Below are 115,343 nucleotides of genomic sequence, written 5' to 3' on the forward strand. Positions count from 1 at the left end.
CGACCCCACAGCACTGCTGCAAGCGCCCCGCGAGTGCCATCAAAGCCAGCTCCGGCTTCACATTCGATAGCAATCGCTGCCGGCACTCCGTCACAGCATCAATGCATCTCACCAACGCGGCCCCAGAGTTCCGACGCGCTAATTCGCGCGCCGTGGCCGCCATGTCCGGGTGTTGGAACCCACCCACAGGTTCATCGCCAGCCACCGCATCCGTGGCCAGCATCATCGCATCACGGTACAACCCCGCGATGTCGATGAGCGCCAGATCCAAGCTTTCACCCGATTGACGGGTGCGGCGCATCTTCTGCTTGCGCTCCAGCTCCGCGACCGCACCCGCAGACCCTCTCTGGGCTCTCGCCGCCCCTTTTCCTTTGGCCCCCACCCCGTACGCATCCTCGAGGTCCTCACGCTCGCGCTGGTCGCGGTCTGCCATGAGGCTCTCAGCCTCCTCCTGAGCTTTCGCCACCAGCTCTCCCACATAGCGATATAGTTTCGCGGGCTCATAAACCAACTGGGGCACTTTCAGCGCCGCCGCGCGCTTCGCCCGGGCTTTCTCATCCCTTGCTAAATGACGGGCCCTGCCGATATGCCCACCGGAAACACCCGCGGCCCACCGAGCTTGTTCTGGAGTGAGGTCCAAGGTGGCGTCGGATAAAAGAACCCCCTCCACAGCCTCCGGCGACGGCGTAGGGATGTAGACGTGGCGACAGCGCGACCGCAGGGTAATAGAGATATCCGTTGGGTCAGTAGAGGGCGCGCACAGGACAAAGAACGTACTTGCCGGGGGTTCCTCGACAGACTTCAACAGTGAATTGGAACCCGCGGAGTTGAGCCGATCAGCGTGCTCCACCACAATCACACGGCGACGACCCACTGTGGGAAGCTTCGCAGCATCCGAAATGACCTCACGAACCTTATCGGCGTGGATCCACACCCCATCCGTACTCACCCAAATCACATCCGGATGGGTGCCTGCATTCACCATCCGGCACTGCTCGCACTGCCCACACCCATCGTTCGGGCACACCAAGGCCGCCGCGAATGCCTTCGCCGCAATGGACCGGCCCGAACCCGGCGGTCCGGTAAACAACCACGAATGAGTCAACGCCTGCGGATCCACCACAGCCTGATGCAGCTGTTCACGCACGTCCGGGGCGGTGATGGTGGCGAAAACACCGTCGTTGCTCGTCATGACTACCCAGTGTAGTCACGGGTTCCGACACCGCCGCAGACAACGGACGCTGGCGCAATTACCGTGCTCCGGCACGCCCCCTGCCACCGACGTTCCACGAATCACTTCCCACCCCTTCGCACAACCTTTAGTGCAGGCTGGTGCACAACCATTACTCTGTTAAGCATGAAACAATTCATTCGCTACCTGTCCTGGGCCTGGGGAACCTCCTGGCCCTTGTACGCAGCGATGATTTTGTTTACTAACGTCATCGGCGCATTGGGTGTGGCCACGTTCCTCCGCTTCCTGATTCCGCTGCCCGCGGCCCGGAACCTGATGAAGTTGGACCCCACGACCGCCACCCTGTATGCGCTGTACTTTGCACTGGCGGTTGTCGCGGGCGTAATCACAACCCTTGTATTCTTCGCGCCTGTTTTACGGTGGCAGCGCAATCCCACGGCCTACGACCCGAACATGATGCGCAATCTTGTCCTGCGCATCCCTTTCCTGCAGACGATCACCGGTGCTGTGTTGTGGTTCATCGGAGTAATCCTGTTCACCGTGGTGGCCGCGAGGTATTCGCCCGAGTGGGCAATCACAGTGGCCGTGACCTCGACATTCGGCGGATTCATGGTCGGCCTGGTCACCTACATGGTCGCCGAGCGCCTGGTCCGGCCCATTGCTGCGCGCGCTCTCCAGCGCGGCACATTGGAGCAATCCCGCCCCGCCCCGCTGTCACGGCGCCTCATGATGACGTGGCTGATGACCTCCGCCGTTCCCGTCGTGGGCATGATGCTGCTGATCTTCGGACAAGCCCGCGGTTTCTTCCCCGTCGATGGCGATGAACTGCTGCCAGCCCTGTTGGCGCTTGGTATCACCACTTTGCTCAGCGGCTTTTCGGGCACGTTCCTGTTTGCGATGGCTGTAGCAGACCCCATCCGCGAGTTGCAGTATGCCATTAACCGCGTGCGCCGCGGGTCCGTGGATACCACCGTCCGCATCTACGATTCTTCAGAAATCGGCGTGCTCCAGGCCGGTTTCAACGAGATGATGCGCGGTCTGCGCGAACGCCAGCGCGTCAGCGACCTGTTCGGCCGTTACGTGGGCACGGAGGTCGCCCGGCGCGCCCTCGAGGAGAAACCCGAACTGGGCGGAGAGGCCCGGCAGGTAGCCGTCCTTTTCGTCGACGTCATCGGCTCCACTGGCTTTGCCGCGCAGCGCTCCCCAGAACACGTCGTGAAGGCCCTCAACGGCTTCTTCGATCGTGTGGTTGATGTCATCCACTCGAACAAGGGCATCATCAACAAGTTCGAAGGCGATGCGGCTCTGGCCGTATTCGGCGCTCCTTTCCCCCTGGAGGACTCGGCGGGCCATGCCCTCGCCGCGGCTCGCGAACTACAACAGCAACTTCGCGGATTGGAATTCGAAGCGGGCATTGGCGTGGCTGCCGGGTCAGTCGTTGCAGGTCACATCGGCGCTCGTGACCGCTTTGAGTACACCGTTATTGGCGACGCCGTGAATCAAGCCGCTCGCATTACTGACCTGGCGAAGGAAACCCCCGGCCGCGTGCTCACCAGTGCTGCCACCCTGCGCACCGCTAATGAGGCCGAGCAGCGCCGATGGACGCTCATGAAGTCCGTAGAGCTACGCGGGCGCCGAGAGATGACACAGCTGGCCCGCCCGCTACGCGAAACGATGGCTGAGGGTACCTAGCTTTCCCTGCAGGTGCCCTTTTGTGTGCGGTGCCTAGCCGTTCACATAGCATCGCTATTCACGGCAATTAACCCTTCACTGCTGTGATGGGCAGCCCGTGCTTCCGCGCCCAAGCTTCCCACCACTGCGCGGGCTTGGTGGCGAACAAATCCGCTAGGGCCTGCGCCGAGACATCCCTCAGCTCACTCGCTAGCTCATCGGCCGCGACCGCCTGCATGAACCCATTCACAAAGTGCGGTTCCAACAGCGCCACGGCCACCCATCCCTCCGCCGCCGGGTACAGCGAATACTGTGGCAACGAGCCACCCAGCAACCCGTCTGTCATCAACCCGAAGCGCGCGGGTTCACCGAAGACCTCCGCCATCCCGGCCAGGGCCACCTCCCGGTACGTGCCCTCACCGGTGATGTGGGTTTCGTATAGTGCGGCCATTGCCTCGACCACCGCGCGTTCCGACCCAGCCATATCCGCCACGGGAATCCGCGGCATGATTGGGTTTCCCTCTACGTCCCGGCTCAAGGTCCCCGCATCCGCTTGATACGTCAGGTCGTGCCCGGCCACATCGGCACCCTCCCCGGCGTGCCCCACGATCGCCACCTGGCTCAGCCGGGGGAAGCGTGCATGCAGGTCTTCCCACCCCAAGCCCATGCGTTCCAGGGCCGCAGGACGCTGGGAAGTCAGCAAGATGTCGGCATCCACCAGTAGCTCCTGCAGTGCTGTCATCCCCTTCGAATCCTTCAAATTCAGGGCAACTATGGACTGCGTTTCCGTCATTTCCTCGTAATACTGCGGACAGTACTGCGCCATCGGATCCCCGGACGGCGCCTCTACCTTGGTCACATCACCGCCGAGTTCAGCCAGGCGTCGAGCGGCTAAAGGCCCTGGCAGGTTCGGCGCCAAGCTCACGACTGTAAACGCCAAACCCTCCCCCGCCCGCGGTGCTGCCGTGCCTGCTGCAGTCGTACCGGCAGTCTGTTCTTCTCGCTGTGTAGTCATATTCTTTTCTTCCCGACGCCTACAGGTCCCTGGAGATGAGTTCCTTCATAATCTCGTTGGTGCCGCCGTAGATTTTCTGCACGCGAGCATCGGCGTACGCCCGGGCAATGGGATACTCAAGCATGTAACCGTAGCCACCGAAGAGCTGCAAGCAACGGTCAATGATCTCCACCTGCTTGTCGGTGGCCAAGCACTTCACGGCCGATGCGGTGGCGGGATCCAGCTTGCCAGCCACATGCTGCTGAATGCAGTGATCCACGAAGGTTCGCACTGCCAGGGCTTCCGTAGCGCATTCCGCCAGCTCAAAACGGGTGTTCTGGAAGGAAAACACGGGCTTCCCAAAAGCATCGCGCTGCTTGGTGTATTCAATCGTTTGCTGAATAGCGGCCTCCGCAGCCGCGATTGCCCCGATTGCGATGGAAAGCCGCTCTTGCGGAAGCTGCTGCATGAGGTAGATGAAGCCCTGCCCCTCTTCGCCCAGCAGGTTACCGGCGGGAACTCGCATATCTTGGAAGAAAAGTTCACGCGTATCTTGGCCCTTCATACCAATCTTGTTGAGCACGCGACCCCGGCTGAAACCTTCCAAGTCCTTGGTCTCAATGGCGACGAGGGAGATCCCGGCATGCCCGGCCCCTCCCGTACGGCATACAACGATAATGAGATCCGCGTGCGATCCATTCGTGATGAAGGTTTTTGAGCCGTTGATGACGTAGTCATCCCCATCGCGTTTCGCAGTCGTTTTGATCCCTTGCAGATCAGAGCCCGTACCGGGTTCCGTCATAGCAATAGCGCCCACGTACTCGCCCGAAGCTAGCTTGGGCAACCAACGCTTCTTTTGCTCTTCCGTGGCGTAATTCGTGAAGTACGGAGCCACGATGCCCGAATGCACAAAGTTTCCGAACGAGGAATCGCCCACGTACGCCTGCTCGTACTGCACAACGGCTTCGTGGGCGAAGCTACCCCCACCGCCACCGAATTCCTCCGGCACGGACAAACACAATAGGCCGGCGCTTCCTGCTTTGGTCCACAAATCCCGATCAACTTGTTGGTTGCGGGCCCATTTTTCGAAGTGCGGCACGGATTCCCGGTTAAAGAATTCCCGCGTAAGTACTGCAAGACTGTCCAGGTCGTCCGTCATCCAGGGCGAGCGGTAGTCAGTGATAAAAGACATTGGGCAACACCTCATGAAGCTGCAAACGTTATTTTGCAGGCAACACTAGTTCCCGTCCGCGACACCCGCAGCCGGTTTCAGTAAATTGCCCCGGCACACGACGGCGCGTCAGTACCCCACTACTGCTACACCCATTCGTGCCGCGCTCAGCCACACTGCGCGAATTCATGCGGGAGACCGCACCATCCCGCTTCCGAAGCGCCCCGTGCCACGTCGGGAGCCGGCAGCCTAGCGAGAGCGCTTAACGGTCCGTTTCGTCAATGTTGGGGGCGCTTTCTTCGTGGCTTTCTTTCCTGTTGACTTCGTTACAGCCTTTTTAGCGGCCTTCTTCGTCCCGGTTTTCGCCGTCTTCTTCGTGGTCTTCTTCGCAGACTTACGCGCGGACTTCGCCGGGGCCGTGCCTTCCGCATCCATCTTCGCGCGACGCTCGCTGAGCAGCTCATTCGCGCGCGCGTCCGTCATCGTCTCCGGCGTATCGCCCTTACGCAGGGAAGCATTGGTCGTGCCGTCCGTAACATAAGCACCGAACCGGCCTTCCTTCACGCTCATCGGCTTGCCCGATACGTCGTTATCGCCGAGCTGCTTCAGCGGTGGCTTGGCTGCTGCCCGTCCACGTCGCTTTGGCTCGGCATAGATACGACGAGCTTCATCCAACGTGACGGTGAAGATCTGCTCTTCCTTGTCCAAGGAACGCGAGTCGCTACCCTTCTTCAGGTACGGGCCGAACCGCCCGTTTTGCGCGGTGATCAGTTCCCCATCCGACGGGTCCACGCCAACTTCGCGTGGCAAACTCATCAGCTTCAATGCTTCATCCAGTGTGACGGTTGCCGGTTCCATATCGGAGAACAGCGAAGCGGTCTTGGGCTTCAGTGATGCCTCCACCAGCTCCTTAACACGCTTAGCTTTCTGGTTTTGAGCGGTCTTCGTCTCACGGGAGAGCGGCCTTTTACCCTCGGCCTCGCGCTCGCGGTCTTGCTCATCCCGCTCGGCTTCCCACTGCGCTTCGGCCTTCGTCACAGCCTGGGCTTCCTCGTCTTCCCCCAGCAGCTCGGTGACATAAGGACCGTAGCGCCCCTCGCGCGCCACGATCGTACGCCCGGATTCAGGGTTAACGCCCAACTCACGGCCGCCTTGCGGGGTGGCGAACAGCTTCTCCGCAACCCCCAATGTCAACCCGTCGGGAGTCATAGATTCCGGTAAGTTAGCCCGCTGAACTTCCGGCTCCGTGCCTTCCGGCGCGCCCGCGGGAACCGGCTTCACGCGCTCCAGGTAGGGGCCATAACGGCCCACGCGAACCACAATCGGGTTCCCCTCGGCGTCGTCGAAAAGGTGCAGTGAGTTCACGCGACGAGCATCAATCTGCTCCAAGTTATCACCCACGATGTGCTGCAAACCGCCCTGGCGCGGGATGGCAGATGAGGGGGAATTCTTATCGCGTGATTCGTCGCCGAAGTAGAACCCGCGCAACCAACTTGCGCGATCCGTGCGGCCTTCGGCGATGGCATCCAACTCGTCTTCCATCGCCGAGGTGAAGTCGTAATCCACCAGGGACCCAAAGTTCTGCTCCAGAAGGCCCACCACGGCGAATGCCACCCACGACGGAACCAGCGCATTGCCACGTGGCAGCACATAACCACGATCTTGGATGGTGCGGATGATGGAGGCATACGTCGATGGACGGCCGATACCCAGCTCTTCCATCCTTTTCACCAACGACGCCTCGTTGTACCGTGCCGGGGGGTTGGTGGTGTGACCCTCGGCGGAAACCTCACGAGCCTTCAGGGCATCACCCTGCGACATGACAGGCAGGCGCTTTTCGGCATTATCGGCCACGTCCTTGCCATCACCCGTGGAGCTGAACTCCACATATGCCTTCAAGAATCCAGGAAAGGTCAACGTACGACCCGTTGCCGTGAATTCCACGTCTTGTGTATCCACGCCGGGGATGTCCGTGGTCTTGGACGACGAACCTGCTACCGTCACCTTCATCGACATGCCCTTGGCGTCGGCCATCTGCGAAGCCACAGTGCGCTGCCAAATCAGCTCGTACAGCTTGTATTCCTCGGCATCGAGTTGCCCCGACAGCTGCCCCGGGGTGGCGAAAGTCTCACCGGCCGGACGAATCGCCTCGTGGGCTTCCTGGGAGTTCTTGACCTTGCGGTTGTATTGACGTGGTGCATCTGCGACGAACTTCGCGCCGTACAACTCCTTAGCCTGGGCGCGAGCGGCTTGCATACCGGACTGACTCAACGTGGTGGAGTCCGTACGCATATAGGTAATGTGTCCGTTTTCGTACAGACGTTGCGCAATTCGCATGGTGCGCTCCGAAGTGAAGCGCAGCTTACGCGCGGCCTCCTGTTGCAGGGTCGAGGTCATAAACGGTGGGTACGGGCGGCGGGTGTAGGGCTTTTCCTCTACCCCGCGCACCTGCAGATCAGAACCAGTGAGGTCCTCGGCCAGCGCCGTGGCGGAACCACCATCCAGGATGACCGCATCAGACTTCAACGTGCCGTCGTCTGCGAAATCGCGACCTTGCGCGACGCGCTTTCCACCAACGGTAGCCAAGCGGGCTTCGAAATGATCGGGTTCACCGTCCAGCCCGCCGGCCTGCAGGATCAATTGAGCTGCAAGATCCCAATACTCAGCGGAGACAAATGCCATGCGCTCGCGCTCGCGCTCGACAATGACCCGGGTAGCCACCGACTGCACACGACCTGCGGATAGGCGTGGCATAACCTTTTTCCACAGCACCGGGGAAACCTCGTAGCCGTACAAACGATCCAGCACGCGACGGGCTTCCTGAGCTTCAACCAGATCCTGATCCAACTCGCGGGTATCTTGCGCCGCAGCCAAAATGGCCGGCTTCGTGATCTCGTGAAACACCATGCGGCGTACCGGAACCTTAGGCTTTAGTACCTCCAGCAGGTGCCAGGCAATGGCCTCGCCCTCACGGTCGGGGTCGGTAGCCAAGTACAGTTCGTCAACCTGCTTCAGCTTGCTCTTGAGGTCGGAAACCTTCTTCTTCTTATCGGCGCTGACAACGTAGAGAGGTTCGAAATCGTTGTTGACATTGACGCCCAGGCGCGCCCACGGCTCTTTCTTATACTTGGCCGGGACATCGGCGGCACCCCGGGGAAGATCGCGGATGTGTCCAACAGAAGCTTCGACGATGTAATTGGGGCCCAGATAGGGAGCGATCTTGCGAGCCTTCGTCGCAGACTCCACAATCACCAGACGCTTGAGATCGTCCTTAGCCATTAGTGTTGCTCACGCTTCCTAACTTCACCGAATCACAGGGGCAGGGTTATCCCCTCATTATTTACCTTATGTATAACGCCTACCATGAAGGTTTTTCATACTGGCCTTCGCGTCTCGCCACAAAACCCTACCTGGCTACCCCCGTTGCACTAACGCACATTCGCATCTGCTGAGTGCGCAGGGCGTCGAGATAAAAGAAGGATAAGCAGAGCGAAAGCAGCGGGCGAGAGCACGTAGAACACACAAAACCGCCCAGCCACTACCGATTCAAAGGAGATCCTTTAATCGGGCGGACTGAGCGGCCAGCCGGGCAATAACGTCTTGAGAATTAGTTTTATCGCAACAGTTAAAGCATGAGGCTTTGGGCAAGGCGGTTAAGCCTTAGAGAGCAGTGACGTTCTGGGCCTGCGGGCCCTTCGCGCCTTCACCGATCTCGAATTCGACCTTCTGATTTTCTTCGAGAGTGCGGAATCCATTGCCCTGGATCTCGGAGTAGTGGACGAAGACGTCTGCGGAGCCGTCTTCAGGGGCGATGAATCCAAAGCCCTTTTCCGCGTTGAACCACTTAACGGTTCCCTGTGCCATTTTCTAACCTAACTGTTGTGAAAGCTCGTTCCCCGTCCAGCGATACGCAAACTTCATTATTGAAGCCGACGACCACAGGAACTACGCACGGAAATACTTCTACCGTGGCTTTATGAGAACGTCTCCACAGTCTGCCACGCAGTGAAGCTTTGCGGGCCAACGGCAGCACAAGCCGTTTTTCACTAAGCCCGTGACATGCACTAATGTATTTTTTCTACCCCCGTATGGGGAATCGCGGACTGGAGGTGCAGCATGACAGCGGTCGAAAACCGGGGATCGAATGCTGGACTAGGCGACGAAGTACTCAGCGAACTGCGACGCGCCCTGACACGCTCTACCTGTACTCACGTAAAACACATTCCCGCGCGCGCATCGAAACCCGCGGAGTGGCCAGATTGGGCGGCGCCGTCGTTGGTGGAGTATCTAGTCCAGGAGGGTATTCAGCAGCCGTGGAGCCACCAGGTGGAGATGGCGCAGCACATCGCGGCTGGCCGGGATGTGGTCTGCGCAACCGGGACGGCTTCCGGAAAGAGTTTGGGTTATCAGCTGCCGATTCTGAGCGACCTAGCGAAGCCGGGGAATTCGGCTAGCGCCTTGTACATCAGCCCGACGAAGGCTTTGGCGCAGGACCAGCGGGCAACGATCGCGCAGATGTGTGTGGAGTGCGACGAATTATCCGATGTGGTGGTGGCGACCTACGACGGCGATACCCCGCCGGAAGCCCGCCGAGTCATTCGCGACCAAGCACAGGTCATCGTAACCAACCCCGACATGCTGCACGCTTCGATCCTGGGGAATCCACAGGTGTGGGGGCGCTTTTTGCGCAGCTTGAAGTTCATCGTCGTCGACGAGTGCCATACGTATCGCGGTGTATTCGGCGCGCACGTTTCGCTAGTGTTGCGGCGACTATTGCGGTTATGCCAGATGCGCCCGGTGGTTGCGCTGGCCAGTGCGACAAGCGTAGATCCGGCGGAACATGCGCGCCGACTGACCGGACGGGCCGATATTCGGGCCGTCACTGAGGATGGCTCCCCCACTGGTTCGACGACGGTAGCCCTGTGGGAGCCGGGGTTGTTGCCACAGGTCGAAGGGGAAAACGGCGCGCCCGTTCGCCGTGCCGCCAATACGGAGGCGGCCGAGATCATGGGGCGCGTTATCGCCCACGGTGCGCGCACGTTGACTTTCACCCGATCGCGACGCGGGGCGGAAACTGTGGCAATGGGGGCGGCGGAGCAATTGTCATCCATGGGCCGGGCGGCCGATGCGGTACGCGTGGCGGCTTATCGCGCGGGCTACACCGCAGAAGATCGGCGCGCACTGGAACAACGGCTAGATAACGGCGAATTGTTGGGCGTGGCTAGTACGAATGCCTTAGAGTTGGGCATCGACGTGGGCGGGTTGGATTGTGTGATCAGTAGTGGTTTCCCGGGCACGATAGCCAGCTTCCGACAGCAAGCCGGGCGGGCAGGGCGGCGCGGCCAGTCCGCGCTGGTCATGATGGTCGGTGCAGACGACCCGATGGATACTTACCTAGTTCACCACCCCGAGGCACTGCTGGACCGCCCGGTGGAAAATACCGTTTTCGACCCCACTAATCCTTATGTCTTGGCCGATCATTTGGTGTGCGCTGCTGCCGAAAAGCCTTTATCCGACGCCGAAGTGGCACAGTGGCAAGGCGAACACGTCGTGGAACAGTTGATCGCAGCCGGGCGACTGAAGCGCCGGCCCAAGGGGATTTTTGCCAACCTTACGGTGGCTAAAGATGTGCACGCGGGCATCTCCATCCGCGGCGGGGCGGTGAAATCGGTAGCCATTGTGGAATCAACGACGGGCAAGCTTCTGGGCGAGGTCGATGCGGGACGGGCCGTCAATGACGTCCACTCGGGTGCCGTGTATTTACACCAGGGCGATACCTATGTGGTCGATGCGCTGGATTTGGAAGCAAACGTGGCATGGGTGCGCGCGGATTACCCGGAGTACACCACGCAGGTGGTGCGGGAGACGGACATTCGGGTTGTCCGTACCCGCCGCACTCAGTGTTTGGCTGATGGGGTGTGGCTGGCAGACGTGGATGTGGAGGTCTCTCACACGGTGACCGGTTACCGGAAACGTCTACCCGGCGGAGAAATCTTGGAAGTTGTTCCATTGGACGTGCCACCGGAGCGGCTGTTTACCCGCGCAGTGGCGTACACGGTGGATCCCGAAGTTTTGCGAAGCAGTATGGGATTACCCGAGCCCACGTGGCCAGGTGCTTTACACGCGGCCGAGCATGCCGCGATTGGAATGCTGCCCCTGATTGCAACGTGTGACCGCTGGGATATCGGCGGGGTGTCTACCGTGCTGCACCACGATACGGGCTTGCCCACTGTGTTCGTCTACGACGGGTATGCCGGTGGCGCCGGGTTCGCTGAACGCGGTTTTGAAGCTTTCAGCCGGTGGATGCAGGTCACGAAGGAAACCGTGGAAGCATGTGAATGCTCCAGCGGGTGCCCCTCCTGCGTGCAGTCCCCCAAGTGCGGCAACGGTAATGAGCCTCTGTTCAAGGCAGGCGCGGTGGAGGTGCTGACATTCCTCGCGGACGCTTCTAGGGCGAGCGGACAGGTGTAGGCGCCCGGCGAGGCAGGGACGCAATGCGCCCCGTTACCGATCACCGATGCACGCAGCGACGACATGCAATTATTTGCCCGCACGATGGGACCCGTTACCGATCGCCGTTGTTCGCAGCGACGAGATATGAGCGCCGGAGAACGTGGCTTGACTTGGCACGAGCCAAAGGTGCCCAGCACCTCACGATTCCCCACATCGAGAGATCTGTGCTGTTACATTGTTTTTTATGGGAAACACTTTTGCTTCGGTAGGTTCTTTGACGTTGGTAAAGACTTCTGCTTCGAATGCACGTGGACTGCGCCGACCAGTCTTATCATTCATCACAGCCACCGCTTTGCTGAGCTGTGGCGTTGCCACCTCGGTTGCACCTGCTGTTGCTAGTACGGGTTCTGCGCAGACCCTGGGCTCAGTAGCGGATTTCACCCCGCGGTCAGCGGTAAAGCTGGGCAAGCCGATGCACAAACCCGCTGCATTCCCCACTACCCCAATTGATAGTGGACTACAGATCGGTTCCCTGCCTGCAACCACCGGCCAGCCCATGAATCTGGCCCCATTGGATGCGCGGGTGGGTTTGAGTGGGGCGTCGAAACAATATAGGTTCTCCTATTCCACGACGAACCAGCACGGCAGGGTAGCGCCCTCGACGGCTGCGGTGTTTCTCCCTCAGGGGAAAATGCCGCCAGGTGGTTGGCCCGTCCTAGCATGGGCGCACGGAACTGTTGGTCTTGGTGATAATTGTACCCCTTCGATGAACCCGCGTTCAGAACGGGACGCGCGCTATCTCAATCATTGGTTATCTCAAGGATATGCGATTATTGCTTCAGATTACGCAGGTCAGGGCACCGATGGGTTGATGAGCTACCTTAACGGCAAATCCACTGCTGCCAATGTGGTGGATTCCGTGATTGCCGCGCGGAAGTTGGAACCCCTACAGGGGAAACTAGCGAAGCGTTGGGCGGTGATCGGGCAATCGCAAGGTGGTGGCGCGGCGCTGCATGTGGCTCAGCGCGCAACGAAGGCCAGCCGGTCGGCCGGTATTGATTTCCGTGGGACGGTCGCCACGGGATCGCCGGCTTATATCGAAAACATTGTTCTGGCTGGCGGGCCGACGTTCCCGCCGGTGGTCTTGCCGACGGGGTTGAATGTTTATGCGCTGTACATCATGGCAGCAATCAGGGAGGCGCGACCGGACCTCAACGTGGATCAGATCCTCACGGACGAGGGCAAGCAGATGGTGACGTGGGCCGAGGCCGCGTGTTATACCCAGATGGCCGACGCGGTTGACGGCACGAATGTGGCACGCGCATTCAAAAAGCCGGTCCGGAGCATCCCGGGGATTCAGCGGGCACTCACAGCTCACATGGCAACAGCCACGACCGGGTATGACAAGCCGGTGATCGTGGGTCACGGACTGAAGGACAAAGACGTACCCACCCCGATCGGCTTGGTACTGAATTCCGAGATGTGGCTGAACCAGTTCACCGCTTCACCACGTAACAAGCGAGTAGTTGTTCGTTGGTATCCGACCGATCACGGTGGAACAGTGTATGCCTCTATGAAGGATTCCACGCCATTCCTCAAAAGAATCATGAAGCATTAACCGGCAAGGAAATCCTGATGCATTAGCTAACCCAGATAACCCAGATAACCCAGCTAACCCACGGGCCCCGCAAGGGCAGATGCGGAACCGCTGCGCCGCTGATTTACGGTCACTGTCACGCGAACGAATTCGGCTTCGATCTGACACTCACGCACCGACGCATGGTTTAACCCCGCAATGGTGTTGGCAACCGCACACGGATCATCACCGCCGGCCAACAGGTCGGTGGCCGCCGACAGCGCTGCCAGGTCGGCCGCCACCGTCGCTTTCTGTCGTGCCATAAGATCCGTCGTACCCACGGCCACGTACATCACCACACTCAGCACCGCGAGAATCACCGTTGCGCCGTAGGTGGTGCTCACAAGATGCTCCTTTCGATCGGTTCTAATTCCCCCTGGGCTTCGCCATTCTCGTGGCTTCAGCCATTTTTATGGGTTTCAACTCTCTGTGCCCGTTCACCGCACCCTATTCCGTCGGTTCGGCAACCACCACGGCTCCCGCACTGACATCCATCAGGGGTGCATCCTTGCTCACGGTCACTCGCACCACCGGCAATTCCCCTACACGGTCGTGGCTAACCTGCACGCGGGCTTCCGGATCGCGCTGTACCACGTATGCCTGCGCATCCTGCCCCAATGCCCCGGCGCGAGCCGCATCCCTGGCCAACGCCTGCGCAGCTGAATGCTCCGCTAACGTCACAAACCCGGATACGGCCCCGGCCGCCACCAAGGTCATCGCGCTAAGAACGATGGCGCCTTCAACGGTGTTCATGAGCCAGTGCTACCGCCGGTTACCTTGTTGCAGCGCCTTTTCAAAAATTCCGCTCAACGCTTGCTCTACCGTGTCCGACGTCACCACCGTGTACAGGAGCGCCCCCAGCGCCGCGGCAGCCACGCATCCCAGCGCATATTCGATGGTCGACATGCCCCTTTCGTCTGCCATGTACCCCCTTATCGCCTCCACCAGCTTGTGGAAAGCCGTTGGTTCTTTTCCCGACGCCTCCCCGCGCTCCCCTTCATGTTCTTGCTGGGCAATCGCGTGCGTGCCGGTGGAGATGTGCGCGGATGGATCGAGGGCGTCGGTGTAAGAATCCTGGTTCATCGTGCCTGTGTTGATTGCTGTTTGAGCGTTCATGATCGTTGTCCTTTCGTGCAATGTTTCGGTTGGGTTGTGGATTGAAGGTTGACTGACCTGGTCCATGATCGACAGCCCCAGGTTGTGTGGATTGGTGATCGCCCGCCGCATTAGATTCCCGCCAGGCCTATCGCCAAGGGCAATAGGCCCACCACCACAAACATCGGCAGGAAGCACAAGGTCAAAGGTGCAGCCAACACGACTAACATCTTTTCGGCAGCTGCCGTGACTTCGTTGTTCGCGTGTTGCCGCAGTCGTTGCGCCTGCGCCCCTGCCCCCACGGTGAGGGCAGTTCCCGATCGCGTCTGTTGCAAGGCTTGCCTGGCCACGGGGCCAAAACCGGAGTGAGTCTTCAAGCTCTCCCACGCCTGAGTAGCAGCCCCCATATCCAATAGGTGCCCCACTGTAAAAACGACCCGATCAGGTTCAGCCAGTGTGACGGGGTCCCACTGCTGGGTCATCACCATCCACGCCCGATTGGTAGGCATCCCCACCTGCAATGCTGCAGTGAAGATGTCCAGCCCACGGGCAATATCGAGGGAAGTTAAGCCGGCATGGCTGTCGGGGCCGGCTCGGCTTCCCCCGCCTACGAACTTCCACTGCGATTGCGTGAGGAATTCCGTCCACTGCACCCCTGCGCATCCCAAAAGCGATCCCACTAGTAGCAGCACCGCCCCCAGGGGGTTATGGATGAAAAATCGCGGGGTATCCAACCCCATGGTTTGCCCCAGCACCACCGCACCAATCGGAAGGGCCAGCAGCACGGTGACTGTCAGCCGCGCACCTGCCATCGCGGACTCGTACTTCTCTCGGCGCTCCAAGGCGGCGTCGATATCCATGGCATATGCTTCGGCCAGCACCGATAGCGGAATTCCCCGCTCCGTGGCGATGCCCCACAGTTGGCGGAAGTAACCCAGTTCGCCCCCGCCGATCTGCAAGCGATATCGCGCCACCAGCTGCTGCGCGCGAAGTGCTATGTCCGCATCCTCTATGAAGAGCCCGGCCGCCAGAACCGCGTCTTCCGGATTCGCTCCCGCCTGGGATTCCCTAGCCACGGCCCCCACGAATTCCCGTTCGAGCTCTACCTCCTGACGGGCCCGTTTGTCCTTCAGCATCCGCCGGACCACGCGGTAGACCACTAAACCCCACATCATCAGCACGGCTGCGCCGACCGTCGCGTTAATCATCGACATCACCCCCCCTTTCTCTTAAATCCCCCGCTAGCGCATTACGCCGCTTGTCGTCCCAGCCCCGTCATAAAGTTGCTCCACCCATCGCATGGACCATGCGCCCACACCAGCCGCACATCTAGGCGATGCCGGTCATCTAGAGCCAACTGCCCCACATGCGTTAACTTGCGCCCTTCGGAAGTACGCGCGACATGCAGCAACACATCAATCCCATCGGCAGCCTGCCGTGCCAATGCCCGCTCTGGCATCCCCGCCATCGCGCCGAGCGCATCCAATCGCCCGGGCACCGCGCCGGGGGAATTCGCGTGAATCGTCCCTGCACTGCCCGCGTGCCCGGTATTCAGCGCCACCAGCAAATCCGCCACCTCTGCCCCGCGGATCTCACCGACCACGATCCGATCGGGCCGCATGCGCAAACACTGCTTCACCAACGTTTGCATGGTTATCGCACCCTGTCCCTCGGCATTGCCCCGGCGCGCGGTCAAAGAGACCACATGCGGATGCTCCGGCATCAACTCCGGTGTATCCTCCACCACAATGCACCGTTGCCAACCGGGCACTTCCCCCAGCAACGTCGCCAGCAGCGTGGTCTTCCCAGTACCGGTTCCGCCGCTGATTAGCACATTTTTCCGACTATCCACGATTCCCCGCAAGGCCCCGGCCAGCTCCGCGTTGACGAACCTGTCCTTCACCAATTGCTCGATACTCAAGCCGCTGGTTTTCAGCATGCGCAAACTGATACACGTGCCCCCTTGCACGGGTGGCGATAGCACCGCATGCATTCTGATGGCAGTAGCCGGAATATCACTTGGCAGCCCAGTCAGGACCCCGTCCGCATACGGCATGGCGTCGTCCAACCGAGTGCCACACGTCGCCGCCATGTGAACAGCCAGGTTGCGGGCTTCCTCCGCCGATAGTTCCACCGCCAGCTTCTCCATGCCTTCCCCCCGGTCCTGCCACACAGTGCCATCGGCATTGACCACCACATCCGTAACCCAGGGATCCGTCAAGACCTGCCCCAACTGCCCCAGCCCGCTGAGCTCCAGCTGCACTTGCCGTATCGTTTCCACGTCAGTTTCGGCCGGCATCACTTCACTGATCTTTTCCACCGACGCCTCGCTGATCCCCCGTTCCGCCAACCTCAGACGGATGGTCTGCGCGAATGAGTGTGTCATGTCAGGCCACCTTCCCGGTTGCATCTAAACGCAAGCCTTCAATATCCAGGTGGGTGCTGGCGCGTTGCCGTTGGATGACCGTCAGCACTTCCAGTGCCGCGCGGTGCGGGGCACAGCGCTTCACTCTTTGCGTGCCCACCCTCCCGCGCTCAATACCTCGTTCTGCACCTCTCTCTACGTTTTCAAGAACACGCTCGGTGAATGCCCGCGCATGTTGTAAGCCGCTTCGCAATGATCGCGGTTGTGCCCCGGGAATCTGGGCGGCGCGTTCGGCAATGATCTGTGGGGAATCCCGGTAGCAGTTGATGTAGTTTTCTAACTGGCCACTATCGATATCCTTCGCTAGCTGCGGGTCATCCTCAATCACCACCGAGGGCAAGGCATCCAAAATCACACTTGCGAGTGCCAATGTCGCCGAGGAATGCGGCACCTGGCGCAGCACGTACAGCGGTTCCGGCCAACCCTCATCGATGGTGCGCTCACGATTAACGAGCGCGGCAGCCACACCGGCGACCGTCAGCGGACAAACCACTACGTGGGCATCGGGCACTTTTCCCTGCCAACGGCCCGGTTCGTGAGGGTCTGTGCGCCCACAATCGACGACCACTGCGGATTCCTCGATCACCCGCAAGCATTCCGGTAAGTCAACCGGCACGCATTCGTCGCGAGCTTGGGTCAGCAATCGCGTGAAACCAACCTGGGGTAGGCGCTTGAGCTCCGCGTCGCGGTGCAAATCCGCCATACGGGTTCCCGCAACTCGTTCCACTCCTAAGGCAACATCTACTCCTGTGGATCCCGGAGAAGCATCGAGCAGCACCGAATCCATACCAGTCTCCCCCAAGGCGTCGGCCACGAGGAATGCTAACGTCGACGCTCCGGCACCCCCCACGCTGCCACTCACGGCAACCACAGGTGCTTCACCAACACGCAGTAACCGCGCCAGTTCCAGCACACCTGCAGCCTCAAATCCAACCCCGGCTGAGTCTGCCTCGTTAGATCCCCCTTTTCCGGTGCTCGCCCCAACAGAGCTCACCCCGCCAGCACTCGCCCCGCCAGCACTCGCCCCAACAGAGCTCGCCCCGCCAGCACTCGCCCCAACAGCACTCGCCGAATCAGCGCCAGTCACCATCCGATCCAACCTAATGACATGCGCGCTTTCGGCCGTGCACAGTGGCGAATCGTGGTCGGTTACGACCACTGCCGATTCACCGGCTGCAAGATGCGCAGACAGCTGGGTGATGATGGATTCATCTCCAAATGTGTTGAGATACCGTCGACGGCTAACCTCGGCCACCATCGCGGCCTCCTCGGCCCACGACTGATTCTCCACGTCCAGGATCACGGGCCTGCTCGCCCCTGCCCACCCATGAATCCCGGATGGTTCGATGCGATGGCCAGCGTAGGAAAACTCGCGAATGCGCTGCTTAAGACTATGTTCTGCGTACCCCATGGCTGCCAGTGTGGCACCCCGCCGTCGAACCCGGTAGCACCCGAAGGAGGACCTGTGGATAAGTAGCGGGGGGCGTCAAGAAAAAAGAAAAGAAGTTGTGGACAACTCCAAAGTTTGTGACAGATGTGACAGATGTGACATGAAGGGCTGTAGGATCAGAGGCGTGACGCCCTCCAACGAGACCAAAGATGGACAGCCCGCGGGTCAGCCCACCCGTCCTGGACTAAGCCGTCTCCACGACAGCAAGGCCCACCGCGTGCTGGCCATCTTTGATTTGGACAAGACGATTATCGATACCTCGGCGTCCATGGCCTACCGCCGACCTATGGCTGAACGCGGGTTAATTAGCACGTCAGAACTGCTGCGCATGATGGCTTTGCTGGGCAACTACATGCTGACCACGCATACCGAAGAAAACATGAACGCCACGAAAGATGCACTGCTGGGCATCATCAAGGGACGGGAAGAAGCGGCCATGCGCACAATGGCGCAAGATGCCCTCACAGAAGTAATTACTCCCTATATTTACGCCGAGGCCCGCGAGCTGTTGGATTGGCACCGCGAACGTGGGCACGCAATTGCCATCGTGACCGCATCCGCATCCGTCATGGTGGAGCCGATTGCCTCCGAACTGCAGGTCGATCACCTCATTGCCACAGAATTGGGTGTGGCAGAGGGTAGATTCACCGGTGAAGTTCTGCACTTCAACAAAGGCACAGCCAAGGTTGAGCGCATTCGCGCCCTAGCTGAATCTCACGGTTATGACCTAGACGAAAGCTTTGCCTACACCGATTCTGCGACCGATCTGCCGATGCTGGAAATGGTGGGCAATCCGGTGGCCGTCAATCCGGATCGGCCCCTGCGGAAAACCGCGATGTCCCGCAATTGGCCCATTCACAAATTCGATAAGCCCGAACCCCTGTTCGCGCAAGGGGCGGTACTTGCCGGCGCCGGGGCCACCCTCGCGGTGCTCGGTGCGCTGGCGACCGGCCTGGCGTTTTGGGTGAGGTCGCGGGACGAATCTGCGTAGGCGCGGAGCGAGCATCGCGAAGCCGAGGCCGGGGTATAAGAGTCGGGAGTCGCGTGGGCCCGGTGCCGCGGTTCACGGCCCACGGTGCTGCATAGTCGGCGCCGCGGTGTCGCGGGGTCGGGCACCGCGGTGTCGCGAGGTCGGGCGCGGAGGTTACTTCGCGTCAGCGATAGATTTCGCCTCAAGGCTGCCCTCACAGAGCCCCGTTGCGTGAAACACGATCCAATCAGCCACCCCGCTGGGCTCGCCAGAAGCGAAACCTTGAGCCTTGGCCGCGTATTCATCCCGGTGACGATTCCACCACACTTCGGGCACACCTAATCCACGCGGGTCCAATCCGCCAGAAATAGTGGCCAAGCGGGAACACGCTCGGGCAGTGACCCCGTTGGCGTCGGCAAAGGGTTCCAAAGTCAACAGCTCGCCGTGAATGATGGCCGACAACACAACGGAGTTGACCTTGGTCCCGCCCGTAATCAGGCGGCCAAGCAGCTGCAAGCGCGCATCGGTGGCCTTTTTGGGCCGGCCAGGCACTAGAAATTCCGCGCTTCCCGCAACTTTCCGACGGAACGATTCATCCGACATTTGGGGGCTGGCCACCGAGTTGATCTTCGCAATCACCTGCAATGGGGCACGGCGCCACGTGGTCTGCGTATCGCTGATTCCGTCCGGGGCCAGCAACTCCGCAGCGCGCAGGGATCCAGCCAACACGGGGTCCTCCACCTGACCGTCCTCCGGCAGTCGTGGCGTACCGCCATCGAGCTGTGCCGAAGCACGAGCTCCGCGCAAAACAGCTTCCGAACCGGTGACATCCCACCCTTTAAGATTCGCACGGTGACGGTGCACGCGCGCCACGTAATCATTGGCCTTATCAACTGCTTCCTGAACTCCGTCCAGTTGCAGCAGCGGTTCTAAGGGATCCACAAATTCAGTCATGCTAGACACAATAATTCACCCCTGCGCGCAAATCGGCGGCAAGCATGGCAAAATGGCTAGAGTCTATTTGATACTTCGAGGAGTTTTGACGTGAGCAAGAACGACAGCGAAGGCCTGTACACCGATCCCAACAGCTTCAATCCACAGGTCAACGCCATTCCGCTATCCGATGTGGACACCCACCCTAAAGGCAAGGCCGGCATCAAAGACTTGGTGATGGATGCGTCCTCCCAGTTCTCCAGCCTGGTTCGTTCTGAGGTCGAACTGGCCAAAACCGAGCTGACCCAATCTGCCAAAAAGGCCGGCATTGCCGCGGGCCTGTTCGGCGCCGCTGGCGTTATCGCCGCTTACAGTTCCTTCTTCCTGTTTTTCTTCTTGGCAGAGCTGCTGGACACCTGGCTACCACGGTGGGCTGCGTTCCTCATCGTCTTCGCCTTCATGTTGGTTCTGGTCGGCATCTTGGCCGCCATTGGCATCAAGCAGATCAAGGGCGTGAAGAAGCCGGAAAAGACCATCGAGTCCGTCAACGACATGAAGGAACTGGTCCCTTCCCGTGGTGCAAACTCCGCCCGCGCGTTGAACAACGAACAGGGACTGTACACCTAGAGTTGTGTAGAGCTTAATGAAGCTTCATAAGGCTTTCCTGCGACTACAAACCATGTGAGTCCATGCAGAACCAAGACTTCTCCTCAGCCACCTCCCCCGGTGGCCCCATTGCCCCGGAAGGCACCTACGTGCACTCGCGGGGCATTCGCTTGTATGCGGAACAGCAGGGCCCGAGGCACGCGCCACTAGTGGTGTTCATCCACGGTTTCGGTGGAGGTTGCTTCGATTGGCACCCTGTTTTCCACCAGCTTGCCGATACGAATTTGCGGTTGGCGTCGGTTGACCTGCGTGGATACGGCAAGTCCGATAAAACTCCGCGCGGGTACGACCTCACCACTGCCGCCAGCGACATCGCAGGTGTGGTGCGTCGACTGGGGTACGAAAGTGCCACCATCGTGGGCCACGGATACGGCGGCTTAGTGGGATGGACGCTCGCAGCCCATGAACCGGAGCGTGTGAACTCCCTCATCACTATCTCCTCGGCTCACCCGGTGGTCCTCTCACGCTCAGTCGCCCTACGCCCGAGTAGCCAATGGCGCCGGGTGCGCCGCGTCCTTTTTTCCCAGCTCCCTCGCTTGCCGGAAAAGCGTTTTTTGGATAACGACGCCGCGCAGGCCGAGCTCTACTTCCGCGAAGGTACGGCCCCAGGTTTTCGGGATACTCCGCGTTATCACGAACACGTCACGCAACGGCGCCAAGCGATGCAGGTCGACAAGGTTGCCCACTTGGCCAATGAACACGTGCGTTGGCTGTTTCGTTCCCGTTTCCGCCCCGAAGGCGCACAGTTCGACCGCACGTTCCCAACCCGAGTGGCCACCAATGTGCTGGCCATCGAGGGGAGTATGGATCCGGGTTACGTTCCCGCCGTCACCCGGCGTTCCCTAGGGCGCGCGCAATCGGGCAGAGCGCAGCTGCTGTACGGCCTGGGGCATTTCGCACATGTCGAAGATCCGGAGGCCGTAGCCGCGCTCATCGAGGACCACGTCACCGGAGAACAGAAATAGCCGGGGCGTGCGGCGCCGGCCTATTTCAACACACACTTCCCAGTGGGCACCGGCACCTCTGCCTGCAGTGCTTCTCGCGTGTGCTTCAGCACTTCGTCCTTGGTGAGGGCATAACCCGTTTCTTCATCATTGATATCTGCGCCGAAGATCAATCCGAGCACTCGGCCCTGGGCGTCGATCAAAGGTCCGCCAGAATTACCTTCCACAACTGTGCCCCGCAACGAGTAAGCCTCGCGTTCCACACGGTTGGTGGCATAGATGTTGGGGCCGCTGACGGTAAAGCGTTCGCGTATACGCGCGGGTGTTGCCACAAATGGTCCGCCCTTGGGGTGCCCCAACACGATCGCGCTATCGCCGGATTCTGCCGGCTTATCTGCCCACGTTAAGGGCTCTATGCCGAGGTTTTCGGAATGCAGGACCGCAATGTCGATCTCGGGGTTGTAGTACACCACGTCCGCCCGTGCAGGCCCCTTGGTGGTATCCAATTCCACTTGGTTGGTTCCCGCCACAACGTGGGCATTCGTCAAAATGGTATCGGGCTGAATCACAAATCCACTGCCCTGCAGCAACCGGGAGCATTGGTTGGCCTCGCCCACCACCCGGATGATGGCATCGCGGGACTGTCGTACAGCCGGAGCTCGCTGCAAGGCATTATCCGGTGCTTCCACCTCGCTCGCCGGAAGTTTATCCAAAGGCCCGGCGATCAGCGGCAGGCCCGAGTTATTCAGCATGGTAGCCGTCCGCGACGGCAAGTTTTCCATCCATTCGGGCACCACGGTTCCCACTGCGCTGAGGATCCGGGAATTCCGCAATTCCTGACCGAAGTTCGATTTGTTGGCCGAGGCAATCGGCACCAAAATTAACCAGATGACCAGCAGATATGTCACGACCTGGACCACAGCACCCACGGCCGAATCGACGGTGATGCCGGTGCGTGTGCGAATCTTATCGCGTAAAGATGCGCCCGTTCCTGAGCCTATAAGGTAACCCGCCACAATGAGGATCGTCATCGTAACAATGGCTACGATGAGGCGTGTTCCGCTGTTATCGCCAATGCGTTGATTGGATTGTTCAAGGACGTAAGGCAAGAGTTGCACGCCCAGTACACCGCCAAGCAGCACGCCTACGAACCCTAGAAACGCGGAGAGCCCGCCTTGCCTCCACCCAGAAGCTACCGCGGCGATGATGACAGCAATGAGTACACCGTCGATGATCATCGATCCGGAAGATCCTGAGGTCATGGTGCTCCTCCCTGTGGACCAGCGGCCCGGAATTGGTTCTTCATGGTTTGCAAGGACTCGCCGTTGGACGATTGCTCCAACGCGTTGAATAGGTCTACCACGGGTTCACCGGCCCAGGGCCGCTCCCACCCAGCAAGTCGCACGATGCTATCGACAATTCCTGCCGTGAATCCCCACAGCAACCTGTTGCCGATGGAAAATGCAGGCCCGGACCACTGCATGAACCCCACGCGGAAGCGGTGTTCTGGATCGGTGAGGTGAGATAGGGCAACCATCTCCACCCAATCGTTTTCCGGGCTTGCCGGGTAGATTTCATGGGCGGCGGGCCAGTAGGCCAGCACGGGCACCACCGCGAAGTTAGTGCGATCGATGTACACCGGTTGCATGACTGCCAACGGCGTGACCGATTGCGGATCCAAGTTGGTTTCCTCCCAGGCCTCCCGCAAGGCCGTGGCGATGGCATCACGATCCTGAGGTTCCCGCCGACCACCCGGAAACGCCATTTGACCAGAGTGGTTACGCATCGTGGCCGCGCGGTGGGTCAGCAGCAAGGCAGCATTGTGGGGTAGCGAGCGCGCAGGCCCGTTGGGCCCTTCATTCTCACTTGCGTAACCGGCATCACCGGCCTCGCTGGCCCTGACTGCACTGTCGGTCTCTCCCCCGCTGCCAGCACCACCCGCACCCACCGCCACTATCTCGTCGGCATCGCTAAAGAGCACCAGCACAGCCGAATATCTCGGCGCAGAACCGTCTTTCCCCACCTCCGGCACAATCCGCGCCGAATCGTTCAGCGCCTCATGGATATCCCCCGACCGCGCCGTCTTCGCCAACTCCTCGATCCACTTCGGCAGATCATCGGGCAAAGGAGGCTGAGTGGCATTGCGCTCCAGCCACTGCTGCTGGGTCGTCGTACTCTCTTCAACCTGTTCATTCAGGTCCCTAGCCTGTTCATTCAGGTCCCTCTGCTGAGTCATCGGGCCTCCTCCGGATTACCTTCTAGGGCGAGTGCAACCTCTTTCTCTAGATCATCAACATTGTCGAAGGCTTTCGCGATCAATTTGGCTCGCGTTCCATCCCCGCGGTACACCACCGTCAGTGGCACCACTTTCGGCAGTTTCCCCAGCGCATCAAACGTGTGAGAAGAATCCTGGAAGCTAGGGAAATTGTGCACTTTCAAATCGCGCAGCATGTCGGCACCCGCCTGTGCTTTCGCATCCAAGTGCACCCCCACCACATTGTATTCAGGGTGTTTTTCCCGCAGCTCCTGCATCACCGGCAGTTCCGTGCGACACGGCCCACACCACCACGCCCATACATTGACGATCGTCGGTTTGCCAGCCACCGCCGCCGCCATCGACGTGGAGGCCTTCACATCCGCACCCGTCTTTTCCGCAGGCAACTCGCCGCCCTCCGTCAGGCACGGCAGCTGGATCTTGGCCAATTCCGAGTGAGGGGAGAAATCCCCGCTGCCCGTTGGGCAGGTTACAGGCTCGTGGACTTGGACGTTGGCTTGCTTGGTTGGGGGCGTGGGGGCGTCGGTTATTTGTTCCGACGCCAACGGCGGCGCATGACCTTTGTCCGATCCCTGCAGTCCCGCGATGAGTGGGATCGCGGCGACCACCAGACCAACCACAACGGTAACCGCGATCAACAGAGCCCGAGCGCGAGGCGAGACCTCAGGGGCTGGTGGCTGGGCCAGGTTAGCGAGGGAATCTAAGGTATGCTGCGAGGAATTATCATTCATGAGAATCCTGCTAATTTTAGCAATCGTTCACGGTCGTTGGATTTAATGAGCTGCGCCGCTTCCTCTGGGTTAATCGGACCTGCCTGCCCGAAGCTCGGGCATTGGCGGGCGAGTAAGCAGGCACCGCACGCGGGCTTTCGAGAATGACAAACACGGCGGCCGTGGAAAATTGCCCGGTGGGAGAACTCGGTCCATTCTTTCCGCTCTATGAGGTCCATGAGGTCGCGCTCTACCTGCACGGGATCCTCAGAGTCAGTGAGCCGCCACCGTCGCGCCAAGCGCCCAAGGTGTGTATCGACCGTGATTCCCGGAATGTCGAAAGCGTTACCCAGCACCACGTTGGCAGTTTTTCGCCCTACTCCCGGTAGGGCCACCAGGTCCTTGAGGTTATTCGGAACCTGCCCGTCGTGTTTATCTACAATGGCCCGAGCTAAGCCCAGAATGCTGTTTGCTTTGGAATGGTAGAACCCCGTGGGGCGGATGATCTGCTCCAGCTCCTCCCGATCTGCCTCGGCGTACGCTTGAGCATCGGGATAGCGCCCAAATAACCCCGGTGTGACAATATTCACACGGACGTCGGTACACTGGGCTGAGAGCACAGTGGCTATCAGTAATTCCAATGGATTACTGAAGTCCAACTCGGCGTGCGCGTCCGGATAGGCTTCGGCCAACATCCGGTTTATTTTGCGTGCGCGTCTGGTGGTGCCAAGCGGAGTTTCCTCGCCCTTGAAAGCCCGATGGCTTCCGGGACGGGGTAGTGAAGGTCGTTTTGTCGACGGCGACTGGGAATCCGGCATGGGATCCACCATATCGCGCAAACGAGACATCATTGCTTGTAGCGTGTTTAGACGGACTGGACGTATCGCAAAGGCCCCAGGTCTTAAAGGAAGGCAAGGCCCCCGGGCTTAATAGAAGGCAAGGCCCCAGGTCTTAAAGGAAAGTAGAGGAACAAAGGCAATGTCCGAAGTATCGGAGATTCTGTCTCGTGCAGGCATTTTCCAGGGTGTTGACCCCACTGCTGTTCGTGCGCTCATTGAAGAGCTGGATACGACGAAGTTCCCTCGCGGCACCACGATTTTCGATGAGGGCGAGCCCGGCGACCGGTTGTACATCATCATTAGTGGCAAGGTGAAGCTGGCTCGTCACGCTGCGGACGGTCGCGAGAACCTGCTGACCGTGATGGGCCCTTCCGATATGTTCGGTGAACTGTCCATTTTCGATCCTGGCCCACGTACCTCGTCGGCTGTCTGCGTGACCGAAGTAGTCGCGGCCACCATGGATTCCTCCATGCTGCACGATTGGATCAAGCAACACCCCGAAATCTCGGAGCAGCTGTTGCGCGTGCTGGCCCGTCGTCTGCGTCGCACTAATAACTCGTTGGCTGACCTGATCTTTACTGATGTGCCAGGGCGGGTGGCGAAGGCGCTTTTGCAGCTCGCGAACCGTTTTGGCATTCAGGAAGGCCCCGCTCTGCGCGTGCACCATGACCTTACGCAGGAAGAGATCGCCCAGCTGGTGGGTGCTTCGCGCGAGACCGTCAACAAGGCCCTCGCAGAATTCGCCCACCGCGGATGGATCCGCCTGGAGGGCAAGTCCGTGTTGATTTCGGATACGGAGCGGTTGGCCAAGCGTGCTCGCTAAGTTCGCGCACTGGGTTTTGCCTGCAAGGCACGCGCGCTAAGCGCGCAGCTTAGGTTCATTCGCCACGCGGGCCCATTGGGTTCGATACCCAATCCCCCAGCATTAACAAAAAAAGGGGGGTTGACCCACCGTTCCCGGTGGACCAAACCCCTCTTAGCTGAGCCCCTCCGGGGCCGGTGGCCAGCCCCGTATGCGAGGTTCAGCCACTTTCCCCTACTTGGGGCGTGCTGTTACTCTCCCTTGAGGAAGCGCAATGTGACGCGCGTGGACTGTGCTGCCGCGTTGCGCAGCACTGGATCGACGTCGGTGTAGATGTAATCGACGATCTCACCCACGTTCGCATCCTCACCGAGCTCCTGCAGGGCTTCTTTTACCTGCTGCAGTCGCAGCTCACGGCGTTCAATGTAACGCTCAGCGATGGAAGCCACATCAGGCTGGTCAGGACCGTGTCCCGGCAGGAGCGGAATGTCCTTGCCGCGTTCCTTAATCTTTCCCAGGGTCTCCAGGTATTCTCCGAGGTCACCATCGGTCTCCGAGATCATGGTGGTGTGGCGACCGGCAATGGTATCACCAGTCAAGATAGCTTCCACGTCGGAATCGTCGTCGCCACCGTTGGAGTGAATGAAGAAGCTCACGCAGTCGCGGGTGTGGCCCGGGGTGTGCACGACTTCAATGGTTGGTGTCAATCCTTCGAAGGAGATGATTTCGCCATCTTCCAGTTCATCGGCTGCGATACAGTACTGCTTTTCGAAGGCGCGTACGGGCGCACCGGAAATTTGGCGGAACCGCTGAGCACCATTGGCGTGATCAGCGTGGCGGTGGGTGAGCAACACCAAGGCAATTTCGCCATCATCCTGAGTGGCCTTGGTGTTGAGGACATTAAGGTGCCCTTCATCTTGCGGTCCTGGGTCCACAACGACCGAGACCCTATCCTCAGGACCACGGATGACCCAGGAATTAGTTCCCTCCAGGGCGGCGTAGCTGGGGTTAGGTGCTAGGACGACGCCGACGTTTGGAGTGACTGGACGTAGTTGGCTGTACGCGGGGTGCTCCATGACTCTAAGCCTACTTCTTCTGCGCTACTTGGTGGCTACCTGAACAATGATTTCTACTTCAACGGGGGCACCGAGGGGCAGTTCGGCAACCCCGACTGCTGCGCGGGCGTGGGCTCCCACCTCTGGTCCGAAAATCTCTCCTAGTAGCTCACTGGCCCCATTGAGCACTGCTGGTTGACCATTAAATCCTTTAGCTGAGGCGACGAAGCCGTTGACTTTCACGACTTTGGTGACGCTATCGATTCCCACCAGGTCGTGAATCGCAGCGAGAGCGTTGAGGGTAGCCACGCGAGCCTGTTCGTACGCGGCTTCCTCATCCACTTCGCCCCCTACAAGACCAGTGACCGGCAGTTTTCCGTCAAGGAAGGGAAGCTGGCCAGAGGTGTAAACGAACCCACCAGCGTGTACCGCCGGCACGTAAGCGGCGACGGGAGCTGCCACGGAGGGCAGCTCAATTGCTAATTCTTTAAGCTTGTCCGTGAACGCCATGCCGATCTATCCCAACTCGCGCTTGAGGTAAGCGACATGCTGCTCGCCCGTGGGGCCGGGGAGCACAGAGACCAGCTCCCAGCCGTCCTGTCCCCAGTTATCCAAGATCTGCTTGGTGGCATGTGTGAGCAAAGGCACGGTTGCGTATTCCCATTTAGTCATGCCTCCGAGTATAACGAAACGCTCGGACAATCATTTCTGTCCGAGCGTTCAACGGTGCTGGTCAACCGCATCCCCTAAGGATGCCTATCTGCCACGACATTAGCCGAGCGGTGGTTAATGTGGGGTTAGCCGGCGCCGATGTGAACTGGCGACCGCGCACCTTTTATGTGGGTAAAACCGGCGCCGATGCGAACTGGTTTGTTACGCCATATTCATGCAGCTTGACTGTGCGCCTACGTACGTGGGCTTCGTAAGCGCCGATGACCGCTGATTTATTGTACGGTCTTCGCCGCTTCCAGCTGACCTGCGAAGAAGTCCGCCCAGCTGGTGACTTCTGGGTGCTTACGCAGCAGGGCACGACGCTGGCGCTCGGTCATGCCGCCCCACACGCCGAATTCCACTCGGTTATCCAAGGCATCCGCACGGCACTGCAAAACCACTGGGCAGTGCCGGCAGATCGCGACCGCCTTGCGCTGCTCCGCTCCCTTAACAAAAAGCTCATCCGGATCCACATTCCGGCAGTGCGCGAGGGTGATCCACTCGCCGCGGTTGTTAAAGGACTCACGGCTGGTTACCTGATCGGCGGGCTGGCAAGTTGGCTTACTTGCCGACGCCTTGCTGTCAACAGCAGCGGTGCGAGCTGGGCGAGCGAGAGATGCAGTCATGGTTACTCCGAGAAATCCTTCGGTTGAAAAACTTGTTTTCACGTTGGACGTAATCTTATTCACACGTTTTTAGAAGTGTCGAATGGGTCACATTTTGGGGGTGAGCGCCGCAGGCGTTACAAAGCTGCGCTAAGGCGCTCCCCGTCACTGCCCAACCCGCCCTAAAACGCGCGCACGAGAGGGATTAGCTCACGCAATCGCTTCATCTCCGCAGCTCACAGCGATTTCGGCGCAGAAGACCGAGAGCGAAAAGCGGGGAATCTTAAACCCCAAGGGGCATAACACAACTGGTTTTGACGATTTGAGACGCAGCTCACAATTTTCACCCCCACCCCCTTGTCCGTCCGGCATTTTTCGTCAGTCTCATATGCCCCGGCATTCCCCTCCGACCCAGTTGTTACGAGATAGAGAGCCCCCTCTGGTTGCTGCACATCGTCGACTAGGGTTAGTCGATGTGAATACTTCGACGTCCCTCGCCAAGATGTTTGCCGCCATTGTCGTGGGTGGTTTGTTACTCGCCCTCGCCATGGTCCCCTTCGCGGGCCTGAGCGGCTGGGCCGTTAGCGCGACCAACAAGACGATGAACTCGAACGTGCAGGACATCTCCGCCAACGATGACCTACCCAGGATGTCCAACATCACTGATCGTTACGGCAACACGATGGCCTACATCTACGACCAACGTCGAATCGAAGTAAAGCCTGATGAAATCTCGCAAAACATGAAAAATGCGATCGTGGCTATCGAGGATCGTCGATTCTTTGAACATGCAGGCGTCGATATAAAAGGCACCCTACGCGCCGCGGCCGCCAACGTGACCAGCGGCGGTGTGTCCGAAGGAGCGAGTACCCTCAACCAGCAGTATGTGAAGAATTACCTACTGCTCGTGAAAGCGGAATCCAGCGAACAGCAGGCCGCGGCAATTGAAACATCTATTCCGCGCAAACTGCGCGAAATGAAGATGGCCAGCGAATTAGATAAGGAGTTTTCCAAAGACGAGATCCTGACCCGGTACCTCAACCTCGTATCTTTCGGCAATAACTCTTTCGGCGTGCAAACCGCCGCACGGACATACTTCGGCACCAACGCCAAAGACCTCACCATTCCCCAGGCCGCGCTGTTGGCTGGAATTGTGCAATCGACAAGCCGCCACGATCCCTTCACCAATCCCGATGGCGCACTCGCGCGCCGCAATGCAGTGCTGGACGCGATGGCAAGCACCGGCAAAATCTCCGCCACCAACGCCGCTCGGTATAAAAAACAGGGCTTAGGTGTGGGCAAGGAACCCAAGGGAGATACAAACGGTTGTATCGGCGCAGGTAATGCAGGTTTTTTCTGCGATTACGTGCTGCAGTGGCTGGATTCCAAAGGGATTGACCGCGACAAGGTCGCCAAGGGTGGATTGACCGTTCGCACAACGCTGGATAAAAAGGCCCAGGAAGCTGCGGATAAGGCTTCAAAGAACCACGTCTCCGCTACGCAAACCGGCGTGGCTAGCGTGAGCAACTTCATTTCACCAACGGGCAATGGGCACGAAGTTGTCGCCATGGCATCGTCCCGAAACTACGGCCTTGATACAAAGAAGAAGGAAACCGTCCTGCCCATCACCCATTCCCTCCAAGGGCACGGAGCCGGTTCGGTTTTCAAGATCTTCGCGGCCGCCAAAGCTATTGAACAAGGCGCAGGACTCAATACCGTCCTCGACGTTCCGAACCGAGTGGACGTGGACAACATGGGTTCAGGCGGCGCGAAGAACTGCCCACCCAGCAAGTACTGTGTTGAAAACGCCACCTCCTACAAGCCCACCATGACATTAAAGGAAGCCCTCGCTACCAGCCCAAACACCCCTTTCATAACCATGGCGGAAAAGGCCGGGGTAAAGGGCATCGTGGACTTGGCTGTCAAGATGGGCCTGCGCAGCTACGACGACAAAGGTAGCCACGGGGATACCAGCATCGCCAAGTACACGAAGGACAACAACCTAGGTTCCTTTGTGTTGGGCCCCAATGCGGTCAACCCTCTGGAACTATCGAACGTGGCGGCTACCTTGGCCGATCACGGACGGTGGTGCGAACCGCGTCCAGTACTCAGCGTCACCGATCACGCTGGCAATGAAGTGCCTTTGGGAAAGAGTAACTGCGAGCAAGCCCTGAACAAGAACGTTGCCGATGCGTTGTCCAATGGCATGGGTTCGGACATTTCCTCCGGAACCGCCGCAGGCGCTGCGGCCAGTGTTGGCTGGTCCGGCCCCATCGCAGCAAAGACGGGTACCACCGAGACAAGCTTTTCCGCAGCATTTATGGGCTTCACTCCGCAATGGGCAGGTTCCACTTACATCTTCAATGACGGCGGAAGCTCCCAGAACCTGTGCACCTCCCCCGTGCGCCAATGCGGTGAGGGCAACTTGTACGGCGGTAACGAACCCGCGCAAACCTTCCTAGAAGCATCGAAAACCGGAGTAGCAGCCCGTGGAGGCCCGGGCCTTCCCAAGTACGACCCCAAGTACAACACGGGTACAAACCCGGAAAAGTTCGCTTCCAAGAACGCCGGTGCAAGCAGTCAAGGTCAAGCATCCGCGCAACCACAGCGCAGGAACGGTCCCTCGCAAGGACCCGCGACTCCACCTGGGCTTCAGGACTTTGAAAACCAGATCAACGATCTGCTGAATCGGCTTCAGTCCTTCGGTGACCAAGCCGCCGGCGGTCGCCCATCCCGCAGGTAAGGTGGAGCATCGTGATACCCACCGACCAAACTTCCAAAAGTCGCGTTGTCACCAGCTTGTTGGGCGCCACTGCAGGCTTGGCAATGACCGGGCTGGCTACCGCCTACCTGGCTAACCGCGAAATCCGACAATTCGAGATGCACGAGGTCACCGTGCCGGTTTTCGAACCCGGCGCGCTGCCCGAAGGTTGGGGTTCCGTACGGGTTCTGCACATCAGCGATCTTCACATGCTGGCGGAGCAGAAAGCGAAAGAGGCATTCCTCGCAGGATTGGATACCACCAACCCGGATCTGGTCATCAATACCGGCGATAACTTGGGCTCCAAAGACGGTGTGCCCACGGTGGTCCGCTCATTGAACGACCTAATGGACCGACCAGGCGCGTTCGTTTTCGGCTCTAACGATTACTTCGCTCCTCGCCCGGTCAATCCCTTCATTTACCTGCTTGGGAAAAAGCGCAAGCCCAGTGAGGAGAAGCTTCCGTGGCAAGGTATGCGCGCTGCCTTCGTAGAACGTGGTTGGCACGATGCCACCCACCAACGTGTGGAGTTCACCATCGCCCCAGCCGGTGTTGCTGAATCTGACTACGCGCGCGAAATCAAACTAGCCATCGCTGGTGTGGATGATCCTCACCACCAGCTGGACGATTACGATGCCATCGCCGGGCCCGCCAACCCCGATGCGGATCTGAAGATCGGTCTGAGCCACTCCCCCGAACCTCATATTCTGGATCGTTTTGCAGCTGACGGGTACCAGATTGTTCTAAGCGGTCATACTCACGGTGGCCAGTTATGCCTGCCCGGCGGGAAGACGATCGTTACCAACTGTGGAATCGACCGCGGTCGCGCCAAGGGGTTATCACGATGGAGTGAGAGGATGTGGCTGCACGTAACCAATGGTTTGGGCAACTCCAAGTACGTGCCATTCCGCACCTTCTGTCGCCCCAGCGCCACGCTGCTGCACTTCGTCGAGAAGTAGACCGGAGCCCGAGGAGAAAACCCAGCGCAGAGGAATCCCCACTCGAGAGCTAGCCCCAAGCTCAGCGCGAGCCCCCGCCCAAAACCACAGCGAAAACGTAGGGGCGCTTTGCGCCGTAACATCGCTGGGCGATATAGTTGTCAATCGTTACAGCGAATGGTTTTCGCCCCGTTTTCTACGGAAAAGCCAGATGAGATTCCGAGTGGAATAGCAGGCTCGGGGTGTGAAATCCGGAAGCGGTATCCAGCCGGGGTATGGCGCAGTTTGGTAGCGTGCTTCGTTCGGGACGAAGAGGTCGCAGGTTCAAATCCTGTTACCCCGACCAGAATTTTTGACGGTTTCGGACTTCTCATTGAAATTGTGTGGGAAACTGATTCCTTCAGCTCAACCCACCGCTTCGGCGGTGGGTTTTGTCATGTCCGGGTTCAGGGGTTAGGTAGGGGGTGAGGTAGCAAAACGGGGTTAAATGGCAAAACGTGTACCCGCCGGCTTTCCACCCGAGAGCGGCACAATGGTTCATTTTCTTGTCTACCTAGGCACGGCGAAAACTACGGCGAAAACTTTGGGGCAACGATCTGTCGTTGACGCGGCGCTAATACCCGCTGGCGCTCGGCCTAAAAGCACTAATAAACAACCATTCAAACAACTTCCAACAACTTCAAACAACCTCAAACAACTGCGCAACAACCTGACAACAACCAGGCACCACCACGTTGAGCAGCGCAAATGCCGCATGATGGCGCGGTGTCCGCTCTATGATGTCCGCACACAGCTGTCGCGATGCGCCCTAGTTGTTGTTTCGATGTGCCCAAGTTGTTTGAAACAACTTCCTGGGGTTTTGCAGTGTTGAAGGGATTTCAATTTCATCGCCACAGTCCTCACCCCCACCCCGCAACAGTCCTCACCCCACCCCGCACACCTGCACCCCCACCCCCCTTATGGGTGTGGAAAAGCACCTGCTAAGATTTCTTAACAGTCGCATAAATTGCAATCGCGGTGCATGCAGCGCCACAGTCACCTTCGACCATGATGTGTGGTTGTTGTATGGGCTGGTTTCCCATCCAACCGATCTATTGACTTTCGGGGTGTTGCTTAAACGTGGCCATTCTCGCCATTCCCGCTGTCCTTCTCATCGCCCTAGCCTGCGTCCCCTTCCTGGTTAAAATCCTCGATCGAAACGCGGGTTGGCCACTCGCGATCGCGTTCTTAGCCCTAGCTGGTTTCTTGATTTCGAAAGCAGAAGAAGCCCTGCACGGGGCCGGGGTTTTCTGGACGCACACGTGGATCAAAGGCTTCCTTGCAGGTAGTACTTCCCAAGATCCAACGGGCCTCACATCAGTTCCCGAAAACGTCTCACGCAACACCGCTTTCAGCGGCGACATGCAGATCACCCTGCGCCTGGATGCGCTAAGTCTCGCTTTTACGCTCCTCGCGCTGATCATCGGCGCGATCGTGTTCATCTATTCCACGCGCTATCTGCACCGCGGCTCCCGAATCATGAGTTTCTATCTACTCATGACCACCTTCATGGTGGCTGTGGTTATCCTGTTCCTCGCTGATGATGTAGTCCTGCTGTTCATCGGCTGGGAGCTGGTCAGCTTGGCTTCCTTCTTCCTTATCGCCCGCGCCGGCTCCAGCGGTGAGGCGGGTTCCATCCGCACGCTGTTGCTCACGTTCACAGGCGGTCTCTTCCTCGTTGCGGCCTTGGCGATCATGGTGGCCACCACCGGAACCATGAGTGTCACCGAAATCATCGCGTCTCCAGAATGGGAAAACGAGCCCGTGCGAATCGGCCTCGTCGCTATCCTTGTGGCGCTTGCTGCGTTCTCCAAAGCCGCGCAGATCCCGTTCCACTTCTGGCTGCCAGAGGCGATGGCTGCCGACACCCCGGTCTCGGCATTCCTCCACGCTGCCGCCGTGGTGAAAGCCGGTATCTTCCTGCTGCTGCGCTTCAACGCGCTGTTCAACGGCGCGGCCATGTGGCACTACATCCTGATCTGTGTGGGTATGACCACCGCCGTCATGGCTGCCGTGTTTGCCATGCAAAAGACGGACTTGAAGAAGCTCACGGCCTATTCCACCGTCTCGCAACTGGGTTGGATCGTAGCCACGATCGGTGTGGGCACCCCGTTCGCCATCTCCGCGGCGATCGTGCACACGGCCGCTCACGCACTGTTTAAATCCTCCCTGTTCATGCTGGTTGGTGTGGTCGATCACCAGGCCGGTTCGCGCGATATTCGCCGCCTGGGTCCCCTGTGGCGCCAGATGCCGTTGACCTTCGTCTCCGCGGTTATCGCTGCGGCCTCCATGGCTGCTATCCCACCTACCTTTGGCTTCGTATCCAAGGAAGGCATGTTGGAGGCCTTCACCGAGGCTCCGTTTAACCGCATTGGAATTGGCATTCTGCTGACGGTTGCGGGCGTCGGTGCGCTAGCTACCCTGTTGTACTCCGCGCGTTATGTTTTTGGGGCGTTCGTCGACGGTAAGCGCGATATGTCGCACGTGAAAGAAGCTCCACTTTCCTTGCTGCTACCTGCTGCGTTGCCCGGTGTGTTCAGCTTGCCGCTGGTATTTTTCATGGGGTCGGCCGATCATGCCATCGACGCCGTGGTCAAGGCCACCGGCGCTGGCGAGGCCCACACTCACTTGGCGTTGTGGCACGGGGTGACACTTCCGCTGATCATTTCCTTGCTTGTCATTGCCGTAGGCGTTGTGGCAGTTGTTAACCGACGCCGCGTTTTTGACCCGCTGGAAGATCGCCGCTTGGGTCTCGTTGCAGGTGAGGACATTATTCAGAAGACCGAGGACCTGTCGGCGCGCCTCGGCAAACTGCTATCCCGCCCGGCAATCTCCATTGCACCATACCGCCACGTCGTATGGATTTTCGCCATGATCATCACGATGGCGGCCTTCGCGATCATGGGACCGGGCCGTTTGGGGGGCCTCACGGCTCTCACCCCGCGTGTGTCCGGTATTGACCGTCCCGAAGACCTCATCGGCCTGGTCATCGTCGCAGCTGCAACCATCAGCCTGACGGCCACGCGGTCGCGCTTCGCATCGGTCATCCTGGTGGGGGTTGTCGGCGCGGGTGTGTCCTGGGTCATGCTCACCTTGGGCGCTCCCGATGTGGCGCAAACGCAGCTGCTCGTGGAGTTCTGCGTGGTCGTCATCATGATGCTGGTCATCCGCTACCAGCCACGTCTGTACTTGCGCGAGGGTGAAAACCGCACGAAGTTCGCCACCACGCTGGCGGTTGTTATGGGCCTGATCACCTTCTTCGGTGTGTGGCTCCTCATCGGTCGCCACGATAAGCCGCAGATCGCGCAGTGGTACTTAGAGAACACTCCGGAGATTTCCGGGGCGAACAACGTAGTCGCCGCCATCCTCGTGGAATTCCGTGCTTTCGATACGATGGGCGAGCTCATCGTGTTGGGCATGGCCGGCATCGTCATTGCTGCGATCATCGGTTCTATTCCGCGATCGCCATTCCCCGGTTACGGCCCAGGTTCTACAGCGGAATTGTTCCGTGCGCCGGGCACGCAACGCTTCCCGGACGTGCACAAGGTCCCCGAGCTAGCACCGTTTTACTCCAAGTACCTGCGCTCGACGTACTTGAACTCCATCGCCTCTCGCTTGGCGCTGCGCCCACTGCTGCCGATCCTGTTCATCCTGTCCGCAGTGGTGTTCTGGCGCGGTCACCAGGCCCCCGGCGGTGGCTTCCTCGCGGCTCTTATCGCTGCGTGTGCACTGTTGTACGTCTACCTTTCCCGAGCCACCGCCCGGAAACTGGGTAGCGATGAGATGGGTTACCGCTTGGTGGGTGCCGGTGTGCTGCTGGCCCTTGGTACGGGCTTGGCCGGTTTTGCCAAAGGTAGCTTCCTGGCCCCGATCCACGGAGAGGTCGCCGGTGTGCACCTCACCACGTCGCTGCTGTTCGATGGCGGTGTGTACCTGGCAGTGATCGGCCTGATCGTCATTGTGGTGAATCAGATGGGCGGCCGTGAACGCCCCGGTGTCAACCCTGCCGATATGCCTTTTGGTCGACGCCAAGCTACATTCAGCCCCAAACTCAGCAGTCTTAAGAATTCCCGTGAACACCAACCTGTTGAGGGCAAGCGCGCGGATAACGCCACCAAGCTCAGCCCCGTGGCCATTCACGCTGGTGGATCGCATGTTCCACTGAATCCCAGCGCAGTCAAAGAACACGCACAGCGCAAGCAGGATTCAGCTGAACCTGACATACAAGGCGCAGAAGACACACGGCACAAACAACGCTCAGTCGCGCCTCACCAGCAAAGCGCTGAACACACACAGCGCACGCAGGATTCAGCTGCCTCTGACGATGAGAGACCCGCGCGGGGAGAGCAGGGCGTCGGTAAAAAAGAAAAACCGAGAACCGTAAACAACCGCACCCCCGACGAACCACATAACAACGAAGAAGGAGACCGCGAACAATGATTATTGCTGCGATCATCGCCATCCTCGTTGCCGGTGGTGTGTACCTCGTGATGCAACGCGGCATGATGCGCCTCATCTTGGGCGTGACGCTCATCAGCCATGCGATCAATGTGTTGATTCTGGCCACCGGTAACTCCGCGTGGCGCCAAGATCCCCTCATGGATCGCGCGACCGCAGGTGAAGCTGCCGACCCTCTACCGCAAGCGTTCGTACTGACCGCGATCGTGATTTCAATGGCTGCGACGGCCGTCATGTTGACGTTGACGGCCCTGGGGCGTGATGACGATACCCGCCATCCGGAAGATCCGGAGCGCACCGCACGGCGCAACCGGGTGCTCAACACAACGGGTCATGGTTTGAACCGTGCGGGATCCGGTGACCGCTTGGCGAAGCAAGCTGCCGACCAGCGGCTCAGCGAAGAAACCGGCCAGGGTGTCGCCCGCGGTGCAGACCGGCGGATTCAGAAGGAAAAGAAGAAGGAAAGTGGTGCCTAAATGACCTCCGGAGCTCTTCTTGCACTGTTTATTGTCGTCCCCCTCCTAGCCGCCGCCGTGGCAGCGATTCTGCCGTGGGAACTGGGTCGCCGCGTCCTTGGTTTTGCGATCCCTACCGCCGGAATCGTGGGGTCCGGGGTGCTACTCGCGCATGTCGCCGGCGATCAGCCCACGGTGTTAGCGGACAACGTAGGTGCCTTCCCCGGCGGCATCTCCATTCCCCTGGCCGCCGATACACTGACCGGAATCATGCTGCTAACCACCGCTATCGTGTGTCTCGCAGCTACCTGGTTCGCCGACATCGTGGGTGAAACCCGCGCGCGTTTCTTCCCCGCACTATCCCTAATGCTGATCGGTGGCGCGTGGGGTGCGCTGCTCACCGCGGACCTCTTCAACCTGTTCGTGTTCATCGAAGTCATGCTCATGCCCTCGTTCGGTTTGATCGCGATGACCGGCACGTGGGCGCGCCTATCGAGTGCACGCATGTTCATCATCGTGAACCTAGTTACCTCGCTGGTGCTACTGACCGGTGTGACGTTGACCTACGGCGTGATCGGCACCACCAACCTGGCGGCCCTGGCGGGTTCGGCCGGTCCACGCGGTGGTTTGGGTTTTGCCGAGGGCGTACCTGGTAGCCAGTGGCAGCTGGTCGTTACCTTGGGCATGGTTTTGCTGGCCCTCGCAGTGAAAGCGGGTTTGGCTCCCGTTCACACATGGCTGCCACGTGCCTACCCGGCAACCTCACCGGCCGTAATGGCCCTATTCTCGGGTTTGCACACGAAGGTTGCGGTGTATGCCATCTTGCGCATCTACATGACCACCTTCGAAGGCGATACATCGTGGGCGTGGGGAATCCTAGCGCTGTCGGTACTGGGCATGATGGTTGGTTCTTTCGCGGGACTGGCTGAATTCTCGGTACGCAGCGTAGTGGCCTACCAAATGGTCAACGGTATTCCATTCATGCTGGTAGCGCTGGCGTTTTTGAATAACCACCCACACCTGATGCTCAGCGCTGCCCTGTTCTACATGCTGCACCACATGGTGGTTGCCGCAGCGCTGATCATGTCCTCGGGCGCGATCGAGGAAACGTACGGCACCGGCACACTCAAGCCACTATCCGGAATCATGCGACGGGACCCGTTTGTGTCCGTAGTTTTCGCTGCCGGTGCTCTGGCGATCGTGGGGCTGCCGCCATTTTCGGGCCTGTGGGGCAAGGTTGGGCTGGTTATGGGCATGGCCTTTGATGGCTCCTGGAAGGCGTGGATCGCCATCGGCGCGATCATCGTCACATCTGTCGGCGCCCTGTTCTCGATGATTTACGTGTGGCGCGAAGTCTTCTGGGGACGGCAGATGAATAAAAATGAGTGCCCACCTGACCTGCGCGTTCCCACTAGCTATGTTATGCCCAGCGCAGCCATGATGATCCTGTCGGTGGCTATGTTCTTCGGCGCTGGCCAAGTGTATGAACTAACAGGTAAGGCAACCGATAGCCTCACCGATACCACCGGATATGTTCGCGCCATCATGGGGCCGGACGATGCCCCGTCAGTGGGACGTGTATTGCCCCCTGGACCTTCCGGTATGGATAACGTGCCGGCGGGAATGCGTAGCGCGGCGGATGCCAATGCCGCAAAGGAACGCGAAGAACGCCGTGAAAGAACCATCCCCGAACAGCACAGCTCCACTGACCCCCGCGTGGATTCGCCCCAGGGTAAATCCTCCGAAGCCGAAACCCGGAAGACAGGTGAATAAGCCATGAAGCCGTTGAAAATGGGTTTTCACGCACTCCGTTACGGCGTGTGGCTGGTTGGGCAAATCCTCAAAGAGTCCACGGTCATGGCCATGGATACTCTCGGAACCGGCCGCCACATCGCACCCGTGGTGATCTACTATCCCCTGCGCATCCGCAGCGAGGTAGAAATCGCTGCGTTCGTTACCTCCATCACCATGACCCCCGGCACGCTCGCCCTAGGCCTTACCGGCCCCAAGGAGGTCGACTACGGTGCAGCCGCGGGCGGGGTGAACCGCGACGATATCTCGGCGGTCACTAAAGCCGAGTTTCGCACCCACGGTCTCGATAACGTCCAGCGCTTCTTGGCCGTGCACGCGATGTACGGTCTTAATCCCGAGGAGATCCTCAGAGACTTAGCGGATATGGAAGAGCACCTGGCTCCGTACGTTAAGCACATCCCGCAGCGGTTCCACGTGAAGCATCTGGTGGAGCGCGGTCGCCCCGGCCCTCGTGGTTTCCGCGGCAGCCGCGGTGGTCGTGCGTCTGATGAGACGGTCTTTGACGTGGAGAAGGTGGATTCCACACCGCACGCCGTGGGGTTCGTTTCGGATATTCTGCGCCTCGATGAGGAAGAAAAGAACCCGGAGGACCTCAAGGACATGAGCCGTGAGGAACGCTACGAAGTCGCAGCGCGCAATGCCGAGCGCAACAAGGACCGCGCGCCCGGCGGCCATCGCAGTTCCGGTGTTGATGATTCCGGCCAGCACACTTCCGACGGCGACACCGGCGACGGCAACGGCGGCGGCAACGACACGAATGCGGCCAAACGCGCCAGCGCCCGTCGCGTCCGTCGCGAAGAGGCCAACATTGCCGCCGCCCGTGCTGAGCTACATGAGACCGACCGCGCGGGTACGTCCTCATCCAGTCGGAAGGCGAGTGACGAGGTAGTTGGTGGCGTCGATAAAAATAACCAGTTCTACACCGATATCGATACCTTCCACGGCGACCGGCTAGGCAGTTCGCACCCCGATCGTCAGGGACGCACCAAGCCGGGTGAGACGCTGTACGACCCGCTGTATCCCCGCAATAACCCCGACGAGGACGATGTAGACGGCTCGCAGAAGTTCCTGGAAGATCCATTGCCGTGGTACGTCAAGGACAGCCAGAGCCGGGCCAGTAAAGAAAAACGGCGCAAAAACCGTGCCAAGAAGGAGCGGAGGAAGCACCAGTGACCCCGACAAACCTGATGACGATTCTGGCGGGCATCGCCGGGATGATCTTGGTGGTGAGCCTGTGCACGGTTTTGTACCGTGTCACTACCACGCACAACGATGCCCGCCGCGCTGTTCTGGGCGACATGCTCTTCATGACGATGGCCGCGTTGTTCCTGTGCTATTCGCTTACGCACCGCACGTCCATCACATATGAAGTCGCGCTTTTCGCCGGGCTGTTCGGCCCCTTGAGCACTTACGCTTATGCCCGCATCATCACCCGAGGGAGGCGCTAAATGTCCGCTGTTTCTTTTCCTTTTCATGTCGACGCCACGTCCAGCACTTACAATGTGGCCTTCTTGGCAGCCGCAGGTGAAAAAGTGGAGTTCCATGAACCCAGCTGGCTCGCCGTCATCGTTGCGGGGGCGCTGGCCATTATCGGAGCGATCTACGTACTGGTGAGCGCCCGCGCGATGTACCTAGCCCCCGATGCACTGTCGCAGTTGAACATGGTGGGCCCAGCGGTGGGTGTAGGTATGCCCCTATTAATTGCCGCGAATTTGGTGTATTCGTGGTCGATTGAGGGGTTCGTGCTGGGGCACTGGATTCGCGCGATCGTGGCGATTTTCGCGCTGCTCATAATGAGCGCTGTGGGTTCATACGCAATGGGGCGCGCCTTGCACGCCACGCACTGGGATCATACTGTTCCACTCTCCGGTGGTCAGCGGCCGAAGGAGCCTCGTTAGCGGCGACAACGGGAAAGCCGTCGCGAGTCAGTGAGGACACTGGCTGGCGACGGCTTTGTTATACCCAGGGGGCTTTTGCAGTATTACTTACGCCACAGTGGCCTTGACCTCGGGGTCCACGTTGCCGCGCATTGCCTTGGAGTATGGGCAGAATGCGTGTGCCTTATCCGCCAGCTCCTGCGCCTTGTCCTGATCAACACCGTAGATGGTGACCTCGATTTCAGCGGTGATCTTGAAGCCTTCACCGTCCTTATTAAGGGCGCACTGGACGGCGACTTCTGGCTGGCGGTCAATTTCAACGCTTTCCTTGCGCATGATGGCCTGAAGAGCACCGTTGAAACAGGCGGCCCAGCCCGCGGCTACAAGTTGCTCTGGGTTGACACCGTCACCGGAGCCACCGAGTTCCTTGGGTGGGCGGACATCGAGGTCGATTTGGCCATCGGTGGTCTTTACGTGGCCGTCGCGACCGCCACCGGTAGAAACTGCCTTTGCTGCGTAGAGTGCATCGCTCATGTTCAGTCAATCCTCCTTGGATTTACGAGGTTCTTCTGCCGTCGCCCAGCCTACGGAAAACTGACGCGAACGGCAGTGATATCGAGTCTAAGGCGCCCCAGTCGGTTCGGTGATTCAGGCTCTTCACGATTTAGAGTGCGTTGATCCGGGTGTGCAGCTGCCCGGAGTGAATCAGGCACCGCACGATGTAGTGGCCGAGGTTGCGCAACCCCCAGGGCGGTCCCCCGTAGATGCTCTAGCCAGCCATTGATGGCCTCGACCGGCCCGTTGGACGCCCCGATGTCGAAGTAAGCCAGCACACATCCTCGCGCCGACGCCACACCGTCCTCCCCAGCCGGGGCCAGCTCCTCCAGACCTTTCGGCACGCCCTTACCCAAGGTGTTGATGATCCGTTTCCATCAACGTCTTGCCCTCCGATTTCTTCGGGTGCCCGTAGGCCTAGATCATGTCCTGGTAGAACATCCACGTGACCTCGAGTGCCGCGTATTCGTCATCGGTGGCCCACAACAGGTCCAGCCGCCTGTTCTGCCGCTCGGTGAGGTAGTTCCCTCCTGGGCAGCAAGGTCCGCCGGTGCTTGTACAGCAGATCATCCTTAGTGTCCACAACACCCGGTGGTCTCACGTTGGAGCCTCTGCCGGCAGCCAGTAAGCTTGTCCGCGGCCAGATGCACGACGTAGAACGGATCCATCACCTTCCTCGCCTGGGGCAGTACCCGGTCGACGGCGGTGGCGTAGCCGGTGAAGCCGTCCACGGTCACCACCTGCACCTGGCTGCGGAGACCAGGGTCGCGTTCCTGCAGCCACGTGCGCAGCACGTCCGCGCTGCGGCCTGGGCGGATATCTATTAGTCGGGCCGGCCCACGGCCATCGGCCAGCGGGGTGAGGTCGACCAGAATCGTCACCAGGGTGGACGGCTGGCCTGGCTTTCGGGTGTCCTTCCACACGTGCTCATCCACCCCGAGGATGCGCACCCCGTCCAGATGGGAGGGGTTGTCGTCGACGAGCTGTCGGCAGGCGTCCACAGCGACTTGATTGACCAATTCCCAACCCACACCCCGAGGGCCTTGGCGGTGGCGGCCACGCTCATCCTGTCGATGGCCAGTCGCTAAAGGATCCAGCCGGTCACCCGGTGGGTGAGCTTGGCCCCGTCATTGGCGCAGTTGAGGGAGGTTTGGAAGATTGTCCTCGGACATTGTTGATTGGTGCAGGTGAATCGGGGGGGGCACGAACGTGCAGGCGGGTGGGAAACCCCACGACCGGCAGATCAACCAGTCGGCGGACAGTGTGATCACGCAGTTTCCCGGGTTGGGTGCAGTCGGGGCAGTGCCCCTCGACAGCGACCGGGGCGGGGCGTCGATGATGGTGAAGGTTCCGGCGTCGGCGGTTCCGGTGATCGTCAAGCCGATTTCTGCCGTGCGGCAGATGGGGTCTGCGACGAGGTTGCCACGAGGCTGCACAGTAGGTCCTGGTTCGGTTAGATGGACGGTTTCGGAGCTCTCATCTTGTACCGGCTAGGACCCCTACATGTTGTGCCACCCCGAACCAGGCTCTGCGGTCAGCTACGCACTCCAAAACGCGAAGAGCCGCTAAACAGTGGGTTGAGTTGGGGGTTCCGAAAACAGAGATCGCGCGCCGATTAGAGGTCAATAAGACGACACTGTACAACTACCTGAACAACTGAACACACACTGATCTCCCACAGCTTTTAAGTTTAGATCTCTAGAAGGGCTGTCGGAACATGCTAACGAGCGAAGCGATGTAATCATCTTTGAGCTTGTAACCGTGTGGTGTTTCTACCAGCACCCCAAGTTTGGTTCGACTTTCCCACCACCCAATGAGAGCGGCATCGAAATATGAAACAGCTGACCATCCAGATGGGGTCATAAAGCTGTAGCCAAGTAGCTCATAAATACAGAAACGTGGACCTTCATCTTGAGGTATGCTCCAGTCTTCCAGGCTGTAATAATTCTCTGCTGTCTGAGCGAGGTAGAACAAAAGATCTTGGAATTTGAAAGAATCCTCGTGCACATACATCTTAATGGAATCTCCACTGGCTAAAGGCTCAATGGCTTTACGTAGAACCGGTTCCATATCGGGTAGTGAGCTGGAGGCGATTACTTTCTTTAGGATTTCACCGAGCTCGCCTTCGCGGGCAGCTTGGATACCTTCGTGTCCGCGATAGGGGGATCGTTCGCTCTCTTTGTAGTCAGGGTCGGGTCGCAGTTTGGAAAGGAAGTCACTGAAAGAATCAGCAACAAGGACGAAGCCGTCGTCGCTTTCGTTATCGAGGTAAAGCACGCTATGGGGTGGGAATTCCCGGAGCTCATAGTTGATGACGAAGCACTCATGCATTCCAGATTCTGCGCATCCGATTAGGAGGACTCCCTTCGGGATTTCCCATTCTTCGGTGAGGAAGCCGGCGTAGTCGACTAAGTCATTATCCGATCCGTTTGTGGTGGTTCCATTCCCGAAGATGCGGTCTAGCTTGCTGTCGAATTCCATCCCGGAAGGTAGGTTCACATTGTCGAGGACACAGTTTTTGAAACTGACTACACCGCCGCCTGTGGTTTTCACGAACTCTGCGTAGTCGTCTGGGAGTTTTCGTTTAATTTTACGCTCGATTGCGCGGATTCTCCCGCCATTGCAGGGTTCGCCGGGGTATAGTAGCGTAATCTGCGGTAGTCTCATACTAATTCCTTGGTTATGTCTCTTTATTAGTTCTTGCTACCCCAGATAGCCCAGCCACCAGTATGGCGTACAGCCCTATGGAGATCTTGAGGTATCAGTTGCATGATTCCTTTGTCCTCATGATGGTGCCACACGAAGCCGTGCTTTCTCCTATAATCAGCGTTAATGTTGAGAATCCGATCAGCTTCTGCGACATCGCCGTCGCGTGACTTTGTTGGAGAGATTCTTACCACTGCCCTACCCTTGACCGGCATCGTATGAGGATTGTATGTAGCTGTGGGCGGTAGTTGTGCGACATGGGCATCAAAAACCGGAAACCCTCGTTTGTTGAACGGTATATCATCATATATCCACCCTTTTGGCATACGGCTGGGATCACCATCGCGCCAATTCCCATCAGCGTAGCGCGAATTGATTGGCTTTCTACCGTTGACTAACTGCAGGGAACAGAGATTGACAACCGTGCGCCAAAGGTTGCCCTCAGGCAGTGTCGTTGGGTGCCATACCGTTTGTTGGAGAGTTACTGTTGCTGACCATGCTGCTTGGCGCCCACCAACACAGTTGGAAGGGTAGAGGACATTATCGAGCGTGGAGCTGAACCGGGAGTTCCGGATCGCATCCTTGATATTGTCGATTTTTCCGATGAGTTTCCGGAGCGCAGGAATGGCTCTGCCGAACTTCACGTTTTTCCCGATGGGCAGCGCTCCAACGGCGGCCAAAAGGCACGCAGATACCTCGCCTTTGACGCAGTTGAGGACATCTTTCACACCAACGAGGTCAAGGAGGAGGTCGAGGGATTCCTGCCCGATTTGTTGTTTGATGGTGTCCAGAAGGCTGGTTTTGTTGGCTTTCAGCTCCCCTTCTGCTGCGGCGGCGCGGTACTGTTCTTGCTCGTGGAGTTGTTTTTCCCACGCGGTGTTGTAGGCCTGCTGGGCAGCCTGGCTGGCGAGGCTAGCGTCGTGGCCTGCCGCATCGGCTGAACTACGAGCCTGAGCAGCCAAGGCAGCTGCTTGGTTTGCGGATTCGTGTGCTTGTGCTGCGTAGCTGGCTGCTTGGTCAGCGTTGTTGGCGGCTGCGCGAGCATCTTTTTCGGCTTGGTTGGCGGCTGTGTGGGCGCGTTGTTGTTGCTGTAAGGCGAATTGGAGTGATTGTCCTGCTTTGCGGGCATGTTCTTGTGCGTTGGTTGCTGACTGTTGGGCCTTGCCTGCCCACCCAGCAGCTTCGTTGGCATACCGTGTCGCGGTGTGGGCGTCACCTCGTGCGGTGAAGTAAGACCGCTGTGCGTCTGCAGCGTGCTGAGAAGCAGATTGTGCTGCTTGATAGCCCTTGTCAAGCAGTCCACTGATGTATTCATCATGGGTAGCGCGTTGCGCATCGGCAGCGGCACGGCGTGCGGCTTCGATACCGATGAACTCGGCTAACCCTTCACGATCGCCTGCTACCGCCGCTTGAGCTGCAGCCTTGACCTCTGGGGTGCCAGTACGGGCGAGTTCGTAGGCTTGTTGGAGCTGATCTTGATACAAAGCACGCTCATACCCGCCACCGTGGACAAAACCGTCGAGGGCTTCAAAGGTATTGGCTTGCAACGCTGCATCGGCGGCCCGTTCTACAGCAGCGCCACTGTGGGTGCGCAGCTGCCAGGTCCGGGTGATCAATCCCGGCTTGCGTAGTTCCGGCAGATCGGTGTTGAGGAAGGCTTGAATATTGTCGCCACTGTCGTAGCTGGCCATATCCGCTGCATCCCGAACCTTAGGGTCAGGATCGTTGAGGGCGAGGAATTCCGCGCGCGAATGCGCATCGGTGAATTTAGACTCTTCGTATTCATCGATGAATGCTTGGAAGTCTTCATCTCGGCCCGAGGCCAACGCGACTTTAGCGCTGCCTGCAATAGCCGGAGTTGCGACTTGGGCGGCGCTGACAGCTAGCTGCTTGACCTTTCCGAGGTCTATGTCGTGCTCGTCGTCGTGGGCCGCCAATTCAGAGAGTTGACGAAGATCATTTTCGAGCCTGGTCTGCTGGTCTTTGTGTGCCCTGGCCGCGGCATCGCGAGCATCCTGGATTGCGCGGGCGTGGGTGGCTTGGTCTTTGAGGTAGGCGGCTTCCTGGGCGAGGCGTTGATCCGCGGCGTCGCGGGCGAGCTTGCTGATCTCGAAAGCCAGGGTGACCGCCTCAACGGCCTTGTTGGCAGCGACGTACGCATCCTGAGCATTGACCCCAGCCTTACGCGCCGAAGTGATGGCCTTATCAGCCTCAGCAGCAGCATCGTCAGCTGCTTTGGCGCTACGGCGGGCATGCTCGGCGGCGTCTTTGGCTGCCTGCCGGGCTCGGTCGACCAGTGATTTGATGCGAACGACAAGCCCATCAACTTCGTTGGAGGCAGCCCGTGCGCGTGCTGCGGCCGCGCGGGCACGGGCTGCACCGGCCCTGGCATCAGCTGCGGCGGCGTCGCCATCATCGGCAGCGGCAGCAGCATCACTGGCAGCAACGGCCGCCGCATCGGCGTTTCCTGCCGCAGAAGAGGCTGCCGAGCCTGCCGATTGTGCATAACCCCACGCGGCATCAGCGTGGACGAAAGATCGCGCGGCCTTATCCGCAGCAGCCGCGGCATTGCGTGCGTTTTCCGCAGCGATGCGGGCCTGGCGGGCCTGGGAGGCATCCATCCCCGCCGCCGAGGCGCGGGCGGAGGCCTCTTGAGCAGCAATACGCGCCCTAGAGGCCGCAGAAACAGCCCGCGACAGAGCATCAGCGGTGTGTTGGAGTGCGGTGCGTGCATCGGCGGCCGCAGCGACCGCGTTATCGGCAGCCAGTGCTGATTGGTTGGCGAGCTTGCCTGCTTGTGCTGCGGCATTGCCTGCCCGGACCTGGGCCGCGTCGGCGGCGTGGGCTTCGGTCTTGGACCGTTCGGTGGCCAGGCGTGCGGCGTCGGTGGCGCGCTTGGCTTGATCGGCGTTTTGGGCTGCCAGGCTGGCGGCGTTTTTTGCCTTATCGGCTTCAGTGACAGCACTGCCCACGAGCTCTTCGATGCTCATCTTTTCGGCGTCTTGAGCAGCGGCGACGAATTGTCCATAGCGCAAATAAGACTCGATGGCGGTATCGGTGCCAGTGCGGATTGCCTCTTTAGCGCCGCGGGCGACGGCAGGAGAGGTTGACCGGGTCAGGGCGTAGACCTCGCGACGGCGATCGTGGGCTGTGGCGACGTCTTGACCGGTGGAGGCGAACTCGCTGAGCGCCTCGGCCGTGTTGGTCTGCAGTGCTTGGTCGGCTGCCCTTTTGAGGCTGCTGCCTGCTGGTGCTTGGGAGGCGCGCCAGGTGATATCCCGATCGTCGACCTGTTGGGCTTGAGCCCAGCCGGAATCGATGAACGTGGCCAGTGATTGTTCGTCACCGGCATCGGTGGCTTTTTTCGCCGCGGCTTGGACGGCTGGACCCGAGACTGCAGAGATGGTCACCACGATCTGGCGGAGGTCTTGGATCCGGGCTTCGAGCATGCCGCCGTGTGTGTAGGCCTCCAGTGCGGCGTCTCCGCCGCGCAAGGCTGCTTCTGCGGCCGCGCGGGAGGAGGTGAAGTTAGTGCCGAGCATGTCGACGGCGAATGCACGTGCTTGTTGCTTGTCGTGGATGTCGCTGACAGCGCGCGACTCATCAGCCGCAGCAATACCTTGAGCACCGGAGACTTCGGCGCCCAAAGCCACGACCACAATGATGGTTATGATAGAGACACACCACGTCGCGAGCGTGCGTGCCAGTCGGGTTGCCGTGGCGGGGGAGGAGGTGGGGGTGTGTACTGCTGGCACGCGGTGAGTCATAACGGGAGTGTCATTTCTTTGACTTTTGAATCAGAAAGGAAAAAGGAACAAAGGCAGACTGGTCTACAGAAAAAAGGGGTTAAGGGCGTGCCAAGGCGTGGTCGCTAAACCACCGACTATCGGCCGAATCCACCGTGCCGAGGGTCAGCTTGCCTTGGCTGGTCACGGCCAGTGCCTTGGTGCGGTCGGCGGCCCATACCAGGCGGGTGGAAGTCACCGGAGTGGTAGCGGGGTTGGCGCACCAGGTGGCACCCGCTGCCTTAGGTGCCAGGGATAGTGAGAAGCTGGTGGGGCTGGTGGCCTGCAGGTACATGCCGGGGTAGGCAGCCGATTGCAGGGACACACAGGCCGGATCGGATAGGCCCTTGGTGACAAGGAAGGATCCATCGAGGCGGTCGAGGAATGAGCTGTTGCGCGTTAGTGCTGTGGCGGTGGCTCCAGCCCAGGTCACCCGGACGATTCGGCCGGGGGTCGTCGGCGATGCCGAGCGCAAGGAGACGTAGTTCGGTGTGACAGTAGTCCCCGGGGTCAGGGTCGCGGTGGACGCGCCGTTGCTGGTGCCCACCGGAAAGACGTGTAACTCCACGATGGTGGATCCGGCGTTGTTGACATCCACGCTTTTGACCTGTCCTGGGGCAACAGTGTCTTGCCAGTAAACAGCCCCATCGGGCAGCTTGAAGGCCACGTTGAAGGGAACGGTGAGGTTGTTGACCACACCGTAAGACCCGGTGATGTTGACCGCTGCCCAACCGGTGGGCTTGACCAGCCCGAAGCAGGCCGAGAAGGTGGAAAACGACGAGGAATCAACACGGATCTGTTGGGGTTGGGCCCCACAGTGCTGCTGGACGATACCGCCGTCACCGGCGAGGATGACGACAGCGTCATCGGCGTGGGCTGTGGGGGTGATGCTGATGCTGGTAGCAAGGAGAGCAGAGCCGATTAGGCTGCAGCGGTGACGGGGTGATGGAGACATAATGGTTGGGGGTTTTCTGGTGCTTTCGTTAACGAGGGACAACAGCGCAGAAGTGTTAAGGGGTCACGGGCGCGTAAACGGTAGTAGACGTGGGCAAGGAAGTGCGCAGGGTGCTGGCGAATTCGCTAAAGACCTGGGTGCCGACGTGATCAGAAATAAACGGTCCTGCCACCCGTGAGCTGGAGGTCTCTCCAAAGGCCTCGACGATCAGGCGCACCCAGGTTTTGTCTGATCCCACGTAGGCACTGCGCTGGGTATCGTCGGTGAACACCACGGCGGGTTCTGCGGTGGTGGGGTTGGTGACGGTGTCGAAGCGGATGTTGAGGATCCGGCCTTGGCCTTCGGGGTGGCCGGCTTGGGTAGTCAAGGTGAAACCGGTGTCGGCGATGCGGGTGACGGTGGCTGGCCCGGTGATCCCGCCAGCTGTGGGGAGGGTGCAGGTGGCACCGACGGTCAGGGCATCAGGACATCCCGGCAAGGGAAAGTACTGTCCCATGTTCTGGGTCACTTCACGGTGAGCACCTGCCGGATGGATACCGGGAGCCTGGTCGGTACGGAACAGGGGATAGATCTGCCGGTAGCTGGAATAAGCAGCGTTGTCGAAACGCTGGAGGACCTGGCCGGTGGCAGGAAAGATCTGGATGGATCCCTTGTGGAAATCTTGTTTGACACTGCCGTTGATCTCGTAGCGGTCGGATATGGGGTAGCCGAGCTTTCCCTTTTCCCAGCCGTTAGCACCCCAGATATCGAACACGTCCTTTTCGATGATCCATGCGCCGGTGGTGGCGGTCCAGTAAATAAAGCCGTTATCGAAGCGGTTGAAACGGCCACGCTTATCCGGGGTTACTATTTCATCGGTTTGCGGGTAACCAAGCTTGCCGGTTTCCCAGCCCTGGGCGGCCCACTTGTCTTTGATCGCTCCGCCGATGCGATGGGCATCAGAGTTCGGCGACCAGTAGATCGAGCCGCCTTGGAAATGGTTAAACCGGCCGACCTTGTCGGGTGTGGTGATTTCATCTGTGATGGGGTAGCCCAACGAGGACCGTTCCCAGCCCAATGAAGACCATTTATCACGGATGCGGCCTTCAACAGCATGAGCGATGCCACGGTCAACCTTCGCATGCCAATAAATCGAGGCATTATTCCGAAAATGCTGAAAACGACCACTACTCGCGGCGATGGACTCCGAGGTAGTGGCATTACCGAAGTGCCCCACACCCCCAAGACGGTGGAACGCCTCCTCAATTCTGCCGCCGATGGGGTACCCATGCACCACCGTGGCGTAAGCAGGGGTTGATGCCACTAGGGCAGTAGCCAGCGTCGCAGCAGCGATACACGTCGTGTGCCTGCGCAGCGTAGTGAAAACCAGATTCGTCACGGATGTCAACGTAAAAGACTTTTCCCACCCCACGCAGAGCATTGAACTACCCCTCGGGAATTTCTTTACCCCCTTATTGCCAGCATATTTCCCACTTCCAACCCATACACCACAACTAGCTGCACTTTCTCTACCCCATTACGTTCTAAGTAGTTCCACCGGAGGGTTCCGAGGATTCATTGCGTAGTCCCCTAATCAGAGCGGGTTATGTTTACTCCGTTCCCTCATTTCCTTCGGGACTGGAGGAACGAGTCGCTGGCTTCGGTATGGCTCTTATTTGCCCTGTCTGAAAATGATCCGGCCGGTGATGCCGCCGAAGGCAGTGACATACTCCAACTGCTAATAGGAACCTGATCCACGCCACTGGTTGGTGTGAGATCTCAAAGTAATGTGGATGCCAGCACGAAGTATGTCCGACCAACCCCAGCGACGAAGCAGATCACCGCTTATCTATCGCTAGGAGTACCACCATGACATACCGCTATGTCATCGGCATGGACGTCGGCAAATACTTTCACCACGCCTGCGTCCTGGATGAACACGGCACCCAGGTCCTATCCAAGCAAGTCAACCAACACGAAAAATCTTTACGGGACCTCTTTGCCTCATTCATCGACAAAGTCGACCAGTCCCACGACGTGTTAGTTGTCGTTGACCAGCCCAACAACATCGGCCGACTCACCGTCGCTATCGCCGAATCCATGGGCACCACCGTGCGCTACCTACCAGGTCTAGCGATGCGCCAACTCTCACGTATCCATGTCGGCAATGCCAAAACAGATGTCCGCGATGCCTACGTTATCGCCCATGCCGGGCTGAACCTGCCGGAATCACTGCGCATGGTTGACCGTGTCGATGAAGTTTTCCTCAAACTCAAGGCCCTTAACGGTATTGATGAAGATCTCGCCAGGGCATACACCCGCCTGATTAACCAGATACGCTCAGCACTGGTCGGAACTTACCCTGAGTTCGAACGAGTCCTGCGCGGGCAGGTCATCCACCGCAAATGGATACTTCAGCTCCTCGCCAAGTATGGCGGACCCACCAAGATCCGCAGACTCGGCACATCCAGGGTCAATGCCTTCGCCAGACGCCATCGGGCACGGAATCCAGAAGCCATCGTTGATGCCATGTTCGCAGCGTTTACCAGCCAAACAGTACAGATACCCGGGGCAGAATACGCCGAACTCGGTGTCGCGATGTCAGCCACTGATGCTCTTGCGAAAAAGGAGCACCGCAAGAAAATCGAGGACCACGTACTCGCCCTGATTCAAGACATTCCTCACACCGAGATTCTGCTGTCGATGCCGGGCATCGGGCCGAAATCTGCAGCACAGATCCTTATGACTGTGGGAGATATGTCGGATTTCCCGTCTGCTGCGCATTTGGCGTCGTACGCAGGTCTGTCACCTAGGACAAATCAATCAGGCACATCCATCATGTCCAACAGTCTGAACCGAGCTGGCAATAAAAAATTAAAGAACGCTCTATGGCAATCGTCTTTTGCATCAATCAGATTCCACGAACGTTCACGCCAATTCTACGAACGAAAGCGAAAACAAGGCAAGAGACATAACGCCGCAGTCGTCGCCTTATCCCGCAGACGGCTCAACGTCTTATTCGCCATGATGCGCAACGGAGAGCTCTACCGCGAGATCACACCGGAGGTCATCGCCGCAGCATAAAACCACAGATTCAAAAAACCGACTAGGTCAACCCCAGCCGGCCCTTCAGCATGCCGTTAATCAGACACAGTCAAGCACCACGGTCACCCCTGAACACTCCACCCGCGGGCTTGACTAACTAGATAGGAACACCCCCCAGCCCAACACAGCGGGGGTAATAAAAAGACATCAGAATCCCAAAGGCTTAGTAGAGTAGCCATCAATTCTGGGGGTTTTAATAATAATTAAAGAATCGGACAAGGTAAGCCTCGACACCCTCACTCCTCCCACCCGATGCCTACTAGGTTGGCCATAGGACCACTGATAAACTCAAGGGCATGTCCCAGCACCGTTCTTCCCAGCATGAACGAGACGCTGCGGTTACCGATCTAGCCCTACGCGCAGCCGCCGGTGACCGCGGCGCGCTCACTGAGTTTATCGCTGCGACCCATGATGACGTGTGGCGCCTTCTAGCGCACCTCGCCGATACTGATCGCGCTGATGACCTCACCCAGGAAACCTACTTGCGCGTGCTCAGCGCACTACCCCGTTTCGCCGCGCGATCCAGCGCGCGCACGTGGATCCTTTCCTTGGCCCGGCGCGTGTGGGTAGACAACATCCGTCACGAAATGGCCCGTCCCCGCAGCACCGGTGCAGAGCTGCAAGACGTGGCGCAAACCTCCGTCTCCCCACAAACCACGGGCGGTTCCGCATGGGCGGAATGGGTGGATACCCGCGCCCTCATCGATCAGCTGGACGAGCAGCGCCGCGAGGCCCTTATCCTCACCCAGATGCTGGGCTACAGCTACGAGGAAGCCTCCCATATCGCGAACGTCCGGGTGGGCACCATCCGTTCACGCGTGGCCCGCGCCCGGGCTGACCTTGTAGAGATGGCCACCGTAGCAAAACAACAACCCCGCGCCGCTTCGTCCTCATAAACCCGCGCTGGGGACCAACTCCGCACTACACCACCTCTGTCGGGTGTCCTCGCTAGGCTGGTGCCCATGTTCAATGCATACACCACGGGCTTGGCCACCAAGCTTCGCTCCACCACACAGTTTCACCACACCCTCCCCTACACCGCCCAGCAGCTGTGGGATTACCACTCTCGCCCAGGGGTCGTCGCCCGCCTCACCCCGGGTTACAGCCGTATGAAGGTCATCAAACAAGCCGATAATTTACGCGACGGCCTCACCGTATTCGACCTTCCCGCCCCACCCCTCACGTGGAATGGCCAGCACGACCCGGCAGCTTTCGAGGATGGCCATCAATTCCGCGATGTCTGCAAAACTCCAGGTCTCGGGGCACTTTCGGGTTGGACCCACACGCATATTTTTTCCGACGCCACCCCGGGCCCAACCACGCCCTCCCCACAAATCACGAACCTCTTTGAATCCGGTGCCGGCTCGGCGACTATCACCGACAAAATCACCACGAACCTACCCGCGTTCCTTGCCACGCGGGCTTTACGACCTGTCTTTTCCTATCGTCAGCACCAGTTGCAGCAAGACTTACAGCGCGGCGAAGAGCTCGCCGCGCTTGCGCCGCAGCCGCTGACCGTTGCGGTCAGCGGTGCGTCCGGCCTCGTCGGCACCCAAGTCTGCGCGATGTTGAACCAACTAGGCCATAAGGTGATCGAGCTCAGCCGCCATGCGCAACACGATTCCGCCACAGTACGCGCTTGGAATCCGAACTCCCCTTCCCCGAACCTGCTGCGCGACGTAGATGTATTGATTCATTTGGCGGGTCACCCCATTGCTGGGCGGTTCACGGAAGACCACCTCGACAAAGTTGAGGGATCGCGCGTGGGCCCCACCCAGAAGCTAGCGCAGTTGGTGGCGGAAACAGACAGCATCATAACATTTGTTTGCGCTTCTGCCGTGGGCTTTTATGGGCATACTCGCCCGAATGAAGTTGATGAACTAGCTGGTGTTGGTGAAGGGCGGCTCGCGGGCGTCGTCAAAAAATGGGAAGAAGCAACGCACGTGGCCACGGCAGCCGGAAAGCGGGTAGTGAATGTCCGCAGTGGGCTTGTGATCGCCGGTGGGTCGCCGTTGGTGGATTTGTTGCAACTCAATGTGCGGATAGGTGGTGGCAAGCTGGGCTCCGGCCGCCAGCATTTTGCGTGGATAGCGATTGATGACGCGGTGGATATCTACATCCGTGCTGCACTGGATGAGAAACTGCGCGGGCCAGTCAATGCGGTGGCACCGGAAATCGTCACGAATGCGCAGTTCACGCGACAATTAGCGAAAGTCGGCGGAGGCTTTCCGCTCATTCCTGTGCCGAAAGTCGCGCCGAAGCTGCTGTTAGGTGAAGATGGTGCGCGGGAATTGGCTCTGGCCGACCAGAATGTGGTGCCGAACGTCTTGTTAGATCTTGGCCACCGGTTCCGTTATCCGACGGTGCGTTCGGCGCTACGGCATGAGCTGCTGCGCGAGCGACTGCTGGGATAGCACTTGGTAGAGGCTGGTTGGTGCGGGTGGCTGGCACATGCTGGTTGGTGCGGGCGCGCACACGTGAACTGATCGATGCGGTCCGCTGATCTAGGGCGGCCAAGCGCCGGGCGGCACGCGCAACCCCGCCTGGCACAAGGTGGCCAAGCGCCGGGCGGCACGCGCAACCCCGCCTGGCACAGGGCGGCCATTTGTTAGTCTCTCCATCAATGCCACGCTGCAGTCGTGTGATCAACGCAGTGCAGTCGTGCCGGGCGTGGTCTGTAGCAAAGCTGCCCCCAACGCTCGATCCGGCCGAGCGTGCAGTCGTGCCGGGCGTGGTCTGTAGCAAAGCTGCCCCCAACGCTCGATCCGGCCGAGCGTGCAGCCGTGCCGGGCGTGGTCTGTAGACTCAGAAACATGACTCAGACCAGCGATGCTTCTGCCCCCGTTCTCGGTTCTGCGCCCGGCGAATTATCCTCCGCGCCCACATTGCTGCACTCCGCTGACAGGGATGCAACTACTGGACTGCTGGTGCTCTCGTTCGGCGGTCCAGAACAGTCCGAACAGGTCGTCCCGTTCTTGGAAAACGTCACCCGCGGTCGTGGAATCCCGCGCGCGCGTTTGGAAAAGGTCGGGGAACACTACTTCACGCTCGGTGGTCGCTCCCCCATCAATGATCAAAACAAGCAGCTCATTGACAATATTGCCCGAGAGCTGCAGGAACGGGATTTGCATCTGCCGGTGTACTTCGGCAATCGCAACTGGGAACCCTACGTGGAAGATGCCATCACGCAGGCCGCGAAGGACGGCATTACCCAGCTTTACGTCTTCGCTACCAGCGCGTGGGGCGGGTACTCCGGTTGCAACCAGTACCAAGAAGACATAACCCGCGCACTGGATTACTGTCGCAGCGCCGGTATCGCACCGCCCGAGGTACAACGGTTATCCCAATTCCACGCAAACCCCACGTTCATCGCAGCTTTTGCCGCTGCAGTAGACCGAGCCCGGGCTAGCCTGTCCCAGGACCACGCAGCCCAGGCCGACTTGGTGTTCACAGCGCATTCGGTACCAAACGTCGCCGATGAAGCCGCTGGCCCCCACACCTTCGGTGGCAACCTGTACTCACAGCAGGTACTGGATGCTTCTCGCCTCATCCAGCAGGCCAGCTCCTTCGCGGGACAACCTGGATCTGCTGCGGATATCAGCTGGACCGGGCGCATTGCCCGGCATGAAAACGTTGGCGGCCGCGGCGACGGGCCAGCCCATACCGGTGTGCCCGTAGAGATCGACATGGGGCCAGGCACGGAATATGACGTGGAATTGGTATGGCAGTCCCGTTCCGGTTCCCCGCACACACCATGGCTGGAACCCGACGTGTGCGACCACATCGAGGCTCGCGCGGCAGCTGGCAACACTCGCCCCATCGTGTTGTGCCCCGTTGGGTTCATCACGGATCACATTGAGGTGATGTGGGACCTTGATACCGAGGCCAAAGAGACCGCCGAGGAAGCCGGAATCCCCTTTGTCCGCGTAGCCACCCCAGGTTTGACCCCCGAGTTTGCCACGATGGTGGTTGACCTATTGGTTGATGCGATGGGCGCTGCCGGATCAAACGCATCTGAGGCATCTAGCCCGTCAAGCGCGACCCGTCAGCTCACCCCTGATCAGCAGGCCGCCGCGGACCTCGCTGCGAAGCTATCCACCGTGCCTGATTTCGGCTGCACCACCAATGGCAAGCCCTGTGCGCCCGGATGCTGCGGCTCCGCACGCTAGACCCGCACTCTAGACCCGCACTCACGTAAAACCCATTCACCCCGATAGAAAGACGATTGCCGAAAATCAATTGACTTCACCAACTCCGCACCACGACGGCCCTGATGCTGATGCCAGGGCCACTGGATCCACCTCAGCTACTGCGCCCGACCCATCCCCGCATGCCACCTCGGCCACTGCGCCCGACCCAACCCCGCATGTAGCATCGCCCGCCCCAACCCCGCATGCCACCTCGGCCACTGCACCCGACCCAACCCCGCATGTAACATCGCCCACCCCAACCCCGCATGCCACCACAGCTACTCAGCGCTGGGCCTTCCTCGGCGTGGTCTCCCTGGGATTGTTGATGATCAGTATCGACAATTCCGTCCTCTACACCGCGCTACCCACCCTGCGCCGCGAACTGCACACTACCGAACTGGAAGTCCTCTGGATCATCAACACCTATCCCCTGGTGATTTCCGGTTTACTGCTCGGCACGGGCACGCTGGGGGACCGCATCGGGCACCGCAGGATGTTTGAAATTGGCCTAATCCTGTTCGCCCTCGCATCCATCGTCGCCACGGTAGCACCCAATGCCGAGTGGTTAATCGCTGCCCGCGCGGGGCTTGGCGTCGGTGCAGCAATAATGATGCCCGCCACATTATCGCTGATCAGAATCACATTCACCAACGTCCGTGAGCGCAACACAGCGATCGGCATCTGGGGTTCCGTGGCGACGATCGGCTCCGCCTCAGGCCCCGTACTCGGCGGCTTTCTGCTGGAACACTACTGGTGGGGCTCGGTATTCCTCATCAACGTTCCGGTCGCAATCCTGGCACTGCTGCTCACTTTCTGGCTCGCCGGCCCGAACCGCCCCAACCCTCACAAGCCGTGGGACCTCCTCACATCCATCTACGCGATGATCGCAATGGTTGGGTTGGTCCTGGCCATCAAGCAGGTCACCCACCGGCCCCTCAACGCGGTGATCATTGCCGTGGCCGTACTCATGGTTGTTGTGGGCACTGTTCTTCTTAACCGACGCCAAAAGCGTCTGACCGAACCCCTCCTCGCCTGGGACATCTTCCGCAACCGTGTGTTCACCGCGGGGTTCCTCGGTGCCGGCGGTGCCATGTTCGTCGTGGCAGGCCTGGGGTTGCTCACCAGCGAGCGTTTTCAGATCGCCGCGGGCTATTCACCACTGGAGGCAGGGCTGCTCACGGCCATCGTTGCGGTGGCGGCTTTCCCGGCCTCGGTAATCGGAGGCGCAATGCTGCACCGATTGGGCTTCCGCACGTTGATCAGTGGTGGATTCCTGCTGATGGCTGCGGGTGTGCTGTTGGTCGTGCAGCTGGGATGGTTGGCCTATCCAGGTTTTGTCCTGATCGGATTGGGCGCGGGAACGACCATGTCGGTGACGTCGTCCGCGCTCATCGGATCCGCACCAGCGCACCGCTCTGGCATGGCCGCGGCCTTGGAGGAAGTATCCTACGAGTTCGGTTCACTGATTTCCGTGGCCATTTTGGCCTCGCTGCTGCCCATGTTCTTGCGTTTCACCGGGGATTACGATGCGGCCTACGCGCGGACGCTCGTCATCGCAGCGGTGTTCGCGCTCGCGGCTGCGGTGCTTTCGGCGGTGCTCTTAAGGGGTAATCCGAAGGAAGGCGACTTCGCGCAAGACTGAGCGCGAGCTGCCGAAACACGGAAGTCTCAGCCCCGCGGGCGTTATCTGGGCAGCCTACCAGCAACCCAAAGGCACCCAACTACACTGCGCCGACGTTATCTGGGCAGCCTACCCACAATGTGCAGCAGAACTCTAACAAAAAGACGCAATTCTGTCGGAGTTCTGCTGCACATTTATTCTTCCGTGCGAGGTTCAGCCCACCAACAGTCCAAAGGCACCCAACTACACTGCGCCGACGTTATCTGGGCAGCCTACCCACAATGTGCAGCAGAACTCTAACAAAAAGACGCAATTCTGTCGGAGTTCTGCTGCACATTTTAAGAAGGGAGGTGTGGGCGTGGATGGGGGGCAAGGGCGCGTGCGGGCGCAGGGGCAAGGGTGCGTGCGGGCGCAGAGGTCAACGGGTGGGCGTGGATGGGGGCAAGGGTGCGTGCAGGCACACGGGTCAACGGGTGGGCGCAGAGGTCAACGGGTGGGCACGGATGGGGGCCGCGGGGCACAGAGGTCAACGGGTACGCAAGGGCTCGTGCGGGCGCAGAGGTCAACGGGCGGGAGTGGATGGACGCCGCGGGGCACAGGGGTCAACGGGTGGGCACGGATGGGGGCCGCGGGGCACAGGGGTCAACGGGTAGGCGCAGAGGTCAACGGGTGGGCGTGGATGGGGGCAAGGACTCGTGCGGGCGCAGGGGTGCGACGGGCACCGCGGGCGCGCGCCCCGACTACTTCACCAACAGCTCCGCAATCTGGATCGTGTTCAGCGCCGCGCCCTTGCGCAGATTATCGCCCGAAACGACAAGTACGAGGCCACGGTCATTCGCCACCGTCTGGTCCTGGCGAATACGCCCCACCAGGGACTCATCCTTGCCGGCTGCAGCGAGGGGCGTCGGTACATCTACAACCTCAACACCCGCGGTGGCCGTCAGAATATCCCCGGCCTCCTGCGCGGTGATCGGGTTGGCGAACTCCGCATGAATTGTCATCGTGTGACCAGTGAAAACGGGCACGCGGACGCACGTGCCAGCAACCAGCAGATCGGGGAGGCCCAGAATCTTGCGGGATTCATTGCGCAGCTTCTGCTCCTCATCAGTTTCCAGGGTCCCATCATCCACGAGGTTGCCAGCCAGTGGCAGCGCATTGAAGGCGATCGGCGCGACATAAGGATCGGTGCTGGAAGCCTCCAACGCGGAACCATCTTCTACCAGTGCCTCGAGGTGATCCAGATTCGCCTTAGTCTGCTCGATCAACGCCCGCACACCCGCCAGCCCCGAGCCAGATACGGCCTGGTAGCTGGAAACATGCATCTTGATCAGGCTCGCCTTGCCGTGCAGCGCACACATCACGGGCATTGCAGCCATGGTGGTGCAATTCGGATTCGCAATGATGCCCTTGGGTGTGTTCTTGGCAGCCTCCGGGTTCACCTCTGACACGATCAGGGGAACGTCCGGATCCTTACGCCACGCCGAAGAGTTGTCCACGACAATCGCGCCGGCTTCCGCGAAACGGGGGGCGTGCTCACGCGAAGTGCCGCCACCTGCGGAGAACAGGGCAATATCGATGCCCTTAAGATCTTCCGTGGATGTTGCCGCTACGTCCTCCACCACGATCTTCTCGCCTCGGAAATCGATTTCCTTTCCTGCCGAGCGCGCAGAGGCGAAGAAGCGCACCTTGTCCGCAGGAAAGCTACGCTCCACGAGGATGCGACGCATCACGCGCCCAACCTGCCCGGTGGCACCAACAACGGCGAGGGTGGTCATGATTCAATATCTCCGTTCTTCCGTCATAGCTGCAACATGAATTGTGAAGAATTCAGCTATGAGCACGCAGTTAGCTATGTGCACGTCGATATAGACGTTAGTACACGAATCATACCTAGCCCCCGAAAAGTCCACCCTAGGTAGGACGCATACGATGCATAGCCGTCATAAGTTAACAGGGGTAGGCACGAAACCCTCACCTCACCGAAAGGACAACTATGCCTAATATTTTGATTCACGCCGCCGAGGACACCACTATTCAATGGGCCTCTGGCGGGTTCCTGATCCTACTGGCCGTGCTGGCCCTCGCATGGCTGGTCTTGTTTATCGCGGCGATGTTTAGCATCCTGCGCTCCGCTAACTACGGTGCGGGCGGGAAAGCCATCTGGATCCTGATCTCCTTTGGACTTCCCCTGCTGGGGCCGATTGCGTGGTTCCTCTTCGGCCGCAATAGCACGGTTTAGCGGGGAAGCAGGGGGCGAGAGCAGGGCTCGGCCGCAGTGGCGGAGCGGCAAACCCGCGTGGCAAGGCTCGGCCACGGTGGCGAAGCGGGAGCACCCGCGCGACAAACCAGCGCGGCGCGGCAAACCCGCGCGGCAACTCTACCGCCCGGTGCCGGCGTACACAGTGGCTTCCTCTTCCCCACCCAGCTGGAACCGATCGTGCAAAGCCTTCACGGCCTTATCCAGCTCCGTATCGCGGATCAATACGGAAATGCGGATTTCCGAAGTGCTGATCAGCTCGATGTTCACGCCCGCATCGCGCAGCGCCTCGCAGAAGTCAGCGGTCACGCCCGGGTGGGACTTCATTCCCGCACCGACCAGGGAAACCTTGCCCACGTGGTCATCGAACAATACATCCTGCCAGCCCGCGCTTTCAGCCATGCCCTTGAGGATCTGCATAGCGCGGGATGCATCCTCGCGTGGGCAGGTGAACGTAATGTCCGTGCGGTTGGAATCCAGTTTAGAAATGTTCTGCAGGACCATATCGATGTTGATTTCCGCATCCGCTACGGCACGGAAAATCTTCGCGGCTTCGCCTGGGTTGTCGGGGATACCCTGAACCGTGATCTTCGCTTCGGAACGATCGTGTGCAACGCCGGTTAATACTGCTTCTTCCACTGGGATATCCTCCATTGATCCGCTAACTAGGGTGCCTATGTCCGTGCTGTACGAAGAGCGCACGCGCAGTGGCACATTGAAAGCGCGGGCGTATTCCACGCTGCGGAGCATGAGCACCTTCGCGCCCACCGCAGCCATTTCCAACATTTCTTCGAAACTGATTTTATCCAGCTTCTTTGCGTCCCTCACGATGCGCGGATCGGCGGTGTACACGCCATCGACGTCCGAGTAGATCTCACACACATCCGCGTTCAGCGCGGCGGCGAGCGCCACCGCCGTGGCATCGGAGCCGCCGCGGCCCAAGGTGGTTACGTCCCGCGTCTCGCGGTTCACACCCTGGAAACCCGCAACCAGGCAAATTTTGCCCCTATCCAGAGCTTGTTGGACCCGGCCGGGCGTCACATCGACAATGCGGGCGTTGCCGTGGCGCTCGGTAGTTAAAACACCCGCTTGCGAGCCTGTGAAGGACTGCGCCTCGGCGCCGAATGAATCGATGGCCATCGCCACCAACGCGTTCGAGATCCGCTCGCCAGCCGTCAACAGCATGTCCATCTCGCGAGCCGGCGGCACGGGATTAACTTGCTCAGCCAACTCCAGAAACTCATCGGTGGTATCGCCCATCGCGGAGCACACCACTACCACGTCATGTCCTTGGCGCTTAGTCTCCACAATCCGTTCGGCTACGCGCCGAATGCGCTCGGCATTCTCCAGCGACGATCCGCCGTACTTCTGGACGATCAGTGCCACGGGGCACCCACCTCTCGGTCTTTCGGGAATTAGGGCTCATCTAAAACAGTGATAGTTGAGAGATTACAACAAGCCATGGCCGACGTTTCACGGAACCACGCAGTCGTTTAGCCTATGGTGTGATGAATACTGATGACGTACTGGCGATCTTGTTTGCCCTCGGGTCCGCATTGACCATCGCTTGGGGCACTGTCGTGCGTCACCGTATCGCCGAGCAGAACGGAGAATCCAACCCCGAGACCTCGAATGTGCCCATCTTGGCGGCCATCCGAAAGCCATGGTGGTGGGCTGGATTATTCAGCGCTCTCTTCGGATATTTCCTGCAGATCGTGGCTTTGCGGTTCGGATCCCTGCTTATTGTGCAGCCCATTCTGGTCCTCAAGCTGATGTTCACATTGCCTTTGGCTTCCAAGTTTGATCACCGCCCCATCTCCAAGTCCGAAACGTTGTGGGCCACCATTTTGAGTATCGCCGTCGGCGTGTTGGTTATTTTTGGTAAACCGACGCCCGGCTTATCCGCCCCACCCGCAGAAAAATGGGCGATCGCTGTGGCTATAGGCGCGGTGGTGCTTTATGGCATGTATCGCTTCGCGCGCATCCAGTATAGTCGCGAGAAAGCGCTGGTGTTTGGGCTTATCACCGGCGGAATTATGGGTTACTTGGCCGTGCTGTCCAAGGCTGTGGTTGATGTGTGGGTTCACAGTGGGTTCACGGGTCTGATCGCCAGTTGGGAGCTGTATGGCCTGTTGTTCTGCGCCGGGTTGGGTACAGCTGTCCAACAAACGTCGTTTAATGCCGGCGCTTTGAAAAACTCATTGCCCGCGATGACGATTGCAGAACCCATCGTTGCCTTCACCCTGGGTTATGTGCTGCTTCGCGAGCAGTTCCGCGTGACCGGTTGGCAGTGGTCCTACGTCCTGCTGTCTATTGTGATCATGATCGTGGGAACCTTCGTGCTCAGCCGCAAATCGGTCGAGGATTAGCGGGGCCGCGCGGGGCAGTCGACGCAATGCGGGATGCGCGGACGGGGCTCGCGACGTGCAGCGGGCTCGCGGGAAGTAGGGAGCGGGGAGTAGGGAAGCCCCGCTCCCCGCGGTTAGTGAGGTAGTCCCGCAACGCACGGTCGGTGCAGCCGGTGGTTTGGGCTGCGTGCTGTGCGCTGTAGTTGTGGTTCGCGATCAGGTCGAAAGCGGCAACAACAGCAGGATCGGGAGTGCAGGACATCATCAACACCTCATGAACAAATCAGGGTGTTGCATTCACCACTAGAACCCACCAACGCTAATTCACGCGCCTTTACGCTTTACAGCGCGAAGGCTACATGTCAATGAACAATCGACTCCAATTATTGAAAGTGGGTGCAAATTGTATTGGAAAGTGGTAAAGTCACAGAACGAATCCTCTACACCCTAGGTTCATCGAAAGAGACAGCTCAATGCACAAAAAAACTCGAAAAGGTTAATCCGCTTCTGCACCGCCACAGTTCTCACCTGCCTTGGACAAGGCATCGCTACAGCCGATACTGCGGCGACATCGCTACCCAAAGCATCCAACTCCATCGGAAGTAGCGAAAAACAATCCGACGGTGCCCAAAAAATTAAGAAAGGTGCGGAAGAACTCGAACACTCTTCTCTCCCTCGTTACGAAGAAAAGCGTAACGGCGAAACCTACATCGTCTACACCACTAAAGACCAACGGCACATCGGCGTTCCAAAGAACATGACTGATGAAGACATTGCATTTTACATAAGCGCTGGTCCCGCTCTCAAAGGACCATGGATCGAGTTCACCCCCAAAGAACAACAAGTCCTAGTAGCTGGAGGATCTGCTGCCCTCGCAACAACTATCTGTGGTGCAACAGAAGGAATTGGATGTGGCCTAGCAGAGACTATAGTGGCATCAGCGTCAGCATGGGTCGGAGCAAATGGTGGAATCTGCAACAACAACAAGCGCCTACTCATTGAAACCACCTGGGCCGGTACGGTGCGCGGAGCGCAATGCCGATAATATAAGGAGTTCAAACTCTTGAATACACAGCAACAGCGCACAGCAGGGACAACGCTCATCGTACTTATCGCGCTGCTTGCCCTGCTCGCAGTTTTCAACGTCATCCAATGGAACGCAGCCACGTGGGGCATCGGGTCCCTAATATTCTTAGGGATCCTACTTACCGCACTGCAGGTTCTGAAACAGAAAAAATAAGACAAGACGAATTCAAAAGCCTCCCATGCTTGAACGGGCCCCCGAAAGTTGGACTGGTTTAATTCGAGGCTCCAGGGTTGGGTTCCGGTGTTGCATCGGAGTCAGGCCCTTGAGTCTGTCCTGGATGCGTTCATGGTTGTACCAACGGATGTATTCATCAATTGCGTGGTACATCTCCGACTTGAGGTGCCCGAAGAAGTTTTCTATCACCGCATTGTCGTAACAGTTTCTTTTCCTCGACATCGACTGTGTGCCGCCGATACCCGTGATGAGTGTGCGCCAGCTGGAATGCTGGTGCTGAAATCCCTGGTCGGTATGCACAAGCAATCCTTGATATGGTGATTCTTTGTGCGATGACATCGCGCAACGACTGCGACGTAAACGGGCTCTTCACGATTTAGAGTGCGTTGCGGAACTACATCACTAACCGCGGGGTGCCTAGTTAGCCACGTTCGACCGGGTATACATCAGATTCTGCCCGGATCAGAGTTATTCCATCCGCCAAACCGCCCGACAACTCGGCAGGGCTAACCGAAACGTATCGTAGCTAGGCTGAAACGTTTATCCGGCATCCATCAGGAGTTGACCTTGTCATATTTTTGCAGCGCGGCGAGCGGGGCTTCCCTACTCCCCGCCTTGCCCGCTGTGCGTCGCGAGCCCCCCGCGCACCGTGTAGACAATCCGTCGACTCACGCCATCGCGATCACCGAAGCTACTGCCGCGATACTTCCGGAAGCAGCAGCCATACCTGGAAGGGTTCGTTTAAATCCGTGATGCAGTAGATCATTGGCGATGACTGCCGGCAAAATACAAAAGACTAGGTTCTCCAACCGGTAGAAGTAACCGTTGAAATAGCGCATCAACACATATTCACTTAACGTTACGAATGTAAAGGAAAACAGGCACAGCAGAAGGAAACGGTGCTTACCGAACAGCGGGACACCCGAAAAGAAGATCCTCCCCGCCGTGTACACCACCGCTGTGGAAAACAACAGCACCCAGAGGTAGTTGATGTTGAATACCGCCACCGCAAGGAATCCTGCTGACACGTAACCACCAGTTCGCCACCCGAGACGTTTGAGTGGACCTTCCTGGATGAACAGCGCAATGCACACGGAAGCTGCGGCCATGAGAATGAAGGAAGTGTTGTCGCCACCGCTTTCGAACAGCTCCTCTTCAATCTCCGTCCCAAGCCACGATTGAGAAAGAAATGCCAGCATGAGGCCCGCAGCTGCGCTGAGAGGAACCAACCACAATGCGGGCAGCAGGGTTTTCCCAAGCCCCTGTTTCATAAAGGAATTGCACAGCATGCCGGGAATCACCACACCAATGACAGCCAAACCCAGATCCTCCGGTTTGGACTCCAAGATGAAGGTGTTTACAAGATGCCAAATTATTTCTAGGAACACACCTACCAACAAACCAATGGCGAAAATCACCCGTGGCCGTGGTAGCCATATTTTCAAAACGCCGTAGCGGATAATGGTATGCGCAATGAACGCGACCAGAATTGTAAACGCGACTTTCCAGGGCATGTACAAAGATGCGGCCAAGTAGCCGATGCCGAGACTTCCGCCAATTACGATCTGCTTATTTCGGAAGTAGAAGTAAGCCACGATTAAACCACAGAAAAACGACAGATGAATATAAGCAGCGGTGAATTCTGTGTTACTAAAGAAATCCTTGTATAGGGCGTTCATTTTAAGCGTTGACCTTTCCCGTCTGCCCCGCCTCCAGCGCGTTGACCTTCCCCGTCCGATCTTCCTCCAGCAAGTCAAGCTTTCCTGTTTGGCCTTCCACAAGGGCATTGACATAACGGCGCATGTGCGTTACTTGCTCGGTGTGGATATTGACCATTCCGAACATGGCAACCTTGTCGTAATTCAACCCTTCAACGGCACGATTGATGAGTTCACGTCCACTGGCTGTCTCATCCATGTCATTAGTTCGGATGATGCCTTCTTCTGGGAATCCCTCATCAAGCAGCATTTGATAAACAGCGTCTTGGAGCTCTCCATACAAAACGATGCGATCGACCTCATCCCGCAATTCATTGGCTACCAGTTCGAGGAACATCTTGGCCCGGTCAGTACGATCCTCGCGGTTATTAAGCGCAACGATGATGCCCGCGTCCGCGGGAAGCGTATCCTTCACCACGGAGCGGAACACCTTCACTGTGGATTCCCAATCGTTAATTGCGAACATGGGAATCCAGTACAGCTGGTGGCCACTGCTTAGCGCCGCCTCGGTCACAGTAATGGTTCCTGGATCCGGTTTCGCCGAAAGCATTCCCTCGCACGCCGTCTCCCTGTCGATGCCCAACACATCGGCGACGGCCAAGGCAACCGCGACATTTTCTTCAAACTGGTGATAATTGAATTTCTTCACCATGGATTGGGACAGCTCGCTTGGGTCAGCAAACACCACCGTGGACTCGCGTTTAATGGCCTCTTCTTCAATGACACGGCGCAATTCTGGGTCTCGTTCGCCTGTCACAACGACGCCCCTCACAGGAATTGTGTTGCTCAAAGAGCGTGCAATCTCTTCCAAGGTGTCCCCCATCTCTTCTTGGTGATCAAGGCGGACATTGGTGATCACCGACACTGGGGATTTGAGAATATCGCGTTGGCAAATCAGCTGGTAGCGTGGCTTTACCGCCATGCATTCCGTGACCAGCCCGCGGACTTCGGGGCTAATCCACTTACGCAGGAAATTGAACTGCTCACCAATATTTGCCGGACCAGTGCGCCGGATCGGGTGCTCGTCGGCGTCGGGATCAATGACACAAGCGTAGGTGCCGGTAGTTTTCGCAATGCTAGGAACACCAGCGGCCCTCATGACACCGCCGAGCATGCGGGTGACCGTGGATTTCCCGCGAATCCCGTTGACATGAACGTTGACGTCCAGGCGATTGAGGCGCGCATTGTGGTCCTTCTCGCGCTGGTGAAAGAAAACAGCAAAGCCGATGACGGCTAGGAGGGACAGGAGGAAAAAGATGAACATGGGGCACTCCTTCTGAGAGTCGTGGGGCAGGCAGGTCAGAAATAAAAGTCGAAAGCGCAGGGCACCGGGGCGGGCAGGTCAGAAACAAAAGTCGGAGGCGCAGGGCACCGGGGCGGGCAGGTCAGAAACAGAAATCGGAGGCGCAAGGCACCGGATGTTCTAGGGCTTACTCGGCGGATTGGGGAAGCCAAGCCGGGCGGAGGCTCTGTCCGACGGTTGAAGTTCAGTCAGGCATCTTTAGACCCCCCAAGAACTAATCCCGATCTCCTGGGATCAGCGGCCCCCTCCAGCGCATCGCCGGTCGTAGCAACAATGCTTATTCCCGAATCCGCCTTAGCCGTAACGCGGCGGGCCTTAGTGTTGTCGTTGCTGGCAGTAGTACGACGGCCGTCGGGGTGGTCTTTCCCGGTTCGCGGGGTCTCCGAAGGCTCCAGCGCCCCCTGTGATCCCGGGGCGCCCGGCCCCTCCGGGGGCTCCGATTCCACATACACCTTGGACCGGGTCAGCGCGCCGTAATTTGGTCGCAAAACCGCTGCGGTGGGATCAAGGTGCAGATCCACAAGCCCAATGACCGATTTCAGAACGTACGAAGGAATCTTTGAACCGCCAGGGGACCCCAAGGCTGCAAAGCCCCGCCCACCATCGGCCAGAATCAGCGGCGCCATCATCGTTTTGGGATGTGCGGATGCCCGGCGTGTATTGGCTCGTTCGCCTTCTGCCTGCTGCGAGGAAAAATTATCCAGACTGTTGTTAAGGAAGAACCCGTGGATGAAAATCCCCGCTCCGAAGTTCTTTTGCAAAGTCGTAGTCGTACTGGCGACATTGCCGTAACGATCCTTCACAGAGATCTGCGATGTGCCATCTTCTTCAAAGTCGTTGTAATCCCCCGCCGCATCGGTGAGCTTGTGCGGCTCGGGCTCCTTTTTTACTCGGTTGTTGAGGATGTCCTCCGCATCCTTACCCGCCCGGTCACCATTTCGGACGATGGCTTTCACATATTCTTCAGCAACCCTGGGCGCAGTCCGCGGATCCCCCATGTACGTGTTGGCATTGGCCATTACTACACGCTGAACTTCCGATAGCAGCTCACGATTCACAGAAACACCATCACCGTTTACCGTCCCACTAGAGCTGTTCGAGTTCGGCTTCGCGGTGGGCGTCGAGAAAAAAGAATTTCCAGAAACCTTGTTTTCTGGCAGGTGAGAAATAATGTTGAGTGCCTGGGTCACAAACACACTGCCGGTGGCGGGCGACGAATTGCCGCATACTTGTTTGCCGCGGTAGTCGGTACAGGTCGCCTCATCGGCACGAGTCGTAGCCTGCTGTTCCTCCGCCGCCGACCAGTCACCAATAAGGGTTTTCTGCTGGCTTACCCGGTCTTCTTTTTTGGTTTTTTTGGACGACGCCGAATCCTCCGCGCGTTGCAGATCCAGCGTTTGCTCACCGATTTGCGCGACGAGACTATCGCGAGCACTATCCCCGACATCCAAGATGGATTCCCCGGACGCGATCCGCCGGATGGTTTCGGCGTATGCAAGATTGGTGACGCGGGCACCATCACCCGCGTTCCCCAATGTGCGAAGGTAGTCTAGGTGCTGCGTGTGGGTAGACGTAAACAATTCAGGCCGACTATCCACTGCCTCGCGTAACCGGGTTGACGGAGTGAATCCCGCAGTTGCTCGATCGATGACGGGTTGAAGCAGCTCGTGCTTATCGAGTTTTCCGTGGTCCTTATGCAGCGCGCGCATCAGTTCGAGTGTCCGAGGTACGCCCACCCGCGCGACGGCACCAGCGTGATCTGGATTGTTCGTATCCTCTGTAGGTGCGTTTACGGTGCCGTCGAAAGAAAATAGTTTGTTCTCTTCAGCGCTGTAATACACCGAAATGGCGCCTCCACCTGGGCCCGACGATTGGGGTTCAGTTAACCCCAGCATCATCTGTGCAGCGAAGGTGGCATCGGCGGCGGTCCCTCCCTGGGCCAGCACGCGACAGCCCACGTAGGTTGCCGATGGGTCAGGGGTGGCGATGGCGAATGCGTTCGGGGCATCAATGCGTAGGCTCGTGTTGGATCGGTCCGTTGTGGCCTCGTCGGGGTGATCCTGCCCCGGCGCCGATTGGGCAACGTTCTGGCCGTTTTGGGGATCAGTGCCACAGTGTGTGAGGGCCCGCTGGGTTTCCTCCGGTGTTTGGGCATTGTTTTCCTTTACACCACACCCGACCACTGATGTGGATAACAACGCGGCGGCGAGACCTAGCCCGATCGCGGGGGCCCTCTTTGAATGCCGTGACACTCGTGCTCTCCTTCTGGGGTGTATAGGATGCCTTCTGACTGTTGATCAGCAGCAACCTCCGAACCGGGCGGGGCTTGACGGAACTGGCCCGCTTCGGAGCGTTTGCCGGGAGTACCGTGCTGAACACCCCGTAAACTCCTTGAGCGAACCTGGAGAGCTGCTTTGCGGGGCCAGATTACTGTTGAACACTTTAGTGCGCAAGGGGTGGGGTAAGAATTCTAGAAAACGGGGTTGAACTGCTTATTTTTGGCCGTCAATAACATTTGTTACGCAAAAGTGTTCGACATTTTATGTTCACTTTACGAAGGGGGATCCTTTTCCAGCTGTCCCGCGCTGCCCCGGGCCGCCCCACACATCCACACCCCAAGCACTCCCACCCACGCCCCACGCCCCACGCACCCACAAAGCAGAACGAAACGCACAAAACCTGCGCTCCAACGGCCATCTCACTCTGCACATCACGCACCCACACCCAACCCACGCCCCACGCACCCACAAAGCAGAACGAAACGCACAAAACCTGCGCTCCAACGGCCATCTCGCTCTGCAAATCACGCATCGAGTGGCATCGAGAAGAAGTCAGCAGTGAATCGAAATGAGGCAGAGGCAGACGCTACAAATGGGACGCGTCTAGCGCTCTCCTGCGCGAGGTCGACCAACCCCTCGGGCCCGCGCTTGGCTAAAGCACCTACAATCCCGCACCAACACCTGTCAATAGTTGACCTCGGGCCCGCGCCTAGCTAACGCGCTTTTCAGACAGACGAATCCCCCGGGCCTGGGCTGGGTGAGCCCACGCTCGGGGGATTCTCAGGCGGAGGAGGCTAGCGCCACCTGCGCTGATGGAATATCAACGCTGGTTTAGCTTTCCCGCTCCTCCCTGCGGCTAGCGACAAGGTAAACGCCCAAGGTCGTAGCGATCAAGGCTGCAACCAGTACGCCAACAATGTTGACACCGGTATTTGCCAGCCCACCAACGACACGCTGTGGCGCGTTCTGCGCCATCGCTGGTGGGGTTTCGCCTTGGCCACCCGTGACACCACCAACGATGTCATTCGGGCTACCACCGGGTTGTACCGGCGGATGACCGCCGCCACTCGTATCCACCGGGCCACCTGGCTTCGGCTTATCGCCTGGCGTGGTGGTGTCCGTTGGAACACCCGGTTTGGACGGATCGGACGGATCCGTTGGTTTGCCGGGCTTCGTGGGCTCAGTCGATTCGCTCGGAGTCGACGGCTCATTTGGCTCGCTCGGAGTCGACGGTTCCGAAGGTTCCGAAGGCTCACTTGGCTCGCTCGGACTCGACGGCTCCGACGGCTCACTTGGAGTCGATGGCTCCGACGGCTCACTTGGCTCGCTCGGAGCTGGCTTGTCTCGGTCGAAACCGAAGTCCACGCCCGTTACCTCGCTCTCGCCATTCGAGCTCACCTTGACAACCCAGTTGTCACCATCGTTATTGCCGTCCACGGCAGAGTTCACGATGTCCAGATCCTGGGCTTCCCTTGGTACTACGACCTCGTAATCACCCGTTGGAACGTCCTTGAACACGTACTTACCATCGGCATCCGTCTTCGTCGTAGCGATGACCTTGCCCGAAGCATCCCACAGTTCAACGGTCACACCCTCCAGGCCCTTTTCATCACCATCAACGATCGCGTTGCGATCCTCGTCGTGCCACAGTCGACCACTGATATCGAACTTCGGATCCGGAACAGGTTCCGTCGTATCCGAAGGCTCGCTCGGTTCCGAAGGCTCGCTCGGCTCCGACGGTTCACTCGGTTCAGACGGTTCGCTCGGTTCAGACGGTTCGCTCGGTTCCGAAGGTTCCGAAGGCTGGCTCGGCTCACTCGGCTCCGAAGGCTCACTCGGTTCCGGATCCCGCTCAAGCGGAACATCAACCGTGACCACATCATTCGCCGTCACCTCAACCTCACGAACAATTCGCTCGTTATTAGCCTCAATGACCACGGTGTACTTGCCAACTGGCAGGTTCGGGAAGTCGAACTTGCCATCGGCGACCGTGCCTTCGAACGGCACGCCGCCTACTCCGATAACGCTGACCTTCGGATCCTGGTACAACTCGTCACCTGGGCCGTACACACCATCGCGTTCATCGTCCCAGAAGACGGTGCCCTTGATAGCGCCGGTATCGACCTTGTAACCCGCGTCCACGCCGGTTACGCCCTTGCCAACGCGGCTCATCTCTGGGGTGATATTCACAGCAACGTTGCCGTCTGTATCCACCTTCGAATCGCCACCACTGAATCGCTTTCCATCCTCCGATGGGAAGTGAACTGTGTACTTACCGGGCAGTACATCGTCGAAGCGGTAGTTGCCCGCAGAATCGGTGGTTGTGGTCTTCACCACTTCACCGTTTTCATCCCGCAGCTCAACCTTGACCCCGCCTAAGGCGGGTTCATTGATCTTCAGCTTGTCGCCGTCCACATCCGTGAAAGTGTGGCCGCTGATGTACGTGGCGGAGCGGAAGCCACCATCCACGTTCTTTACAACGTCCCCAGCAGCGACGGTAAATGGCGCGGTCTGTCCGGTTGTTTCGTCCGCGTCGTTCTTACCAGCTTCCTGGATCTTGCTTGGATCGCCCACTGTCTTGGTGATCGGCTGACCGGACGGATCGCGGAACAGAACGCGATACTCTCCTGGAACCACGTTGAAGGTGTAGCGACCATCGGCGCCAACGGTTACCACTCGAGGTTCTGGCAACGAGTTGCCCTGCGCATCAAGCAGCTCCACGGTAGTGCCCTCCACCGGAATGATGTTCGGGTACGCCGAGGTTCCGTATTGCCCGTCATAATTCGCATCGATAAATGCCAGCCCCGAAATCTGGGCAGTGGTTACATAGCCCGCATCAATACCGGTCACCGGATTGCCTGGGGTGAGAACAACTGGCACGTGGCCCTTACCGTCCACCTTGGAATCCACACCCCGTGGCGAGAATTTTTCGCCGTTGAAGTTCTGGAACTCCACTGTGTACTTACCCACCGGTACGTTGGTGAACTCGTAGTTACCGGAAGGATCGGTCTTCGTTTCTCCCACTGGCGCGCCGGACTCGTCGCGCAGGATGACCGTCACGCCTTCGCGACGAGAATCTCCATCCTTCGCTCCATCGCCGTTCTGGTCGTAGAAGGCCAGACCGCTGATGGATGTTGTTGGGACGACGCCGCCATCAACATTGTTGACATTCTTGCCTGCGCTCAGGTGGAACACCTGGGTCTGTCCTGAAGACTGATCCACATCAGAGAGTCGACCGGCCGTAATGGCTTCATCGCCCTTCTTTGGCGCGAATACCAACCCTTCGATTGGTTCCACCTGAACGATGTAGTCGCCCGCGGGCTGATCATTGAACGAGTACCTACCATTGGAATCCGTAGTGGTCTGAGCGATCACTTCACCCGCGCTGCTGAGCAGGGTTACGGTAGCGCCCGCACGTCCAAGCTCATTGTCGTGGCGGAACCCGTCGCCGTTGTTGTCATCCCACACCATGCCGGAGATATTGCCGGTCGTCACGTAACCAGCATCCACATTGTTGTATGCAATTGCAGGCTTCACCTCAATGGTGTCTGTGAACCCATCGGTGTTGATGTCGGAACCACCATCTGCGTCGGCATCCTTCGCAACGACGGCCTCGTTATCGAGTACTTCGTTGACGAATCGAACGCGGTAGTTCCCTGGAACCACACCGTCGAAGCTATAGGCACCATCCGGACCGGTTGTGACCTCGCGGCCCGGCACTCGGGTGATGTCACCGTTTTCCTCAACGCGGTACAGAACAACCTTCACACCTTCTAAGCGTGAATCGCTCGCACCCGTGCTCTTGCTATCACCGTCGTTATCCACGAAGGCAATACCCGAGATCGAGGCATGCTGGACAAATCCCGCGTCCACATGTGGAACGGTATCGCCCAATCCGACCGTGATCTTCGTGGTAACGCCTTCCCCGTTCACATCCGAGATGTTCAGCTCTTCGATGTCTGTCGAGGTTCCGCTGGTGAACTGGCCCGGGAGCGAAGCCGGTGGCTCAAACTTCACGGTGTAATCACCTGGAACAACACGCGGGAAGCGGTACGCACCCTTCTCATCAGTCGTGGTGCGCTCTACTTCACTTCCGGTGTTATCCAGCAGAATAACGGTGAATCCCCTGTACGGTTCTTCACCCGTTCCGCGCTTGCCGTCGTTGTTAGCATCATTGAACGCAAGGCCACTGATGCCACCATTGACGATGTAACCAGCGTCGATGTTGTCGAACTTACTATCCGGATTCACCTGGAAAGTTTCAGTGCGACCGTCCGTTGGGTTCGCATCGTTGTATCCGGCCTTAGCCAACTCATTATTGGCTTCCGGCAACTTCTGCGTGATCTTCTTGCCGTCCAAGGTTGGGAACGCGGCATAGTACTTCGTGTTCGCCAAGATCTCGTCCGTAGACCAGTTACCGAACTCATCCGTCTTCACGGTAGCAACTAACTCGTCGGTATCGACCTTGCGGATTTCAACGGGGACGTCCGCGATGCCGGACTCGCCGTCATCCTGCTTTCCGTCCCGGTTCAGATCCTCGAAGACCGTACCTGCAACACCGGCCTTAGGAACAGTACCCAAGTCGATATCCGTGTGGTCTTCGCCGGCAACAACGGTAAACTTAGCGCTCTCACCAGTCGTTCCCCCCTGTACACCCTTGACGTCAAAGTTATTGTGATCCTTATCCGCCAAATCGTTGGATGCTGGGAACGAAACTGCAGAACCTTTCAGCTCCACCTTCAGGTAGTAACCTTCGCCGGCTGGCACATTGACGAACTCGTAGGTTCCATCTGTACCGGTCAAGCGGGTATCTACGACATCACCAGCCCCGTTGTACAACGTGATTGGGGCATTGGCGAACAGACTGTCCTCTGACTTTTCGTCATCATTACGTCTGCCGTCATTGTTGAGGTCCTTCCACGCCAAGCCGGAAATGTTGGCACCGACAACCAGGCCGGCGTCGATATTGGTGGTAACAACACCCGGTACAACCCGGAAGGGGGCTGTCTGCCCGTTTTCTCCCGCGTCATTGCCATCGGTTCCGACCACGCCATCGGTGCCCTTATCAGCCGGAATCTTCGTGAACTTAGTTCCGTCTGGGGCAGTGAATCCAACGTAGTACTCCCCTGGAGGTACGTTATCGATGGTGTACCTGCCATCAGGTCCAGTTGTAGCCTCGCCAATAACATCATTTGTGCCAGAGCGATACAGCGTGACCTTTATGTTCTCTCGTGGCGTCTCATTGTCACCGCGGCTTCCGTCGCGGTTGAGGTCGTTGAATACCTCACCCGAAACGCTGGATAATGGTACCAGACCAGCATCGATGTTCACCACGTCCGTGTTATTTGGAGTGTTGGGATCTGTGTAACCCTTCACCTCAAACGTAACGGTTCCTTCGGTCGGCGATACATCTGAGAGTTTCTCGACAATAAGCTTTTCGAAGCTCGTATCGGTGTTTGCCTGACGCGTGAACTTCGTACCATCCGGCCTGACGACCGTGATGGTCGCCTGCCCCAGAGAAACACCGTCGAAACGGTAGTACCCCTTGCCATCTGTCTTCATGGTGCGCTCTTGACCATTGGCCAGGGTCAAATTAACAGTGATCCCTTCAAGGGGCTTTTCACCGTCTTCCCACTCACCATTGCCATTTGTGTCTTCCCAAACATGGCCATCAACAGCCTGCAGGCGTACAACACCCGTGTCAATGTGCGGGTAGGACTGGCCACCGGCGACGACGAAGTTCTTGGTGATACCACCTTCGCCTTCAGCTTCGACCACATCGTTGAACTTCTCCTGAACCAGTTTCTCAGCTTCCGTGCCCGTAGTTGGGTACGTTTCTGCTAAGGAGCTAAAGCGAGCCTTGCCAGGGTTAATTACCTGAATGAAGTACTCGCCAGGCGCGATGTTATCGATATTCCACTTACCGTCTTTCACCTCTGTGGTGGCGATCGGATCAGTCGTACCAACGCGGAATACCTTGACCGTAACCGGCCCTGGGTTCAATGCTTCGTCGTCGGAGCGGACGCCATCGTTGTTGTCATCGTAGAAAGCCTCACCGGACAACGAAGACGGCTGCACCAATCCTGCATCTCCGCGCTGATGCTCCGTATTACCCGGTGCAATGGCTCCGAAGGCAATGTTACCTTCGCCGTCAGCGTCAGAACCATCATCAGTACTGGTAGAAGCGTTTTCAACTTGTGGCGAGAACCCTAGGTATCCCTCGGGCTTCACCACTCGCGTGGTATAGGACCCTGGCACCAGCTTTTCAAAGGTGTACTTACCTTCTTCATTCGTGGTGGTCTCCGCTACCTTTTTGGGCTTTCCGTCTACAACGACATAAGCTTCGACCGCCACATTCTGTGCAGGTTTGTCATCCTTCGACTGTCCGTCACCATTGGCGTCGATAAAAACCACGCCACCGATGCCGGCAAATGACTGTACAGCAAAGTCAACGTTGGGGTTCCGGCCTTCCGCCGCGGTAAACGAATCCGTTACACCGGGGTTATCGCTAAACGGACCAGCGCCATCGTTGTAATCGGGATCGCCAATCTGATCTGGCGTGGCAACCTTCGTAGAGTACGTGTAGGTTGCTCCATCCGGGAGGGTTGCCTTTACCTTGTACTCGCCTGGCCACAGGTTTTCGAAGGAGTATGTCCCCTCTTCTCCAGTGGTAATCGGCGCAACTGGTTGCCCAGCAGCATCGGTAGCTGGTGAACCAGTGGAATCCAGCAAGTGGATGGTGACATCCTTAACCAGAGAGGGTTCCTCAGCGCGTTGGCCGTCGCCATTGGTGTCCATGAATACAAGACCAGAAATCGAAGCCTTACCCTGAACGCCCGCATCGACGTTGGACTTGCTTCCACCTTCGGCCAACGTGAATTTCTCAACAAGGCCCACGCTGCCGACGCCATCTTCTTCACGGTTTTCCGTTACATCAGAATCCTTGGTCTCATCGCCGCCGATATTGGGCGAGGCGAAATCAGCGCTCTCTGGTTTCAAGAATCCGACACGGTAGTCTCCAGCGGGCAGATCCTTAAACGAGTAGCCGCCGTCTTTACCCGTGGTTGTCTCGGATACCTTCTTCAGGGCGCCGTCTTCCCCAACTTCGTAAAGGATGACAGTTTTCCCTTCGAGAGATCCATCCCCATCGATTTGCGTGTTGCTGTGATCAACATCGGTGAAGTACTTACCGCTTACTTGCGCGTTACCGGCATCGATATACACCGTGTTGACATCACAACCTGCCTTCGGTTCCTCTGATCCCTCACCAGGGGTGCATGCCGGCTTGTACTTTTCTGGATCGTTTGGATCCTCGTAGTACGTGAAGTTAGACTGCCCTGCACTGCCCGTCGCCTTTACGCGCAGATAGTCGCCTTTACGCGCAGATAGAGGTATGCCTTATCGCCGCCGGGCGTCAGATCACCAGGTTTCCATGTAACGGTCCCGTCACCGATGTCAGCGCTGCCGGTCGTGGCATATGGCGCGTCGTTGGAGACCCCGAGGACTTCCACACCCGCTGGCAGCTGGTCAATCACTGTTGGGTCAGGTACAGCAACTCCCTTTGGATTAGCCTGTGCTTCGATAACCCAGAGGAATTCGTCACCTCGGCGGACAACTGGGGCCTTCGTGGTTTCATCATAGTTTTTGTTCTTAATGATCGTGGATTTGTCGAGCAGCAATTCACCCCAAGGAGTCACGCGTGCGTACGCAGGGCCCACGAATGGAATAGGTGCGCCACTTTCCGTTTTACCGGCCACAGCGGTGCGGTTCGTTGCCACGTCGTCAGTACCCAGAGGCTGGTTATCCAACCCCTTTGTGGGCATGTTCATCGGAATGTTGAAGTCAAATTCCCCGAAAACAGTGGTGTTGAACTGAATGCGGATCGCGGTCACAGTGGAGGGGTCTGCAGGCAGGGTGGTAGACCACTCGTTGCGCTCGTTAAAAGTCTGGCAAGTCGGGAAGCTATTGGTGGAGGTCCCGGTGGCACTTCCGAGCTCCGGGCGGCACGGGTTGGCCGCAGTCGAGTAGAAAACGGTGACGTTCTCGTTGTGTCCAGACGCAGTTACTGGACCCGATAGCTTGGGCTCAAATGTCACGTGGATGTTGTCTGCATTGGTCAATCCATCAACAAGGTTGACGTGATCGGTTCCAGAGTTTTTGCCCGATGGCAACAGGTCGTACAAAACCATGCCGTTGACTGGCGTACTGCCCGTGGTGGACGCAGTCACCGTGAAGTTTACGGTCTTTTGTGCCAATGAAGTTTGTTGGTTGCCACCGGGAATATAGGTGGTCGGGTTCCCTTTATCCAGATCCCCCAGCGCTCGCTTAGTCACACCGAGGCTAGTGGTGGAGGAGACAGCAACCGGGGTTCCGGCATTACGCCACTGACCCGCAGTGTTACTGTCCGAATTAACGTCGTAGGAATCCGGAATATTAACGCCAGGGTGGGACAGCTTATTCGTCTGTCCTGGGTCTGGTTGTTCATGAACCCACAGCTGAATTGTGTGCTTAGGATCCGTCATTGGCCCCTTGTCATACGTGCCCGCGCGAGCATTAGTTGCCTTGATGGCAAGCTGGAAGCAGTCATTAGGGGCACCGACAACCGGTTTGAGGGACTGATTTGAATCCTTGAGGTAGATTCTCCACACTTGACCGCCGTACTTATCTGGCATCCTCTCGAATGCCCAATCACCAGCTGCGCTCGCACACTGAGCTTGATCGCGGCCTGGTCGGAATTCTGGCTGCGCCAGTTCGAATCCGGGAGGAAGAGATAAGAAAGCCTCCGGGCGCGAAGGTCCGCCTTCCGCACCCGCGAAAACTGAAGCATTCGCCAAGAAGGTCTCCCCACGGTGCAGGTTAGTCGCATTGAGAGCCTGAACCTTCCCGCTAGGTGCCGGCAGGCGCCCGAAAAGCGTAAAGAACGCCGACGACTTCACAGGGGCAGACCCATCGATCGTGAAGGTCGCCGTGTTATTCAAGCGAATTGTGCCGGACGTGCCATTGTTAGCCGCAACGATCTGATTGGTTTCGATACGGTATTTCTTCTTGACGTTGACGGTAAGAACGCCATTGTTGGCAGTGTTCGGTACCGCGTCTACCGGACGCAAGTTATCTACGATGACATCGAATCGGATGATCTTGTCGGATTCAGGAATCGACAAGGGAGATCCGGCTGCCACGGTGTAGGACTTCTGCGTTCCATCAGCGCTGTAGCCAATGACACGCGATGGATAGTTTACGGGTCCGTCGTTGTACTGAACTGGGTTCAGAGAAATGTTCGTCAGATAGTGGTAGTTGGATGGAGTGCCGTCCTTTCCGACTGGCACAGTCGCACCCCAGGACGTGGTATCTGAGATCGTCAGCGTACGAGGGTCCGAACCTGGATTGGTTGCCGAAAGCGTCCACCCCAACGTCGATCCCGGATCTGTCTGACCGGTTGTATCAGCCAAGCCGATATCGGTGGTAGTAGTGGAGTACTCGCTACCAACACGTGCCTTCGAGTAAAGCCCCGGGCGCGCTTTCTTATATGTCAAAGATACGCTAGACGGATTGACGGTTACTGGTTTCCCGTCCAAAGAGGTTGGGGTGGTTGCGATGACCGTGTTTGTGATCTTGGAGTTGTCCGCCAAGTTAGCGGTCGTGGCTGGGGCGACTTGGACGTTGTATCGAATCCTCGAGTAGACCGTGTTTTTCTGCGCGATATACCGGTCAACCGATTCGGTGATGCGAATACGCACGGTGTGGGTCGTGGCATCGTAGAAGTAGACTGTGCCCTCGCCCTGCCCCTGCAGGTTACGGAATAACATGTCACCGCCGATACCGGTCTCGGTGAATCCCTTGAAGGTGTACTCCGGAGGAAGCTGATCCACCAGTTCAGTAGTTACACCGGTAATTCCAGTGCCGTTCTTTTCACGGAACCAACTCAGCTGGAATTGGCGGAATGAGCCATCATAGACCGGACCGTTATTGGTGACATCACTCTTGGCCAGGTTGACCTTGGGAGTACCTGTTACCGCAACGCTGGAGCGCCCCGACGTGTTGTAGTTGTGGGCAGCCCACACTCCCGACCAGTCCATGGTGTAGGTGCCAGGAATGATTCGGTTTTCAGTGGTCTGCCAAGACACGTTAAACACCTGCGACTGGTTTTGGTCCAGACGGGTGAACGTCATCGAAGGGGTATCCCCGGCAAGCCCACTGGTGGTGTAGGTAATCGCCGGGTTTGCTCCCGACGTTAGACCGATGACCATGGGGCCCTGCAGTTGGTAGGTCATCCCATTATTGGTCAAGACAGGCCGAGAGAGATTAATGGTGGCACCGGCACATCCACCAGCCTGTCGACAGGTGATGGTCACAGGGAACTGAGCCGTTGAATTGGTCGCCACAGAGGCCGCATCCCCCACAACAACGGTGAAGGGGGAGTCTACCGACGATGCCGTCGGCTGCACCATCCCAACGACCACCGCGAGGCTGGACAGCAGCGCAAATACAGCCGCCAGCTTCTTCTTAGTTAGCTTTTCGAACACGATGGTTTCCTTAACGCGCGTTTATACTCATCCAATCCCCAGCGCACAATAGGGAAAGTCGACTTAACACTATCGGCTACAGCACATCTATAGCAACCAGTTCTGTAAGTGATTTCTAATGCTACTCACAGCAACTCGGCCCCCAAGGGCAACACCCCCCTACCCAATACCCTCAAATCAGTCTCACCATATGAGAACTCTCAATTAGGTTGTGCCACGCTGTGAGATACCGCTAACATGGAACCCATGACTTTCCAGCTACTGCTCCTTATGAGCCGCGGCGGGACCTCGTAACGTTTGACCCTCCTTTTCCACCGCTCCCCTGCAGGGCGAATCTCAGGTGGAAGCCGAGAGTGGGTTTCGGTCGGCCCCTTCCGCGGATGACATCGCACTTCGTTGTGCGTCCCAGCCGACCATCGGGGAACGACGAAAGCCAAACACCGGAAAAGCCGCCACGGCAACTACAGCGGCACCTCTGCCGGAATTAAACCGGTTCCCTAGGCTTTCCCACACCGCTTTCGCCCCCGCACATTCGTTAAAACGCTCCAGCCATCGCGCAACGGTGATTAGCTGGAACCAACCCATAAGGAAGGGATTTCAACATGTCCACGAACGATACTTTCATTTCCGCTCCCGCCCAGATCACCACACCAAACGGTGCCACCCCCAGCGATCAACCCGCATGGAACAAACAGCGCAACTCCACCATGCCTTCCGGTCGCTACATGCCATTCCATGAAGAGGTGGAGCACATCACCCTGCCCGACCGCACTTGGCCGGACAAGATCATCGACCGTGCACCGCAGTGGTGCGCTGTGGACCTGCGCGATGGTAATCAAGCTCTGATTGATCCTATGAGCCCGGAACGTAAGCGCCGCATGTTCGAACTGCTGGTGCAAATGGGTTACAAAGAAATTGAGGTGGGATTCCCCTCGGCTTCCCAAACTGATTTCAACTTCGTCCGTGAGATCATCGAAAACAACATGATCCCGGACGACGTAACCATCCAGGTTTTGGTCCAGGCCCGCGAGCACCTGATTCGCCGCACCTTCGAAGCCTGCTCCGGAGCGAAAAACGTCATCGTCCACTTCTACAACTCCACATCCAAGCTGCAGCGCCGCGTAGTCTTCCGGAAGGACAAGGAAGCCATCAAGCAGCTGGCTACCGATGCCGCGCATCTGGTTAAAGAAGTGGCGAAGGACTACCCAGATACCAATTGGCGCTGGGAATACTCCCCAGAGTCCTACACCGGCACGGAAGTCGCCTACGCCAAGGAAGTGTGCGATGCCGTCATTGAGGTGCTGGATCCCACTCCAGAAAACCCCGTCATCATCAACCTGCCTTCGACAGTGGAGATGATCACGCCAAACGTGTACGCCGATTCCATCGAATGGATGCACCGCAACCTGGCCCGGCGCGATTCCATCATCCTGTCCCTGCACCCGCACAACGACCGTGGTACGGGTGTGGCAACCGCCGAGCTGGGTTACATGGCTGGAGCTGATCGCATCGAAGGCTGTCTGTTCGGCAACGGCGAGCGCACGGGCAACGTATGCCTGGTAACGCTGGGCCTGAACATGCTGACCCAGGGCGTCGACCCACAAATTGATTTCAGCGACATCGACCAGATCCGCCGCACAGTAGAGTACTGCAACCAGCTGCGGGTGCCAGAACGCCACCCATACGGCGGCGACTTGGTGTTCACTGCGTTCTCGGGGTCACACCAGGATGCCATTAACAAGGGTATCGACGCCCTCGCGAATGCGGTCAAACCAGGCGCTAGGCCTCAGGACATTTCCGACGAAGAATTCCGGAAGCAGACCTGGGAAGTACCGTACCTGCCCATCGACCCGAAGGATGTGGGCCGTACTTACGAGGCCGTCATTCGTGTGAACAGTCAGTCAGGTAAGGGCGGCGTGGCCTACATCATGAAGACTGATCACGGCATGGATCTGCCGCGACCGATGCAGGTGGAATTTTCCTCGGTTGTACAGGCCGTGACCGATGCCGAAGGAGGCGAAATCAACACCAAGGCAATGTGGGATATCTTCGCCGGCGAATACCTGGACCGGGAGAACCCGCTGGAGGCCATTTCCCTAACCGTGGACGGCGGCCAGAGCGAAGGTGAGGAAGCCAAGGTGACCGCGCAGGTTATCTACAAGGGTGAACAGCAAACCCTGCAGGGGCGTGGCAACGGCCCGGTGGCAGCGTACTGCAACGCACTGGAATCCCTGGGAGTAGATGTGGAAGTTCAGGAGTACACGCAGCACGCGCGTACCTCGGGTGATGATGCGGAGGCCGCCGCGTACGTTCTGGCTGACGTTAACGGGACCAAGGTGTGGGGCGTGGGCATTGCAGGCTCTATTACTTACGCCTCCCTCAAAGCGATCACGTCCGCAGTCAACCGCGGCGCGCAGCCTGCGGTGTAGCGCACTGGTTGGCCCCCATTAAGCGCCCCTTTTTCGGTGGCGGATCCGCCACGCGGGGTTGATTCGGTAATGTCCGGCGGTCAACGTAACATCGCTAACTATGAATGATCACGAGTCGCAGGCGAACCCGGGATCGCGCCAGCCGGCTCGTCACGGCACGCCCGGCGGACACAACCACGCGAACAACGGCACGCCCGGTGGGAGCAACCACGCGAACAACGGCACGCCCGGCGGGAACAACCACGCCAACAACGGCACCCCCGGCGGACACAACCACGCGAACAACGGAGGAAATAACACCCCTGGGCCACGGCGGCGCGTTCGCCGTCGCGTCACCCGTCGCGCTGGCGGGCCAATAGATGCGCAAACCGCTGCGCAGAATCTCGCGGCCAAGCGCAGCGCGCAGGCCTCCCGCCGAGCGGCCGAAGCTCCCTCGTCCACAGGCCCCAACCGCTCCTCCGAGCACAAACGTCACGGTGAGATCCCGACCAAGGAAGCCGCACCGTTCGTCACGCTGGAAATATCGACCTCGGGCATCCACCCCACCACGTCCCGCCTGATCGCGGCATCGTTGGTATTCTACGGCCCCAGCACCAATGCGGATGCCCCGGGCGAAGAGGTCGCGGCGGTGACATTGCGTTTCAACCCGGGCGAGGACATCGGTCCGTGGCATTTGCACGGTTTCCATACCGGGGACGTGGCCCAGGAGCCGAGCTTCACCAACTCCACCGACTCCGTGTTCCTGGCCCTCGACGGCCGCACTGTGGTGCTGCACCAATGCGCGATGACGTGGGGATTCATCATGCAGGAGTTCAAACGCGCCCAACGCACGCTCAACCGTTCGCGACGCGGTCGGGGTGGTCGTGGCCGTGGACGCGGGCAGTCCAATCCCCCGCCGAAAATCGCGCTGCCGGCGCCTACTCGCATCATCGATACGCTGGCCACCTCGCGGCGACAATCGCTGGTGTGCTTCGACTCGCGTATCCGGGCGGTAACGGCCGCCTACGTGGATCGTTTGGGAAGGGACGACGCCACCCTGCCCGCCTCTACCTTGCCTGAGCTGGGGGCGAAGGCATCCCAAGAGCGCGGTCGCACGAATCCCATCGACCTCATGGAAGCCGACGCCCGCTTGGTTACAGCGCTGTTGCTCATGCAATTGCAGGTGGCCGCGGCTGATGGTGGAGATATCGCGGAGATCAACCCCGGGGAGCTCACGGCCGACCAATTCGGTCTGCAGCGCAGCTCCATCCGTGTCGATGCTGCGAATGCCCCGCGGCCGCACGTGAACCCCGGCCAGCTGCCCAGCGGTGGGCAGCTGGTGCAGGGCATGGAGTTTGTGATCAGCCCCGATGTCGCGATGGACCCCGATGTCCTCATCGCCACGGCAGTGCGCGAGGGATTGGTGTACTCGGAGAAGCTGAATCGCCGCAGCTCGTTGGTGGTGTGTAACACCAACCACGAGCTGCGGGGCAAGGCGATGCACGCGGATCGCAAAGGGATACCGCTAGTTAACGACACGGATTTCCTAGCGCTCCTCGAAGACGTGCAGCCCGGGCAGTTAGAGGACAAGCCCCAGCGCCCTGGGGCTGGGGTCCGTCCGAATACGCGCGGGTGGAGCTCGCCTTCGCGCAGTTCGTCCGTTGTAGGAGTGACGAAGGTGCGGGGAGCGAGGCGTCGAGGTAAAAGGCGCGGCAGCGGCGGCCAACGAAACCAGAGGTCGGCGAACAACCGGTAAGGGTGCTCAAAGTCACCCGAACCATGCAGTAACGTGGTTGGGGTGAATAGAGCAGAATCACCTCGAACCGGTAAGGGACGCGGACGAATGAGCTTGCGATCCCGGGTGGCAACCGCAGCAGCTGATGCGGCAACGTGGGCATCTCGGAAAACGGGACGCGGCGCGGGCGGCATGATCGGAGGCCTCATTGCCGGGGCTATCGACCCGAACCTGCTGGCTAACCTAGGCGGCCAACGCCCAGTGGCTCTCATCACCGGCACCAACGGTAAATCCACCACCACACGCATGATGACCGCCGCCGTGCGTACTACCGGAAGTGTGTGCACCAACGAGGGTGGCGACAACATGGATGCTGGTGTGATCAGCGCATTGCTCTCTAGCCGGGATGCTGAGCACGTGATCTTGGAAGTAGACGAACTGCATGTACCCGCCATCGCCGAGAAGCTGGACGCGGACGTGCTGGTGCTGCTGAACCTATCGCGCGACCAGCTGGATCGTGTAGGGGAAATTAACAAGATCGAACGGGCCCTGCGCGCGTGCGTGGAGGCGCGGCCTTCCATGACCGTGGTGGCGAACTGCGATGATGTTCAGGTGACCTCCGTGGCCTGGGATAGCCCCAACGTCGTGTGGGTTTCCGCAGGGGCCGGCTGGGTAGGCGATTCCACCAGCTGCCCGCGCACGGGTGGTTCCATCATCCAGGACGGCCAAGAATGGTACGCCACCAAGAAGCTGCCCGATGGGCGCGAATTCCGCCGGCCCACCCCGCAGTGGACCGTCACCGACGAGGGACTGCGTGGCCCCGATAGCCAGCTGCGCCCACTGAACCTGAAGCTGCCTGGCGCCGCCAACCGCGGTAACGCCCTGCAAGCATTGGTGGGTGCGCTGGAACTGAACCCGGCAGTGCAGGTAGATCGGGCGATCGAGCAGATCGAGCGGGTTGATAACGTCGCCGGCCGCTACTCCACCGTTCAATTCGGCGCGCACCAAGTGCGGCTGATGCTGGCCAAGAACCCCGCAGGCTGGCAAGAAGCGCTATCCATGGTGGATCGCACCGCCGATAGTCTTGTGATTAGCGTGAATGGCCAGGTGGCTGACGGCCAGGACCTATCGTGGCTGTGGGACGTGAAGTTCGAGAAGTTCGAAAGCCAGTACGTAGTTGCTGCGGGCGAGCGCGGTACGGACTTGGCTGTGCGCTTGGGTTATGCCTCCGTGGTGCACGATCTGGTGAAAGATACGGTTGAGGCCATCAAGCAATGCCCGCCCGGGCGCGTGGAAGTACTGGCCAACTACACGGCTTTCCGCGATCTGAAGCGCGTGCTGGATCGCGAGGGCGCGGTGATTGATTCCCCGGAGACCGACCCTAGGGCGACTAACACTACCCCCGCCGATCCCGCAGCGGACCCCGCAGCCGGCCCCAGCGGGGATCACGCTCACGAGGCCAACCACCACCCGAACGCCGAACCCACCACCGACCACACTCGCCCCACCACCCCCACCACCGACCACCCCACCACGAAGGAGTAAGCGACGATGAGCGATATCTACGCCGATGGGCGCGATAATAAAGCCCAGCTGCACATCGGGCTGATCCTTCCCGATGTGTTGGGAACATACGGCGATGATGGCAATGCCCTCGTGCTGCGCCAGCGCGCACGCCTGCGCGGCATTACCGCGGAGATTGTCCCGATCAAGCTGGGCCAGGCCGTCCCGGAATCCTTGGACCTGTACACGGTAGGTGGTGGCGAGGACACCGCGCAGATCCTCGCCGCGGAGCACCTCATCGCCGATGGTGGTATTGCCCGCGCCGTCAAGGCTGGCCGCCCGGTGCTGGCCATTTGCGCTGGCTTGCAGGTATTCGGCCAGTCCTTCCGGGCTTCGGATCGTATGGTTGATGGTCTTGGTTTGATCGACGCCACCACGTCCGCCCTAGAAAAGCGCATGATCGGGGAGATCGCTTCCACCCCACTCGCGGATCCGCACCATCCCGTGACCAGCCAGCTATCTGAACCGCTGACGGGCTTCGCCAATCACATGGGTGCCACGATCTTGGGCAAAGATGCCACACCGCTGGGTCGTTTGACGAAGGGCACGGGTAATTCCGATGAGCACGCGGCGCGCGGAGTGGGATTGGGATCCCACGAGGTAGAGCCGCAGATCAAAGCCGAGGGTGCCGTACAGGGATCCGTGGTGGCCACGTACATGCACGGCCCGGTGCTGGCACGCAACCCCCAGTTGGCCGATGCACTGCTAGCTGCCGCGATGGGCATCACTATCTCGGAGCTACCTGCCGTGGAAAGCGGATTCGGCGTGCAGCTGGACCGCGAGGTAGCGAAACTGCGCCGGGAGCGCCTGGGTTAGTCGGGGTGGCGAAACTGCGTCGGGAGCGCCTGGGTTAGTCGGGGTGGAGTGGGTTGGTTAGGAAAGACCATTCGAGATGAGAGCATTTTCCCCGATAGTCCCATTAGGGGCAGGAAGACTAGACAACATGAAGAAGTTCTCTAAATAAGCTTCTCCCGAGCGAATCGTGACCAATCTCAACAGAGCTCAAACCATGAAAGAAACTGGACGTACCATAGCAAAAGTTGTCGAGAGAAACGCTGCTGCTCTGGCTGGAATGTTCGCATACTGGGGTTGGCAGTGCCGAGGTAGCTGGTAAGCGCTCGGTGTTCTAAGCAGAATGAAAGGGACCGATGGAATGGAAAAACTGAGAAAGTTCCTAATCAGGTGGATTATCATGATCCTGACCATTGGAGCGTATGTTCTGTTTCGAGATGCTGTTGGGTGGGATGAGAGTTTAGACTGGTCACGGTTCGCAGGCTCCACTGCCCTGGGGACTCTTGGCGTTTTCCTTCTAACTGTCTACTCAGGCAAGAAGACAAAATGATCTAACTCCATGCCTTTCAAGCCGCCCGCTGTTGTATACCCTACCCGCCCGCACTCCTATGCTTGCGTGGCTACACCAAGTGTCCAGACGAACTTAACGGGTTAAGTAGCAGAAGGGGCTGCGGACTCTTTTGCTACTTAACCCCACCGTCGCATCGACCAACCGAGCTTACCGATCTCTGCAGATTAGAGCAGCCCTGACCGACGATTGGGACGCCGCCGCAGTGCACGTCGCGAACACTCTCCCAGCACGCAACTGTCCTGTCTCAATCATGAACTCGGACGTCACCGTGAGAACGGTCAAGTCCCAGCCGCGCAACGCTGCGCATCATTGGAATCTGAGCTGGCACACGTGCCAACGCGATCCCCTTCGCCAGTGCGGGCTTGTTTCGATAATCCCACGCCATCTTGATGTTCCCCGGCCACACTCCCAACAGGAACAGTGCGGTGGCCGGCCCCACCACCTGGTTCAGGGTGCGCTGGGCAGAGCGCTGACGCGAGACGTTCTTCCCCGTCGTTGCAGCGATGGTGAGCCCGCCGATCAAACCGGCCAAACCCAGTTCCACCACTCCACTTCCGATGGTCCAATCACGGCGGGACCCGGGCAGTTCCTCAGGCACTAAGTCGTCGAACACTTCGGGCTTCACAAAGTGCAGCACACCCGCGGTGCCAAACACTTGCGCCCACACTGCCGATCGAATAATAGTTTTCCGTTTCATTTAGCCCTTCTGCTGTTGGTGTCTATGCACTTGCTCGTGTCTGCCCACGTCAGCTCCTATGTGTTCGCGTTTGCTCGTATCTGCGCGCGCATGTCCGTGTGTCTGTTCGCACCAGTGCCGAACTAGCCCAGTGTCCAACGAGCCCAAACCCCAACTAGCCCAGTGCCGAACTAGCCCAAACCCCAACTAGCCCAGTGCTCAACTAACCCCGACCCGAACTAACTCAGTACCGAACAAACTCAGTACCGTACTAACCCAGCGCCGTGCGCCCAGCGAATGCGCGCGACAGCGTGAGTTCGTCAACGAACTCCAAGTCGCCACCCATCGGAATCCCCGAGGCCAAGCGGGTGACTTTCAAGCCCGGGAAGTCCTTGAGTAACCTGCCGAGGTAACTGGCCGTTGCCTCGCCTTCGGTATTGGGATCGGTGGCGATGATCACTTCCTCGATCTCAGGAGCGGGATCGTAGACCACCTCTTCGCCCTCTCCCGGGCGAGCCACGTCATTGAGAACACCACCGATTCTTTGGACCAGCGGCGTCACATTAAGTTCTTTTGGCCCAACCCCTGCCAGCGGGTCCAAGGCTCCGCCGAGCACGTGGTAGCGCCCGCGGTATTCGGCCGTGCGCTCGATGACTTGTATGTCCTTGGACTCTTCCACCACGCAAATGATGGATTTATCGCGCGAGGAATCCGCGCAGATCCGGCAGATGTCCTCTTGCGAGATGTTGTGACAGATACGGCAGAACGCCACCCCGTCTTGCAACCTACCCAATGCCTCTTGGAAGCGCCGTAGGTCTTCCGATTCGACCTCCATGAGGTGCAGTGCAATGCGCTGCGCACTTTTGGGGCCGATGCCGGGCAGGCGCGAGAACTCGTCGATGACGTCCTGCAGCGGTCCTTCGAACAATTAGAAACCCATGCCGTTCAGGCCCTGGGACAGAGGTCCCATCTTTTCCTCGGCAAGCGCCTGTAGCTTCTTGTTGGCATCCTGGAATGCGCCCACGATGAGGTCCTGCAGCGTTTCAACGTCCTCTGGATCGACGACCTCTGGTTTCAGGGTGAGGTTCTGAACCTCGCCGCCGCCGGACAGGGTCAGGGACACCAGGCCGTTGCCCGCGGTGCCTTCTACGGAGGAAGCAACGATCTCGCGTTGTGCTTCCTGCAGCTGAGCCTGCATCTGCTGTGCCTGCTGCATGAGCTGGTTCATGTCTGGCTGAGTCATAGCCACGCCTTTCGTTAAAAGTTTGCGTTTACCCGAACTACTGTACCGATTGCCTCAGACATCGTCCCCTGCATCGCGCGCAAGTTCGCTGCCAGCATGCACAATCGGGCGCGGGCCCGCCGCGAAGGTTCTGTCTTCTGCTGTGCCTTCCTATCGCACGCGCTTGCCACAGCCTATCGCACACGTTCGCCGCCCAAGTGCTTCTCAATGAGCTCACCCGCTACCTCCAGGGGTGTGCGGTGATCTAATTCGCCACGCTCACCGCGGCCGAGCTCCTCAAGGATCTCCTCTTCCTGCTTCCGCCGCAGCTCTTGCTCGCTGGCTGGTCGCGCTTGTCGCGCTGATTGCCCGGGCTGGGAGCCCTCGCCATTGCCATTTCCGTATCCCGCACCGGGGTGCGGTTGGTCGTTGCCGTTCGGGTGGTTGGCCGTCTTGTCCACCGACGCCCCGCTGGCCGCCCCACCCCCGTAGAAATTGGGGTCGGGTGGTCCACTTTCCCATGGGTCCTCAGGCGGTTCATCAGGCAAAGGAACCCCATTAAAACCATTGGCTCGGTTGTAGTCCTGCGTGGACCGCATCCGGTCCATTCGCGCGCGCCAGCCGGTTGGCTCACCCTGGGGTTGTGTGGCGGGTTGTGCAGCAGACTGTGTGGAGCCCTCCGCACCCGGTGCACCGTTAGGCGCCGACCCGAACTGTCCCTTTCCTTGAATGGCCCCATGGGTTGCACTCTCCGAGCGCGCCACGGAGTGTGCTGGTCCGCGTGCTTCGGCCATAGCGCGGGCACGCTCAAGGGCGCTGACTGGACCTGGTTCATGTGGCCCATTGGCTTCCGCGGGAGCGTCTTCTGCAGCGGTTTTTGATTCCGTGAGACCACGGCCTTCCGCGGGGTTCGATTCCGCGGGAGCGACTTCTGCAGCGGTGTTTGGTTCCGTGAGATCACGGTCTTCCGCGGGAGCGCTTACATGCGCCGGTCCCGAGTCCACAGGATCGTAGTGCTCCGCGGATCTCGCTCCCGCAGGGTCGCTCTCGTCGGCGGAATCCGATTCCGCGGAGGCCGCTTTGACCTCGCGGTTATCCTCACCCACGGGAACACTTTGCCCCGTGGAGGCAATCACTCGAATTGCTTGGCCCGACACTGCTTGCGCTGCCTGCACCAATACAGCAGCATTCGCACCGTTGTTGAGGTAATTCGCCAGCGCTCCTGTGTGGTGTTTCACGTAGAGCTTCCGTGATTCAACCGGGGACGGTTGCTCGGGATAAGGCTGAGCATCACGCGCAGCCACCCATGTCGAGAGGTGCTCCGCCTTCAATTGCTCCAGGAGTGCTTGCCACAACTCGCCTGTATGTGAGATACCCGCCTTCGGGGCAGGCTGCGCACCAGCATCGGGCGCAGCAGCCGAGGAAGCAACCGTTCCATATTCATCGGGCGCGGCAGCCGAGGAGGCGACCGTTCCATCCTCATCGGGCGCGGCCTCCATGGCCACGGAATCGTTCGGCGCTGGGTCCCTAGGTGCTGCATCTATGGGCGCCGCATCGGTACGTGCCTCATCTGTAGGTGCCGCATCGGTAGGTGCCTCATCTGAGGGCGCCGCATCGGTAGGTGCTGCCAAGTGTTCACCACTGGAGGCACCGTCTTCGGGTGGTGCCGATTGTTCACCGCTCGACGCAGCACCGTAGGGTTCTGCCGGTTGCTCAACGGCAGGGTCAGCATTAGGCCCAGACGGTTGATCGGATGTGCCTCGGTGTCGATCGAGAATCTCGCGCGCATGACGCGCTTGGGCCAGCACATCATCCTCACCCAGCCCCGGCGCGCCACTCGTTCCAGACGCATCTGGCGCAACAGACTTCGCGACCTGCTGCTCCACCTGTACCGGCTGGGCCTGTTGCCGTTGCAACTGCTCCTGCTCTTCACGGGCCTCACGGGCCTCGCGGGCCTCGCGCTCGCGACGGTCCTTCGGGCGCTCGTATCGGGGCCGGGGTGTATCCCCACCAGCCGCCCCCGCAGCACCGGCCCCCGCACCCGGAACAACAGCGCCCGAACCGACCGCACCAGCACCCCGGCTGGCACCAGCACCGGGTACCTGCAACCCACCGCCACGCTCCAGTTGCTCCACGCGCTGCGCCAAGGATTCGACGGTCATGCCCGCTGCCGGCAAAGCCATGCGCGCACACATGATCTCCAGCAACAACCGTGGCGCCGTAGCCCCGCGCATCTGCTGCAAGCTCTCATTCACCAAGGCCGTGCATCGCGTGAGTGTTGCCTGTCCCAACTGCTGCGACTGCTCTAGCAATCGCTCTTCCACGTCCTTCGGCGCGTTCACCAGCCCCCTGCTCACCGCATCGGGAACCGCGAACACCATCAGCAGGTCACGGAACCTATCCAATAGATCCTCAGCGAATCGGCGCGGGTCGTAGCCAGCATCGATGACCTCATCCACCACGGTGAACAAGCCCGCTTGATCCTGGTCTGCCAGGGATTCGACGGCTCTATCGATCAGCGTGGCGTCGGTCATACCAAGTACCCCAACGGCGCGCTCGTAGGTCACCCCGTCGGGCCCCGCACCAGCCAGCAATTGGTCCATGATGGACAGGGAATCACGTGGGGATCCGCCACCGGCCCGGATCACCAGCGGGTACACGGCTTCCTCCACCGGCACGCCCTCGCCCGAGACCACACTTTCCAACAGCCCGCGCATATCCGGGGGAGTCAGCAATCGGAACGGGTAATTGTGCGTACGCGAACGGATGGTCGCCAGCATCTTTTCCGGCTCGGTGGTGGCGAAGATAAAGATCAGGTGCTCCGGTGGTTCCTCCACGATCTTCAGCAGCGCATTGAAACCCGACTGGGAAATCATGTGAGCCTCGTCGATGATGATCACGCGATAACGCGATTCAGCAGGCGCGAAAAATGCACGTTCCCGCAGATCACGCATATCTTCCACACCGTTGTGCGTGGCCGCATCAATTTCCGTGACATCCAAGTGCCCCGCCCCACCAGGCGCCAGAGCCCGGCATGAATCGCACTTGCCACACGGCGTGGAGGTGGGCCCCTCCACACAATTCAATGACCGCGCCATGATGCGCGCCGAAGACGTCTTGCCACAACCACGGGGGCCGGAGAACAAATAAGCATGGTTAATCCGGCCACTGTCCAACGCTGTGGAAAGCGGTTCTGTCACATGCGCCTGGCCGACCACTTCCGCAAACGTGGACGGGCGATATTTCCGGTAAAGAGCCACGCCCCTAACACTACAGCCGGCCCGCGACATCCCACCCAATCCAATCGATGAAGTGGGCTACGCGCAGTCGACTCTTACCCTTTCTACCTCCAGGGGTTGTGCAGGTCGGCTCCTGTTTCCACGAGCTTTTGTTGAAGTTTATCGACGCCCTGCTGCTCCGCGATATCTAGTTCCTCGTCAGTTAACATCACCAGCTGCACGGGGAGCGTAAGGCGTCCGGGGTGGGTAAACTCCACCGCCGCGCCAAAGCCTTCTTGTGCTTCCTTAGAACGGCGCCCGGCGGTGGCTACCTCGTGCAAGTGCGGTACGCCATCTTCCCAGAGGAACGGAACGACCAGTAGACCGTGCTTGGCCGTCATTGTGGAGTCCAGCGAACTGGCCAATTCAGGCAAAAGCAGTCCGGGTTGGGGACTGAGGGTAAATGGGTCCTGAGAGATCATTGCCGCGACCCCCGAGACCAAGTGAGCGGCCCGATCGGTATGCCCGCGTACGACTGTAATGAACTCGACGCGCAGGTCGGAGCCGTCCTCGGTCTCCAGGCCCGCTTCGATGCGCGCCGCGTCCGTCGTCATGGCGACCGTCTCCGCGGAGCTGTCGGCGTCGGAACCAAGATGGACCTGAAGCACCGTGAACTCCGGAAACGATTCTGCGATCCGGTGAGTGAAAGCCTGCGCCCCCTCGGGTAAAAGGCCCTCGGCCCAGTGGAGAGTCTCTTCAGTATTAATTCTTGCCCTCCCCTTCAGTGGCGAAATCTTCCGGCTTGGATTCGGCGGAGGTGGACCCGTGGGCCTGGGTATCGCCCTGTCCGTGGTCAGCGCCGTTTTCCAACGCTTCGACCGTAGCCTTCAGCACGCAGATGGCGAAGACCGTCATTGCGGTATCCAACTGATCCAGCGGTGGCATAGAAGGAGCTAGGCGCAGGTTGCGGTCGTTGGGGTCCTTCTTCAATGGGAAAGTCGATCCAGCTGGGGTAAGGACTACTCCGGCCTGTTTGGCCAGTTCCACAGTACGGGCCGCAGTTCCATCCACGAGGTCCACGGAGATGAAGTAGCCACCTTCCGGGCGGGTCCACTGTGCAACGTTGAGGCCGCCCAGGCGATCATCCAAGATGTCCAGAACGCGCTGGAACTTCGGAGCCAGGGAGCTTGCGTGCTTGCGCATCACAGCGCGCACCCCGTCCACGCTGCCGAAGAATTGAGCGTGCGCCAGCTGATTGACCTTGTTTGGACCGATGCCCCGGACGTTAGCGATGGATTTGTACCAATCCAGGTTTTCGGAACTGGAGGCGAAGAACGCCACTCCGGCACCCGCGAAGGTGATCTTGGAAGTGGAGGACATGAACCAGAAACGGTTGGGGTTCCCAGCTTCCTCGGCAAGCTGCAGGATATTGACAACTGGTGGGAATTCGTCGGTCAGGGTGTGCACCGCGTAGGCGTTATCCCACACGATGCGGAAATCGGGTGCGCCGGTCTCCATGTCGGCTAGGGCGCGGCAGACATCCCCGGAGTAGATAGCCCCTGTCGGGTTAGAGAACATGGGCACGGTCCACATGCCCTTGACTGCAGGGTCCTTTACCAGTTCACGCACCGCATCCATATCCGGACCTTCGTCGGTCATGGGGACAGTGAGCATCTCGAACCCGAAAAGCTCAGTGATGGAGTGGTGGCGATCGTAACCCGGCACAGGGCAAATCCACTTCACCTTGTCCCCTGTGGCGGCCTCGGCAGACCAAGGCCGCGGGGAATCGTTGTTGCCGAAAGTGTAAGACCAGCTGATGAGATCAAACGCGATGTTAAGGGAGGAGGAATCGCCGGCGATCACGTTGCCCACCGGTAAGCCCAACGTATCGGCCCAGATTTGGCGAATATCCGTGATGCCTAAAAGGCCACCGTAATTGCGGGTATCCACGCCGTCCGAGGTGGTGAAATTGCCACCAGGCAGGGAAAGCAGATCGGTGCTGAAGTCTAGCTGCTCTGCCGATGGCTTCCCGCGGGTCAGATCCAGCTTCAACCCTTGGTTCTTGAGCTCTTCATATTCCTGATTGACCTGGTCCTTGAGGTTGAGGAGTTGGTCTGCATTTACGTCCGTGATCTGCATGCCGAGCCTTCCTGTTCGGGGATTTCCGGGTAGTCACATGGCCGAGGCGGGGGATGCTACGGCGTGATTGTTTGCCGAGGCGCTTATCCGCTGGAGCTTTTACTCAATCCATAGTAGCGACACGGAGGCGGCCGCTAAATGCTGATGCACACGAAAAGTTGGTGCTGGGCATAACTCGCGTTTGCGATACACACCCCAATTCGATACAGCCACCCCACCCTAGGCGACCGAACAAGGCATAAAAAGGGGACCCCGCGCACCCGTTAGAGCTCGTTGACCCTTGCTGCATTCCTGCCCTGGGGGAGTTCACAAGATACACGCCACGCGGAATCCACCCCACAGCCTAGCGCACCGCTACCGGAAACTACAACGGCCCACCTCATCCTTATTCTTTCTCCTTGCCGTCATCCTTTCTTAGCAGCCCAAGCGCCCACCTACCCTGTGAAACGGCCCATCCCATCCTTATTCTTTGCCCTCATCCTTCCGCGGCACCCCAAGCGCCCACCTACCCTGCGATTTGTACATAAAGGGGGCCGTTGTGTACGCTTTCCGGTGAACGACGGACGCGCTTTTTGCACGCTCGTTTTGTTTTGACATGGAGGATTCGACTAGCGGCCTATGTCACACGCCTGGAACGCGTGCGGGAGTCACATCCCTCAGGGGTTCAAATCCCCTATCCTCCGCAGTTCGAAAAGACCCGGTTCAGCATTGAACCGGGTCTTTTCTTTCTGAAACCATCTTCCTCGCAAGGGCTGAGCTTACCCACGCGCCACAACGCTCCCATCGCTACCCATGCGCGCGCTACCACAAACTACGCACACCAGCAGCCCAACCCACGCACACCAGCACTCTCATAGCGCACTACTCACGCCCCACCCTTTCCACAGCAGTTTTTGATTGACATATCACGCATACTAAAGTCGTATTTCATGCAAAAACGAACCACTCGCAGGGTTACCGCTGCATTTGCCGCTATCAGTACCGCATTTCTGGCCTTCCTGGCCGCTCCAGTTGCGCACGCCGCGCCCGCAGCACCCAATAGTGCTGTCATCTTCGGCGATAGCTTGCTGGCTAACCCCACCATCCCTGATTACATCACCAGTCATATCAACCCTCGTGATCCACGAGTGAAATCGACCCTTTCCGGTTGTGCCACAGACGATGTCGCCCGGCGCGGATTCGCAGCCCGCACAGGAAAGCCAACCTATTCCTACACATGCGCTGGCGCCTCCTTCGTTACGGTTGGCCAGCATATTTCCCAGCAAATCAACCTCGCCATTGCCCAGGGCAAACTGGGGCGTCAAACTTCTACGGTCATCATCTTGGCCGGAGCCAACGATACTTACCCTCGTATTATTGGCCAGTCCCAGTCGGTTTCCCGCGTGATCCAAAACATCGAGCCCGCTGCCGTCCGCGCTGTCAACCGTGTCCGCGCAGCCGCACCGAATGCGAAAATCAAGGTAGTGGGCTACCCAACCGTTGCTGCACCGAATGGTGGCAGCTGTGTAATCGGGCAGCTTCCTCCGCAGGTATTCGATTCCCGCGTTCCACAGGTCGAACGTGCAATGGAGGCCATGGGAAACCGCGTAGCGGCGCGCACGGGCGCACAGTATGTTTCCCTCAAGGCCGCATCCCGCGGACACGACTTGTGTTCGCGCGATCCTTGGTTGGCACCCCTGGTCGCTTCGCCGAAACCCGCAAACATCCCCTTCCACCTGACACCGAATGGAATGAACGCGGTAGTGTCGAGGATGGCTCACTAAGCCAACCGGCCTGCACGGGCACCTCACCGGGTGCCGCATCCTTCCAGGTTGTGGCCGGTGCATCACCACAAAGACCAAGGAGTGAACAGCAAAAATGGCAAAGCTCGAAGGTAAAAGCATCGCGGTTCTCGCAACCAACGGCTTCGATGACGATGAGTTCAACTCGCCCATCAAGACCGCTCTGAACGAGGGCGCGAAGATTACCGTAGTCAGCCCGAACGGCGACGAAATCGAAAGCAAAAAGGGCGCCAAGGCCAGCGCAGACGCTTCTACCGAGGACTCCCGCTCCACCGAATTTGATGGCATCATCCTCCCCGGTGGCACTGGTAACGCCGATAAACTCCGTATGGATGAAGCCGCCGTTGAGATCGTCAAGAAGCACGTCGAGGCCGGCAAGCCACTCGCTGTTATCTGCCATGGGGCGTGGATTCTTACCGACGCCGACGTGCTCCGCGGCCGCACCCTCACCTCGTACCCTTCGCTGCAGACTGACTTGAAGAATGCGGGCGCTACCTGGGTTGACGAGGAGGTCCACGTGGATAACGGTCTGGTCTCCTCCCGTACTCCGGAGGACCTCGAGGCTTTCAACGCGAAGCTGGTCGAGGAATTCGCAGAAGGTAAGCACTAAACCCCTATACAAGGAATTCCGATGTCCCTGAACTCGCAAACCCTTACCCGCCTAACCCTCGGCGCTTTCATGACTTACGCCGGTACCGGCCACCTCACCTTCCTGCGCAAGGAGTTCCAGGCGCAGGTACCCGGTTGGGTGCCGGTAAATAAGGACCTCGTCGTTCTCGGTTCGGGCGTGGCGGAAATTGCCCTGGGCGCGTCGCTTCTCGCCCTGCCCCGTCACCGCAAGCTGACGGGCACCGCGCTGGCCGCCTTCTACGCTGCAATTTTCCCTGGCAACATCGCCCAGTACGCGGAACGCAATAATGCGTTCGGGCTGGACACCGATGGCAAGCGCCTCGCCCGCCTGTTCGGGCAGCCGGCGCTGATCGCTGCGGCGCTGTGGGCTGCGGGGCTTCCAAAACCCGCTGGGAAGTAACACCACAGGGGGCGCGACCTTACAAAGTACGATCTCATCCCTGATTGGGTGATCCGGGTCACCCCCCTGGGGCGCCGACAGGTACACAGAAGAAGCCCTAATGCGCTGACATGTACACCAAATCGACATGTCCGCCGAACGTGTCGAAATTTTCGCAAAAAATCGACATGTCCCGCACATTGGGAGGATGGATCCCAGCGGGGCCGTTTTCGCAACTTCCGGAATTAGCGCACACCCGCAACTCCCGGGGATTAGCGCGCAGTAGCTACCTCCGGAATCAACGCGCACTAGCAACTCCCGGAAATTATGCACATCAGCCCCCTAAACCACAGGGGCTCATCCCCGCTCACGCGGGGAGCACCAGTAGATCCCAGGTTGCGTTAGCGTGTCTAAGGGCTCATCCCCGCTCACGCGGGGAGCACGGTGCTCCTCAGTCAGGAAAACACCCTTGTGGGGGCTCATCCCCGCTCACGCGGGGAGCACCGCCCGATACGCTGCCCCTCGCGCACCCGCTGGGGCTCATCCCCGCTCACGCGGGGAGCACGGTTGGCGCCCACGCCTGGCAGGTGCTTCTTTAGGCTCATCCCCGCTCACGCGGGGAGCACTGCGTAGACCCCACCGCAACGCTAGGGAATGTGGGCTCATCCCCGCTCACGCGGGGAGCACGGACGCGCAGGCGACGATAGCAACGAAAAAGAGGGCTCATCCCCGCTCACGCGGGGAGCACACATTTTAACCGCGGCAAGACCGGTACCTTGGCGGCTCATCCCCGCTCACGCGGGGAGCACCCGCCCTCGGTGTGTCCCTTGCCCCCGCCGCCCGGCTCATCCCCGCTCACGCGGGGAGCACACGCGCGTAGATTCCCGGTTACAACGATGCGGGGGCTCATCCCCGCTCACGCGGGGAGCACAACACCAACACCACAAACGACAGCGAACCCCCGGGCTCATCCCCGCTCACGCGGGGAGCACCCAGAGCCGGTTTTCACCCACGAGCAGTGGAACGGGCTCATCCCCGCTCACGCGGGGAGCACCATATCGCCAAGGTGATTGATATAAGTGACTAGGGCTCATCCCCGCTCACGCGGGGAGCACTGGACAGTCACCTGCCCCGTCTCGTCCACCAGCGGCTCATCCCCGCTCACGCGGGGAGCACGTCCGAACTCGTAGGACGCTGCATACGGAGCGGGGCTCATCCCCGCTCACGCGGGGAGCACGCGATGTCACGGTGCCTAGCAACTTGAAGCCGGGGCTCATCCCCGCTCACGCGGGGAGCACTTTGCGAAGTAACTCATCCTTAATCCGCCAATGCTGGCTCATCCCCGCTCACGCGGGGAGCACTTACATTCTCCTCGCTCACATCGTATTTCCACAGGCTCATCCCCGCTCACGCGGGGAGCACGCTTACGTCTGTTTCCATGCGCTTTTGCTTTTGGGCTCATCCCCGCTCACGCGGGGAGCACGGAAGCGCACCCCTCCAGACCGTCTCCATTCTCGGCTCATCCCCGCTCACGCGGGGAGCACGTCGACAAACCCGCCGGAGATGGTTTTGTGTGGGGCTCATCCCCGCTCACGCGGGGAGCACCCGTTGCTGAACCCCACGTAGTGCTGTGGGTTGGGCTCATCCCCGCTCACGCGGGGAGCACCATCTATCCACCCCGTTGTGTACCCAATCGAGGGGCTCATCCCCGCTCACGCGGGGAGCACATAGAGGGATGTTTTGTTTGCGAGTAGGAGTTGGGCTCATCCCCGCTCACGCGGGGAGCACAGCCCTCCACTTCTTGCTTACGTTCCACATATGGGCTCATCCCCGCTCACGCGGGGAGCACCCCGCTCACGCGGGGAGCACTGTTCGCTTAGTGGTGTGCCTACTGTTGTTGTGGGCTCATCCCCGCTCACGCGGGGAGCACGGCGACGTGACATACCGGGCTGGGGACGCAACGGGCTCATCCCCGCTCACGCGGGGAGCACCACTACCGAAAAGGTAGGAGCACATCGCCAGGGGGCTCATCCCCGCTCACGCGGGGAGCACGGTGTTGCCTTTTGGTGTGGTGATTGTGAGTAGGGCTCATCCCCGCTCACGCGGGGAGCACACTTGCTGAACAGTGCAGATGTGAGCCCTCTCATCATTTTAGCTACGACTTTACCGAGCTCTCTACTGCGGGGGCTTTTCCAAGTGATATAGAGTTTCAATGCTTCCGGTCCCTATCCGGAGGTGTGCTTGCGGTACTGTCGCCGGGCGCGACGAGCATTCGACCATCCAGTACGACGGGCATCTTTGCCCTTCGAGCTTCCCTTAAACGGTCGCAACATCAACGTGACGCCGTCAAAATCTGTGGGTTCCCACTGGTGACGGTGTGTACGAAACTCCATTCCCTGCTCATTCGCGGCGGAATAAACCAACAGAGCGCGGCCGTCCTTGCAGAGGTTAACTGTTCGTTCCCATATCAACTCACGAATACGAGCCGACGGCCGACCAGCAAACACTCCCGGGGTTAGCTCAGTCAGCCACTTGCAAAGGTCACCTCGCAACCCCGCTGGACATGCTGTAACAACAAGAACCATCACTGCGGTGTTTCCTCCTCCGCCCAGTTCATTCCCGAAGCAATAACTTCGAGCTCACTCCATAACATCAGCTCCGCATCGCTAATGACCTCATCATCGTCAACATCAAATAGCATCTTGAGATCCTTGACCATTCTCGACATTAGACGTCGCGAAACCACTTGATCACGCACGCGTCTTCGTACCTCAACCGCAGGATTACCAGCCCCAATTGCCACAGCGTCAAAGGACGCAGGAATAGAAATCTCCGCTTTGTAAAGGTCCGCTACGTCATAGACGAAGGCACGGTCTGTTCCCGTATGCACGATTCCCAATGCCGGAATGAACCCGAGTGCTGTGATTACTGCGTGAGCGATGCCATACAGAGCAGCATTAGCCGCCGTGAGTGTCTGGTTTATGTCATCGGACGCATTGAAATTGTTGGGATCATAGGATCGCCGATTCCAATTCACTCCAGTGCGTTTTGACTCAACCGCATAAATCCGCTTCATACGTGCGCCCTCACGCCCTCGCAGCTGAGACATTGTTAAACCAGAGACATCCTCATCGGGAAAGCGCAGGGCATACATCCGTCGTGCGCAGTCCAGCCGCGAGCGTTGGTTACTAAACACCGCCGCGTGAAGCTCCGCCATGCGCGAGCTCTTGGCGGGTGGGCGCCCATGCGCGTAATAGCGCACCCCCCGCTCCCCCACCCACACGGTGGATACACCGGCGTCACCCAGTAATGACATCGCCGCATAGGTGATTTTCGTACCCGGCCCAAGTAATAGAACTGCCAACTGTGTTGCCGGGAGGTGCGCGATGCCACGATGGTCGGTGATCGTCAACGCATTTCCATCTCGGTTAATCACACAGCGCTCTGCATATAAAAAGCTCAACCGATCCCCAACTCGCGACAAAGCTTGGCGCGTTATGGGGACTTCACTCGGCGTAGTCATCAGACTGCGGTGGGTTGGGCCAACGTCAAGAGACCACATCCGTACGCGCGGGCTCGGCCGATGCCCAAAACTAGTGTACGGCGTAGAGCCTCCGGATCTGTGACCTCCAACGTGCCACGGTAGCGAGCTGTAACGATACGCACGCTCCTACTCCCCGAACCTTTACGAAAATCCAGAGTGCGACGCTCTACGACGGCCGTTTCTTCTTCCACAGACCACCGAGCCCGTTCTTCCTCTGATACCGTTTCTTCGCCGGAGCGAGGAGCTAGCGCGAAACCTGCGATGTGGCAACGCTGGTATAACCAACTGAGCTGCTGATCCGCTGAAACATGGGCCTTGACCTTTCCGCGCCCATGATTCGTCTGCGACTTCGAGTAGGTCGGGTTTGCAACTAGCTCAAAACGCCAGCGCTGTCCTTTAGTTAATGCACCAAGGAAGCGTTCATAATCTAGCGATTGAGCTGGTCGAGTATCCCAGCCTGCCTGCTCAACAATGTGCTCGCCGACAGGTTTTTCGGGACCGACGATATACAGCGTGCGCTGATGTTCCGCACCGTCTACTCGCCACAATACGCGCGAGTGAAGCTCATCGATGTCTGGTGGGAAGGCCGCGCGTACCGCAGCGTGCATCGCCTGCGGATTGGCCAGTAATCTCCTCCCCTGCCTGCGATTTGGATTTAGGATCACTTTCGTCAAAGTAGTCATACATTCATCACCGCCTCCATGAATGGGTCGGGGCGTAGTTGATTCTTGTCCAAAGGGTTATTCACCTGGACGAATTCCTTCTGCACTACAGTGCGCCACCCGTACTTTCTATGCTGTGGATCAAACGAAATGGGAACATCTTGGCTAGTTTGTCCCTCCTCGCCCGGCAACCCATCCCGATAGATCGGCAGAAGAACCTCTTCACCGCAGTTACGCATGTGGTCTTTGGTAGCGTGCCAAGTTTTGTAATCTTGCAGAGCCTTAACTGCGTTTGTATCGACCACCCCGAGCACTAGGTTTGGGGGCGCTGGACATGATCTTCGTCCTAAAAAGACCGGATACACTGGGCGCGTTAATGCCTCTCGCAGCGTATCAATGAACTGGCGATCTCCGGACTCAACTGCTGCGACGAACGCAGCGTCGGATAGAAAATAACGGGTAACCAGCTTTGTATCCGGGTTATTCTTCTGTTGCCAATTCTGTGCCGTTTGGTAGTCCCGCAACAAGCTTCCCGATTGATCCACTCGCACTGCGAATCGCAAACCCGCAAGGTCTTCGATAACGTCGCTGCGGCGCCTTCCCTGAGCTGCGGCAAGCATCCCCAATACCCCAGACTTAGAAGGTACCGACGCTGTAGTTCGTGTAGCGTAGCGCGACTCGTTACCCCAAGACTGCATAGGGCCTTTGAGAAGTAGTAATAAGCTTGACGTCATTGTCGTGATTCCGATCTACCTTTTCTGCTCACTCATGGCACGCAAGGCATCATCGAGTTCACTGCGAAGGTTTGGCAACGTAACTTCCTTTGCCAGGTCTGCAAACGCCGCACGGGTGTCTTTTATACCCAAGACGAACGCCGCCCTCGGTTGAAGTCCGTAGACTTCCTCGAATTCGGCCTCCTCGCGAGCCATAGCTTGTGCTGCACTAACACGAAGTTCATTGGAATCCAGAGCATCTACGGGGGTTTCAAATGCGGTAACCAAGCTGACTGGTCGCGTATCGCGCACTGCAATATAGACAAGAGAGGGCAAGGTCTGGTTGGCGAAGGTATTGATCTTGCCGGTGGGCATGGATTCGATGAAAGCTTCTACAAACTGCACTGCAGCCTGGCGGGCGTTATCCGCAGAGTCCAAATTTTGCACCAATCCATTCAGGTTAATGGTCGCGTAACGGTAGAGCATTGAAGACATCATCTGAACGGTTCCGATCATGCCTGCACCGGTTTCTTCGCCCTTGGCAGCAAGGTCGTCAACAGCAGTGAAGTAATCAAACTCCGGCGCACTGCGGTGGATTCCCAGTGCGTGCGCTACCTGCACCGCAGCGTCCACATTGTAAGCTGCGTCATCTGCCACCATTCGGCCGAACATGGCCATGTCAACAGAATGCTCGGTGTCGAGGATTTCCTGTGCATCCTTCTTCTTGAGTTTTCCGCCATCGCTTTCGATGATGGCTTTTGCAGCACGTTCCACTTGGTGAGGACTAAGGAAAATGAGGTATTTTGTCCGTGGGTATGCAGCCACCGTCAACTCATCCTCGGTGTGCTCAGCATCGGAGTTCTCTACCTCTTTGAGCCGCTTCTTAGGGTCATCCAGTCCAATGCCTGCAGCCTTGAACAGATCAGTTACCGACTGAATCGCCCGTGCTTGATCCCACCCGTCATGGGCCTGAACCATCTCGGCAATTATTTGTGGGAAGCGCTTGGAGCGATCCCCAATCTCAACGGCCTTCACATGATCTTGGAAATACTTCCGAATAGCTCGCTTCCAGGACTGGGAGGATACGCGTTGACGTGGCACTCCTCCGTAGACGGCCGTTTTTGGAGCGCCAGTATCATCACGGTTTATCAATGACGGTGGCAGGGTCTGCAGAGCGTGAATATCAATAACAAGGGACATGATTGTTTCCTTTCGTGAAGGTGTATAAAGTCTAAGAGCTGGTCGAGGTGTAGGCACCTGTAGCGAAGTCCCGACCCCACCGCAGCAGGACGCTCTGCCGACGGTGATGCTGATCTTGGCTGAGCGTGGGACTCAACAACACACGAAGATCTTGTGCGAATAATCCATAATCGAAGCCTTTGGCGATCCCGCGCAGCAGCGTTACCAGCGAACGGATATGTACGAGACGCGCAGTGTCATCATTCGTAGCCATCATCGCGTCGAATCGTGGCTTCGTGGATTTCGACTCACTTTGTGCATAGAAGTGGCCACACGAGCTCGCGAAGCTCCGGTCAGGCGTATGCATAGGCACTGTTGTGCCCTGCATATGCACACCGAATGTGGTCAATGCATGAAATGCGGCCAGCTCAGAAGGTGAAGGTTTATCCCCACGCCCCACCTCCCATTCCGACAGCGATGGTTGAAGAAGCAACAAGATCTCTTCGAGAGCCAATGGTTGATCAGCCAAGGGCAACGAACCATACTTGCGCAGCTGAGCCAGCACGGCTCGTGCACGGGCTTGCGTGACGCGGTTGTTCGGCTGCAGAAAATCTCCCTGTAATGCGTTCACGCTATTGCTCACCGCGGCCCGAAGGCGCGGTGTATTTGTATCCGATTGATAAGTAGTCGAGGGATTACTTGATGGTGTCATCATGAGCCTCCTTGAGGGTTTTGTGAGTCAGTGGCAAGTCTTTACCCAGTCGATGCTCGAGGTGGCGGTAGAGGGAACCCGCGCTGATCACGCGCATCGTATCCTCATCGACTTTCACCTCACGCCCCACCAAGGCCTTATGACCCGCACCGCGGATAAGTTCTTTAGCCATTTCGAGTACTGCATGGCGGAGGCGGTGCTGCCACACCAGTTGGAGGGCATTCAACCCTTCTTCAATCTTGGAACCGCTATTCGAACCCAGTTCCACCATCCAATTCAAAAAATGCGGTTCCATCTGGGCATAGAAGCGATCCGTCTCTGTGACGCCGAACTCATACTCTCCGCCTGCAGCCACATGGAGCTGGCCAACGAACCAACCCAAACTAATCGCCGCTGCTCGGGTACACTCAGCGGCGTCGCGTACCGCCTGTCGGGCGAGGCGCCCGGTATCATCATCTCGCAGAATCAATAACGGCATGCCGATTGTGGCGCTAAAGGTCGATGCCACCAACGAGTCGTTCGAGCCGTACTCCATGGAAATCAATGCGACATCGAACACCTCCTCCTGTACATACTTATCCGCGCGTAACGTAGCAAGATTGGTCAGATTCTCGGGGCGTTTAGGCGCCATATTCTTCTTGTCATCGAAACCGCTATCTCCCTCTACCGCGATGAGCGCATCCAACGCGCGCCACACGGTTCGGGTGGGATCATAAGGGCGTGCGTAGTAAGCGGGCTTGCCTGGCCTCGATTGGTTCGCACTAAACCGGTATGGGGTGTGGGGGTCATCCATCACGTTTCTGCCGGCATCCGGGATACGATCACCGTTGCACACAACCGTGCCTATAACCCGCCCTTGCTCAACCACGAGACGTACCCGTCGTATCTGCCACGTGGCGAGGTCACTAGCACCAGTAGGAACGACACCTAGTTTCTCGTCGCCACCAGGTCGCTGACTTGCTGTATCGGTTGCACGCTCCCATACAGGCTTGTCTCCGTCTACTGCACCATTGCTCTTGGTGTCAATCACCGCTTGGGGGACCGTATTGAGAACGAGAGTTTCCAATACTCCTTTAGACCCCAAGATTAAAGTGCCACCGGTGCGGCCAGTCCATCCCGTTCCGATGGGATAGCCTCTGCCTCCCGTTACTCTCGCATCACCCACAGCACCGGACTTGATCCCAGAAAAGTCATAAGCCTGCAGATGGACGAGCCATCTCGCGGCCTCTGCCAAACTCAGAGATTCACGTCCTATCCCCGTCCTCATCGTGAAAAAGCTTCCCGCAGCCTCAGGGACTAAGGCCGTCACCGGTTTATGCTCATGCTTCGCGGTATGCAGATCGCCTACCTGCATGAAAGGTTCTATGGGTGAAAGCAAGTCAAACCGATTCTCGACGGTCTTAAGATACTCAAGCACCACATCGTCTCGCCTTGTTTCCACCACTAAGGCTCGCATGTTCGCGAACCACTCACCCCATGTGAACTCTTCCCGCTCCCGGCGAGTTCTTAGCTGCTGAGCCAGATCATGTGCATGTGCCCGCCAGAAGATGACCATCAGTAACCGGATTATTGCGTAATCCTGGGTGGGCGAATCGCCCACCACCCGGTAGGCGGCACCATGGCCAGAGAAAACATCCCGGATACTCAGCGCGTGCTGCGCACCACTTTCATCCATGCATAGAATCCACGGTTCGTTGAGGAGATTAAACGTTTGGCTATCACTCACGCTCACGTCCTCCTTTCTTTAGAAATACTCTCGATCTATTCATTAGTTTCATACAGTAGTAATCAGCTCGGACACAGGTATTGATCATCGCACATTTGTTCGGTCTTCTATTCGCACTCCAGTCCCAACTCACTGCTGTAACGAACTAAGAACCTGCCAATTTGCGCCGTACCGTCGAGTGCTAACGGCAGAGCAAGTTGGCCACGCAGCAGCGGATGCTCGCTCCACTGTGCTGGGGTGGCGCTTTCCAGATGGCTAACTACCGCCTCGAAATCACCGTCATGCCGAGTCATTCTTGCTGGCAAACGCACCGTACTAGACGCGAGGTGATAAGCCTCAGGGCGAGTCAGCGAAGCACCGGAAAGTAACTCCTGCTCCCAACCCAAGGGATGGTAACCGTAATCGGTAACCATGATCGGGATTGCCTCCACGGTCGGTTCTGCATCTCGCACCTGAGCAGCCCCGCGCTCCTCGTCATCTGCCGGAGGCCCTGATGACTCGTCGACAAAGAGGTCGGCCAGAACTTCCGCGGATTCCGGCAGTGGGATTCGGTAGCTGGCGGCACGCCGGCGGGCTGCCAGCTCCTTCGCGGCCGCTTCGCGGCGTCCTTCTTCCCACGCCGCTTCCCAGCCCGCTGGCGGAGTGCACTCAGTGCCATACGCTGCGCGCACGAGCTTTTCTATGTCATCGGGCCTACAGAACACCTCTGGCAAGTGGTACATCGTCGCCAATAACAGTGCACGCCCGTAGATGGCCTCTGCACCGGGGTCGAACTCGGGACATGGCTCACGCGCAAGCAAACCACGGATGGCTACTCGCGGTTCCGCTAGCGTTGGCGGGCGATCAGTGACCGGTCTGCGATGTCGGTGAACCCGTCCCATCCGTTGAATTATGAGGTCCATTGGGGCAATGTCCGTGATAAGTGCATCTGCGTCGATGTCGAGACTCTGTTCAGCGACCTGTGTAGCTACAACGATTGCTCGGCGCGGGCGTTCCCGCCCCCGGTGGGCGTCCGGTCCAAGCCGAGCCCGCAATTCATCCTCTTTTTGGGCTCGTTCCCAGGCCATAAAGCCCGCATGGAGTAGTTCAACTTCATCGCGGTAGCGCGCACTCAGCAATCGATACGCCGTTTGTGCCCGCGCGATGGTGTTGCAAATAATCAGCAGGCATCCACCATCCGTCAACCATGAATCCACCACGTGGAGGAGATCTTCTTCTGAATCTTCCATCACTTCCACGCGAGTTTTCATGGTAGTAGGGGAAGGCTCTACCGGCACCATACGCACGGCTGACTCAGAAGCCACCGTGACGAGCGGGTAACCCTCCACCTCATCCGATTCCCACTCTCCCTCGCTGTAAGACTCCACCAACTGGCGTCGCTTTGCCGGTGGCAGCGTGGCTGACATCAGCACCACGCTCGCTCCGTAGTAGCGCAGCCACTCGATAGCACTACACAAATAATCGGAGGTATAAACGTCAAAGGCATGAACCTCATCGAAGATAATTACCTTTCCCGCTAGACCGGCGTGGCGCAGCATGGAAAACCGTTGCTGAAGTGCCATCATCAACACCTGATCAATAGTCCCCACCACGATGTTCGACAACAGTCCGAGTCTGCGCCCCGACATCCACTGGGAGGCCACTACCCCATGACTGGTGCCTTTTCGCTCATTGCCTCTGTCATCACCATCCTGTTCAATTCCCTTGAAACGAAGGTCTTGATAAGGCTGTGCCAATGCATTTTTAGAGTGGGCTAGATACATCGATCGCACGCCATCTTCGGCTGTGGTTCTGGCCCACTCAATTGTCCGCTCCAGCAGACCATTTGCCGTGGTCATACTAGGCGCAGCGAAGAATAAACCCTGCGCACCATTACGGGCAGCAAGAATCTCTGCTGCTGCTAAACCGGCCTCAGTCTTACCCACACCAGTCTCTGCCTCGATAACGACGAGCACCGGTTCTTTCACATCACGCACAGCCTCTACAACGGCACGCTGTACACCGCGCGGACGGTACTCCTCCGGCCAGGAAAAAGCACTCTGGTATCCCGCGTCCACGTTTTCCCAGCGAAACGCGTCTGGCGCCCACGGTGCCGTGAGATCGAGACCGCGCGCTGCCATCTTCACACGTTCTCTTTGGCATACATCAGCACGCAGCTCAAATAGCTTTTCATTAGAGGCGATCCAGTCAGCGACGATGACAAGACCGGAAAGCAGCTGCGCGACCGGCACCGGCACTTTTTTCAGCCTACTGAGCGCCTCTAAGGCTTCGCCGACTCCTGTGAGCGCCTCCATCGCTTTGAGGAGTTCGCGTTGTACCTCCTTCCACTGCTCAGGGTATTCCTCAAGAACGAACTCAACATCTCTGCCGGGGTGGCTTGCTCTACCGTGATGCGCGTTGAGAACAGCCCCCAGACCATTAGCTTTGGCTGCCGACCACCCACGTGCTTGCAACCATTGGCTAACAATGACCCCAGAGGCGACGTTGTGTGGTAGCTTACCGAGATTCAACTCCGCCACACTGGGAGCGATATTAAGACCCGCATCTTTTACTTGAGACACGAGATATTCAAACTGGGGGTGATTTTGTACAAGTCCTTGGAATGCCATGCTGGCTTTACCAACATCGTGTATGCCCGCCAACCACAGGTACAACGCCTCCAACTGATTTCTTTCGAAGCGCAGCCTGCTGCACAGGAAATCCTTCACCGAATCAGCGAGCCACCTGTGGAACACCAGTGATGCTGCACACGCAGAATCCAGCATGTGTTGTGGGAGGCTCAGCCACTCGACGCCGTCACCAGATTTCGCCCAGAGATATTGCGCTTGTGTGCTGCGGGCTGCAACCCAACCTTCAGAGCTAACGCAAAAACTCACTGTGCGTGGCGGAATCTGCATTGTAACCTTCTTCAAAAGAGGAGCTTTTGTTTAAATCACTTTGAACGGAGCTTAGCAAGTTAAAAACCATTGGGGACAGCTTTATTGAATTGAGTCCATTCGGATTTCTTTCGGAGTATTCTTCCACGCGAAGAATAGGTGTCGGATCCACCTTTGCATTCAACACTGCCCCCGACCTTGACCTAACCTCGAGCACCGTCCATAACGGAAGATTCAATCTAGAAACTGCATCTTCGAGGCAAAGATCCTTATCTGAAGTGAGCGTCCTTCCCAAGCCGCCCCTTCAATTAGCTACATGTACACCAAATCGACATATCCGCCGAACGTGTCGAAATTTTCGCAAAAAATCGACATGTCCCGCACATTGGGAGGATGGATCCCAGCGGGGCCGTTTTCGCAACTCCGGGGATCAGCACACACCAGCAACTTCCGGAATTAGCGCACACCAGCCCCGCTCAACCGATAGCGTCATGAGGCATGAACGCTCATGATCAAGGCCGCGAGCCCACCTCCGCCGCCAGCTCCCCCATCGACAACTCGGCCGACAATTCCTCCACCACCTCCGCCGGCAACTCCCCCACCGGCAACTCGGCCGACAATTCCGCCGCCACCTCCTCCTCCACCTCCGCGCCCCTCACGGACAGCGCTGTCAGCCTCATCAAAGGCACCGATCCGCGGACCGGAGAGCCCAACGGCATCGCCTACGTCACGCTCAACCGTCCAGACAAGCTCAACTCGCTGACCCTCCCCGTCCTCGATGAACTCATCTCCATTGCCCGCGCCATCCGCCGCGACCGTGCGATCCGCGTGGTCATCCTCTCCGGTGCCGGCGGCAACTTCAGCGCCGGGCTGGACTTCGCCTCCGCCCTCAAATCCCCCGCGAAACTCGCCCGCACCTTCGCACCCCGCCCGTGGCGAGGCACCAATACTTTCCAAGAAGCGCCCTGGGCGTGGCGTCGTCTTCCCATCCCCGTGATCGCAGCCGTGGAAGGCTACTGTTTCGGCGGAGGCGTGCAGATCGCCGCCGCTGCGGATTACCGTTTTACTTCCGCCGACGCCTCCTGGTCCGTCCTCGAAGCCAAATGGGGGTTGGTACCCGATATGTCCGGCATCGCTTCGCTGAAGCAGATTCTGCCGATCGATACGGCCAAACGCCTGGCCATGACTGGGGAGATTCTGACGGGAGAAAAGGCAGCAGAGCTGGGCCTAGCCAGTGAAGTTTCATCCGATCCCATCGCTGCCGCGGAGGAGCTGGCCCATCAGTTGATTGCGCGCTCCCCGGATTCGGTGGCATACGCCAAGCGCTTGTTCGATGAAACCTGGGCCAAGGGGCCACGCGCAACGTTCTTCAAGGAGCGCGTGCGCCAAGCGCGGTTGCTCACACTGCAAAACACCCGAATCGCGCAGAAGCTGGGACGAAAAACCAAGTCCACCGGCAATGCCCACAGCAGCGCAGACAACAGGCGATTGACGAAGTTCCTGCCGCGGTCGGTACGATAGACCCAAAACCGCTGTTCATGCGCGCATCAACGCAACGCTACGCGCGGGCCACCCAGCCATAACCGGCAGACCGCGCACATGGAAATAGGACAAACGCCACGTAGACCTCAACGCAGGATCTTGTGAAAGGACGTGTACCAATGACGAATTCCCCCCTCCCGCAGTTAAAATCTGCCCTTTTGCCCAAAGTGAAACGGGAACAGGGAGTATGGGGAGGCGTCGAGGCAAACGAAGAATGGGCCGCAGAGATCAAGCGCTTGAAGGAAGCGCGGAACGCCGTGATCCTGGCCCACAACTACCAAATCCCGGAGATCCAAGACATCGCGGATTTCACGGGGGATTCGCTGGCGCTATCGCGTAAGGCCGCGGAGACGGATGCGGACGTGATCGTGTTCTGCGGTGTGCACTTCATGGCCGAAAGCGCGAAGATCCTCTCCCCCAACAAGACCGTGCTGATTCCCGATGAGGAAGCCGGATGCTCGCTGGCGGACTCCATCAGCGCCGATGAACTGCGCGAATGGAAGGCGGAACACCCAGAGGCTGTGGTGGTCAGCTACGTCAACACCACCGCCGATGTGAAGGCGCTGACGGACATCTGCTGCACGTCCTCCAATGCCGTCGATGTGGTGGAATCCATCGATCCTGATAAAGAAGTCCTGTTCTGCCCCGATCAATTCCTGGGTGCCCACGTGCAACGCGAAACGGGCCGCGACAACATCCGTGTGTGGGCTGGGGAATGCCACGTGCACGCGGGCATCAACGGCGCCGAACTGGCCGAACAAGCCAAGGCCAACCCCGATGCTGACCTATACATTCACCCGGAATGCGGATGCGCGAACTCCGCCATTTACCTCGCCGGCGAAGGCACAATTGAAAAAGAACGCGTGCACATGCTGTCCACCGGCGGGATGCTAGATATGGCGAAAGCGGAAGGAACCGCTGGTTTGGACGGGCAGGCCGGAAGCACTGGAGGGACTCGCGATACGGGCGCAACCGAAGCGGTGGAAGGCGGTGCCAACGGCTCTGGTGGGCATAATGGCACAGCCGTCACTACCGCGCCGCGCGCGTCGCGTACGTCCCGCAAAGTACTGGTCGCGACCGAAATCGGCATGCTCCACCAGCTGCGCCAAGCCGCGCCAGAGGTGGACTTCCAACCGATCAACGACCGCGCATCCTGCGTGTACATGAAGATGATCACCCCGGCAGCGCTACTGCGATGCCTTGCCGACGGGATGGATGAAGTTGATGTTCCGGCAGAGGTCGCCTCGAAAGCGCGCGCCTCGCTAGAAGCCATGATTGCCATCGGCAACCCGGGAAGTGGTGAATAATTCATGGCTGCAATTCGGCCTCTCAACGAAAACAACACTCGCGGCCTGATCCGCGCCGCACTACGCGAAGATCTGGCCTACGGTCCAGACATCACCACACTTGCCACCGTAGATGCCCAAGAGATTTCCGAAGCGCGTTTCCTCACCCGCGAAAACGGTGTGGTCGCTGCACTGGAAATCATCGGCTGGGTCTTCGACGTCCTGTTGGAAAACGAGCCCACCTCCGAAGCCGAGGTGGCCGCGCGTGCCGAAACCAGCCCAGAGAGTTCCGCCGCTGAGCGCGCCCTCGCCCGCGAAGCCGCCGGTGTGCGCATCAACCTGCTGGTCAACGATGGTGACCGCGTCCTTCCAGGGCAGGCCATCGCCAAGGTACAGGCGCCGACCCGCCTGCTGCTGACCGCGGAACGCACCATGTTGAATCTGCTCACGCACGCTTGTGGCGTCGCTACAGAAACCCGCCGATGGGTGGATACGGTGGCGGGCACCGGAGCCGAAATCCGTGACACCCGGAAGACCTTGCCCGGCATGCGCGGACTGCAGAAGTACGCTGTTCGCGCAGCTGGGGGCACCAATCACCGCATGGGGTTGGGGGATGCCGCGATGATCAAGGACAACCACGTGGCCGCGGCTGCGCGCCGAATTGGCGGGGCAACGGAACGGGGGAAAACGGCCGGGAAGAGTGTGGCGGCTGGAAGGTCTGCCGTGGCCGAGGTGAACGGCGCGACCGGTACCAACTCCGCGGCAGATGCCACCGCCGGCGTAATCGAGGCCCTGCGTGCCATTCGTGCCGATGCACCGCACGTAACCTGCGAGGTGGAGGTCGATACTCTCGACCAGCTCGACGCGCTATTAGCCCTCCCCCAGCCGCCGGAATTGATCTTGCTGGATAACTTCAGCGTGGGTGGAACTATCGAAGCGGTTCGACGCCGCGATGCCGCCCTCCAAGGCCGAGACACCGTAGTCAAGCTGGAATCCTCTGGCGGATTGACGCTGGATGTGGCCCGGAGTTACGCGGAAACCGGAGTGGATTATTTGGCGGTGGGCGCATTGACCCACTCTGTCCGCGCGCTCGATATTGGTCTGGATTACTAGCCCCACCGGGCGAGGGGGTAGTCCGGCAGCGAGTTTAGCGGTTGCGGACAGAGCAGTCGGTTACGAATGCGACCCCCGCGGATCCAACGGGGTCATTTTCCGTAGTGGTAGCGGCAACTAGCAATTCGGACTTCGTCATTTAACAATTTGTAAATCAACCGATGCTCGTCAGTAATCCGGCGGGACCAGTAACCGGAGAACCCATGTTTTAGAGCTTCTGGTTTGCCGATGCCTTCGTTACCATTTCGGGTGATATCGCGAATGAGGGTATTGATTCTCTTTAACGTTCGCCTATCTTCCCGCTGCCACCATAGATAATCTTCCCAAGCGGACTCATCCCAGACCAGACGGGCCATCTTTAGTCCTCGATCAAACCGTGTTCAGAACCACCCGAGTTTTCCAAACGATCGATCGAATCCAGCAAACGCCGGGCGTTGGCTGGCGAACGCAGCAAATAAGCCGTTTCGCGCAGTGATTCGTAATCCTCTAACGAAACAATCACCACCGGTTCATGGCCGGCCCGCGTAACGATTGTTTCCTCCCGATTATTCACCACGTCGTCCAGCACCTGCGCATAGTTCGCGCGCGATTCAGTGTAACTAATTGTTTTCACAGCGCACCTCCTGTACGGAAAACCGTACAGAGGGCGTTAGCCGAGGTCAAGTCCGGGGTTCTCATTGGACCTGCCTTTGACGGTTACGCCCACACGGGCAGGCAGCTGGGGTAGTTCGGCAGCTTGGGTTAGCTCGGCCGTCCGGGTTAGCTCGGCAGCTGGGCGCAGTCCACCTGGTTCGCTAACGGCAATGGCGGTCACGCCCACACGGGCAGGTAGCTGGGGGTAGTTCCGCAGCCCGGGTTAGCTCGGCAACTTCACGTAGTCCGGCAGCGCTTCCGGCTTCGCGATGGGCAGCTTCTTCGGTTGCATGTCGAGGCCCAGATCCTTCGCGAAGATCAGTCGAGTGGATTCGTAAATCTTCTCGGAATTCTCATTCAGCTCGAACACGCGGGCGCCACGGAGAGTGTGCTGCTGCCACGTTCCATCGTGCAACCCATAAGGCGCGAACCCTGTGCCTGGGCAGTAACCCAGTTCAACACCAAAGTAATCACCCTTGTAGCTATTAATGTGGTCGTGCCCGCAGTAGATTCCCAGCACATCGCCGCGGTCGCGGACCGCGCCATAGATACCGGAGTTGAACGAGCCGTAGTACACATCCTCGTTCTTCACACCATCGATGTTGAACGTGGACTTCGCCTTAATGTGGTTGACCTCGAGATGCTTGGCTGGGCCGCCGTACCACATATCGCGGTGCTCATAGGTGGGGATATGGAAGTACATTAAGCTCGGAATTCTCGCCCCGTAACGCTGTTCCGCTGCCTTCGACGCATTGACGTACCATTCCACCTGAGCTGGTCGGATGTAATCGTAGTGTGGAATATCATCGTTCTTCTGCACCGGATCCGCTTCCGGCAAGTAATTGCCCGAATCCAGTAGCCAGATGCCGAATGTGGCGCGAGCCTGGTCCTTAGCGGAGGCGATGAGCAGGTGGGCGTCGGAATGACCAAAAGGCCGATCAGGTGCAACGGGATTCAAGTTGTGCTTGTACTGGCGAACGAAGTCGGCCATGTGGTGCTCGTAGACACCGGTGTTCGCGTCCTCGACGGAATCTTCATCGTGGTTGCCGAAAGTGATCGCCCACGGGATGCCGCGGGTTTCCATGGGGAGGACCACGTTGTTGATCGCCTCGTAGACCTGGCGGGGGTTCTGGGGGCCATCGGTGATGACATCGCCGTTAATGAGCGCGAAGTTTGGCTTTTCCTGGTCGAGAACCTTGCCCATGAATTCGATGGTGCGGCGGTCGGTGAGATGATCGTCCTGCGTGTCATTGAATTGAACAATCTTGAAGCGGCCATCGGGCTGGAAACGCAGCGGGAGTTGGGCTGGTGTGCCGCTCTCGCCGGGGTTGGCACTGTGGCCTGGCGTGGATGAGCCGAGGCCAGAGCCCATACTGGACCGCATGCTTGAGCCCAGTGCAGACTGTGCTTGAGCTGCGCCGAGGATGCCAGTGGCCGCAGCGGTTGCTGCCAGTGCGGAGCTACCTCCCAAGACTGCGCGGCGACTGACCTTGCGGGCGGGCGTGGGGTTTTCTTGCGACACGGGAGGGGTTCCTCTCCTGGGTGCTAAACATTGGATTGGTGGACAATCGGAGAGGATAGGGGTTGGAGGTTACTGCGATGTTAACGCGGACCTAAATGCTTGGAGGAGCTGTGCTGGGCGGGACGGCGTTGCAATGGGTGTGGCGCGGGGCGGCGGTGCGGGGTGGTGCGGCGCGGCGGTGCGGGGTGGTGCGGTGCGGCGGTGCGCACGACCCTAGGCAGAACTTGCATGGCCATTATCAGGCTCTTTAGCTTCGTTCCCGATGCCCTTGCCGCCGAACCAACTCAGGCTCCAAACCAAGCCGCGGAATCGCACCCTGACCCCTTATCCCCTGGTTTTCCCAAAACCTTTTCGTTTCAAGCCCTGATCAGATGGGCCTCATATTTCTTCATCGACTGGCCCTCGGGCAGCAAGCGTGCACGGAAGGGGGGTCGGGTGTCCGGCCCCGATAAAACGGCGACGAGCCGTGTTGAACTCTAGGCCAAAGGGCCACTCGAAAGATTCTTCCGCGGAACTGAAATAACCTTAGCGTGTGGCCTGTGATTCAAGCCATGTATGGAGACTGTCCCGTCACCTTAAAAGCACGCATTTCAACAGCGCAACCGATTGATCCAGACCTCTATTTCGACCGCTTTCGACAAACAGAATTATCTTGAGGGTTCGTCTGGACAGGTAGGGTTCGCATGGACAGGCAGGAGCTACCACTCAGATGTTTCCGCATCATTGTGGGAGATAAATGACGTCAATTGCTTTCACATGTACGATTCGCAATTGCTCTGCACACGTATAAGTATGCGATTACTAGAATGGATCGTCGATGGAAGCATCTGAAGGATGACCGAATCCCCTGTCGAATGCTTTCGACCCGGGATTGCTGGGAATATTCTGGATTCCGAATGGTGGCGGATTCCCCTCGAAAGTGCTTGGCAAATCTCCGTCACGAAGACGCACTAGGAGGCCGGTTAATACCGCTCCACTGCACCGGTTCCCGCGAGAGCTTCTCCGGATCAAACGTGGCCAACGCCCTAGCGAGGACCTCATGTGCGCGGTTCGGCGGGAAACTTGGCGCCCCCGTGCCCACTTCACGCGCCAGCTCGCACACCGCCTGCCGCGCTCCCGCGCCCACAGCATCCCCCAGCGAATCCAGAATCCACCCCAGCGCCGCCGCCGGCGACTCCACCTCGCGCAAGGTCACCGCC

At 58.8% G+C, this 115,343-nt stretch carries 84 protein-coding genes, 2 tRNA genes, 1 other RNA gene, 2 pseudogenes and 1 CRISPR repeat array (2 of these 90 cut by a window edge); of the genes and pseudogenes, 34 read left to right on the plus strand and 55 right to left on the minus strand.

Annotation, left to right across the window (positions count from 1 at the left end; all coding sequences use genetic code 11):
• Window positions 1–1,192, minus strand: partial view of a DNA polymerase III subunit delta' gene (locus CAURIC_RS10095; protein ID WP_035113525.1) — the 5' portion only. 5 nt of this gene lie to the left of the window's left edge; the window shows 1,192 of its 1,197 coding nt (coding positions 1–1,192); the start codon lies at window positions 1,190–1,192; its stop codon lies beyond the left edge, outside the window.
• Window positions 1,193–1,357: 165 nt separating this feature from the next.
• Here CAURIC_RS10095 and CAURIC_RS10100 point away from each other — a divergent pair, with 165 nt between their 5' ends.
• The gene (locus CAURIC_RS10100) at window positions 1,358–2,884 is read left to right on the plus strand and encodes an adenylate/guanylate cyclase domain-containing protein (protein ID WP_035113524.1); all 1,527 of its coding nucleotides are present in this window, start codon (window positions 1,358–1,360) and stop codon (window positions 2,882–2,884) included.
• Window positions 2,885–2,951: 67 nt separating this feature from the next.
• Here the strand turns inward: CAURIC_RS10100 and CAURIC_RS10105 are convergent, their stop codons facing one another.
• From CAURIC_RS10105 to cspE, 4 genes are all read right to left on the minus strand, one after another.
• Window positions 2,952–3,878 (minus strand): CoA transferase, encoded by a 927-nt coding sequence (locus tag CAURIC_RS10105; RefSeq protein WP_084588115.1) that lies wholly within the window; start codon window positions 3,876–3,878, stop codon window positions 2,952–2,954.
• A 19-nt stretch (window positions 3,879–3,897) separates the two neighbouring features.
• A complete protein-coding gene (locus tag CAURIC_RS10110; RefSeq protein WP_035113523.1) occupies window positions 3,898–5,049 on the minus strand; it encodes an acyl-CoA dehydrogenase family protein in 1,152 nt (383 codons plus the stop codon).
• 228 nt (window positions 5,050–5,277) lie between these two features.
• Complete coding sequence (gene topA, locus CAURIC_RS10115) at window positions 5,278–8,307, minus strand: type I DNA topoisomerase (protein ID WP_035113522.1); 3,030 nt, start codon at window positions 8,305–8,307, stop codon at window positions 5,278–5,280.
• 381 nt (window positions 8,308–8,688) lie between these two features.
• A complete protein-coding gene (gene cspE, locus CAURIC_RS10120) occupies window positions 8,689–8,892 on the minus strand; it encodes a transcription antiterminator/RNA stability regulator CspE (RefSeq protein WP_013889346.1) in 204 nt (67 codons plus the stop codon).
• Between the two features lie 252 nt (window positions 8,893–9,144).
• Between cspE and CAURIC_RS10125 the strand changes: the two genes are divergently transcribed.
• Both CAURIC_RS10125 and CAURIC_RS10130 read left to right on the plus strand, forming a co-directional pair.
• Entirely contained in the window at window positions 9,145–11,499 is a 2,355-nt protein-coding gene (locus CAURIC_RS10125; RefSeq protein WP_035113521.1) for a DEAD/DEAH box helicase, read from the plus strand.
• Window positions 11,500–11,725: 226 nt separating this feature from the next.
• Complete coding sequence (locus CAURIC_RS10130; RefSeq protein WP_290182741.1) at window positions 11,726–13,099, plus strand: lipase family protein; 1,374 nt, start codon at window positions 11,726–11,728, stop codon at window positions 13,097–13,099.
• Between the two features lie 53 nt (window positions 13,100–13,152).
• Here CAURIC_RS10130 and CAURIC_RS10135 read toward each other — a convergent pair whose 3' ends face one another.
• The 6 genes from CAURIC_RS10135 to CAURIC_RS10160 form a co-directional block, all read right to left on the minus strand.
• Entirely contained in the window at window positions 13,153–13,461 is a 309-nt protein-coding gene (locus tag CAURIC_RS10135) for an Rv3654c family TadE-like protein (RefSeq protein WP_035113520.1), read from the minus strand.
• A 103-nt stretch (window positions 13,462–13,564) separates the two neighbouring features.
• The gene (locus CAURIC_RS10140; RefSeq protein ID WP_035113519.1) at window positions 13,565–13,870 is read right to left on the minus strand and encodes a hypothetical protein; all 306 of its coding nucleotides are present in this window, start codon (window positions 13,868–13,870) and stop codon (window positions 13,565–13,567) included.
• A gap of 9 nt (window positions 13,871–13,879) precedes the next feature.
• Window positions 13,880–14,233, minus strand: a complete 354-nt coding sequence (locus CAURIC_RS11110; RefSeq protein WP_412766401.1) for a DUF4244 domain-containing protein — start codon at window positions 14,231–14,233, stop codon at window positions 13,880–13,882.
• 110 nt (window positions 14,234–14,343) lie between these two features.
• Window positions 14,344–15,426, minus strand: coding sequence for a type II secretion system F family protein (locus CAURIC_RS10150; RefSeq protein WP_290182745.1), 1,083 nt, complete (start codon window positions 15,424–15,426; stop codon window positions 14,344–14,346).
• A 35-nt stretch (window positions 15,427–15,461) separates the two neighbouring features.
• Complete coding sequence (locus CAURIC_RS10155; protein WP_035113518.1) at window positions 15,462–16,598, minus strand: TadA family conjugal transfer-associated ATPase; 1,137 nt, start codon at window positions 16,596–16,598, stop codon at window positions 15,462–15,464.
• Window position 16,599: 1 nt separating this feature from the next.
• On the minus strand, window positions 16,600–18,048 hold the full coding sequence (locus CAURIC_RS10160) for a CpaE-like family protein (protein ID WP_035113517.1): 1,449 nt from the start codon (window positions 18,046–18,048) through the stop codon (window positions 16,600–16,602).
• A gap of 163 nt (window positions 18,049–18,211) precedes the next feature.
• Here CAURIC_RS10160 and CAURIC_RS10165 point away from each other — a divergent pair, with 163 nt between their 5' ends.
• Window positions 18,212–19,078 carry an HAD family hydrolase gene (locus tag CAURIC_RS10165; RefSeq protein WP_235700690.1) on the plus strand — a complete coding sequence of 289 codons (867 nt, stop codon included), beginning with the start codon at window positions 18,212–18,214 and terminating at the stop codon, window positions 19,076–19,078.
• Between the two features lie 153 nt (window positions 19,079–19,231).
• Here the strand turns inward: CAURIC_RS10165 and CAURIC_RS10170 are convergent, their stop codons facing one another.
• Window positions 19,232–20,011 (minus strand): Fic family protein, encoded by a 780-nt coding sequence (locus CAURIC_RS10170; protein ID WP_070434568.1) that lies wholly within the window; start codon window positions 20,009–20,011, stop codon window positions 19,232–19,234.
• A gap of 90 nt (window positions 20,012–20,101) precedes the next feature.
• Here CAURIC_RS10170 and CAURIC_RS10175 point away from each other — a divergent pair, with 90 nt between their 5' ends.
• Both CAURIC_RS10175 and CAURIC_RS10180 read left to right on the plus strand, forming a co-directional pair.
• On the plus strand, window positions 20,102–20,617 hold the full coding sequence (locus CAURIC_RS10175) for a phage holin family protein (protein WP_035113516.1): 516 nt from the start codon (window positions 20,102–20,104) through the stop codon (window positions 20,615–20,617).
• Window positions 20,618–20,679: 62 nt separating this feature from the next.
• The gene (locus tag CAURIC_RS10180; RefSeq protein ID WP_035113515.1) at window positions 20,680–21,621 is read left to right on the plus strand and encodes an alpha/beta hydrolase; all 942 of its coding nucleotides are present in this window, start codon (window positions 20,680–20,682) and stop codon (window positions 21,619–21,621) included.
• Between the two features lie 20 nt (window positions 21,622–21,641).
• On the opposite strand, the gene CAURIC_RS10185 is transcribed toward CAURIC_RS10180, so the two are convergent.
• From CAURIC_RS10185 to nth, 4 genes are read right to left on the minus strand one after another with little or no spacing between them, the layout of a single operon-like run.
• Window positions 21,642–22,862 (minus strand): MarP family serine protease, encoded by a 1,221-nt coding sequence (locus CAURIC_RS10185; protein ID WP_290182751.1) that lies wholly within the window; start codon window positions 22,860–22,862, stop codon window positions 21,642–21,644.
• Window positions 22,859–23,836, minus strand: coding sequence for an NUDIX hydrolase (locus CAURIC_RS10190; RefSeq protein WP_084588113.1), 978 nt, complete (start codon window positions 23,834–23,836; stop codon window positions 22,859–22,861). The genes CAURIC_RS10185 and CAURIC_RS10190 overlap by 4 nt, the downstream gene beginning before the upstream one ends.
• Entirely contained in the window at window positions 23,833–24,606 is a 774-nt protein-coding gene (locus tag CAURIC_RS10195) for a TlpA family protein disulfide reductase (RefSeq protein WP_052094902.1), read from the minus strand. The genes CAURIC_RS10190 and CAURIC_RS10195 overlap by 4 nt, the downstream gene beginning before the upstream one ends.
• Complete coding sequence (gene nth, locus CAURIC_RS10200) at window positions 24,603–25,403, minus strand: endonuclease III (RefSeq protein WP_290183439.1); 801 nt, start codon at window positions 25,401–25,403, stop codon at window positions 24,603–24,605. Before nth ends, CAURIC_RS10195 begins: the two co-directional genes overlap by 4 nt.
• Window positions 25,404–25,563: 160 nt before the next feature.
• Here nth and glxR point away from each other — a divergent pair, with 160 nt between their 5' ends.
• Complete coding sequence (glxR, locus tag CAURIC_RS10205; protein WP_035113514.1) at window positions 25,564–26,247, plus strand: CRP-like cAMP-activated global transcriptional regulator GlxR; 684 nt, start codon at window positions 25,564–25,566, stop codon at window positions 26,245–26,247.
• A 230-nt stretch (window positions 26,248–26,477) separates the two neighbouring features.
• On the opposite strand, the gene CAURIC_RS10210 is transcribed toward glxR, so the two are convergent.
• The 4 genes from CAURIC_RS10210 to CAURIC_RS10225 form a co-directional block, all read right to left on the minus strand.
• Window positions 26,478–27,302 carry an MBL fold metallo-hydrolase gene (locus tag CAURIC_RS10210; RefSeq protein ID WP_035113513.1) on the minus strand — a complete coding sequence of 275 codons (825 nt, stop codon included), beginning with the start codon at window positions 27,300–27,302 and terminating at the stop codon, window positions 26,478–26,480.
• A gap of 24 nt (window positions 27,303–27,326) precedes the next feature.
• The gene (locus CAURIC_RS10215) at window positions 27,327–27,791 is read right to left on the minus strand and encodes a RidA family protein (RefSeq protein ID WP_035113512.1); all 465 of its coding nucleotides are present in this window, start codon (window positions 27,789–27,791) and stop codon (window positions 27,327–27,329) included.
• A gap of 6 nt (window positions 27,792–27,797) precedes the next feature.
• On the minus strand, window positions 27,798–27,953 hold the full coding sequence (gene sp36 / locus CAURIC_RS10220) for a Sp36 family protein (protein WP_141739702.1): 156 nt from the start codon (window positions 27,951–27,953) through the stop codon (window positions 27,798–27,800).
• 272 nt (window positions 27,954–28,225) lie between these two features.
• Complete coding sequence (locus CAURIC_RS10225) at window positions 28,226–28,618, minus strand: WhiB family transcriptional regulator (protein ID WP_035113511.1); 393 nt, start codon at window positions 28,616–28,618, stop codon at window positions 28,226–28,228.
• Window positions 28,619–29,099: 481 nt separating this feature from the next.
• Between CAURIC_RS10225 and CAURIC_RS10230 the strand changes: the two genes are divergently transcribed.
• The 9 genes from CAURIC_RS10230 (at window position 29,100) to CAURIC_RS10270 (ending at window position 40,958) form a co-directional block, all read left to right on the plus strand.
• Entirely contained in the window at window positions 29,100–31,340 is a 2,241-nt protein-coding gene (locus tag CAURIC_RS10230; RefSeq protein ID WP_052094963.1) for a transglycosylase domain-containing protein, read from the plus strand.
• 83 nt (window positions 31,341–31,423) lie between these two features.
• A complete protein-coding gene (locus tag CAURIC_RS10235; RefSeq protein WP_052094961.1) occupies window positions 31,424–32,317 on the plus strand; it encodes a metallophosphoesterase in 894 nt (297 codons plus the stop codon).
• Between the two features lie 248 nt (window positions 32,318–32,565).
• Window positions 32,566–32,642 (plus strand) — tRNA-Pro (locus CAURIC_RS10240).
• 773 nt (window positions 32,643–33,415) lie between these two features.
• Window positions 33,416–36,775: a DUF4040 family protein gene (locus CAURIC_RS10245; protein ID WP_290182758.1), complete on the plus strand. Its 3,360-nt coding sequence runs from the start codon at window positions 33,416–33,418 to the stop codon at window positions 36,773–36,775.
• Window positions 36,772–37,269: a cation:proton antiporter subunit C gene (locus tag CAURIC_RS10250; RefSeq protein WP_035114275.1), complete on the plus strand. Its 498-nt coding sequence runs from the start codon at window positions 36,772–36,774 to the stop codon at window positions 37,267–37,269. The genes CAURIC_RS10245 and CAURIC_RS10250 overlap by 4 nt, the downstream gene beginning before the upstream one ends.
• Complete coding sequence (locus CAURIC_RS10255) at window positions 37,270–39,021, plus strand: monovalent cation/H+ antiporter subunit D family protein (RefSeq protein WP_035114274.1); 1,752 nt, start codon at window positions 37,270–37,272, stop codon at window positions 39,019–39,021.
• 3 nt (window positions 39,022–39,024) lie between these two features.
• A complete protein-coding gene (locus CAURIC_RS10260) occupies window positions 39,025–40,233 on the plus strand; it encodes a Na+/H+ antiporter subunit E (protein ID WP_290182759.1) in 1,209 nt (402 codons plus the stop codon).
• The gene (locus CAURIC_RS10265) at window positions 40,230–40,508 is read left to right on the plus strand and encodes a monovalent cation/H+ antiporter complex subunit F (protein WP_035114273.1); all 279 of its coding nucleotides are present in this window, start codon (window positions 40,230–40,232) and stop codon (window positions 40,506–40,508) included. Before CAURIC_RS10260 ends, CAURIC_RS10265 begins: the two co-directional genes overlap by 4 nt.
• Window positions 40,509–40,958 (plus strand): Na+/H+ antiporter subunit G, encoded by a 450-nt coding sequence (locus tag CAURIC_RS10270; protein WP_083284293.1) that lies wholly within the window; start codon window positions 40,509–40,511, stop codon window positions 40,956–40,958.
• 87 nt (window positions 40,959–41,045) lie between these two features.
• Here CAURIC_RS10270 and CAURIC_RS10275 read toward each other — a convergent pair whose 3' ends face one another.
• The 6 genes and pseudogenes from CAURIC_RS10275 to CAURIC_RS10300 all read right to left on the minus strand — a co-directional run bounded on the left by CAURIC_RS10275 (window position 41,046) and on the right by CAURIC_RS10300 (window position 50,316).
• Window positions 41,046–41,471 carry an organic hydroperoxide resistance protein gene (locus CAURIC_RS10275; RefSeq protein ID WP_035114272.1) on the minus strand — a complete coding sequence of 142 codons (426 nt, stop codon included), beginning with the start codon at window positions 41,469–41,471 and terminating at the stop codon, window positions 41,046–41,048.
• Between the two features lie 130 nt (window positions 41,472–41,601).
• Window positions 41,602–42,928 (minus strand): annotated as a pseudogene (locus CAURIC_RS10280) (ISL3 family transposase).
• A gap of 262 nt (window positions 42,929–43,190) precedes the next feature.
• A complete protein-coding gene (locus CAURIC_RS10285; protein WP_035114271.1) occupies window positions 43,191–44,159 on the minus strand; it encodes an SMI1/KNR4 family protein in 969 nt (322 codons plus the stop codon).
• A 26-nt stretch (window positions 44,160–44,185) separates the two neighbouring features.
• Window positions 44,186–47,965 carry an HNH endonuclease gene (locus tag CAURIC_RS10290; RefSeq protein ID WP_290182762.1) on the minus strand — a complete coding sequence of 1,260 codons (3,780 nt, stop codon included), beginning with the start codon at window positions 47,963–47,965 and terminating at the stop codon, window positions 44,186–44,188.
• Between the two features lie 79 nt (window positions 47,966–48,044).
• Window positions 48,045–48,938 (minus strand): AbfB domain-containing protein, encoded by an 894-nt coding sequence (locus tag CAURIC_RS10295; protein WP_052095010.1) that lies wholly within the window; start codon window positions 48,936–48,938, stop codon window positions 48,045–48,047.
• Between the two features lie 55 nt (window positions 48,939–48,993).
• Window positions 48,994–50,316, minus strand: coding sequence for an LGFP repeat-containing protein (locus CAURIC_RS10300; RefSeq protein ID WP_235700724.1), 1,323 nt, complete (start codon window positions 50,314–50,316; stop codon window positions 48,994–48,996).
• A gap of 470 nt (window positions 50,317–50,786) precedes the next feature.
• Between CAURIC_RS10300 and CAURIC_RS10305 the strand changes: the two genes are divergently transcribed.
• The 5 genes from CAURIC_RS10305 to CAURIC_RS10325 all read left to right on the plus strand — a co-directional run bounded on the left by CAURIC_RS10305 (window position 50,787) and on the right by CAURIC_RS10325 (window position 57,854).
• Window positions 50,787–52,001: an IS110 family RNA-guided transposase gene (locus CAURIC_RS10305; protein ID WP_035114269.1), complete on the plus strand. Its 1,215-nt coding sequence runs from the start codon at window positions 50,787–50,789 to the stop codon at window positions 51,999–52,001.
• Window positions 52,002–52,318: 317 nt separating this feature from the next.
• On the plus strand, window positions 52,319–52,918 hold the full coding sequence (locus tag CAURIC_RS10310) for an RNA polymerase sigma factor (protein WP_035116163.1): 600 nt from the start codon (window positions 52,319–52,321) through the stop codon (window positions 52,916–52,918).
• A gap of 66 nt (window positions 52,919–52,984) precedes the next feature.
• On the plus strand, window positions 52,985–54,436 hold the full coding sequence (locus CAURIC_RS10315; protein WP_290182763.1) for a TIGR01777 family oxidoreductase: 1,452 nt from the start codon (window positions 52,985–52,987) through the stop codon (window positions 54,434–54,436).
• A 399-nt stretch (window positions 54,437–54,835) separates the two neighbouring features.
• Window positions 54,836–56,191 carry a ferrochelatase gene (locus CAURIC_RS10320; RefSeq protein ID WP_084588270.1) on the plus strand — a complete coding sequence of 452 codons (1,356 nt, stop codon included), beginning with the start codon at window positions 54,836–54,838 and terminating at the stop codon, window positions 56,189–56,191.
• A gap of 325 nt (window positions 56,192–56,516) precedes the next feature.
• Entirely contained in the window at window positions 56,517–57,854 is a 1,338-nt protein-coding gene (locus CAURIC_RS10325) for an MFS transporter (protein WP_052095214.1), read from the plus strand.
• 719 nt (window positions 57,855–58,573) lie between these two features.
• Here the strand turns inward: CAURIC_RS10325 and CAURIC_RS10330 are convergent.
• Window positions 58,574–59,608, minus strand: a complete 1,035-nt coding sequence (locus CAURIC_RS10330) for an aspartate-semialdehyde dehydrogenase (protein ID WP_290182764.1) — start codon at window positions 59,606–59,608, stop codon at window positions 58,574–58,576.
• 218 nt (window positions 59,609–59,826) lie between these two features.
• Between CAURIC_RS10330 and CAURIC_RS10335 the strand changes: the two genes are divergently transcribed.
• Window positions 59,827–60,072: a PLD nuclease N-terminal domain-containing protein gene (locus CAURIC_RS10335; RefSeq protein ID WP_035115176.1), complete on the plus strand. Its 246-nt coding sequence runs from the start codon at window positions 59,827–59,829 to the stop codon at window positions 60,070–60,072.
• A gap of 138 nt (window positions 60,073–60,210) precedes the next feature.
• Here the strand turns inward: CAURIC_RS10335 and CAURIC_RS10340 are convergent, their stop codons facing one another.
• Window positions 60,211–61,476, minus strand: a complete 1,266-nt coding sequence (locus CAURIC_RS10340; RefSeq protein WP_282940498.1) for an aspartate kinase — start codon at window positions 61,474–61,476, stop codon at window positions 60,211–60,213.
• A 122-nt stretch (window positions 61,477–61,598) separates the two neighbouring features.
• Here CAURIC_RS10340 and CAURIC_RS10345 point away from each other — a divergent pair, with 122 nt between their 5' ends.
• Entirely contained in the window at window positions 61,599–62,459 is an 861-nt protein-coding gene (locus CAURIC_RS10345) for a DMT family transporter (protein WP_035115178.1), read from the plus strand.
• On the opposite strand, the gene CAURIC_RS10350 is transcribed toward CAURIC_RS10345, so the two are convergent.
• The 7 genes and pseudogenes from CAURIC_RS10350 to CAURIC_RS10380 form a co-directional block, all read right to left on the minus strand.
• Complete coding sequence (locus tag CAURIC_RS10350; RefSeq protein WP_290182765.1) at window positions 62,434–62,703, minus strand: hypothetical protein; 270 nt, start codon at window positions 62,701–62,703, stop codon at window positions 62,434–62,436. The two genes, CAURIC_RS10345 and CAURIC_RS10350, sit on opposite strands and share 26 nt — an antisense overlap.
• Window positions 62,704–63,690: 987 nt before the next feature.
• A pseudogene (locus tag CAURIC_RS10355) lies at window positions 63,691–64,060 on the minus strand (transposase); the annotation flags it as partial.
• A gap of 307 nt (window positions 64,061–64,367) precedes the next feature.
• On the minus strand, window positions 64,368–65,378 hold the full coding sequence (locus CAURIC_RS10360; RefSeq protein WP_035115180.1) for a poly-gamma-glutamate biosynthesis protein PgsC/CapC: 1,011 nt from the start codon (window positions 65,376–65,378) through the stop codon (window positions 64,368–64,370).
• A 1-nt stretch (window position 65,379) separates the two neighbouring features.
• Entirely contained in the window at window positions 65,380–66,681 is a 1,302-nt protein-coding gene (gene pgsB, locus CAURIC_RS10365) for a poly-gamma-glutamate synthase PgsB (protein WP_084588215.1), read from the minus strand.
• Window positions 66,682–66,908: 227 nt separating this feature from the next.
• Window positions 66,909–68,972, minus strand: coding sequence for a gamma-glutamyltransferase (locus CAURIC_RS10370; protein ID WP_282940507.1), 2,064 nt, complete (start codon window positions 68,970–68,972; stop codon window positions 66,909–66,911).
• 858 nt (window positions 68,973–69,830) lie between these two features.
• Complete coding sequence (locus CAURIC_RS10375; protein WP_290182766.1) at window positions 69,831–76,223, minus strand: SdrD B-like domain-containing protein; 6,393 nt, start codon at window positions 76,221–76,223, stop codon at window positions 69,831–69,833.
• Between the two features lie 131 nt (window positions 76,224–76,354).
• A complete protein-coding gene (locus CAURIC_RS10380) occupies window positions 76,355–79,522 on the minus strand; it encodes a hypothetical protein (protein WP_035115190.1) in 3,168 nt (1,055 codons plus the stop codon).
• Window positions 79,523–80,124: 602 nt separating this feature from the next.
• Here CAURIC_RS10380 and leuA point away from each other — a divergent pair.
• The 4 genes from leuA to CAURIC_RS10400 all read left to right on the plus strand — a co-directional run bounded on the left by leuA (window position 80,125) and on the right by CAURIC_RS10400 (window position 86,044).
• Window positions 80,125–81,951, plus strand: a complete 1,827-nt coding sequence (gene leuA, locus CAURIC_RS10385) for a 2-isopropylmalate synthase (RefSeq protein ID WP_290182767.1) — start codon at window positions 80,125–80,127, stop codon at window positions 81,949–81,951.
• A 100-nt stretch (window positions 81,952–82,051) separates the two neighbouring features.
• Window positions 82,052–83,686, plus strand: coding sequence for a hypothetical protein (locus CAURIC_RS10390; protein WP_052095110.1), 1,635 nt, complete (start codon window positions 82,052–82,054; stop codon window positions 83,684–83,686).
• Window positions 83,687–83,773: 87 nt separating this feature from the next.
• A complete protein-coding gene (locus CAURIC_RS10395; protein WP_235700799.1) occupies window positions 83,774–85,210 on the plus strand; it encodes a MurT ligase domain-containing protein in 1,437 nt (478 codons plus the stop codon).
• Between the two features lie 6 nt (window positions 85,211–85,216).
• Entirely contained in the window at window positions 85,217–86,044 is an 828-nt protein-coding gene (locus tag CAURIC_RS10400; RefSeq protein ID WP_070434545.1) for a type 1 glutamine amidotransferase, read from the plus strand.
• A 791-nt stretch (window positions 86,045–86,835) separates the two neighbouring features.
• On the opposite strand, the gene CAURIC_RS10405 is transcribed toward CAURIC_RS10400, so the two are convergent.
• From CAURIC_RS10405 to ffs, 7 genes are all read right to left on the minus strand, one after another.
• The gene (locus CAURIC_RS10405; RefSeq protein ID WP_052095111.1) at window positions 86,836–87,288 is read right to left on the minus strand and encodes a DoxX family protein; all 453 of its coding nucleotides are present in this window, start codon (window positions 87,286–87,288) and stop codon (window positions 86,836–86,838) included.
• A gap of 250 nt (window positions 87,289–87,538) precedes the next feature.
• On the minus strand, window positions 87,539–88,195 hold the full coding sequence (locus CAURIC_RS10410) for a recombination mediator RecR (RefSeq protein WP_035115196.1): 657 nt from the start codon (window positions 88,193–88,195) through the stop codon (window positions 87,539–87,541).
• Complete coding sequence (locus CAURIC_RS10415; RefSeq protein WP_035115198.1) at window positions 88,196–88,510, minus strand: YbaB/EbfC family nucleoid-associated protein; 315 nt, start codon at window positions 88,508–88,510, stop codon at window positions 88,196–88,198.
• Window positions 88,511–88,683: 173 nt separating this feature from the next.
• Window positions 88,684–91,749: a DNA polymerase III subunit gamma and tau gene (locus tag CAURIC_RS10420; protein ID WP_290182768.1), complete on the minus strand. Its 3,066-nt coding sequence runs from the start codon at window positions 91,747–91,749 to the stop codon at window positions 88,684–88,686.
• An 83-nt stretch (window positions 91,750–91,832) separates the two neighbouring features.
• A complete protein-coding gene (locus CAURIC_RS10425) occupies window positions 91,833–92,375 on the minus strand; it encodes a suppressor of fused domain protein (protein ID WP_235700801.1) in 543 nt (180 codons plus the stop codon).
• Between the two features lie 94 nt (window positions 92,376–92,469).
• Window positions 92,470–93,846: an aspartate aminotransferase type Ic gene (locus tag CAURIC_RS10430; protein ID WP_084588217.1), complete on the minus strand. Its 1,377-nt coding sequence runs from the start codon at window positions 93,844–93,846 to the stop codon at window positions 92,470–92,472.
• 241 nt (window positions 93,847–94,087) lie between these two features.
• Window positions 94,088–94,182: signal recognition particle sRNA small type (gene ffs / locus CAURIC_RS10435), an RNA gene on the minus strand.
• Between the two features lie 261 nt (window positions 94,183–94,443).
• Here ffs and CAURIC_RS10440 point away from each other — a divergent pair.
• The 4 genes from CAURIC_RS10440 (at window position 94,444) to CAURIC_RS10455 (ending at window position 96,657) form a co-directional block, all read left to right on the plus strand.
• Window positions 94,444–94,529 (plus strand) — tRNA-Ser (locus CAURIC_RS10440).
• 246 nt (window positions 94,530–94,775) lie between these two features.
• Window positions 94,776–95,609, plus strand: coding sequence for a GDSL-type esterase/lipase family protein (locus tag CAURIC_RS10445; protein WP_035115205.1), 834 nt, complete (start codon window positions 94,776–94,778; stop codon window positions 95,607–95,609).
• A 94-nt stretch (window positions 95,610–95,703) separates the two neighbouring features.
• Window positions 95,704–96,237, plus strand: a complete 534-nt coding sequence (locus CAURIC_RS10450) for a type 1 glutamine amidotransferase domain-containing protein (RefSeq protein WP_035115207.1) — start codon at window positions 95,704–95,706, stop codon at window positions 96,235–96,237.
• A 21-nt stretch (window positions 96,238–96,258) separates the two neighbouring features.
• Complete coding sequence (locus tag CAURIC_RS10455; protein ID WP_035115210.1) at window positions 96,259–96,657, plus strand: DoxX family protein; 399 nt, start codon at window positions 96,259–96,261, stop codon at window positions 96,655–96,657.
• A 332-nt stretch (window positions 96,658–96,989) separates the two neighbouring features.
• A CRISPR array of direct repeats spans window positions 96,990–98,749; the repeat unit is 29 nt; unit sequence GGGCTCATCCCCGCTCACGCGGGGAGCAC.
• Window positions 98,750–98,861: 112 nt separating this feature from the next.
• Here the strand turns inward: CAURIC_RS10455 and cas2e are convergent.
• The 8 genes from cas2e to CAURIC_RS10495 form a co-directional block, all read right to left on the minus strand.
• Entirely contained in the window at window positions 98,862–99,224 is a 363-nt protein-coding gene (gene cas2e, locus CAURIC_RS10460) for a type I-E CRISPR-associated endoribonuclease Cas2e (RefSeq protein ID WP_084588218.1), read from the minus strand.
• Complete coding sequence (cas1e, locus tag CAURIC_RS10465; protein ID WP_035115211.1) at window positions 99,221–100,159, minus strand: type I-E CRISPR-associated endonuclease Cas1e; 939 nt, start codon at window positions 100,157–100,159, stop codon at window positions 99,221–99,223. The genes cas2e and cas1e overlap by 4 nt, the downstream gene beginning before the upstream one ends.
• Window positions 100,159–100,863 carry a type I-E CRISPR-associated protein Cas6/Cse3/CasE gene (cas6e, locus tag CAURIC_RS10470; protein WP_290182769.1) on the minus strand — a complete coding sequence of 235 codons (705 nt, stop codon included), beginning with the start codon at window positions 100,861–100,863 and terminating at the stop codon, window positions 100,159–100,161. Before cas6e ends, cas1e begins: the two co-directional genes overlap by 1 nt.
• Window positions 100,860–101,576, minus strand: coding sequence for a type I-E CRISPR-associated protein Cas5/CasD (cas5e, locus tag CAURIC_RS10475; RefSeq protein ID WP_035115214.1), 717 nt, complete (start codon window positions 101,574–101,576; stop codon window positions 100,860–100,862). The genes cas6e and cas5e overlap by 4 nt, the downstream gene beginning before the upstream one ends.
• A gap of 15 nt (window positions 101,577–101,591) precedes the next feature.
• Entirely contained in the window at window positions 101,592–102,755 is a 1,164-nt protein-coding gene (gene cas7e / locus CAURIC_RS10480) for a type I-E CRISPR-associated protein Cas7/Cse4/CasC (protein WP_035115216.1), read from the minus strand.
• A 31-nt stretch (window positions 102,756–102,786) separates the two neighbouring features.
• Window positions 102,787–103,449, minus strand: a complete 663-nt coding sequence (gene casB / locus CAURIC_RS10485; RefSeq protein ID WP_235700802.1) for a type I-E CRISPR-associated protein Cse2/CasB — start codon at window positions 103,447–103,449, stop codon at window positions 102,787–102,789.
• On the minus strand, window positions 103,430–105,172 hold the full coding sequence (gene casA, locus CAURIC_RS10490; protein ID WP_035115221.1) for a type I-E CRISPR-associated protein Cse1/CasA: 1,743 nt from the start codon (window positions 105,170–105,172) through the stop codon (window positions 103,430–103,432). Before casA ends, casB begins: the two co-directional genes overlap by 20 nt.
• A 107-nt stretch (window positions 105,173–105,279) precedes the next feature.
• Window positions 105,280–108,069 (minus strand): CRISPR-associated helicase/endonuclease Cas3, encoded by a 2,790-nt coding sequence (locus CAURIC_RS10495; protein WP_035115224.1) that lies wholly within the window; start codon window positions 108,067–108,069, stop codon window positions 105,280–105,282.
• A gap of 477 nt (window positions 108,070–108,546) precedes the next feature.
• Here CAURIC_RS10495 and CAURIC_RS10500 point away from each other — a divergent pair, with 477 nt between their 5' ends.
• The 3 genes from CAURIC_RS10500 (at window position 108,547) to CAURIC_RS10510 (ending at window position 111,989) form a co-directional block, all read left to right on the plus strand.
• Entirely contained in the window at window positions 108,547–109,569 is a 1,023-nt protein-coding gene (locus CAURIC_RS10500; protein ID WP_290182774.1) for a crotonase/enoyl-CoA hydratase family protein, read from the plus strand.
• Between the two features lie 140 nt (window positions 109,570–109,709).
• Window positions 109,710–110,897: a quinolinate synthase NadA gene (gene nadA / locus CAURIC_RS10505; RefSeq protein WP_290182776.1), complete on the plus strand. Its 1,188-nt coding sequence runs from the start codon at window positions 109,710–109,712 to the stop codon at window positions 110,895–110,897.
• A gap of 3 nt (window positions 110,898–110,900) precedes the next feature.
• Window positions 110,901–111,989, plus strand: a complete 1,089-nt coding sequence (locus tag CAURIC_RS10510) for a nicotinate-nucleotide diphosphorylase (RefSeq protein ID WP_035115226.1) — start codon at window positions 110,901–110,903, stop codon at window positions 111,987–111,989.
• A gap of 92 nt (window positions 111,990–112,081) precedes the next feature.
• Here the strand turns inward: CAURIC_RS10510 and CAURIC_RS10515 are convergent, their stop codons facing one another.
• The 5 genes from CAURIC_RS10515 to CAURIC_RS10535 all read right to left on the minus strand — a co-directional run.
• Window positions 112,082–112,345: a Txe/YoeB family addiction module toxin gene (locus CAURIC_RS10515; RefSeq protein ID WP_035115228.1), complete on the minus strand. Its 264-nt coding sequence runs from the start codon at window positions 112,343–112,345 to the stop codon at window positions 112,082–112,084.
• A gap of 2 nt (window positions 112,346–112,347) precedes the next feature.
• Window positions 112,348–112,602 (minus strand): type II toxin-antitoxin system Phd/YefM family antitoxin, encoded by a 255-nt coding sequence (locus CAURIC_RS10520; RefSeq protein ID WP_035115230.1) that lies wholly within the window; start codon window positions 112,600–112,602, stop codon window positions 112,348–112,350.
• Window positions 112,603–112,638: 36 nt separating this feature from the next.
• Window positions 112,639–112,803, minus strand: coding sequence for a hypothetical protein (locus tag CAURIC_RS10525; RefSeq protein ID WP_156963508.1), 165 nt, complete (start codon window positions 112,801–112,803; stop codon window positions 112,639–112,641).
• A gap of 42 nt (window positions 112,804–112,845) precedes the next feature.
• Window positions 112,846–114,144, minus strand: coding sequence for a metallophosphoesterase family protein (locus tag CAURIC_RS10530; RefSeq protein ID WP_035115232.1), 1,299 nt, complete (start codon window positions 114,142–114,144; stop codon window positions 112,846–112,848).
• A gap of 937 nt (window positions 114,145–115,081) precedes the next feature.
• Window positions 115,082–115,343, minus strand: the end of a protein-coding gene (locus tag CAURIC_RS10535; protein ID WP_083284316.1) for a glutamyl-Q tRNA(Asp) synthetase. It continues 881 nt past the right edge of the window; 262 of the gene's 1,143 nt are visible here — the last part of the coding sequence; the start codon falls outside the window, past its right edge; the stop codon is at window positions 115,082–115,084.

The sequence above is a fragment of the Corynebacterium auriscanis genome, assembly GCF_030408435.1.
Lineage (GTDB): Bacteria > Actinomycetota > Actinomycetes > Mycobacteriales > Mycobacteriaceae > Corynebacterium > Corynebacterium auriscanis.

What these genes read in the sequence shown, in the direction of transcription:
- CAURIC_RS10100 (WP_035113524.1), top strand. Translation starts at nt 1,358, where the DNA reads ATGAAACAATTCATTCGCTACCTGTCCTGGGCCTGGGGAACCTCCTGG.
- CAURIC_RS10105 (WP_084588115.1), bottom strand. Translation starts at nt 3,878, where the DNA reads ATGACTACACAGCGAGAAGAACAGACTGCCGGTACGACTGCAGCAGGC.
- CAURIC_RS10110 (WP_035113523.1), bottom strand. Translation starts at nt 5,049, where the DNA reads ATGTCTTTTATCACTGACTACCGCTCGCCCTGGATGACGGACGACCTG.
- topA (WP_035113522.1), bottom strand. Translation starts at nt 8,307, where the DNA reads ATGGCTAAGGACGATCTCAAGCGTCTGGTGATTGTGGAGTCTGCGACG.
- cspE (WP_013889346.1), bottom strand. Translation starts at nt 8,892, where the DNA reads ATGGCACAGGGAACCGTTAAGTGGTTCAACGCGGAAAAGGGCTTTGGA.
- CAURIC_RS10125 (WP_035113521.1), top strand. Translation starts at nt 9,145, where the DNA reads ATGACAGCGGTCGAAAACCGGGGATCGAATGCTGGACTAGGCGACGAA.
- CAURIC_RS10130 (WP_290182741.1), top strand. Translation starts at nt 11,726, where the DNA reads ATGGGAAACACTTTTGCTTCGGTAGGTTCTTTGACGTTGGTAAAGACT.
- CAURIC_RS10140 (WP_035113519.1), bottom strand. Translation starts at nt 13,870, where the DNA reads ATGAACACCGTTGAAGGCGCCATCGTTCTTAGCGCGATGACCTTGGTG.
- CAURIC_RS11110 (WP_412766401.1), bottom strand. Translation starts at nt 14,233, where the DNA reads ATGAACGCTCAAACAGCAATCAACACAGGCACGATGAACCAGGATTCT.
- CAURIC_RS10150 (WP_290182745.1), bottom strand. Translation starts at nt 15,426, where the DNA reads ATGTCGATGATTAACGCGACGGTCGGCGCAGCCGTGCTGATGATGTGG.
- CAURIC_RS10155 (WP_035113518.1), bottom strand. Translation starts at nt 16,598, where the DNA reads ATGACACACTCATTCGCGCAGACCATCCGTCTGAGGTTGGCGGAACGG.
- CAURIC_RS10160 (WP_035113517.1), bottom strand. Translation starts at nt 18,048, where the DNA reads ATGGGGTACGCAGAACATAGTCTTAAGCAGCGCATTCGCGAGTTTTCC.
- CAURIC_RS10170 (WP_070434568.1), bottom strand. Translation starts at nt 20,011, where the DNA reads ATGACTGAATTTGTGGATCCCTTAGAACCGCTGCTGCAACTGGACGGA.
- CAURIC_RS10180 (WP_035113515.1), top strand. Translation starts at nt 20,680, where the DNA reads ATGCAGAACCAAGACTTCTCCTCAGCCACCTCCCCCGGTGGCCCCATT.
- CAURIC_RS10185 (WP_290182751.1), bottom strand. Translation starts at nt 22,862, where the DNA reads ATGACCTCAGGATCTTCCGGATCGATGATCATCGACGGTGTACTCATT.
- CAURIC_RS10190 (WP_084588113.1), bottom strand. Translation starts at nt 23,836, where the DNA reads ATGACTCAGCAGAGGGACCTGAATGAACAGGCTAGGGACCTGAATGAA.
- CAURIC_RS10195 (WP_052094902.1), bottom strand. Translation starts at nt 24,606, where the DNA reads ATGAATGATAATTCCTCGCAGCATACCTTAGATTCCCTCGCTAACCTG.
- nth (WP_290183439.1), bottom strand. Translation starts at nt 25,403, where the DNA reads ATGCCGGATTCCCAGTCGCCGTCGACAAAACGACCTTCACTACCCCGT.
- glxR (WP_035113514.1), top strand. Translation starts at nt 25,564, where the DNA reads ATGTCCGAAGTATCGGAGATTCTGTCTCGTGCAGGCATTTTCCAGGGT.
- CAURIC_RS10210 (WP_035113513.1), bottom strand. Translation starts at nt 27,302, where the DNA reads ATGGAGCACCCCGCGTACAGCCAACTACGTCCAGTCACTCCAAACGTC.
- CAURIC_RS10215 (WP_035113512.1), bottom strand. Translation starts at nt 27,791, where the DNA reads ATGGCGTTCACGGACAAGCTTAAAGAATTAGCAATTGAGCTGCCCTCC.
- sp36 (WP_141739702.1), bottom strand. Translation starts at nt 27,953, where the DNA reads ATGACTAAATGGGAATACGCAACCGTGCCTTTGCTCACACATGCCACC.
- CAURIC_RS10225 (WP_035113511.1), bottom strand. Translation starts at nt 28,618, where the DNA reads ATGACTGCATCTCTCGCTCGCCCAGCTCGCACCGCTGCTGTTGACAGC.
- CAURIC_RS10230 (WP_052094963.1), top strand. Translation starts at nt 29,100, where the DNA reads ATGTTTGCCGCCATTGTCGTGGGTGGTTTGTTACTCGCCCTCGCCATG.
- CAURIC_RS10235 (WP_052094961.1), top strand. Translation starts at nt 31,424, where the DNA reads ATGACCGGGCTGGCTACCGCCTACCTGGCTAACCGCGAAATCCGACAA.
- CAURIC_RS10250 (WP_035114275.1), top strand. Translation starts at nt 36,772, where the DNA reads ATGATTATTGCTGCGATCATCGCCATCCTCGTTGCCGGTGGTGTGTAC.
- CAURIC_RS10255 (WP_035114274.1), top strand. Translation starts at nt 37,270, where the DNA reads ATGACCTCCGGAGCTCTTCTTGCACTGTTTATTGTCGTCCCCCTCCTA.
- CAURIC_RS10260 (WP_290182759.1), top strand. Translation starts at nt 39,025, where the DNA reads ATGAAGCCGTTGAAAATGGGTTTTCACGCACTCCGTTACGGCGTGTGG.
- CAURIC_RS10270 (WP_083284293.1), top strand. Translation starts at nt 40,509, where the DNA reads ATGTCCGCTGTTTCTTTTCCTTTTCATGTCGACGCCACGTCCAGCACT.
- CAURIC_RS10275 (WP_035114272.1), bottom strand. Translation starts at nt 41,471, where the DNA reads ATGAGCGATGCACTCTACGCAGCAAAGGCAGTTTCTACCGGTGGCGGT.
- CAURIC_RS10285 (WP_035114271.1), bottom strand. Translation starts at nt 44,159, where the DNA reads ATGAGACTACCGCAGATTACGCTACTATACCCCGGCGAACCCTGCAAT.
- CAURIC_RS10290 (WP_290182762.1), bottom strand. Translation starts at nt 47,965, where the DNA reads ATGACTCACCGCGTGCCAGCAGTACACACCCCCACCTCCTCCCCCGCC.
- CAURIC_RS10295 (WP_052095010.1), bottom strand. Translation starts at nt 48,938, where the DNA reads ATGTCTCCATCACCCCGTCACCGCTGCAGCCTAATCGGCTCTGCTCTC.
- CAURIC_RS10305 (WP_035114269.1), top strand. Translation starts at nt 50,787, where the DNA reads ATGACATACCGCTATGTCATCGGCATGGACGTCGGCAAATACTTTCAC.
- CAURIC_RS10310 (WP_035116163.1), top strand. Translation starts at nt 52,319, where the DNA reads ATGTCCCAGCACCGTTCTTCCCAGCATGAACGAGACGCTGCGGTTACC.
- CAURIC_RS10315 (WP_290182763.1), top strand. Translation starts at nt 52,985, where the DNA reads ATGTTCAATGCATACACCACGGGCTTGGCCACCAAGCTTCGCTCCACC.
- CAURIC_RS10320 (WP_084588270.1), top strand. Translation starts at nt 54,836, where the DNA reads ATGACTCAGACCAGCGATGCTTCTGCCCCCGTTCTCGGTTCTGCGCCC.
- CAURIC_RS10330 (WP_290182764.1), bottom strand. Translation starts at nt 59,608, where the DNA reads ATGACCACCCTCGCCGTTGTTGGTGCCACCGGGCAGGTTGGGCGCGTG.
- CAURIC_RS10335 (WP_035115176.1), top strand. Translation starts at nt 59,827, where the DNA reads ATGCCTAATATTTTGATTCACGCCGCCGAGGACACCACTATTCAATGG.
- CAURIC_RS10345 (WP_035115178.1), top strand. Translation starts at nt 61,599, where the DNA reads ATGAATACTGATGACGTACTGGCGATCTTGTTTGCCCTCGGGTCCGCA.
- CAURIC_RS10350 (WP_290182765.1), bottom strand. Translation starts at nt 62,703, where the DNA reads ATGATGTCCTGCACTCCCGATCCTGCTGTTGTTGCCGCTTTCGACCTG.
- CAURIC_RS10360 (WP_035115180.1), bottom strand. Translation starts at nt 65,378, where the DNA reads ATGAACGCCCTATACAAGGATTTCTTTAGTAACACAGAATTCACCGCT.
- pgsB (WP_084588215.1), bottom strand. Translation starts at nt 66,681, where the DNA reads ATGTTCATCTTTTTCCTCCTGTCCCTCCTAGCCGTCATCGGCTTTGCT.
- leuA (WP_290182767.1), top strand. Translation starts at nt 80,125, where the DNA reads ATGTCCACGAACGATACTTTCATTTCCGCTCCCGCCCAGATCACCACA.
- CAURIC_RS10390 (WP_052095110.1), top strand. Translation starts at nt 82,052, where the DNA reads ATGAATGATCACGAGTCGCAGGCGAACCCGGGATCGCGCCAGCCGGCT.
- CAURIC_RS10395 (WP_235700799.1), top strand. Translation starts at nt 83,774, where the DNA reads ATGAGCTTGCGATCCCGGGTGGCAACCGCAGCAGCTGATGCGGCAACG.
- CAURIC_RS10400 (WP_070434545.1), top strand. Translation starts at nt 85,217, where the DNA reads ATGAGCGATATCTACGCCGATGGGCGCGATAATAAAGCCCAGCTGCAC.
- CAURIC_RS10405 (WP_052095111.1), bottom strand. Translation starts at nt 87,288, where the DNA reads ATGAAACGGAAAACTATTATTCGATCGGCAGTGTGGGCGCAAGTGTTT.
- CAURIC_RS10415 (WP_035115198.1), bottom strand. Translation starts at nt 88,510, where the DNA reads ATGACTCAGCCAGACATGAACCAGCTCATGCAGCAGGCACAGCAGATG.
- CAURIC_RS10430 (WP_084588217.1), bottom strand. Translation starts at nt 93,846, where the DNA reads ATGCAGATCACGGACGTAAATGCAGACCAACTCCTCAACCTCAAGGAC.
- CAURIC_RS10445 (WP_035115205.1), top strand. Translation starts at nt 94,776, where the DNA reads ATGCAAAAACGAACCACTCGCAGGGTTACCGCTGCATTTGCCGCTATC.
- CAURIC_RS10450 (WP_035115207.1), top strand. Translation starts at nt 95,704, where the DNA reads ATGGCAAAGCTCGAAGGTAAAAGCATCGCGGTTCTCGCAACCAACGGC.
- CAURIC_RS10455 (WP_035115210.1), top strand. Translation starts at nt 96,259, where the DNA reads ATGTCCCTGAACTCGCAAACCCTTACCCGCCTAACCCTCGGCGCTTTC.
- cas1e (WP_035115211.1), bottom strand. Translation starts at nt 100,159, where the DNA reads ATGACTACGCCGAGTGAAGTCCCCATAACGCGCCAAGCTTTGTCGCGA.
- cas6e (WP_290182769.1), bottom strand. Translation starts at nt 100,863, where the DNA reads ATGACTACTTTGACGAAAGTGATCCTAAATCCAAATCGCAGGCAGGGG.
- cas5e (WP_035115214.1), bottom strand. Translation starts at nt 101,576, where the DNA reads ATGACGTCAAGCTTATTACTACTTCTCAAAGGCCCTATGCAGTCTTGG.
- cas7e (WP_035115216.1), bottom strand. Translation starts at nt 102,755, where the DNA reads ATGTCCCTTGTTATTGATATTCACGCTCTGCAGACCCTGCCACCGTCA.
- casB (WP_235700802.1), bottom strand. Translation starts at nt 103,449, where the DNA reads ATGATGACACCATCAAGTAATCCCTCGACTACTTATCAATCGGATACA.
- CAURIC_RS10495 (WP_035115224.1), bottom strand. Translation starts at nt 108,069, where the DNA reads ATGCAGATTCCGCCACGCACAGTGAGTTTTTGCGTTAGCTCTGAAGGT.
- CAURIC_RS10500 (WP_290182774.1), top strand. Translation starts at nt 108,547, where the DNA reads ATGAACGCTCATGATCAAGGCCGCGAGCCCACCTCCGCCGCCAGCTCC.
- nadA (WP_290182776.1), top strand. Translation starts at nt 109,710, where the DNA reads ATGACGAATTCCCCCCTCCCGCAGTTAAAATCTGCCCTTTTGCCCAAA.
- CAURIC_RS10510 (WP_035115226.1), top strand. Translation starts at nt 110,901, where the DNA reads ATGGCTGCAATTCGGCCTCTCAACGAAAACAACACTCGCGGCCTGATC.
- CAURIC_RS10515 (WP_035115228.1), bottom strand. Translation starts at nt 112,345, where the DNA reads ATGGCCCGTCTGGTCTGGGATGAGTCCGCTTGGGAAGATTATCTATGG.